Origin of the sequence: Kribbella soli, from assembly GCF_004331345.1 — a bacterium.
GTDB classification, from domain to species: domain Bacteria; phylum Actinomycetota; class Actinomycetes; order Propionibacteriales; family Kribbellaceae; genus Kribbella; species Kribbella soli.
This window is the reverse complement of the sequence record NZ_SJJZ01000003.1, coordinates 1,082,958-1,194,840: the sequence shown is the minus strand read 5'-3', so window position 1 is coordinate 1,194,840 and position 111,883 is coordinate 1,082,958. Positions and strand designations below refer to the sequence as shown.

At 68.3% G+C, this 111,883-nt stretch carries 111 protein-coding genes, 2 tRNA genes and 1 pseudogene (2 of these 114 only partly in view); 58 read left to right on the top strand and 56 right to left on the bottom strand.

Annotation, left to right across the window (positions count from 1 at the left end; translation table 11 throughout):
• Positions 1-770 carry the 5' portion of an oxidoreductase gene (locus E0H45_RS28500; RefSeq protein ID WP_131342944.1) on the bottom strand. The gene continues 214 nt to the left of window position 1, outside the view, so the window shows 770 of its 984 coding nt (coding positions 1-770); it begins with the start codon at positions 768-770; its stop codon lies off the left edge, out of view.
• A gap of 74 nt (positions 771-844) precedes the next feature.
• On the opposite strand from E0H45_RS28500, the gene E0H45_RS28495 reads away from it, so the two are divergent.
• A complete protein-coding gene (locus tag E0H45_RS28495; protein WP_202872542.1) occupies positions 845-1,822 on the top strand; it encodes an AraC family transcriptional regulator in 978 nt (325 codons plus the stop codon).
• Here E0H45_RS28495 and E0H45_RS28490 read toward each other — a convergent pair.
• The 4 genes from E0H45_RS28490 to E0H45_RS28475 are packed head-to-tail and all read right to left on the bottom strand — an operon-like array spanning position 1,812 to position 3,926.
• A complete protein-coding gene (locus E0H45_RS28490) occupies positions 1,812-2,234 on the bottom strand; it encodes a PPOX class F420-dependent oxidoreductase (protein ID WP_131342940.1) in 423 nt (140 codons plus the stop codon). The genes E0H45_RS28495 and E0H45_RS28490 overlap by 11 nt on opposite strands.
• Complete coding sequence (locus tag E0H45_RS28485; protein WP_131342938.1) at positions 2,231-2,452, bottom strand: VOC family protein; 222 nt, start codon at positions 2,450-2,452, stop codon at positions 2,231-2,233. Before E0H45_RS28485 ends, E0H45_RS28490 begins: the two co-directional genes overlap by 4 nt.
• Before the next feature lie 18 nt (positions 2,453-2,470).
• On the bottom strand, positions 2,471-3,130 hold the full coding sequence (locus tag E0H45_RS28480; RefSeq protein WP_131342936.1) for an alpha/beta fold hydrolase: 660 nt from the start codon (positions 3,128-3,130) through the stop codon (positions 2,471-2,473).
• A 13-nt stretch (positions 3,131-3,143) separates the two neighbouring features.
• Entirely contained in the window at positions 3,144-3,926 is a 783-nt protein-coding gene (locus E0H45_RS28475) for an EamA family transporter (RefSeq protein WP_131342934.1), read from the bottom strand.
• A gap of 47 nt (positions 3,927-3,973) precedes the next feature.
• Here E0H45_RS28475 and E0H45_RS28470 point away from each other — a divergent pair, with 47 nt between their 5' ends.
• Together E0H45_RS28470 and E0H45_RS28465 are read left to right on the top strand one after the other, a co-directional pair.
• Positions 3,974-5,419, top strand: a complete 1,446-nt coding sequence (locus E0H45_RS28470; RefSeq protein ID WP_238155331.1) for a DUF1800 domain-containing protein — start codon at positions 3,974-3,976, stop codon at positions 5,417-5,419.
• Positions 5,420-5,426: 7 nt separating this feature from the next.
• Complete coding sequence (locus tag E0H45_RS28465) at positions 5,427-6,677, top strand: DUF1501 domain-containing protein (protein WP_131342932.1); 1,251 nt, start codon at positions 5,427-5,429, stop codon at positions 6,675-6,677.
• A 986-nt stretch (positions 6,678-7,663) separates the two neighbouring features.
• On the opposite strand, the gene E0H45_RS28460 is transcribed toward E0H45_RS28465, so the two are convergent.
• Together E0H45_RS28460 and E0H45_RS28455 are read right to left on the bottom strand one after the other, a co-directional pair.
• A complete protein-coding gene (locus E0H45_RS28460) occupies positions 7,664-9,097 on the bottom strand; it encodes a sensor histidine kinase (RefSeq protein WP_131342930.1) in 1,434 nt (477 codons plus the stop codon).
• On the bottom strand, positions 9,094-9,756 hold the full coding sequence (locus E0H45_RS28455) for a response regulator transcription factor (protein ID WP_131342928.1): 663 nt from the start codon (positions 9,754-9,756) through the stop codon (positions 9,094-9,096). The genes E0H45_RS28460 and E0H45_RS28455 overlap by 4 nt, the downstream gene beginning before the upstream one ends.
• A 325-nt stretch (positions 9,757-10,081) precedes the next feature.
• On the opposite strand from E0H45_RS28455, the gene leuA reads away from it, so the two are divergent.
• From leuA to E0H45_RS28415, 8 genes are all read left to right on the top strand, one after another.
• Positions 10,082-11,755 (top strand): 2-isopropylmalate synthase, encoded by a 1,674-nt coding sequence (gene leuA, locus E0H45_RS28450; RefSeq protein ID WP_202872606.1) that lies wholly within the window; start codon positions 10,082-10,084, stop codon positions 11,753-11,755.
• 247 nt (positions 11,756-12,002) lie between these two features.
• Positions 12,003-13,103 carry an ABC transporter permease gene (locus E0H45_RS28445; protein WP_238155330.1) on the top strand — a complete coding sequence of 367 codons (1,101 nt, stop codon included), beginning with the start codon at positions 12,003-12,005 and terminating at the stop codon, positions 13,101-13,103.
• A 4-nt stretch (positions 13,104-13,107) separates the two neighbouring features.
• On the top strand, positions 13,108-14,007 hold the full coding sequence (locus E0H45_RS28440) for an ABC transporter permease (protein WP_131342924.1): 900 nt from the start codon (positions 13,108-13,110) through the stop codon (positions 14,005-14,007).
• A 2-nt stretch (positions 14,008-14,009) separates the two neighbouring features.
• Positions 14,010-15,095, top strand: coding sequence for an ABC transporter ATP-binding protein (locus E0H45_RS28435; RefSeq protein ID WP_131342923.1), 1,086 nt, complete (start codon positions 14,010-14,012; stop codon positions 15,093-15,095).
• Complete coding sequence (locus tag E0H45_RS28430) at positions 15,092-16,153, top strand: ABC transporter ATP-binding protein (protein WP_131342921.1); 1,062 nt, start codon at positions 15,092-15,094, stop codon at positions 16,151-16,153. Before E0H45_RS28435 ends, E0H45_RS28430 begins: the two co-directional genes overlap by 4 nt.
• A complete protein-coding gene (locus E0H45_RS28425; RefSeq protein WP_131342919.1) occupies positions 16,153-16,359 on the top strand; it encodes a hypothetical protein in 207 nt (68 codons plus the stop codon). Before E0H45_RS28430 ends, E0H45_RS28425 begins: the two co-directional genes overlap by 1 nt.
• 61 nt (positions 16,360-16,420) lie before the next feature.
• Positions 16,421-18,286, top strand: coding sequence for an ABC transporter substrate-binding protein (locus tag E0H45_RS28420; protein WP_131342917.1), 1,866 nt, complete (start codon positions 16,421-16,423; stop codon positions 18,284-18,286).
• Positions 18,287-18,327: 41 nt separating this feature from the next.
• Complete coding sequence (locus E0H45_RS28415; RefSeq protein WP_131342915.1) at positions 18,328-19,779, top strand: GNAT family N-acetyltransferase; 1,452 nt, start codon at positions 18,328-18,330, stop codon at positions 19,777-19,779.
• A gap of 24 nt (positions 19,780-19,803) precedes the next feature.
• Here E0H45_RS28415 and E0H45_RS28410 read toward each other — a convergent pair whose 3' ends face one another.
• Genes E0H45_RS28410 through E0H45_RS28400 form a run of 3 tightly spaced genes read right to left on the bottom strand, consistent with a single transcriptional unit; the run spans position 19,804 to position 24,358 of the window.
• A complete protein-coding gene (locus tag E0H45_RS28410; RefSeq protein WP_131342913.1) occupies positions 19,804-20,451 on the bottom strand; it encodes an ABC transporter ATP-binding protein in 648 nt (215 codons plus the stop codon).
• Positions 20,448-21,284: an ABC transporter ATP-binding protein gene (locus tag E0H45_RS28405; protein ID WP_131342911.1), complete on the bottom strand. Its 837-nt coding sequence runs from the start codon at positions 21,282-21,284 to the stop codon at positions 20,448-20,450. Before E0H45_RS28405 ends, E0H45_RS28410 begins: the two co-directional genes overlap by 4 nt.
• Entirely contained in the window at positions 21,281-24,358 is a 3,078-nt protein-coding gene (locus tag E0H45_RS28400; RefSeq protein ID WP_131342909.1) for an FtsX-like permease family protein, read from the bottom strand. Before E0H45_RS28400 ends, E0H45_RS28405 begins: the two co-directional genes overlap by 4 nt.
• A 158-nt stretch (positions 24,359-24,516) precedes the next feature.
• On the opposite strand from E0H45_RS28400, the gene E0H45_RS28395 reads away from it, so the two are divergent.
• Genes E0H45_RS28395 through recO form a run of 3 tightly spaced genes read left to right on the top strand, consistent with a single transcriptional unit; the run spans position 24,517 to position 27,089 of the window.
• The gene (locus tag E0H45_RS28395; protein ID WP_131342906.1) at positions 24,517-25,506 is read left to right on the top strand and encodes an aldo/keto reductase; all 990 of its coding nucleotides are present in this window, start codon (positions 24,517-24,519) and stop codon (positions 25,504-25,506) included.
• Entirely contained in the window at positions 25,503-26,324 is an 822-nt protein-coding gene (locus tag E0H45_RS28390) for an SDR family oxidoreductase (RefSeq protein ID WP_131342904.1), read from the top strand. Before E0H45_RS28395 ends, E0H45_RS28390 begins: the two co-directional genes overlap by 4 nt.
• A 12-nt stretch (positions 26,325-26,336) precedes the next feature.
• Positions 26,337-27,089 (top strand): DNA repair protein RecO, encoded by a 753-nt coding sequence (recO, locus tag E0H45_RS28385; RefSeq protein WP_131342902.1) that lies wholly within the window; start codon positions 26,337-26,339, stop codon positions 27,087-27,089.
• A 10-nt stretch (positions 27,090-27,099) separates the two neighbouring features.
• On the opposite strand, the gene E0H45_RS28380 is transcribed toward recO, so the two are convergent.
• The 4 genes from E0H45_RS28380 to E0H45_RS28365 form a co-directional block, all read right to left on the bottom strand.
• Positions 27,100-27,843 carry a hypothetical protein gene (locus tag E0H45_RS28380; protein WP_131342901.1) on the bottom strand — a complete coding sequence of 248 codons (744 nt, stop codon included), beginning with the start codon at positions 27,841-27,843 and terminating at the stop codon, positions 27,100-27,102.
• Entirely contained in the window at positions 27,833-28,330 is a 498-nt protein-coding gene (locus tag E0H45_RS28375) for a hypothetical protein (RefSeq protein WP_131342899.1), read from the bottom strand. The genes E0H45_RS28380 and E0H45_RS28375 overlap by 11 nt, the downstream gene beginning before the upstream one ends.
• A 433-nt stretch (positions 28,331-28,763) precedes the next feature.
• Entirely contained in the window at positions 28,764-29,282 is a 519-nt protein-coding gene (locus E0H45_RS28370) for an ATP/GTP-binding protein (RefSeq protein WP_131342898.1), read from the bottom strand.
• Between the two features lie 458 nt (positions 29,283-29,740).
• Positions 29,741-30,352 (bottom strand): hypothetical protein, encoded by a 612-nt coding sequence (locus E0H45_RS28365; RefSeq protein WP_131342896.1) that lies wholly within the window; start codon positions 30,350-30,352, stop codon positions 29,741-29,743.
• A 155-nt stretch (positions 30,353-30,507) separates the two neighbouring features.
• Between E0H45_RS28365 and E0H45_RS28360 the strand changes: the two genes are divergently transcribed.
• From E0H45_RS28360 to E0H45_RS28350, 3 genes are read left to right on the top strand one after another with little or no spacing between them, the layout of a single operon-like run.
• Positions 30,508-31,365, top strand: coding sequence for an isoprenyl transferase (locus E0H45_RS28360; protein WP_131342894.1), 858 nt, complete (start codon positions 30,508-30,510; stop codon positions 31,363-31,365).
• Between the two features lie 41 nt (positions 31,366-31,406).
• On the top strand, positions 31,407-31,592 hold the full coding sequence (locus E0H45_RS28355) for a hypothetical protein (protein WP_131342892.1): 186 nt from the start codon (positions 31,407-31,409) through the stop codon (positions 31,590-31,592).
• A 21-nt stretch (positions 31,593-31,613) separates the two neighbouring features.
• Positions 31,614-32,519: a hypothetical protein gene (locus tag E0H45_RS28350; protein WP_131342890.1), complete on the top strand. Its 906-nt coding sequence runs from the start codon at positions 31,614-31,616 to the stop codon at positions 32,517-32,519.
• Here the strand turns inward: E0H45_RS28350 and E0H45_RS28345 are convergent.
• From E0H45_RS28345 to E0H45_RS28330, 4 genes are read right to left on the bottom strand one after another with little or no spacing between them, the layout of a single operon-like run.
• The gene (locus E0H45_RS28345; RefSeq protein ID WP_131342889.1) at positions 32,516-33,157 is read right to left on the bottom strand and encodes a response regulator; all 642 of its coding nucleotides are present in this window, start codon (positions 33,155-33,157) and stop codon (positions 32,516-32,518) included. The two genes, E0H45_RS28350 and E0H45_RS28345, sit on opposite strands and share 4 nt — an antisense overlap.
• Positions 33,154-34,482: a sensor histidine kinase gene (locus tag E0H45_RS28340; RefSeq protein WP_238155326.1), complete on the bottom strand. Its 1,329-nt coding sequence runs from the start codon at positions 34,480-34,482 to the stop codon at positions 33,154-33,156. The genes E0H45_RS28345 and E0H45_RS28340 overlap by 4 nt, the downstream gene beginning before the upstream one ends.
• Complete coding sequence (locus E0H45_RS28335) at positions 34,482-35,300, bottom strand: ABC transporter permease (protein ID WP_131342887.1); 819 nt, start codon at positions 35,298-35,300, stop codon at positions 34,482-34,484. Before E0H45_RS28335 ends, E0H45_RS28340 begins: the two co-directional genes overlap by 1 nt.
• Positions 35,300-36,187: an ABC transporter ATP-binding protein gene (locus E0H45_RS28330; protein ID WP_131342885.1), complete on the bottom strand. Its 888-nt coding sequence runs from the start codon at positions 36,185-36,187 to the stop codon at positions 35,300-35,302. Before E0H45_RS28330 ends, E0H45_RS28335 begins: the two co-directional genes overlap by 1 nt.
• Positions 36,188-36,424: 237 nt before the next feature.
• Between E0H45_RS28330 and E0H45_RS28325 the strand changes: the two genes are divergently transcribed.
• Both E0H45_RS28325 and E0H45_RS28320 read left to right on the top strand, forming a co-directional pair.
• Positions 36,425-37,519, top strand: a complete 1,095-nt coding sequence (locus E0H45_RS28325; RefSeq protein ID WP_131342883.1) for an S-(hydroxymethyl)mycothiol dehydrogenase — start codon at positions 36,425-36,427, stop codon at positions 37,517-37,519.
• A gap of 3 nt (positions 37,520-37,522) precedes the next feature.
• Complete coding sequence (locus E0H45_RS28320) at positions 37,523-38,458, top strand: sigma-70 family RNA polymerase sigma factor (RefSeq protein ID WP_131342881.1); 936 nt, start codon at positions 37,523-37,525, stop codon at positions 38,456-38,458.
• On the opposite strand, the gene E0H45_RS28315 is transcribed toward E0H45_RS28320, so the two are convergent.
• The 4 genes from E0H45_RS28315 to E0H45_RS28300 form a co-directional block, all read right to left on the bottom strand.
• Positions 38,444-38,938: a GNAT family N-acetyltransferase gene (locus tag E0H45_RS28315; RefSeq protein WP_131342879.1), complete on the bottom strand. Its 495-nt coding sequence runs from the start codon at positions 38,936-38,938 to the stop codon at positions 38,444-38,446. The genes E0H45_RS28320 and E0H45_RS28315 overlap by 15 nt on opposite strands.
• Before the next feature lie 82 nt (positions 38,939-39,020).
• On the bottom strand, positions 39,021-39,995 hold the full coding sequence (locus E0H45_RS28310; RefSeq protein ID WP_131342877.1) for an aldo/keto reductase: 975 nt from the start codon (positions 39,993-39,995) through the stop codon (positions 39,021-39,023).
• A gap of 71 nt (positions 39,996-40,066) precedes the next feature.
• A complete protein-coding gene (locus E0H45_RS28305; RefSeq protein ID WP_165546616.1) occupies positions 40,067-40,504 on the bottom strand; it encodes a MerR family transcriptional regulator in 438 nt (145 codons plus the stop codon).
• A 56-nt stretch (positions 40,505-40,560) separates the two neighbouring features.
• Positions 40,561-41,187, bottom strand: a complete 627-nt coding sequence (locus E0H45_RS28300) for a TetR/AcrR family transcriptional regulator (protein ID WP_165546615.1) — start codon at positions 41,185-41,187, stop codon at positions 40,561-40,563.
• Between the two features lie 60 nt (positions 41,188-41,247).
• On the opposite strand from E0H45_RS28300, the gene E0H45_RS28295 reads away from it, so the two are divergent.
• Positions 41,248-41,904, top strand: coding sequence for a hemerythrin domain-containing protein (locus E0H45_RS28295; RefSeq protein ID WP_131342871.1), 657 nt, complete (start codon positions 41,248-41,250; stop codon positions 41,902-41,904).
• Here the strand turns inward: E0H45_RS28295 and E0H45_RS28290 are convergent.
• From E0H45_RS28290 to E0H45_RS28275, 4 genes are read right to left on the bottom strand one after another with little or no spacing between them, the layout of a single operon-like run.
• The gene (locus E0H45_RS28290) at positions 41,901-42,296 is read right to left on the bottom strand and encodes a Fur family transcriptional regulator (RefSeq protein ID WP_272949005.1); all 396 of its coding nucleotides are present in this window, start codon (positions 42,294-42,296) and stop codon (positions 41,901-41,903) included. The two genes, E0H45_RS28295 and E0H45_RS28290, sit on opposite strands and share 4 nt — an antisense overlap.
• Before the next feature lie 52 nt (positions 42,297-42,348).
• The gene (locus tag E0H45_RS28285; protein WP_130380759.1) at positions 42,349-43,353 is read right to left on the bottom strand and encodes a metal ABC transporter permease; all 1,005 of its coding nucleotides are present in this window, start codon (positions 43,351-43,353) and stop codon (positions 42,349-42,351) included.
• A complete protein-coding gene (locus E0H45_RS28280; protein ID WP_131342867.1) occupies positions 43,350-44,108 on the bottom strand; it encodes a metal ABC transporter ATP-binding protein in 759 nt (252 codons plus the stop codon). The genes E0H45_RS28285 and E0H45_RS28280 overlap by 4 nt, the downstream gene beginning before the upstream one ends.
• Positions 44,105-45,049, bottom strand: coding sequence for a metal ABC transporter substrate-binding protein (locus E0H45_RS28275; RefSeq protein WP_131342865.1), 945 nt, complete (start codon positions 45,047-45,049; stop codon positions 44,105-44,107). The genes E0H45_RS28280 and E0H45_RS28275 overlap by 4 nt, the downstream gene beginning before the upstream one ends.
• A 51-nt stretch (positions 45,050-45,100) precedes the next feature.
• Here E0H45_RS28275 and E0H45_RS28270 point away from each other — a divergent pair, with 51 nt between their 5' ends.
• Positions 45,101-46,384, top strand: coding sequence for a YibE/F family protein (locus E0H45_RS28270; protein ID WP_131342863.1), 1,284 nt, complete (start codon positions 45,101-45,103; stop codon positions 46,382-46,384).
• Between the two features lie 109 nt (positions 46,385-46,493).
• Positions 46,494-47,642, top strand: coding sequence for a metabolite traffic protein EboE (gene eboE, locus E0H45_RS28265; protein WP_131342861.1), 1,149 nt, complete (start codon positions 46,494-46,496; stop codon positions 47,640-47,642).
• Here the strand turns inward: eboE and E0H45_RS28260 are convergent.
• Positions 47,601-48,836 (bottom strand): FAD-dependent monooxygenase, encoded by a 1,236-nt coding sequence (locus E0H45_RS28260; RefSeq protein ID WP_131342859.1) that lies wholly within the window; start codon positions 48,834-48,836, stop codon positions 47,601-47,603. The genes eboE and E0H45_RS28260 overlap by 42 nt on opposite strands.
• A 98-nt stretch (positions 48,837-48,934) precedes the next feature.
• On the opposite strand from E0H45_RS28260, the gene E0H45_RS28255 reads away from it, so the two are divergent.
• Complete coding sequence (locus E0H45_RS28255) at positions 48,935-49,477, top strand: TetR/AcrR family transcriptional regulator (protein ID WP_131342857.1); 543 nt, start codon at positions 48,935-48,937, stop codon at positions 49,475-49,477.
• Here E0H45_RS28255 and E0H45_RS28250 read toward each other — a convergent pair whose 3' ends face one another.
• The gene (locus E0H45_RS28250; RefSeq protein WP_131342855.1) at positions 49,478-49,774 is read right to left on the bottom strand and encodes a DUF6703 family protein; all 297 of its coding nucleotides are present in this window, start codon (positions 49,772-49,774) and stop codon (positions 49,478-49,480) included.
• A 21-nt stretch (positions 49,775-49,795) separates the two neighbouring features.
• Here E0H45_RS28250 and E0H45_RS28245 point away from each other — a divergent pair, with 21 nt between their 5' ends.
• From E0H45_RS28245 to dusB, 4 genes are all read left to right on the top strand, one after another.
• Complete coding sequence (locus E0H45_RS28245) at positions 49,796-50,089, top strand: antibiotic biosynthesis monooxygenase family protein (protein ID WP_131342854.1); 294 nt, start codon at positions 49,796-49,798, stop codon at positions 50,087-50,089.
• A gap of 104 nt (positions 50,090-50,193) precedes the next feature.
• Complete coding sequence (locus tag E0H45_RS28240; RefSeq protein WP_130380741.1) at positions 50,194-51,579, top strand: glycine--tRNA ligase; 1,386 nt, start codon at positions 50,194-50,196, stop codon at positions 51,577-51,579.
• Between the two features lie 2 nt (positions 51,580-51,581).
• Positions 51,582-52,262: a hypothetical protein gene (locus E0H45_RS28235; RefSeq protein ID WP_131342852.1), complete on the top strand. Its 681-nt coding sequence runs from the start codon at positions 51,582-51,584 to the stop codon at positions 52,260-52,262.
• Positions 52,263-52,264: 2 nt separating this feature from the next.
• A complete protein-coding gene (dusB, locus tag E0H45_RS28230; RefSeq protein WP_131342850.1) occupies positions 52,265-53,386 on the top strand; it encodes a tRNA dihydrouridine synthase DusB in 1,122 nt (373 codons plus the stop codon).
• A gap of 20 nt (positions 53,387-53,406) precedes the next feature.
• Here dusB and E0H45_RS28225 read toward each other — a convergent pair whose 3' ends face one another.
• Both E0H45_RS28225 and E0H45_RS28220 read right to left on the bottom strand, forming a co-directional pair.
• Entirely contained in the window at positions 53,407-53,907 is a 501-nt protein-coding gene (locus E0H45_RS28225) for a P-loop nucleotide/nucleoside kinase family protein (protein WP_131342848.1), read from the bottom strand.
• Between the two features lie 31 nt (positions 53,908-53,938).
• On the bottom strand, positions 53,939-54,820 hold the full coding sequence (locus E0H45_RS28220; RefSeq protein WP_131342846.1) for an NAD-dependent epimerase/dehydratase family protein: 882 nt from the start codon (positions 54,818-54,820) through the stop codon (positions 53,939-53,941).
• Positions 54,821-54,963: 143 nt separating this feature from the next.
• On the opposite strand from E0H45_RS28220, the gene E0H45_RS28215 reads away from it, so the two are divergent.
• The 9 genes from E0H45_RS28215 to ligD are packed head-to-tail and all read left to right on the top strand — an operon-like array spanning position 54,964 to position 64,304.
• The gene (locus tag E0H45_RS28215; RefSeq protein ID WP_202872541.1) at positions 54,964-56,295 is read left to right on the top strand and encodes a hypothetical protein; all 1,332 of its coding nucleotides are present in this window, start codon (positions 54,964-54,966) and stop codon (positions 56,293-56,295) included.
• The gene (locus E0H45_RS28210; RefSeq protein ID WP_131342844.1) at positions 56,262-57,587 is read left to right on the top strand and encodes an extracellular solute-binding protein; all 1,326 of its coding nucleotides are present in this window, start codon (positions 56,262-56,264) and stop codon (positions 57,585-57,587) included. The genes E0H45_RS28215 and E0H45_RS28210 overlap by 34 nt, the downstream gene beginning before the upstream one ends.
• A 2-nt stretch (positions 57,588-57,589) precedes the next feature.
• Complete coding sequence (locus E0H45_RS28205) at positions 57,590-58,504, top strand: carbohydrate ABC transporter permease (protein ID WP_131342842.1); 915 nt, start codon at positions 57,590-57,592, stop codon at positions 58,502-58,504.
• Positions 58,501-59,394 carry a carbohydrate ABC transporter permease gene (locus E0H45_RS28200; protein WP_131342840.1) on the top strand — a complete coding sequence of 298 codons (894 nt, stop codon included), beginning with the start codon at positions 58,501-58,503 and terminating at the stop codon, positions 59,392-59,394. Before E0H45_RS28205 ends, E0H45_RS28200 begins: the two co-directional genes overlap by 4 nt.
• Positions 59,395-59,399: 5 nt before the next feature.
• The gene (locus E0H45_RS28195) at positions 59,400-60,497 is read left to right on the top strand and encodes an ABC transporter ATP-binding protein (RefSeq protein WP_131342838.1); all 1,098 of its coding nucleotides are present in this window, start codon (positions 59,400-59,402) and stop codon (positions 60,495-60,497) included.
• Complete coding sequence (locus E0H45_RS28190; RefSeq protein ID WP_131342836.1) at positions 60,494-61,420, top strand: acetylxylan esterase; 927 nt, start codon at positions 60,494-60,496, stop codon at positions 61,418-61,420. The genes E0H45_RS28195 and E0H45_RS28190 overlap by 4 nt, the downstream gene beginning before the upstream one ends.
• 4 nt (positions 61,421-61,424) lie before the next feature.
• Entirely contained in the window at positions 61,425-62,270 is an 846-nt protein-coding gene (locus E0H45_RS28185; protein ID WP_131342835.1) for an acetylxylan esterase, read from the top strand.
• Positions 62,267-63,346, top strand: coding sequence for an aminotransferase class V-fold PLP-dependent enzyme (locus tag E0H45_RS28180; RefSeq protein WP_131342834.1), 1,080 nt, complete (start codon positions 62,267-62,269; stop codon positions 63,344-63,346). Before E0H45_RS28185 ends, E0H45_RS28180 begins: the two co-directional genes overlap by 4 nt.
• Positions 63,327-64,304 carry a non-homologous end-joining DNA ligase gene (gene ligD / locus E0H45_RS28175; protein ID WP_131342833.1) on the top strand — a complete coding sequence of 326 codons (978 nt, stop codon included), beginning with the start codon at positions 63,327-63,329 and terminating at the stop codon, positions 64,302-64,304. The genes E0H45_RS28180 and ligD overlap by 20 nt, the downstream gene beginning before the upstream one ends.
• A 48-nt stretch (positions 64,305-64,352) precedes the next feature.
• Here the strand turns inward: ligD and E0H45_RS28170 are convergent, their stop codons facing one another.
• Positions 64,353-67,640 carry a HEAT repeat domain-containing protein gene (locus E0H45_RS28170; RefSeq protein ID WP_131342832.1) on the bottom strand — a complete coding sequence of 1,096 codons (3,288 nt, stop codon included), beginning with the start codon at positions 67,638-67,640 and terminating at the stop codon, positions 64,353-64,355.
• 26 nt (positions 67,641-67,666) lie between these two features.
• Positions 67,667-68,239, bottom strand: a complete 573-nt coding sequence (locus tag E0H45_RS28165; protein WP_131342830.1) for a TetR/AcrR family transcriptional regulator — start codon at positions 68,237-68,239, stop codon at positions 67,667-67,669.
• Between the two features lie 120 nt (positions 68,240-68,359).
• Here E0H45_RS28165 and E0H45_RS28160 point away from each other — a divergent pair, with 120 nt between their 5' ends.
• Positions 68,360-69,292, top strand: coding sequence for an alpha/beta hydrolase (locus tag E0H45_RS28160; protein ID WP_131342828.1), 933 nt, complete (start codon positions 68,360-68,362; stop codon positions 69,290-69,292).
• Here E0H45_RS28160 and E0H45_RS28155 read toward each other — a convergent pair.
• Positions 69,282-69,767, bottom strand: coding sequence for an AAA family ATPase (locus E0H45_RS28155; RefSeq protein WP_131342826.1), 486 nt, complete (start codon positions 69,765-69,767; stop codon positions 69,282-69,284). The two genes, E0H45_RS28160 and E0H45_RS28155, sit on opposite strands and share 11 nt — an antisense overlap.
• A 41-nt stretch (positions 69,768-69,808) precedes the next feature.
• Positions 69,809-70,315, bottom strand: coding sequence for a G/U mismatch-specific DNA glycosylase (mug, locus tag E0H45_RS28150; protein ID WP_202872540.1), 507 nt, complete (start codon positions 70,313-70,315; stop codon positions 69,809-69,811).
• A 178-nt stretch (positions 70,316-70,493) separates the two neighbouring features.
• On the opposite strand from mug, the gene E0H45_RS28145 reads away from it, so the two are divergent.
• The 4 genes from E0H45_RS28145 to E0H45_RS28130 are packed head-to-tail and all read left to right on the top strand — an operon-like array spanning position 70,494 to position 75,900.
• On the top strand, positions 70,494-71,210 hold the full coding sequence (locus tag E0H45_RS28145) for a Clp protease N-terminal domain-containing protein (protein WP_131342824.1): 717 nt from the start codon (positions 70,494-70,496) through the stop codon (positions 71,208-71,210).
• Between the two features lie 9 nt (positions 71,211-71,219).
• Positions 71,220-72,497 carry a serine hydrolase domain-containing protein gene (locus tag E0H45_RS28140; protein ID WP_131342823.1) on the top strand — a complete coding sequence of 426 codons (1,278 nt, stop codon included), beginning with the start codon at positions 71,220-71,222 and terminating at the stop codon, positions 72,495-72,497.
• Between the two features lie 45 nt (positions 72,498-72,542).
• Positions 72,543-73,940 (top strand): ATP-binding protein, encoded by a 1,398-nt coding sequence (locus tag E0H45_RS28135; RefSeq protein ID WP_131342821.1) that lies wholly within the window; start codon positions 72,543-72,545, stop codon positions 73,938-73,940.
• A 1-nt stretch (position 73,941) separates the two neighbouring features.
• On the top strand, positions 73,942-75,900 hold the full coding sequence (locus tag E0H45_RS28130) for a vWA domain-containing protein (RefSeq protein ID WP_131342819.1): 1,959 nt from the start codon (positions 73,942-73,944) through the stop codon (positions 75,898-75,900).
• Between the two features lie 95 nt (positions 75,901-75,995).
• Here E0H45_RS28130 and E0H45_RS42600 read toward each other — a convergent pair.
• A pseudogene (locus E0H45_RS42600) lies at positions 75,996-76,211 on the bottom strand (hypothetical protein); the annotation flags it as partial.
• 31 nt (positions 76,212-76,242) lie between these two features.
• On the bottom strand, positions 76,243-77,118 hold the full coding sequence (locus tag E0H45_RS28120) for a cobalamin-binding protein (protein WP_131342815.1): 876 nt from the start codon (positions 77,116-77,118) through the stop codon (positions 76,243-76,245).
• A gap of 329 nt (positions 77,119-77,447) precedes the next feature.
• Between E0H45_RS28120 and ppdK the strand changes: the two genes are divergently transcribed.
• The 3 genes from ppdK to E0H45_RS28105 all read left to right on the top strand — a co-directional run bounded on the left by ppdK (position 77,448) and on the right by E0H45_RS28105 (position 81,265).
• Positions 77,448-80,063 carry a pyruvate, phosphate dikinase gene (gene ppdK / locus E0H45_RS28115; RefSeq protein WP_238155405.1) on the top strand — a complete coding sequence of 872 codons (2,616 nt, stop codon included), beginning with the start codon at positions 77,448-77,450 and terminating at the stop codon, positions 80,061-80,063.
• Positions 80,060-80,839 carry a class I SAM-dependent methyltransferase gene (locus E0H45_RS28110; protein ID WP_202872539.1) on the top strand — a complete coding sequence of 260 codons (780 nt, stop codon included), beginning with the start codon at positions 80,060-80,062 and terminating at the stop codon, positions 80,837-80,839. The genes ppdK and E0H45_RS28110 overlap by 4 nt, the downstream gene beginning before the upstream one ends.
• Positions 80,840-80,986: 147 nt before the next feature.
• Positions 80,987-81,265 carry a YciI family protein gene (locus E0H45_RS28105; protein WP_131342809.1) on the top strand — a complete coding sequence of 93 codons (279 nt, stop codon included), beginning with the start codon at positions 80,987-80,989 and terminating at the stop codon, positions 81,263-81,265.
• On the opposite strand, the gene E0H45_RS28100 is transcribed toward E0H45_RS28105, so the two are convergent.
• Both E0H45_RS28100 and E0H45_RS28095 read right to left on the bottom strand, forming a co-directional pair.
• Positions 81,262-81,441 carry a hypothetical protein gene (locus E0H45_RS28100; protein ID WP_131342807.1) on the bottom strand — a complete coding sequence of 60 codons (180 nt, stop codon included), beginning with the start codon at positions 81,439-81,441 and terminating at the stop codon, positions 81,262-81,264. The genes E0H45_RS28105 and E0H45_RS28100 overlap by 4 nt on opposite strands.
• 23 nt (positions 81,442-81,464) lie before the next feature.
• The gene (locus E0H45_RS28095; RefSeq protein WP_131342805.1) at positions 81,465-82,685 is read right to left on the bottom strand and encodes a type II toxin-antitoxin system Phd/YefM family antitoxin; all 1,221 of its coding nucleotides are present in this window, start codon (positions 82,683-82,685) and stop codon (positions 81,465-81,467) included.
• 174 nt (positions 82,686-82,859) lie between these two features.
• Between E0H45_RS28095 and E0H45_RS28090 the strand changes: the two genes are divergently transcribed.
• Positions 82,860-84,386 (top strand): helix-turn-helix domain-containing protein, encoded by a 1,527-nt coding sequence (locus E0H45_RS28090; RefSeq protein ID WP_131342803.1) that lies wholly within the window; start codon positions 82,860-82,862, stop codon positions 84,384-84,386.
• Here E0H45_RS28090 and E0H45_RS28085 read toward each other — a convergent pair.
• Positions 84,351-85,214 (bottom strand): alpha/beta hydrolase, encoded by an 864-nt coding sequence (locus E0H45_RS28085; protein WP_131342801.1) that lies wholly within the window; start codon positions 85,212-85,214, stop codon positions 84,351-84,353. The genes E0H45_RS28090 and E0H45_RS28085 overlap by 36 nt on opposite strands.
• An 88-nt stretch (positions 85,215-85,302) precedes the next feature.
• Here E0H45_RS28085 and E0H45_RS28080 point away from each other — a divergent pair, with 88 nt between their 5' ends.
• Positions 85,303-85,929, top strand: coding sequence for a TetR/AcrR family transcriptional regulator (locus E0H45_RS28080; RefSeq protein WP_238155325.1), 627 nt, complete (start codon positions 85,303-85,305; stop codon positions 85,927-85,929).
• Here E0H45_RS28080 and E0H45_RS28075 read toward each other — a convergent pair.
• Both E0H45_RS28075 and E0H45_RS28070 read right to left on the bottom strand, forming a co-directional pair.
• A complete protein-coding gene (locus tag E0H45_RS28075; protein WP_131342797.1) occupies positions 85,869-87,122 on the bottom strand; it encodes an MFS transporter in 1,254 nt (417 codons plus the stop codon). The two genes, E0H45_RS28080 and E0H45_RS28075, sit on opposite strands and share 61 nt — an antisense overlap.
• Entirely contained in the window at positions 87,119-87,661 is a 543-nt protein-coding gene (locus E0H45_RS28070) for a winged helix-turn-helix domain-containing protein (protein WP_131342795.1), read from the bottom strand. Before E0H45_RS28070 ends, E0H45_RS28075 begins: the two co-directional genes overlap by 4 nt.
• A 73-nt stretch (positions 87,662-87,734) precedes the next feature.
• Between E0H45_RS28070 and E0H45_RS28065 the strand changes: the two genes are divergently transcribed.
• Positions 87,735-88,334: a dihydrofolate reductase family protein gene (locus tag E0H45_RS28065; protein ID WP_131342793.1), complete on the top strand. Its 600-nt coding sequence runs from the start codon at positions 87,735-87,737 to the stop codon at positions 88,332-88,334.
• 43 nt (positions 88,335-88,377) lie between these two features.
• Positions 88,378-89,613, top strand: coding sequence for a deoxyguanosinetriphosphate triphosphohydrolase (locus tag E0H45_RS28060; RefSeq protein WP_131342791.1), 1,236 nt, complete (start codon positions 88,378-88,380; stop codon positions 89,611-89,613).
• Here the strand turns inward: E0H45_RS28060 and E0H45_RS28055 are convergent.
• The gene (locus E0H45_RS28055; protein WP_202872538.1) at positions 89,569-91,458 is read right to left on the bottom strand and encodes a sialidase family protein; all 1,890 of its coding nucleotides are present in this window, start codon (positions 91,456-91,458) and stop codon (positions 89,569-89,571) included. The genes E0H45_RS28060 and E0H45_RS28055 overlap by 45 nt on opposite strands.
• 98 nt (positions 91,459-91,556) lie before the next feature.
• Between E0H45_RS28055 and E0H45_RS28050 the strand changes: the two genes are divergently transcribed.
• Positions 91,557-92,798, top strand: a complete 1,242-nt coding sequence (locus tag E0H45_RS28050) for an NAD(P)/FAD-dependent oxidoreductase (RefSeq protein WP_131342789.1) — start codon at positions 91,557-91,559, stop codon at positions 92,796-92,798.
• Here the strand turns inward: E0H45_RS28050 and E0H45_RS28045 are convergent.
• Positions 92,795-93,643 (bottom strand): TolB-like translocation protein, encoded by an 849-nt coding sequence (locus tag E0H45_RS28045; RefSeq protein WP_131342787.1) that lies wholly within the window; start codon positions 93,641-93,643, stop codon positions 92,795-92,797. The two genes, E0H45_RS28050 and E0H45_RS28045, sit on opposite strands and share 4 nt — an antisense overlap.
• A gap of 40 nt (positions 93,644-93,683) precedes the next feature.
• On the opposite strand from E0H45_RS28045, the gene dnaG reads away from it, so the two are divergent.
• Positions 93,684-95,600 carry a DNA primase gene (gene dnaG, locus E0H45_RS28040; RefSeq protein ID WP_131342785.1) on the top strand — a complete coding sequence of 639 codons (1,917 nt, stop codon included), beginning with the start codon at positions 93,684-93,686 and terminating at the stop codon, positions 95,598-95,600.
• Here dnaG and E0H45_RS28035 read toward each other — a convergent pair.
• On the bottom strand, positions 95,597-96,199 hold the full coding sequence (locus E0H45_RS28035) for a TetR/AcrR family transcriptional regulator (protein ID WP_202872537.1): 603 nt from the start codon (positions 96,197-96,199) through the stop codon (positions 95,597-95,599). The two genes, dnaG and E0H45_RS28035, sit on opposite strands and share 4 nt — an antisense overlap.
• A 91-nt stretch (positions 96,200-96,290) precedes the next feature.
• On the opposite strand from E0H45_RS28035, the gene E0H45_RS28030 reads away from it, so the two are divergent.
• On the top strand, positions 96,291-97,403 hold the full coding sequence (locus E0H45_RS28030) for an FAD-dependent oxidoreductase (RefSeq protein WP_131342781.1): 1,113 nt from the start codon (positions 96,291-96,293) through the stop codon (positions 97,401-97,403).
• Here E0H45_RS28030 and E0H45_RS28025 read toward each other — a convergent pair.
• Together E0H45_RS28025 and E0H45_RS28020 are read right to left on the bottom strand one after the other, a co-directional pair.
• Positions 97,387-98,373: a phosphotransferase gene (locus E0H45_RS28025; RefSeq protein WP_202872536.1), complete on the bottom strand. Its 987-nt coding sequence runs from the start codon at positions 98,371-98,373 to the stop codon at positions 97,387-97,389. The genes E0H45_RS28030 and E0H45_RS28025 overlap by 17 nt on opposite strands.
• 13 nt (positions 98,374-98,386) lie before the next feature.
• Positions 98,387-98,923 (bottom strand): mycothiol transferase, encoded by a 537-nt coding sequence (locus E0H45_RS28020; RefSeq protein WP_131342777.1) that lies wholly within the window; start codon positions 98,921-98,923, stop codon positions 98,387-98,389.
• A gap of 185 nt (positions 98,924-99,108) precedes the next feature.
• Here E0H45_RS28020 and E0H45_RS28015 point away from each other — a divergent pair, with 185 nt between their 5' ends.
• Both E0H45_RS28015 and E0H45_RS28010 read left to right on the top strand, forming a co-directional pair.
• Complete coding sequence (locus tag E0H45_RS28015; RefSeq protein WP_238155323.1) at positions 99,109-100,782, top strand: S8 family serine peptidase; 1,674 nt, start codon at positions 99,109-99,111, stop codon at positions 100,780-100,782.
• A 159-nt stretch (positions 100,783-100,941) separates the two neighbouring features.
• Positions 100,942-101,217: a YggT family protein gene (locus E0H45_RS28010; RefSeq protein WP_131342773.1), complete on the top strand. Its 276-nt coding sequence runs from the start codon at positions 100,942-100,944 to the stop codon at positions 101,215-101,217.
• A gap of 52 nt (positions 101,218-101,269) precedes the next feature.
• Here the strand turns inward: E0H45_RS28010 and E0H45_RS28005 are convergent, their stop codons facing one another.
• The 3 genes from E0H45_RS28005 to E0H45_RS27995 all read right to left on the bottom strand — a co-directional run bounded on the left by E0H45_RS28005 (position 101,270) and on the right by E0H45_RS27995 (position 103,158).
• A complete protein-coding gene (locus E0H45_RS28005; RefSeq protein ID WP_131342771.1) occupies positions 101,270-102,208 on the bottom strand; it encodes an aldo/keto reductase in 939 nt (312 codons plus the stop codon).
• 105 nt (positions 102,209-102,313) lie between these two features.
• A tRNA-Ile gene (locus tag E0H45_RS28000) sits at positions 102,314-102,387 on the bottom strand.
• Between the two features lie 69 nt (positions 102,388-102,456).
• Positions 102,457-103,158 (bottom strand): NAD(P)-dependent oxidoreductase, encoded by a 702-nt coding sequence (locus tag E0H45_RS27995; RefSeq protein WP_131342769.1) that lies wholly within the window; start codon positions 103,156-103,158, stop codon positions 102,457-102,459.
• 81 nt (positions 103,159-103,239) lie between these two features.
• Between E0H45_RS27995 and E0H45_RS27990 the strand changes: the two genes are divergently transcribed.
• A complete protein-coding gene (locus E0H45_RS27990) occupies positions 103,240-103,878 on the top strand; it encodes a TetR/AcrR family transcriptional regulator (RefSeq protein ID WP_131342767.1) in 639 nt (212 codons plus the stop codon).
• A gap of 123 nt (positions 103,879-104,001) precedes the next feature.
• The gene (locus E0H45_RS42595) at positions 104,002-104,139 is read left to right on the top strand and encodes a hypothetical protein (RefSeq protein WP_165546613.1); all 138 of its coding nucleotides are present in this window, start codon (positions 104,002-104,004) and stop codon (positions 104,137-104,139) included.
• A 75-nt stretch (positions 104,140-104,214) separates the two neighbouring features.
• Here the strand turns inward: E0H45_RS42595 and E0H45_RS27985 are convergent, their stop codons facing one another.
• The 6 genes from E0H45_RS27985 to E0H45_RS27960 all read right to left on the bottom strand — a co-directional run bounded on the left by E0H45_RS27985 (position 104,215) and on the right by E0H45_RS27960 (position 108,905).
• Entirely contained in the window at positions 104,215-104,877 is a 663-nt protein-coding gene (locus E0H45_RS27985) for a hypothetical protein (protein ID WP_131342765.1), read from the bottom strand.
• Between the two features lie 107 nt (positions 104,878-104,984).
• Entirely contained in the window at positions 104,985-105,560 is a 576-nt protein-coding gene (locus E0H45_RS27980; RefSeq protein WP_131342763.1) for a DUF4232 domain-containing protein, read from the bottom strand.
• Between the two features lie 82 nt (positions 105,561-105,642).
• Positions 105,643-105,715 (bottom strand) — tRNA-Asn (locus E0H45_RS27975).
• Positions 105,716-105,809: 94 nt separating this feature from the next.
• On the bottom strand, positions 105,810-106,358 hold the full coding sequence (locus tag E0H45_RS27970) for a hypothetical protein (RefSeq protein WP_131343876.1): 549 nt from the start codon (positions 106,356-106,358) through the stop codon (positions 105,810-105,812).
• A gap of 65 nt (positions 106,359-106,423) precedes the next feature.
• Positions 106,424-107,308 (bottom strand): sigma-70 family RNA polymerase sigma factor, encoded by an 885-nt coding sequence (locus E0H45_RS27965; protein ID WP_131342761.1) that lies wholly within the window; start codon positions 107,306-107,308, stop codon positions 106,424-106,426.
• 106 nt (positions 107,309-107,414) lie between these two features.
• Positions 107,415-108,905 carry an amidohydrolase family protein gene (locus E0H45_RS27960; RefSeq protein WP_165546612.1) on the bottom strand — a complete coding sequence of 497 codons (1,491 nt, stop codon included), beginning with the start codon at positions 108,903-108,905 and terminating at the stop codon, positions 107,415-107,417.
• A 101-nt stretch (positions 108,906-109,006) separates the two neighbouring features.
• Between E0H45_RS27960 and E0H45_RS27955 the strand changes: the two genes are divergently transcribed.
• From E0H45_RS27955 to E0H45_RS27945, 3 genes are read left to right on the top strand one after another with little or no spacing between them, the layout of a single operon-like run.
• On the top strand, positions 109,007-109,783 hold the full coding sequence (locus E0H45_RS27955) for a uracil-DNA glycosylase family protein (protein ID WP_131342757.1): 777 nt from the start codon (positions 109,007-109,009) through the stop codon (positions 109,781-109,783).
• Between the two features lie 31 nt (positions 109,784-109,814).
• Positions 109,815-110,684 carry an exodeoxyribonuclease III gene (locus tag E0H45_RS27950; RefSeq protein WP_131342755.1) on the top strand — a complete coding sequence of 290 codons (870 nt, stop codon included), beginning with the start codon at positions 109,815-109,817 and terminating at the stop codon, positions 110,682-110,684.
• A 1-nt stretch (position 110,685) separates the two neighbouring features.
• Positions 110,686-111,813: a hypothetical protein gene (locus tag E0H45_RS27945; protein WP_131342753.1), complete on the top strand. Its 1,128-nt coding sequence runs from the start codon at positions 110,686-110,688 to the stop codon at positions 111,811-111,813.
• Here E0H45_RS27945 and E0H45_RS27940 read toward each other — a convergent pair.
• Positions 111,806-111,883, bottom strand: the end of a protein-coding gene (locus E0H45_RS27940; RefSeq protein WP_131342751.1) for a mycothiol transferase. 423 nt of this gene lie beyond the right edge of the window; the window shows 78 of its 501 coding nt (coding positions 424-501); its start codon lies beyond the right edge, outside the window; the stop codon is at positions 111,806-111,808. The two genes, E0H45_RS27945 and E0H45_RS27940, sit on opposite strands and share 8 nt — an antisense overlap.

The window sequence follows — 111,883 nt, the reverse complement described above, 5'->3', positions numbered from 1 at the left end:
GTCGCGGCGCCCTGCTCGACCGTCTTCAGCCCGCGCTCCGGGTCGATGATCGGCTCGTAGTTCTCGTCGAGGAACCCGCCCTGGCGCAACGTCTCGCGGTTCGAGTACCGCGCCAGGTGCGTGATGATGCTGCCGGGATGTACGGCGAACGCACGGATCCCGTTGGCCCGTTCGCGCTCGTCCAGTTCGACCGCGAACAGGACGTTCGCCGTCTTCGACTGCCCGTACGCTTCGTACGGCGCGTACTCGCGGTGCTCGAAGTTCGGATCGTCGAAATGAACGTCGCTGTAGCGGTGCCCGCGCGACGACACCGACACCACCCGGGCCCCACCGGCCTTCCGTAACGCGGGCAGCAACCGCGTGGTGAGCTGGAAGTGCCCTAGATGGTTCGTCGCGAACTGCGACTCGTATCCGCGGGAGTCCCGAGTCAGCGGGTTCGCCATCACCCCGGCGCTGTTCACCAAGATGTGCAGCGCCCGCCCGCTCGCCAGGAACCGATCCGCGAAGGCGTCGATGCTCGCCGAATCGAGCAGATCGAGCTCGTCGACGACCACTCCGCCGACGTCGGACAGCTCCCCGGTGGCGCGTGCAACATCCCGCGCGGGGACGACGACCTCGGCCCCGGCCGCCCGTAAGGCGCGGACCGTCTGCTTGCCCAGACCGGAGTACCCGCCGGTGACGATCGCGACCTTCCCGTTCAGGTCGATGCCGTCGAGTACGTCGTCGGTCGTCGACGCCGCGGTGAATCCGGAACCTATTGGTGTTTGCATGTCTTCGACGCTACGAGCGTTGATCCGGACGCAGAATGCTTGAGAGTGCCGAATACTTGCGCGATAGTACGGAGATGGCCGATCCGCTCGCCGACACCCTCGCGCTCACCGAGGCGCACTGCCACGTCTCGCTCGGTTTCGAGGCAATCGGTGACTGGGCTCTGCGGTACCCGGCCACGCGGCGCCTCAAGTTCACCGCTGCGGTCGAGGGCGTCTGCTGGATCGACTTCGGCGCGGAGCTGCGGATCGGTCGGATCGAGCTGGAGCCGGGCGACGTCGTCCTCTTCGACGGGCGCCACGAGTTCGTGAAGGGCAACTCGGACACCGTCCCGGTCGGCGACGCGGTCGAGGCGTTCGGTGCCGCGGACGGTCCGATCGCGCGGTTCGGCAGCGGCGTCGAGACCGGCGTCGGCCCGAAGGTCGTCGGCATCGGCGGTCACGTGTCCCTCAACCGCACCGGCGAGGAGGTGCTGATGCGCGCCCTCCCGCCGGTCATCCACCTCCGCGCCACCGACGAACGCGCCGCGACGTTCCGCTGGTTGCTCGACAGGTTGTTGCGCGAGGCATCGAGCACGGCGCCGGGAGCGAGCCTGGCGGCCGACGACCTCGCCCACCTGCTCTTCCTCGAAGCGTTGCGCGCCTGCCTGGCCGAGGCCGAGTCCCTCCCGGTCGGCTGGCTCCGCGCGATCGCCGATGAACGCATCGCGCCCGCCCTGCACCTCATGCACGATCAACCCGGTCGCGCCTGGCAGCTCGAGGAGCTGGCCCAGGCCGCGGCTATGTCTCGTACGACGTTCGCCGAACGCTTCCGCTCCGTCGCCGGCGTCCCGCCGCTCACGTACCTGCTCAACTGGCGGATGCGCCTGGCTGAGCGGGCCCTTCGCGACGACGACCAGCCGCTGTCAGCCCTCGCGCGCTCGCTCGGCTACACCTCGGACAGCGCGTTCAGCAACGCATTCAAACGCGTCAACGGCGTTGCCCCACGGCGCTACCGGGAGGCCGTTCGGGCAACGCGCGTCACCGACGATCCCGACGAGGCCGTTACGGCTTAGGCATGCCGTACGCGTGCTCGACGGTCATCGAGAACATCAGTCGCTTGTCCTGCACCATCACCGCGCGGTACTCGTCCCAGTCGGGGTGCTCGCCCGATGCGATGCGGTAGTAGTCGACCAGATCCTCGACGACCGCGTCGTGCGGATCGGCGGCGACCGGGCTGAGCTCGGCCTTGCCTTCCAGCACGACGTACGAGCGTCCGCGCGGACCGTCGACGTACAGGCTGGCGCGCGGGTCGCGGCGCAGGTTCTTGGTCTTGGCGCGGCCGTCGGTGAGCGAGACCCGGACCCGGGTTCCGTCGAAGACGTACGTGACATTGGACAGCTGCGGCCGTCCGTCGCGCTTGATGGTGACCAGCACGCCGAGCCCGTGCGCACCGATCCGGTCGAGGAGGGAGTCCGCCCGGCTCATCGGTTGCTCCAGGAACGCGTGCACAGAACCACCCGATACGAGTCCGGATCCACAATCGTCACACCCCAAGTGTCCCAGTACGGGTTGCGCGACGGTACGACGGTTCCGCCGGCCGTGACCAGCCGCGCGACCAGGTCGTCCGGCACCGGGCTGTCGACGTAGAAACGCTCGATCGCGGAGAGGTCGGTGCTTGGCCGGGCGATCCTCATCTGAGTCATGCCGAGAACGCTAAATGCTCAAGCGCCCTTGAAGGCAAGGAAGCTGCGTACGACGTCCAGCCAGCGGTCCGGCGCCTTGCTGTGGATCCGATGGCCGACCTCGATCGTCGTGACTGTTGCTGCCGGCATCGTTGTGGCGACGAGGTCGAACCGGGTCTGGTCCAGGTGGCTCTTCGACCCGCCCGCGAGCAGCAGCGTGGGCGCTTGGATCGCGGCCAAGCCGGCCCACCACGCCGGCTGCGGTCGTCGAAGGTCCGTGACGACATCGCGCAGCAACCACGGATCGCACCGCCGCCGAGTCAGCCAACCAGCGGCCAGCAACCCCAGCGCCGGCATCGGTCTCACCGTCGGGTCGCCGTCCTGGGCATCGCGCCGCGGCACCGGCAACTCCTCGAGCACCAAGCGTTCGACCTTCTCCGGCGCTGCCGCCGCGACGGCACTCGCCACGAACGCCCCGAGCGAATTCCCGGCGAACGTCACCCGATTGAGTCCGTCCAGCTCGCCGAGCACCTGATCGCGAAAGTCGTCGAGCCGGTACGGACGCCGTCGCGGAGCACTCCCATGTCCCAGCAACGCCGGACGGTGGACGCGGTACCCGAGCTCTTCCAATGCCGGAACGAAGCGATCCCACGTCGACGGTCCGCTCGTACCAGCATGCAAGCACACCAAGTCCTTCATCAGCACTCCTCTCTCAAACACTCACCAGCAGGACGCCACCGACCATGGTGGCCAGCCCGATGACCCGCGCCGCGTCGAGTCGCTCGTGGAGTACGACGACACCGAGCAGCACCCCGAGTACGACGTTCAGCGAACGCCCGATCGCGACCGTGCCGACCGACGCGACCGTCAGCGCCAGCAGGACCAGCCCATAGCTGGCCGGCATGAGCACGGCGATCGGCAGCGCCCGCCGCCAGTTCTGCAGCTCGCTCCGGCGTGCCATCGGTGACAACGCGGCAACCTGCGCCACGTTGGCCACCGCGAGATAGGTCAAGAGGTCAACGTGCAAAGAGCGGACGGCGAACCCGTCCCACAGCGTGTACGCCGCTGTGCATGTCGCCACCGCCAACCCCAGCACCACGCCGCGGGCCGGAGCGCGCGAGTGCGGCCGCTCCATGAGCAGCACGCCGACCAGTACCAAGGCCGCCCCGCCGTACACGTGCGGCCCGCTCAGGCTCGCGATCGCCACCAGTGCCGGCGCACTGCCGCGACTCACCGAATAGACGGTGGAGAACGCGCCGGCGCCGTACGCCTTCTGCAGCGTGACGGCGTACGCCGTGTGCAGCGCCATGCTCACCAACCCGGCCCACCACGTCGTTGCCAGCGATCCGCGCAGGAGCAGCACAAGCGAGATCGGCAGTGTCAGCAGTCCGCACAGCCAGACGAACGCCGGCCCGCCCAGGCCGCCGCGTTTCAGCAACAGGTTCCAGGCCGCATGGCAGCAGGCGGAAGCCGTCAACAGCCCCAGGGCGATCACGTAGACAGTGTCTACACGAGGTTGATAGACGCTGTCTACTCGAACCTGTGGATCCGCTGAAGAAGGTCGCCGGAGGCTGGCCCGGCGGGCGTGCGCTGGACACGATCGAGAGCATGACCGGGATCAGTGACAGGGCCGTCGTGCGGCGGCTGAACGATCGGTTGGGCTTCGGCCCTGCGCCGGGTGACCTGGAGGCCGGCGTCGACGCGACCGTACGGCGCCTGCTCGGTCCGGCGACGGACGCGGCTGCGGCGGCGATCGCCGTACCGACCGGGCTCGAACCGCCGATGAGGGCGAACAAGCAGGATCCAGACGGGACGAAGAGCCCGGACGGGAAGAAGCAGGACCCGGACGGGAAGAAGAGCCCGGACGCGGAGAAGAGCCCGGACGGGAAGAAGGATCGGGACGCGAAGAAGGCTGCCAATCGGGAGCGCGCCGCGCAGGAGCGGAAGCTGACGATGTGGTGGCTGGATCGGATGGTGGTCAGCCGGACCGCAGGGGAGCGGCTGACCTGGTTCTGGCACGGGCACTTCGCGACCAGCAACCAGAAGGTCCGGAACGCGGCCTGGATGCTGGCGCAGAACCAGACCCAGCGCCGACTCGCGCTCGGCCGGTTCGGCGATCTGGCCCAGGCGATGGTCGTGGATACCGCGATGATCCGCTGGCTCGACGGTCAGAAGAACCGCAAGGGATCGCCGAACGAGAACCTGGCCCGCGAGTTCATGGAGCTGTTCACGCTCGGCATCGGCCACTACCAGGAGGCCGACGTCGCCCAGGCTGCGCGCTGCCTCACCGGATGGGTGCTGCGCAAGGACGTCGCGACCTTCCAGCGGAAGCGGTTCGACTCCGGCACGAAGACGCTGCTCGGCAAGACCGGCGACTTCGACGCGAAGGATTTCGCGGGGCTCGCGTTGGCACAGCCTGCGTCGGCCGGGTTCGTGATCGGGCGGTTGTGGTTCCGGCTGGTGTCGGCGACGCCGCCCGATGCGGCCACGGTCGCCCGGCTGAGTACGGCGTACGGCAGCAGCCGCGATGTGAGGTCGTTGCTGACGGCAATGGTTGGTGAGGCGGGGTTCCGGGATCCGGCGGCGAGTCTGGTGAAGCAGCCGGTGGAGTGGGCGGTCGGGTTGCTGCGGGCGCTTCGGCTCCGGCCGGGGAAGCTGGAAGAGAAGGAGCAGACCAAGCTGCTCGCGGGACTGCGGGGGATGGGGCAGTTGCCGTACCGCCCGCCGAGTGTCGGCGGCTGGCCGGCCGGCGCGAGTTGGCTGACCACGTCAGCCGGTGTGACGCGGCTGCAGCTCGCGCAGCAGTTGGCGAAGAAGGCCGACCTGTCGATTGTCGACAACGCAACCGATCGAGTGAGCGCAGTCGGCGCACTGCTCGGTGTCGACAACTGGTCCGAGCGGACCCGATCGGCGCTGGCCGGAGTGAAGGATCCAGCGCAGCTGACCGCGGTTGCGGCGTGCGCACCTGAGTACGTCGTGAGCGGATAGGAGAATTGTGGACAATCTGACGAGACGACGCTTCCTGACGCTCAGTGGAGTGACCGCGGCCGGCGCGCTGGCGGCCGGGGCGACGCAGGTGAACTGGTCCGACCTGATGGCCGCGGCCGTCGACGATCCGCTGCCGACCGATCAGTCGGTCTTGGTCGTCATCACGTTGTACGGCGGGAACGACGGACTCAACACAGTCGTCCCGGCGGCAGACCCGGCGTACCAGAAGGCTCGGCCGGAGCTGGCGTACCCGAGCGACGAGGTGCTCGACCTCGGCGACGGACTCGGGCTGAACCCAGGGATGAAGGGCCTGAAGGGGTTGTGGGACGACAAGCGACTCGCGATCGTCCGCGGGGTCGGGTACCCGGAGCCGGATCGCAGCCACTTCCGATCGATGGCGATCTGGCAGACGGCGTCGCCGAAATCGCCGGTCCCGACCGGCTGGCTCGGGCGCTGGCTCGACGCGACCGGCGCCGACCCGCTGCGTGCGGTCTCCGTCGAGCCGACCCTTCCTCCGTTGCTCGCCGGTGAGACCACGGCCGCCGCATCGCTGCCGTTGCGCGGGTTGGCGTTGCCGGGCGGTGCCTTGGGTACGGCGTACGCCGCCTTGGGTAAGCCGAGCCCCGGGGAGGGCCACTGGCAGGCGCGGGCGGCCAAGTCCGTGCTGGACCTGCAGAACGCGACCCAGGTGCTGGGCAAGGCCGTGAAGAGCGGGCACGAGCAGGAGGACGAGGACGACGAGGAACGGACCAAGGGTGCGTCCGCAGGCGGTGCCTCGCAGCTCGGCGCGCAACTCGAACTGATCGCCGGCCTGATCGAGGCCGGTGTGCCGACGCGGGCGTACTCCGCCTCGCTCGGCGGCTTCGACACGCATGCCGACGAACGCGGAACCCAGCAGCGGTTGCTGACCGAGCTCGACGGTGCGCTCACTCCGTTCGTGCAACGCCTGCAGCGGACCGACCGCGGGAAGAACGCGGTCGTCCTCGTCTACTCCGAGTTCGGCCGCCGGGTCCAGGCCAACGGAAGCGACGGCACCGACCACGGCACCGCCGGCCCGGTCTTCGTCCTCGGCGAGAAGGTGACCGGCGGCTTCTACGGCGAGCAACCGAGTCTGACGGACCTGTCGAACGGCGACCTGAAGTCCACCACCGACTTCCGCGACGTCTACGCCACAGTCCTCCAGCACGTCCTAGGCGCCGACCCCGCCCGAATCCTCGCCAGCCACACCACCACCATCAACGGCCTCCTCCGCACCTGACCACCGCCCCACCTGACCACCGCCCCACCCGCGCCTGACCACCGCCCCACCTGACCACCGCCCCACCCGCGCCTGACCACCGCCCCACCTGACCACCGCCCCACCCGCGCCTGACCACCGCCCCCACCTGACCACCGCCCCACCCGCGCCTGACCACCGCCCCACCTGACCACCGCCCCACCTGACCACCGCCCCACCCGCGCCCCGGCCCGCCGGCAGCACCGCCCTGCCCGAGCCCCCGCACCTCGCCAAGCCGAGGCCAGCATTTGCCTGGCTGACCCAGCAAGTTGGGGGTTCCTGACCCGGAATCCGGGTGTGGAACCCCCGAATTGGCTGGTCAGCCAGGCAAATGCGGCCGCGGGGGTCAGGTTCGGGTGGGGCAGGACGCGGGCGAGGGCCGAGAGGTGGAGGTGGAGGGCGGCGCCTGGGCGGCCGTCGGGGCGGGTGGTGACTGTGAGGGTGCCGCCGTGGGCGTTTGCGCCGCTGGCAGGTTGTTGTGCCGCTGGCGGGATGTAGCAGGTCAGCGGTGAAACAACCCGGCAGTGGGCAGCCTCGCGGGTGCGTCGGCCAAGCCGCCGTCCGGAACGATCGCCAGTCCGGCATCATGCGCGAGTCGTGGCGTTTGGTTGGTCCCCGAAACCGCGAGTCGTGGATCGCGGCGGCGTCCGCCTGCCGAAACCCACGACTCGATGGACACCGGTGCCTGCGGTACGTCGCTCGCCGGATCGCCCACGCAGCGAGCCAGAGCGCTGGTTATCCCCTGGTGTTGTGGGTTCTCCCCTCGCACACCACCGGAGAACCCACAACACCAGGGGATAACCACCCGAGTTGCTGGCCGGGTCCGGCCGCCGGTTGCCCCGATCGCTGGCTGGCCCGGTCGGCTGGCCCGGTCGGCTGGCCCTGTCGGCTGGGCTGGCCCGGGTGGCTGGGCTGGGCAGGGTGATCGGTGGCGGGGTCAGGGGGAGGTGCCGGTGGAAGGTGGCGGATCAGTTGGGGGCCGGGTGGCGTGGGGGCCGGGTGGTTGGTGGCGGATCAGGTGGGCGCTGGTGGTGGGAGGTGTTAGGTGGAAGTGGCGGGTGAGGTGGTGGCGGGAGGTGGAGGTGGAAGGCGGCTCCGGGCTTGCCGTCGGGGCGGTCGGTGACGATGAGGTTGCCGCCGTGGGCTCTAGCTACGCCGCGGGCGATGGCCAGGCCGAGGCCGGCGCCTTTGCTGTGGGGGCCGTGGACGAGGCGGGCGAAGATGCGGTCGCGGGCGGGTGGGGGTACGCCGGGACCGTCGTCCTCGACGCGTACGCCGGTGGGAGCAACTGTGATGCGCAGTGTGTGGGCGCCGGCCTGGCGGGCGTTGTCAACGAGGTTGGTGAGGACCTGGGTGAGCCGATCGGCGTCGGCGGTGACCGTTGCCGAGCCGACGATCTCCACCTCCACGTCGGGTGCGACCAGGCGGAGGCGAGCGGCCTGAGCGTCGGCCAACTGGCGGAGGTCCACGGGCGCGACGTGGAGCTGGAGGCCGGCGTCGATCCGGCTGAGCTCGAGGAGATCGGAGACCAGCGTGCCGGCGCGGCGGGACTCGCGGACCAACAACAACTCGAGCTCCTCGCGTTGCGCGGCTGACGCCTCCGGGCCGAGCTGGATCAGCGTCTCGGCAGCCGTCTGCAGCCCGGCCACCGGCGTGCGCAGTTCATGAGCGGCGTCCGCCACGAACTCCCGCATCCGATCCTCCGAGCGCCGCGCAAGACCCTCCGCCCGCCGCGCCGCCTCCTCGGACTGACGTGCCGTGCCCTCCGCCTGCCGGGCCGCGCCCTCGGCGCCCTCCAGGGCGTCGAGCATTTCGTCGAAGGCGGTTGCGGTGCGGCCGAGTTCGGTGTCGGCGCGCTCCGGCTGCAACCGCCCACCGCGCCGCCCGGCCGCGATCGACCGTGCCAACCCCGTCATCGCGTCCAACGGCGCCAGCGCGAACCGCATCCCGATCACCAACGCGAGTGCGGTGATCAGAATCGCCAGCCCGCCGGAGATCAGCAGCACGTTCCGCAGCCGGGCGCTCGCGTCGGCCAGCAACCCGGTGTCGGCCGACAACAGCAGCGTCGCGCCTTTCGTCTGCTGGCCGGCCTGCAGCGTCGCCTTCACCTGCCGGACAGTCGCACTCGGATCGATCGGTGGAGCGCCGAGCTGTCGCCCGTTCCGCAGGATCAGCGTCACCCGGACCCCGTCCGCGTCCACCCGCCGTACCAAGTTGCCTGGTGCAACGTTCTGTCGTGCGAGTTGCTGCGCCAGTTGCGCCCGTCCGGTGAGCAGCGAGTCGAGACTGCGCTCCGCCTGTGCGTCGAACACAGCCTTCACCGTCAGGCCGGTGATCGGCAGCACCACGAGCAGTACGGCGATAGCAGTCAACGTCACCCGCACCCGCAGCGACAGGTTCATGGGCGCAACACGTACCCCGAGCCGCGGACCGTGTGCAGCAGGCGCGGGCCGTGCGCCTCGAGTTTGCGGCGGAGGCCGCTGACGTAGACCTCGACCAGGTTGTCCGCGTAGTCGTCGTACCCCCAGACGGCGGTCAGCAGCTGCGTCTTGCCGACCACCTTCCCGTCCCGTCCAGCCAGGAACGCGAGCAGCTTGAACTCGGTCGCCGTCAGTTCGATCGCCGTCCCGGCCCGGCGTACCGCTTGCGCCTCGACGTCCACCTCGAGATCGCCCACCGTCAGCACGGTCCGCAGCCGTCCCATCCGGCGCAGCACCGCCTCCACGCGGGCGATCAGCTCGGCCAGGACGAACGGCTTGACCACGTAGTCGTCCGCGCCGGTCCGCAGTCCGTGCAGGCGGTCCCCGACGGCGTCGCGGGCGGTCAGCAGGATCACGCCGGCGTTCGACGTCTCGCGGGCGAGCGTCAGCAGCTCGAACCCGTCCCGCCCCGGCAGCATCACGTCGAGCAGCACCAGGTCCGGCCGGTACGTCGCCAGTTCCCGTTCGAACCCGTCCCCGTCGGGTCGCGTCCGTACGTCGTACCCGGCCTCGGTCAGCGCGATCCCGACGGCGGTACGGATCGGTTCCGCATCCTCCACCACGAGTACTCGCGCCGCCATCCGCCCATCCTTGCACCGGCGCCGAGCCATCCCGCGACCGGTGAACACAGATCCTCAGCACATCCTCAGCGAACGCCTGATCACTCTCCGTGTCTCGCCGGTCGAGACCCCCGGTTCGACGGGTCGGGGGAGTTGTGCATAGACTCCCAGGCATCATGCGGCACCAGTTTCTCCTCCTTCGCTGCCGCGGCGAGGCCTGTTAAGGCCGGTTTCCTCGCCGCGGAGTTTCGTCGTACGCCGGTCGTCACTCACGACACCCGTACTTTCGAGGAGAACCCCCGTGGCACCGAAGAACCAGCCCAAGCCTGTTCAGCAGCCGTCCGGTATGCCGACCCACCGCTACCGCGCGTTCCCGCCGATCGACCTGCCCGACCGCACCTGGCCGGCCAAGTCCGTCGACCGCACCCCGCGCTGGCTGTCCACCGACCTCCGCGACGGTAACCAGGCGCTGGTCGAGCCGATGTCCCCGGCCCGCAAGCGGCGGATGTTCGACCTGCTGGTGAAGATGGGCTACAAGGAGATCGAGGTCGGTTTCCCGAGCGCCAGCCAGTACGACTTCGACTTCGTCCGGAGCCTGATCGAGGACGACGTCATCCCGGACGACGTGACGATCTCGGTGCTGACCCAGGCGCGCGAGGAGCTGATCGAGCGCACCGTGCAGTCGCTGCAGGGTTCGCCGAAGGCCACCATCCACCTCTACAACGCGACCGCGCCGCTGTTCCGCCGGGTGGTGTTCAACGTCGACAAGGCCGAGTGCCGCACGATCGCGGTCCGCGGCACCGAGACCGTGATGAAGTACGCCGACGAGATCCTGGGCGACTGCGAGTTCGGGTACCAGTACAGCCCGGAGATCTTCACCGGCACCGAGATGGAGTTCGCGCTCGAGGTGTGCGAGGCGGTCAGCGACGTCTGGCAGCCCGCCGAGGGCCGCGAGATCATCCTGAACCTGCCGGCCACCGTCGAGATGTGCACCCCGAACGTGTACGCCGACCAGATCGAGTGGTTCGGCCGGAACCTGACCCGGCGCGAGCACAGCACGATCAGCCTGCACCCGCACAACGACCGCGGTACGGCGGTGGCCGCCACCGAACTGGCGCTGATGGCCGGCGCGGACCGCGTCGAGGGCTGCCTGTTCGGCCACGGTGAGCGGACCGGCAACGTCGACCTGGTCACGCTGGGGATGAACCTGTTCAGCCAGGGTATCGACCCGCAGATCGACTTCGCCGACATCGACGAGATCCGCCGCACGGTCGAGTACTGCACGCAGATGCGCGTCCCAGAGCGTCAGCCGTACGCCGGTGACCTGGTCTACACCGCCTTCTCCGGCTCGCACCAGGACGCGATCAAGAAGGGCCTGGAGGCGCTGGACAAGCAGGCCGCGGCCGAGGGCAAGCCGGTCGGCGACATCACCTGGGAGGCGCCGTACCTGCCGATCGACCCGAAGGACGTCGGCCGCAGCTACGAGGCCGTGATCCGGGTGAACTCGCAGTCCGGCAAGGGCGGCGTCGCGTACATCATGAAGTCCGAGCACCGGCTCGACCTGCCGCGCCGGCTGCAGATCGAGTTCAGCCGGGTGATCCAGCAGCACACCGACAACGAGGGCGGCGAGGTCGGCCCGCAGCAGATGTGGGACATCTTCGCGGCCGAGTACCTGGCGCCGGGCGCGCTGTCGCTGCTCAGCGTCAACTCGACGTCCGGTGAGGGCCAGGGCGACCAGCTCCGGGTTCAGGTCTATGCCAACGGCGTACCGCACGAGTTGGTTGGCGAAGGCAACGGTCCGGTGTCGGCGTTCGTGGACGCGATCAAGCCGCTGAAGTACGACGTACGGGTGCTGGACTACCACGAGCATGCGCTTTCCGCGGGCGGTGACGCACTGGCCGCGGCGTACGTCGAATGCGAGGTCGGCGACGACGTGTTCTGGGGTGTCGGCCGGGACGCCAACATTCTCACTGCGTCGTTGAAGGCCGTGGTGTCCGCTGTCAACCGCGCCACGCGCTGACAGCGTTCGAATCTTCACTGCGAGTTGCCCGTCTCCGTGTCGGAGGCGGGCAATTCCTGTACGCGCCGGTACCGTAGCGTCACGGTCCGCAACGTTGTCTCAACGTTGCCTCAAGTCGTTGACTCGGTGACTGAGGTTGCGCACACTGTCGTCACTATGCGCAGATCCTTGCAAGACAGTGTTACTAAGTCGAGCTGATCAGGGTCTGCGCCACCGACTTTCCCTGGCAGTCGCGTGGAGGTGAGCAGTGAGTGGTGCGGTCGACACGTCCGCGGCGAAGCTGATCGAAGGACCGGTCGTCGAACCGAGACCCTCGGCTGCTCGGCGTTTTGTCAACGCCTGGCTGGTCCGAAGACTCTTCAAGGCGGTCCTGACGGTCTTCATCGTCACCACCGGTACGTTCTTCCTGGTCAGATTGTTGCCCGGTAACCCGGTCGACACCTATATCCAGACGCAGATCGCGCAGACCGGTATCTCGTACGAGGCGGCCGCCGCGCAGGCGCAGAACCTGTTCGCGCTCGACCCGGACGCCCCCGTGATCTCGCAGTACGCGACCTACATGGTCAACCTGCTGCACGGCGACTTCGGCTACTCGGTCCTGTCGCCGGGCACCACGGTCGCGGAGGTGATCAGGACCTACCTGCCGTGGACGCTGTTCTCGGTCGGCGTCGCGACGGTCTTCAGCTTCATCATCGGCATCCTGGCCGGCATGATCATGGCCTACCGCCGGGAGAGCTGGATCGACCACCTGCTGACCTCGGTCGGCTCGCTGCTGCACGCGATCCCGAACTACATCCTGGCGATCCTGATCGTGGTCTTCCTCGGCGTGAAGTTGCAGCTGTTCAACCTCACCGAGATCCGCGGCTCGTACACCCCTGGGGTGGAGCCGTCGTTCAGCCTGAGCTTCCTGAACGACATCTTCTACCACGCGTTCCTGCCGATCCTCGCCTACACGCTGACCACGGTCGGCTCCTGGGCGCTGGTGATGAAGTCGTCCACGGTGGAAACGCTGGGCGAGGACTACGTGACGGTCGCCCGGGCGCGCGGTCTGTCGGACAACCGGATCCGGTCCGGGTACGTCGGACGCAACGCCGTACTGCCCTTGTTCAGCCAGCTCGCGGTGTCGCTGGGGTTCGTGGTCGGCGGCGCGATCTTCGTGGAGAAGATCTTCGGCTACCAGGGCATCGGCTTCAGCCTCTTCAACGCGGTCAACGGCCGCGACTACCCGGTCCTGCAGGGGATCTTCCTGGTCATCACGATCTCGGTGGTGGTGGCCAACCTGGTCGCGGACGTCCTCTACAGCCGGCTGGATCCGCGGATCCGGGTCAGCGGCACGGGAAAGGGGTGACGAGATGGGCGATACAACAATGCTTCCCGTCCCGGCAGTCGGCACGACCGGTGTCTCCCGGTTCGCCGGCATCCTGAGCTCGCTGCGCCGCAGCCCGGCCGGTTTCATCGGCTTCGTGATCGTCACGCTGATGGTGCTGATCACCGCGATCGTGCCGTTCTTCCTCCCGGAAGTGGCGCCGAACGTCAAGGAGATCCTGCTCCCCGCCGGAACGCCTGGGCACCTGCTCGGCACCGACAACGAGGGCAAGGACGTCCTGATCCAGTTGATCGGCGGCGGCCGGACGGTGATCTTCGTCGGCTTCTTCGCCGCGGCGATCTCGACCGCGATCGCGATCGTGCTCGGTTCGCTGGCCGCCTACCTCGGCGGCTGGGTCGACTCGGTGGTGGTCACCCTCGCCGACGTCTTCCTGACCGTCCCGCAGATCGTCCTGCTCGCCGTCCTGGGCGCGTTCTTCAAACTCGACTCGCCGTTCCTGCTCGCGCTGCTGGTCGGCGGCCTGTCCTGGCCGGTGCTGACCCGAGCGGTGCGCGCCCAGGTGTTCTCGCTGAAGGAACGCGAGTTCGTCGAGGCCGCCCGGCTGCTCGACCTCGGCACGGTCCGGGTGGTGTTCGTCGAGATCCTGCCGAACATGGCCAGCTTCATCCTGATGAACTTCATGATCGGCGTGACGAACGCGATCTACCAGCTGGTCGGCCTCTACCTGCTCGGTCTGGCCCCGCTGACCGGATCGAACTGGGGAATCATGCTCAACCGCGCCTGGATCGCGGGCGCCATCTTCAACGACGCGAGCCTGGCCTGGATCCTCAGCCCGATCTGCGCGATCGTCCTGCTGCTGCTCGGACTGGTGATGATGACGCGATCCCTCGAAGAGATCCTCAACCCACGGCTCCGGGACCGGTGAACATGGTGACGACTTCTACCTCGGCTAGCGGCCGCGCGGTGCGTGGCGGCCAGGGCAAGCCACTGCTGTCCATCCGCGACTTCAAGGTCGAGTACCGGACCGGTTCCGGTACGACGGTGCAGGCGGTCCGCGGCGTCGATCTCGACCTGTTCCCGGGCGAGAGCCTCGCGCTGGTCGGCGAGAGCGGCTGCGGCAAGACGACGTTCGGGCTCGGCCTGCTGCGGTTGCTGCCGCGGCTCGGGCACGCCAGCGGCCAGGTGACCTTCAACCGCGGCGACGGCACCGAGATCGACGTCCTCGGCCTGGACGGACGGGACCTGCGAAGCTTCCGCTGGCGGGACGCCGCGATGGTGTTCCAGGGCGCGATGAACGCGTTCAACCCGGTGCTGAAGATCCGCGCGCACATGCACGACACGATGCGGGCGCACACCAAGGCCAGCAAGCAGGAGATCGAGGACCGGGCCGGCGAGCTGCTCCGGCTGGTGCGGCTCGAGCCTTCCCGGGTGATGGACAGCTACCCGCACGAGCTGTCCGGCGGTATGCGGCAGCGCGTGCTGATCGCGATGAGCCTGCTGCTCGAGCCCGAGGTACTGATCCTCGACGAGCCGACCACTGCGCTCGACATCCTCACCCAGCGGTCCGTCGTCGACGTCCTGCACGAGGTGCGCGAGCGGCTCGGGTTCTCGATGATCTTCATCTCCCACGACCTGTCGCTGGCCGCCGAGCTCGCCGACCGGGTCGCCACGATGTACGCCGGACGCATCATCGAGACCGGTGGGGTCCGGGACATGTTCTACAAGCCCCGGCACCCGTACACGCTCGGCCTGATCAAGGCCGTGCCGCCGATCGTCGGCGACCTGCCGGACATGGAGTCGATCCCCGGCGGACCGCCGAGTCTCGCGTCGCTGCCGCCGGGCTGCACGTTCAACCCGCGCTGCAAGTACGCGACCGAGGAGTGCAAGGAGATCGACCCGCCGCTGATCCCGATCACTGACGAGCCGGGCGACTACCACGAGGTCGCCTGTATCCACTCGAAGGACGTGCACCTCGACCGACGGGTGCAGGACGAGATGGGGACCGCCTCATGAGCGCGCAGGAGTTGTCGCCCCAGGACACGGTCCGGACGCCGCTGATGACCCTCGACGGGGTCAGCCAGGTGTTCAGCACCAAGGCCGGCCCGATCCGTGCCGTCGACAACATCGACCTGTCGATCAACCCCGGTGAGGTGCTCTGCCTGGTCGGCGAGAGCGGCTCCGGGAAGACCACGGCGGCCCGGATGGCGGCGGGCCTGGCCCGGCCGACCAGCGGCCAGGTGGCCTTCGACGGCACCGACATCTGGTCGCTGAAGCGGAACGACTTCACCGCGTTCCGGCGCAGCGTGCAGTACGTCCACCAGGACCCGTACGCCTCGCTCAACCCGACGCGGACGATCCTGCAGACGATCACCGCACCGCTGTTCAAGCACGGACTGGTGAAGAGCAAGAAGGCGGCCGCCGAGCGGGCGGTCGAACTGCTCACCAAGGTCGATCTGACCCCGGCCGAGAACTACCTGTCGAAGTACCCGCACCAGCTGTCCGGTGGTCAGCGGCAGCGGGTCGCCGTCGCCCGGGCGCTGACGCTGGACCCGAAGCTGATCATCGCCGACGAGTCGACGTCGATGCTGGACGTGTCGATCCGGATCAGCGTGCTCGCGATGCTCGGCCGGCTGCGCGACGACCTCGGCGTCGGGTTCCTGTTCATCACCCACGACCTGGCGATCGCGAAGTACTTCGGCTGGCGCGGCAAGACCGCGGTGATGTACCTCGGCCGGATCGTCGAGTTCGGGCCGACGCCGAAGATCATCAACGCGCCGACGCACCCGTACACGCGGGCGCTGATCGACGCGATCCCCGAGCCGGACCCGGACCTGACCAAGACCAAGGGCCGCGAGTCCCTGCGCAGCCTGGAGATCCCGAGCCTGGCGCACCTGCCGTCGGGTTGCTCGTTCCACCCGCGCTGCCCGCAGTTCGAGGACGGGCTGTGCGACGGGGCGATCCCCGAGCTCGTCACGATCCGATCCGGCCAGTCCGCCGCGTGCCACGTGGTCGCGCGCGACGGCGTACCCGGTGTCGGCGATGGGGGACGGCCGGATGAACCGGGGGCCTGATGTCGTCTCAGATCGGCCGAGTGGCGCTCGGCTGGGCAGCGTTCCTGGTGCTGGCCAGCGGGGTCCTGCTGCTCACACTGACGCCGGGCACCCCGGAGTTCGTCGTCACCTTGTTCACCTTGTGTTTGGGCCTGCTACTGGGCCTGGTGGTCGTCGTCGGCGTCGTGCTGACCCGGCGCCGGGAAAAACGCGAGGGCGGTAGTTAGTCCCACCAGTAAGTAGTAACTGACCCACATGGGCGTGTGGTCAGTCCAGAAAGGACGAAGGATGAGTCCCACCGGCACCAACGATTCCGGCAACAACGGTCTGGGCGCGAGCGCCGAGACCAACGCGATTTCCCGCCGGCACGTGCTCCAGATCTTCGGTATCGCCGGTGTCGGCGCGGCCGGCATCGGGTCTGTGACGGCGTGTTCGCCGAGCAAGCCGAACGCCAGCGGGGGTGAGAGCGGCAAGTCCGGCAACAAGGAGTTCCACGGGGCGTACCCGTACCAGTTGCCGCCCAAGGGCCACTTCAACCTGGCAGCCGGTGTCACCGACGGCATCCAGGCCAGCAACAGCCCGTACTTCGACCTCGTCTACCCGAGTGCCGGCATGTACTACTGGGCCGACAAGAAGTGGGAATGGATGATGGCCGAGTCCGGCACGCTGGACGAGGCGACCAAGACCTACACCCTGAAGCTGCGCTCCGGGCTGACCTGGAGCGACGGCAAGCCGGTCACCGCGAAGGACGTCGTGTCGACGTTCAACCTGCGCTGGCTGCTGCGCCAGCAGGACTGGACGTTCCTGTCCGACGTCAGCGCCAAGGACGACACCACGGTGCTCTTCACCATCGGTACGCCGTCCACCGTGCTCGAGCGCTACATCCTCCGGGCGGGCATCCTGCCGGACTCGGTCTACGGTGAGTGGGCGACCAAGGCCGAGACCATGCGCAAGGCCAAGACCAGCCTGGACAGCGCCGAGGGCAAGAAGCTGAACGGCGACTTCCAGAAGTTCCGTCCGGAGAACCCGGTCGTCTCCGGCCCGTTCAACTTCGACGTGAAGACCATGACCAACGCGCAGATGGCGCTGGTCAAGAACGACAAGGGCCTGTTCGCCGACAAGATCGGCTTCACCAAGGTCGTGCTGTACAACGGTGAGACTTCCGACATCTCCCCGGTCGTGCTGAACAAGGACGTCGACTACGCCACCCACGGTTTCGCGGTGGCCACCGAGAAGACCCTGCTGGGCAGCGGGTTCCGGATCCTCCGGCCGCCGGTGTACTCGGGCCCGGCGCTGGTGTTCAACTACACCGCCCACCCGGAGCTGTCCGACGCCCGTGTGCGTCAGGCGATCGCCTACGTGCTGGACCGCAACGAGAACGGAACCGTCGCCCTCGGCGACTCGGGCAAGCCCTGCAAGTTCATGGCCGGCTTCTCCGACATCCTCGTGCCCGACTGGGTTTCGGACGCGGACCAGAAGAAGCTGCAGGCGTACGAGAAGGACGAGGCCAAGGCCACTTCGCTGCTGACCGCGGCCGGGTGGAAGAAGAACGGCGGCAAGTGGACGCTGCCGAACGGCAAGCCGGCGGCGTACGACATCAAGTTCCCGACCGAGTTCGCGGACTGGAACCCGGCCGCCACCAACGCGGCCGACCAGCTGAACAAGTTCGGGTTCAACATCACCAAGCGGGGTATCACCTTCACCCAGCTCAACCCGGACGTCCTGGCCGGCAAGTTCGACATCGCGATCCAGGGCTGGGGCGCGTCGAGCCACCCGCACCCGTACTTCGCGTTCGTCCAGGACCTGTACACGTTCAACTACGTGATCGCGGCGAACTCCGGCGGCAAGGGCATGAACTTCCCGCTCAAGCAGACCACGTCGGCGGGTCCGATCGACCTGCAGGCCGTGGTGGACAAGTCCGCCCAGGGCCTGAACGTCGACGAGCAGAAGAAGAACATCACCGCCGCGGCGATGGCGTTCAACGAACTGCTGCCGATCATCCCGCTCTGGGAGCGCTACGGTAACAACCCGGCGCTCGAGGGCACCCGGGTGGCGAAGTTCCCGGCCGACGACGACCCGATCCTGAAGAACGCGCCGTACGCGGACAACTTCGTGATCATGGGCATGTACTCGGGCAAGGTCGCGCCGGTTTAAAGACTGGCTTTCTGACCCGATTGTTTGGTTGGGTCGGCCGGGTGATCTGCATTCGCGAGATCGACCCGGCCGACCTGGCCCTGTTCGACGAGTGGTACGACGCCTTCCGGGCCGGCGCGGTCGCCGGACGGGAGGCCGCGCTGGTGACCGGCCGCGAGGCCCTCGGGTACTCGCTGCGCAACCCGGGTCCGCTCAAGACCCGGATCGCGGTCGGCGCGTTCGAGGACGACCGGGTGCTCGGCGGCATGCTGTTCGAGTACCGGCTGACCGACAACCTCGACACGGTCGAGGTCGAGATCGAAGTACCGCCGGCGCATCGGCGGCGGGGGATCGGTACGGCGCTGTGGCAGTGGGCCGTCACCCGATCGGCGCAGCTCGGCAGGACGATCGTCCAGACCGAGCTCGGCGTACCTGCAGGTGACTCACCCGGGGCCGCGTTCGCGGAGCGGCTCGGGTTCCAGGTGGAGCACGTCGAGGAGCACCTCGTCGTACCGCTGCCGTACGACGACCTGCGGCTGGAGGAACTGCGCTCGGCGGCCGGTGGACTGGACGGGTACCGGCTGACGTCGTGGGCGGGGCTGTGCCCGCCGGAACATCAGCAGGCGTACGCCGACCTGCACACCGCGATGGATCTCGACGTACCGACCGGTGGCATGACGCGTGAGGTCGTGCCGTGGACCGTCGAGAAGCTCGAGGCGAGCGAGGCGCGGATCGACCGGAACTATCTCGCGCTCGTGACGATGGTGCACACGCTTGCCGGTGAACCGGCCGGCTACACGCTGATCTATCTGCCGCGGGCCGACGCCGAGAACGCCCAGCAGGACGACACGCTGGTCCTGCGGGAGCACCGCGGTCACAACCTCGGGACCCACCTGAAGTTGGCGAATCTCGACCAACTGGCCAAGCACCGTACGACGCAGCGCTTCCTGCACACGTGGACGGCGCTGACCAACGCCCCGATGCGCAAGGTCAACACCCGCTTCGGCTTCCGCGCGGTCGAGCAGCACCGCGAACTGGAACTCCGCCTTCCCAGCCTCCGCCCAGCGGCCCGCGGTGTGATCCTCGATCCTGACGACCGCATGCTGCTGGTGCGCTTCGAGTTCGACGACGGGCCGCTGTGGGCGACACCGGGCGGCGGTCTCGAGGCCGGCGAGACCGTGGTCGAGGGTCTGCGGCGCGAACTCGTCGAGGAGGTCGGCCTGCGTGACTTCGCCGATCCGCCGCACCTGTGGCACGAGGAAGTAGTTGCCGAAGGCCACGCAACTGGCTACGACGGCGTCCTCAACGACTACTTCCTGATCCGCACGGACCACTTCACACCGGCCGGTGCGCTGACCGCCGAGGAGCTCCGCGCCGAGAACGTCCACGGCATGCGGTGGTGGACGCCGGCCGAACTCGCCGATCACGACGGGCGGTTCGCCCCTCGGAACCTTCCGGACCTGCTCAACCAGGTGCTCGCAAGCGGGCCACCAACCACCCCGCTCGGCCTGTGAGAGACGTGTGCGGAAGGGGCGGACCTACAGCCGGCGTACCCAGCTGAGTCTGCCCTCGTCCATTAGTGCGTGGCCGTCGGCGCTTTCGGCGACGTTCGGGTCGTGGGTCGCGATCACGACGGCGGCGCCGCGCCGGGCCTCCTCGTGGAGGAGTTCGAGGACGCGTTCGCGGTTGCTGCTGTCGAGTTCGCTGGTGGACTCGTCGGCGAGGATGACCCGGCCCTGCTGCGCGATTCCGCGAGCCACCGCGACGCGCTGCTGTTCGCCGCCGGACAGCTCCTCGACCAGGTGGTCGCCGCTCTCCTCCAACCCGACACCTGCCAGCGCCTGCTCGATCCGCCGTTCGACGTCCTCGATTGGCTTCCGTTCGGCCAGCAACGGGATCGACAGGTTCTCGCGCGCGGTCAGCACCCGCGCGAGCCCGTTCCCCTGCGGGATCAGTACGACGCCGTGCGCGGCGGCGGCCGGCCGGTCCTTGATCACCAGCCCGTCGATCTCGACCTGCCCCTTCGCGAGCGGGACCGCGCCGGCGATTGCCCACAGCAACGAGCTCTTGCCGGCGCCGGACGGACCGCTGACCGCGAGCACGAATCCGGGTGGGACGGTGAACGAAACGTCCGACACGGCGGTCAGTTCGCCGTACCGCACGGTCACCTGGCTGACCTCGATCATTGGTCCTCCTCCTGCTGCACCGGGGTGAGCTGAATCTTGCCGTTGTCGGTGGTGACCTGGACGAGAGTCCCGGCCGGGAGCAGTTCGGCGACGTGCGGCGGCAGCGGGAGCGATCCGTCGACCGCGACGACGGCGTACTCCTCGCCGGACCGGCCTTCGGAGGCGATCCGGCCGTCCCGGATGGTGATCGTCCGGGGAAGGGTCGCGGCGACTTCCGGGTCGTGCGTGACGAGCAGCACCGTCATCCCGGTCTGGGTGTTGATCGTGCGGAGTGCCGCGAGTACCTCGTCGCGGGCGTGGTGGTCGAGCTGGCTGGTCGGCTCGTCGGCGAGCAGCAGACCGGGCATCGTTGCGATCCCGACGGCAACCGCGCAGAGCTGGACCTGACCTGGGGTGAGCTGGGTCAGGTCGGTGTCCGCATGGTTGCCCAGGCCAACGAGTTCAAGAATCGCGTCCGGTGCCGGGAGGTCGCGGCTGCGTGGTGCGGTCTGCTGTGCGTACTGGATGTTCTCGCCCGGTGTCAGGTAGGGAACGAGGTTGCGGCCGGCGCCCTGCAGCACGATGCCGACGTCGCCGGAACGCATCCGGTCCAGCTCCGCCTCGGTCATCGTCGCAACGTTGTGCTCGCCGATCTGCAGCCGCCCGGCGCTCGGCGTCAGTAGACCGCCACACAGCTGCAGCAGCGTCGACTTCCCAGCACCGGACGGTCCGAGCAGTCCGACCAGCTCACCCGGCCGAACCGTGATCCCGATCCCGGACAGCGCCGCGACATCATGCCCGTGCGCCCGGTAGATGTGCACGAGTCCTGTTGTGGTTATAGCGAGTCCGGTCATGTGAGTTCCTCCCGGATTCCCCTGTAGCTGGAGCGTCTGTTGACGCCGCTGCCGAGGAACAGGGTCGCCGCTGCGAGGATCGCCGTACCTCCGAGCCAGAGTGCGGTCGCCACCGGCCAGCTGGTGCTGTGATCGAGCGGCACCGGGCCGTCGTTGCTGGCGAACAGCGGTATCAGCGGAAGCGCCACCTGCGCACCGACCAACCCACAGACGGTCCCGAGCAGGACAGCCAGCGTGACGGGGCCGGTTTGCTCCCAGCGCGCGGCCCGTCCCGTTGCACTCACCGGTACGCCGGTGAGCTGCAGGCTCGCGTAGTCCTGGGCCCGCGAGCGCCAGGACGTGATGACGGTGAGCAGCAGTACGACGATTGCGAGGATCCACGCCGCGATGCCGACCACCGGGGTCAGCTGTAGCGCGAGAGCGCTCGCCGAACGTCCGTACGACGCGATCCGGTCGTCCCGGCGATCCACCAGCTCCGCGTTGAGACCGGCCTTCGCGAGTTGCTCGGTGATCGTGTCGACGTTGGCCAGGCCGTCCTTGTTCAGCCAGACCTCGAAGTCGGTCCTGACCTCGTCCACGGCGCCGCCGAGCCGCCGTACCGTTTCCAGGTCGACGACGGCCGTGCGGTCGCCGTACCGGTTCACGGGAGCGCGCAATCGGTCGATCCTGGTCAGCGTCATCGGAGTGCTGTCGATCGCCGGGCTCGTGGTGACGCCGTCGGCGTACCGGAACTCCTGGGTGACCAGCGCCGGCACGACGGCCGGCACGGTCCCGTACTGCAGGAACTGGTCGGCGCCGAAGCTCTGCATCGCGATCGTGAGCGCACCGCCCGGCTTGGCCGCGACCGAGCCCTGGTCCGACCCGATCGGCCGGAACGGCTGCCAGGACTCCGGTCCGCCGAGTGCGATGCTCGGACGGTCGTCGCTGGAGATCTTGCTGATCACCAGGTCGCCTTCCAGACCGATCGGGTCGAGTGGCTCCCGACCGATGCCGAGCCGGATCAGGTCGCAGCCGGCCTGACACTCGACCGGGGTGCGCAGCTCGACCGGCTTGGTCGCCGGGAGCGGCAGCGGCGGGAACGACACCAGGTAGCGCGAGCCGTCGCGGTGGCTGACCACGTTCGCGCGCAGTACGACGGATTTCGGCTTGCCGCTGCCGATCTGCTCTCCGCCGGTGTCCTTGGCGACCTTCGCCTTGATCGCGCCGGTCGAGACGGTGACGGTCAGCTGGGCGCTCCGGATCTGGATCGGCGCCGGGTTGCTCGGCGCCTTCAGCAACTGCCAGCCCTCGGCGTCGGTGAGCTGGTCACCGCGGAACGCGATCTTCCGGAAGCTGTCCGGCTCGATCATCTCCGACTTGAGCGCGTCGGGGGAGGCGGGCCGGGCGATCACCACGGGGGTGAGCCAGTGCCGGTCCGGGTCGATCTTGTCGACCGTTTTGAGGAAGTCCGCGAGGTACAGACCGTTCGTCCGCAGTACGCCCTCGGCGCCGGTTTCGTAGCCGGAGCGGGTTTCGCGGTTGCGGGCGCCGACGGCGGCCGCCTGACCGGCGAACGTGAGCAGCGCGGCGGCCACCGCGACCGCGGCGACGATCCGGGTCACTGCCGGGCGGCGGGAGATCTGCAAGGCGCCCAGCGCCAGCCCCAGACGCCCGCGGCGGACCGCCTGCCGGCTGATCAGCCCGGCGATCGGCAGCAACAGGTGCGCGAAGATCAGACCCACCGCGAGCGCCAGGAGCGCCGGCGTGAGGATCGGAAACGGTCCGCGGCTGTCACCGGTGATCGCGGCGAACAGACCGGCCGCGGCGAACACGATGATGCACAGATCGGCGACGCCGATCATCCTGCTGCGCCCGCGCGGGGCGACTCGTCGCAGCAGGTCGGAGATCGGCTGGCGTACCGCCGTACGTACCTGGAACGCGACCACGATCAGCGCGACGACGGCTGCGACCACGAGGGCGACGGGCACTGTCCACGGCAGTTCCATCGGGGCACCGCGCCGCAGCCAGGTCAGGTGGACGACCGTCAGCACGCCGAAGCCCACCGGTCCGCCGAGGAGTGTCCCGACGCAGACCGGTAGGCCGAGTTCGAGGGTCAGCTTGCGATGGGTACGGCCGGCCGCCGATCCGCGCAACCGGGAGAGCGCGATCTCGGGTCGCCGCTGGTCGACCACGGCCGCGAGCGCAAGCGCCAGTACGACGACCGCGAACAACGCGACCTGCACCATCACGAGCGGGATGATCGTGGTGGCCTGCTCGCGGTCCGCCTGGATCTGGTCGATCAGCGGAGTCAGCGAGGTCGTCACCTCCGCCGGTACGCCGTACTCCGTGGCGTTCCCGTTGACCGTGCGGGTGGCGTCCTGCATCCGGGACAGGTCGTCGAGCCGGGCAACGCCCGGGATCGGGCGGGTGTCCGACGTGACCTGCGCCGACCACTTGGCGTTTCCGGTGAGCGTCGACTGCTCGGTGAACATCTCGTCGGCCCAGCCCGGGTCCTTGGCGGACGGCGGTCGCGAGTGCCCGGTCGGGTAGTCGCCGAACCAGTAGTTGCCGCGGCTCTCCTTCGGGCGGTACAAGCCGACGACGGTCAGCAGGTCGCCGGACGACCCGTCGTCGAGGCCCGTCCGCAGCTTCGTACCGACGCCGAGGTCCCACGCCGACTTGTCGACGGCCGAGACGATCACCTCGTTGGGCGACTGCGGGCAGCGGCCCTCGGCCACCACGAGCTGCGCGCAGTACCCGTCCCGCCAACGCAGCCGGGTGGAGTTCGCGTCCGCGTCGGCCCGGACGCGCCACGAGATGTCGCTGTAGTAGCCGTGCACCGGCGGAGTGAAGATCGGGCGGAGATCGGCGGGCAGCAGCTGGTCGAGCTGTTCCGGCCGTACGCCGGGCTGCTGGGAGACGATCAGCCACGACGCCTGCAGCGGCTGTCCGGCCAGCGTCTCGGTCATCACGGTCTGCTCGACCGCCCGCGCGAACCACGGTCCGAACACCGCGCAGGTCCCGATCAGCAGGCTGACACCGGTCAGTACCAGGGCCTGTGCCCAGCGGTACCGCAGCGCCCGTCGTAGGAACATGCCACCCCCAGCGTCGTGTCGCCCGCCGAATGTACGGAATGTTGCGGCCGCCGTACCGGCTGACGGAAAAATGTCACATTAATGTTGTCCAGACAGGAATCTGGGGCTGGGCTGGGCCCTTTGGCCCGCCGAGAAGGCCGCGGCGGTAGGTTCGGGGTATGCGTGAATCCCAGCTCGGTGACCTGACTGTTTCGGCCCTCGGCCTCGGCTGCATGGGGATGTCCCAGTCGTACGGCGTACGCGCCGACGACTCCGAGTCCATCGCGACGCTGCACGCGGCGATCGACGCGGGCTGCACCTTCATCGACACCGCCGACGTCTACGGCGACGGCGAGAACGAGGAGCTCGTCGGCCGCGGGCTGGCCGGCCGCCGCGACCAGGTGGTGCTCGCGACCAAGTTCGGCTTCAAGCGTCCGGCGTCGGCCTCGGCCCTGCCGTCCGTCGTCGACGGTTCGCCTGCCTACGCGCGCGAGGCCATCGACGCGTCGCTGCGACGGCTCGGCGTGGACCACGTCGACCTCTGGTACCTGCACCGCCGCGACCCGCAGGTGCCGATCGAGGAGACGGTCGGTGCGATGGCCTCGATGGTGGAGGCCGGCAAGGTGCGGTACCTCGGGCTGTCCGAGGTGAACGGGGAGACGGTGCGCGCGGCCCACGCCGTACACCCGATCACCGCCGTCCAGAGCGAGTGGTCGCTGTGGACGCGGGACCCGGAGACCGTCGTCCTGCCGACCCTGCGTGAGCTCGGGATCGGGTTCGTGCCGTTCAGCCCGCTCGGGCGCGGGTTCCTCACCGGGCAGATCAAGTCGGAGGCCGACTTCCCCGAGGACGACATGCGGCGCGGGCTGCCGCGGTTCCAGGGCGAGAACTTCCAGCGGAACCTGGACCTGGTCGCGCAGGTGCAGTCGCTGGCTTCCTTGAAGGGCGTGACGCCGGGGCAGCTGGCGCTCGCCTGGTTGCTTGCGCAGGGCAATGACGTGGTGCCGATCCCGGGGACGAAGCGGCGGACCTATCTGGAGGAGAACCTCGGCGCTGTGGACGTCACGTTGAGCTCGGACGAGCTGGCGGCGCTGGACGAGGCGTTCCCGCCGGACGCGGTGTCCGGGCAGCGGTACACCCAGGGCGGGATGGACCTGGTGGGCAAGTGATCGGCGTCACCGGTTCGACCGGACAGCTCGGTTCCCGGATCGTCGCGCGGTTGACCGGCGTACCGCTGCGGTTGATCGTGCGGGACCCGGCGCGGGCCCCGTCGGTGCCGGGTGCCTCCGTCGCGCAGGCGGCGTACGGCGAGCACGCGGCGCTGCTGTCGGCGCTGGACGGGGTCGACGTACTGATGTTGCTGAGCGCAACGGAGTCGGCGGATCGGGTTGCGTTGCACAAGGCAACGGTCGACGCGGCGGTGGCGGCCGGTGTGCAGCGGATCGTCTACACGTCGTTCGTCGGGGCGGCGCCGGGTGCGACGTTCACGTTCGCGCGGGACCACTGGCACACCGAGGAGCACATCCGGTCGACCGGGGTCGACTTCACGTTCCTGCGCGACAACCTGTACCTCGACTTCGTGCCCGGGTTCGTGGGGTCGGACGACGTGATCCGCGGACCGGCGGGGGACGGGCGGGTCGCCGCGGTCGCTCGCGACGACGTGGCCGCGGTGGCGGCGCAGGTGCTCACGGGGTCCGGCTACGGCGGCGCCACGTACGACCTGACCGGACCGTCCGCGTTCACGCTTGCCGAGGCTGCGGCGGTGTTGACGGACGCGTGGGGCCGCAAGGTGCGGTACGAGGCCGAGACGCTCGACGAGGCCTACCGGTCCCGCGAGTCCTACGGCGCCGCCCCGTGGGAGGTCGCCGGGTGGGTCACGTCGTACGCGGCCATCGCCAGCGGCGAGATGGGGCACGTCTCGACCGCTGTCGCCGACATCACCGGGCGGCAGCCGATCGGCCTCGAGGAGTATGTCGGTCGCGGGTGAGACACTGACGTCGTGCCGCTCTACCGGGATCAGGCGATCGTGCTGCGCACCCAGAAACTGGGTGAGGCGGACCGCATCGCCACGCTGCTGACCCGCGCCAACGGCAAGGTCCGCGCGGTCGCCAAAGGCGTCCGGCGTACGTCGTCGCGCTTCGGCGCCCGGCTCGAGCCGTTCAGCCACGTCGACCTGCAGCTCGCCACCGGCCGCACCCTCGACGTCGTCACGCAGGCCGAGTCGATCTCGGCGTACGGCGAAGGCATCGTCAACGACTACGCCCGCTACACCGCCGGCACCGTCCTCCTCGAGACCGCCGACCGCCTCGTCGTCGAGGAGAAGGAACCCGCCACCCAGCACCACCTGCTCCTGGCCGGCGCCCTGCGCGTCCTCTCCACCGGCGAACGCGAACCGGCCCTCGTCCTCGACTCGTTCCTGCTGCGCTCACTGGCGATCTCCGGCTACGCCCCGTCCTTCGACGACTGCGCCCGCTGCGGCGAACCCGGCCCCCACCGCGCCTTCAACCCCGCCGCCGGCGGCATGGTCTGCACCACCTGCCGCCCACCCGCCTCAGCCATGCCGTCCCCCGCCACCGTCGCACACCTGGCCGCCCTCCTCACCGGCGACTGGCCCACCGCCCTCCAAGCCGACCCCCGAACCCGCCGAGAATCCACCGGCCTGATAGCCGCCTTCTTCACCTACCACCAAGAAAACCAACTCCGCTCCCTACCCCACCTAGACCTAACCCCCGGCTCCCACCTAGCTGGCTAACCCCGCGCGGCTACTGCCCCCGCCCCGGCCATCCGGTCGGCCCCGATCCGTTGCGTCTTGGGTGCGGATACCCGGTCGTCGGCTGCCGACGACCGCGCGCCGGATCTGAGCCACTTGACCCGGCCCACAGCGGGCTGCCACGTGGCTCGGCGTACTGGGCTGCTGCCGCAGCTCGGGCCTGATCCTCGGTGCCTCGCGGGTTGCGCGTTCCGGCGGGCATGAGCGCGCGGGTCGAACTCAACGGCTGCTGACCGGACCAGGCGTGCGCGATCGCCCTCTTGGTGTCCAGCTCCGCTTGCCGGGCGGCTTGGCTGCCTCTGGCGTCGGGTCGGCGGTCACCGAAGCGGTTGAGCCCGGGCTGCCGATCGTCGGGATGACGGCTGAGCCGAGCGCAGACATGCGCGTAGACGTCGTTCGCGCCGCGGCGGGGTTTGACCGCGAGTAACTCCCGACGAGGCCGTTCGCCGGGCGCGGCCGGTCCCATCTCGCGAAACACCAAGCGGTAGTCCGCCTTGTGCGCAGGATCTGACCGGACGTACGCCGTCACACAGTCGCGGAGATCACCCTTGCCCGGCTCGTAGCCGAGTGCATGGTGTCCGTCGGTTGCTCCGGTCCGAAGTCTCTCGATCTCGCGCAGGATCTCGCGATACAGCTGGCGGGCAGCCGACGACCTTCCGGCCTGCCGGCGCAGGAAGTGCAGATCCTGATGGGCTTTCTCTGCTCCGACGATCAGGTACTTGGTGTCATCGGTCATCGCCCTCTGACCTCTCGGCACGTATCTCGTCGAGCAGCTCGCGGGTCAGGGGATCGTTGGCAGCCCACTCGTCCAGGTCCAGTGGCCGGCTGCCGGGGAGTGGCTCCGTCGCGTACCTGCGCACCGTGGGGTCGTCGACGACACCGGCTGGCGGGTGATCATCGCCGCGAAGGTCGCGGTATTGGGCCGTCGACATCACCACGGCCTCCGGCTCACCGTCCGCACCCCACACAACCGGACCACCGGCACCGGCCCGCGCGGCCTCCACGAGCTGCGGCAGTTGTTGCGCAAGCACCGCCGGCTCAATCACCTCGTCAGGGACCGCGAACTTGCCTTCCCCACCGAGGTCCTCGAACTCGTCGTACGTGAGCATGACCGCCTCAGGAACCCCGTCCCCAAAACTGAACGCCCACGCACCCGCCCGAAACCGCGCGAGCACCCCCGCCAGGTCCGCCCGAACCTCATCAACAGAAGCCCAACTCGTCATACCCCGAATCTATTGCCTACCGCCCACACCCCGCGGAACTTATCCACAACCCCACCCTCGATCCGACCTCGGCACGCAACGGCGTACTGGAACCGGCCACACCGCGCTGCACCCGGAGCGCCTGCCTGGTGCCGGGGTCGCCGGGTGCTGTGCTGGCAGGTCATTGTGCCGCTGGCGGGTTGTAACACGTCAGTCGTAAAACAACCCGCCAGCGGCCACCGTCGCCCAGCCGTATGCCCCGGCCGCGTCGCCCGGCCGCCGAGCGGAACCACCACCCGTCGGCATCACGCCGAGTCGTGGCGATTGGTCGGACCCCTGAACCGCGAGTCGTGGATCTAGGCTGCGTCTGCCCGCCGAAATCCACGACTCGCGGTTCAGGGCAGGAGGAAGCCAGCCAAGGCCGCGCAATCCGACAAAGGGCCAGGTCGGCCTGTCAGCAGGGGGCTTTGCTGGGTACGACGGCGTCGCCGCCGTTCGGATCGACGAGCACTGGCACCGCTTGTCCGATACGCAACTGGGTGGCCGCCTGCTGGGTCATGGAGATCTGCCCGCTATCACCCAACGTGCTCTGCCAAGTGATCTCCCACTGCGCAACCGCGGTCACCGGGTACTTGCAGTTCGGCAGTTTCGTCGAGGTCTTCACATACCGATGCCCGCAGGTAGGCGAACTCTTCACACCCATCGACTTGTCGTAAGGCGTCCCCGGCCCTTCACATCGAACCGTCGTACCGTCCCCCATAGACCAGTTGATCGCCTTCACCTGAGCCGTCGCCGTGACGGACAGTCCAGGCACGCTCGCGCTCCGGACGATCGGTCCCCAGGTGTTCTCGGTCTTGGCGACCCAAAGCCACACCGGCAGATTCACCAGACCGATCTGCCCTGTCGCCGGGGCCGTCTTGATGTGTGGCGGCGCCAGGTGCATCTCCGCAATCGACTCGTAGACCAACGTCACCGGGTCGACCACTACTGTGTCGGGTCGACCGGGCAGCCATATCCACCTGGTTGTGAAGCGGGTGCCGACCTCACGGACACAGGCCCAGATAGCGCCGTCGGTATGGCCCTGCCATGAGGGGTCGCTTGGTGGAGGCTGCGGGTCGAGTCTCTCCAGGTAGCACTGCTGACTGTTCGACCAGTTACCAAGGTCCGACGTACAGGCGCGAGCGGCGCCACCATCCATACAGACTCGCTCCGGCGTCCTCGTGATCGACTTGACGGGCCGCTTTCCTGGCTTCGTCGTTGTTTCCGTGACGTCGACGACGGATCGCGGAATCCAGACACAGTCGCCGGTGGTGGGACAGAACTGAACCAAGTCGCCCGCTGGCGTGGGCGCCGCAGGGGCCGTCCACGCAGGCTCTGCAAATGCTGTCGAGACGACCGCAAGAGTGGCCACAGCTAGAATGATGCGGGGCCTCAGCATGATCCAAGGGCCGTTTCGTTGATGAGGTACCACATCTTCTTCGATTGACCGCTCGCGGCGGTATAGACGATCTGAGCCCGGACCTTGTGACGCTTTCCGTTCGCGGGGATCGCAGGAACAGGTTTGTGGGTCTTCTGGAAATACAGTGCGCTTCCGGTGGTATTCAGGCAGGCGTTCAACAGTACCTCGGGTTGCGCGGCGCTGAGTTTGACCGATGCAACGGACACGCCCTCGATGCGCGTCTTGCCGTTGTTGTACCAGCCGCGGTCCTTGGTGAATTGCACGTCGGTCAGGACTCGGACGAGCCATTTGCCGCCGGTCCCGGCCTGCAGCAGCTTTTCGCTGGTCGCAGCGGGCGGGTTATTGAGCGCTGCATCAATGGCGGCTCGCGCCGCAAGATAGCGCGCTTTTGCGGCGGCGATGGCGGTTTGTTCTTCTGCTGTCCAGCTTGGGGTGGACGGTGCAGTGGGAGTTGGGCTGGTGGCCTGGGAGGTTGCGGTGGGAGTTGTGTTGGGCCGGCCGGCTTCGGGGGAGCCGTTGCAGGCGGTCAGCAGGGTGAGGGTGCTGAGCGTGGCGACGGCGGCGAGGAGCGGTCGGCGGGGCATGTGGTGGGGCTCCGTTCTTGGGTGCTGTTGGTGTAAGGGTGGCATACGGAGGGTGTTCGAAGTGGGGCGTTATCCACAGGTTGCAGGTTGTTGCAGAGGGGCGTTCGAGGTGGGGGCGCGGGGGTGGGGACGGGGTGGGTGGGAGACTGGCGGGTATGTCGCCTATTGGTCGTCGTCGGGGTCGGGGGGTTGTTGGGCGGGGGGAGCAGAAGGTGGTGGTGGCGCCGGAGGGGCATCCTTCGGGGGCTCGGGTGCCGGTGGTGCCCAAGGAGCTGGTGCCGAGGCACGTGGCGATCGTGATGGACGGGAACGGGCGGTGGGCCAAGCAGCGGGGGCTGCCGCGGACCGAGGGGCACAAGGCCGGTGAGGCGTCGTTGCTGGACGTGATCAAGGGCGGCATCGAGATCGGGGTGAAGTACATCTCGGCGTACGCGTTCTCGACCGAGAACTGGGCCCGGTCGCCCGAAGAGGTGCGGTTCCTGATGGGGTTCAACCGTGAGGTGATCCATCGGCGGCGTGACGAGCTGGACGCGATGGGGGTCCGGGTGGTGTGGTCCGGGCGGCGGCCGCGGTTGTGGAAGAGCGTGATCGACGAGCTGGAGTACGCGCAGGAGCGGACGAAGGACAACGACACCATCACCTTGCAGTTCTGCGTGAACTACGGCGGCCAGGCGGAGATCGCCGACGCGATGAAGTCGATCGCGGCGGAGGTTGCCGCCGGCAAGCTCAAGCCGGACCGGATCACCGAGAAGACGATCGCGCGGCATCTCTATGCGCCCGACATCCCCGAGGTCGACCTGTTCGTCCGGTCGTCCGGGGAGCAGCGGACGAGCAACTTCCTGGTCTGGCAGCTCGCGTACGCCGAGATGGTGTTCCTGGACACGCTCTGGCCCGACTTCGACCGTCGCGACCTGTGGAGGGCGATCGAGATCTACGCGCAGCGCGACCGGCGGTACGGCGGCGCGATCCCGAACGAGGTCGCCGGCGGAGAATTGCGGGCACAGGGCAACTGATCCGGGAACCGGGTACGGGTCCGGCCGCGTCTACGCTGATTGTGACAGTCAACGGGAGTGGTAGTGCGCCGGAGGAGACCCCGCGGCAGATCGCGGAGCGGGAACTGCTCGCTGCGCGGGACGACGTACAGCAGATGGCCGAGAACATGCGCGCCAGACTGAAACAGGACGAGCAGGATCAGCAGGATCAGCAGGATCAGCAGAACGAACAGACAGCAGGCGAGTGAAGCGGCGCGTTGGGAGAGCTGATGGTGGATCTGGCCGAGGTCAGAGGACGGACGCATGAGGTCGCGTCGGCGCTGAACGGGGCCCGGGCGGCCCTCGGGCGCGTCGAGAACCTGCTGAACGAGGCGGAGACCGTCGATCAGGCGTTGACCCTGCGGCTCAAGGACGTACAGTCTTTCGGCAGGTCGGCCGAGCGGGTCTCCCGGTTGGAGCAGGACGCGATTCCCAAGCGGCGGGCCGCGTGGGAAAGCCAGGATCCACGGGCTGTTGCGGAGTCGCAGGAGGCCGACGCGGCGTTGAGTTCTGCGTTCAGGGACTCACTGGGCGAGGCGGGACCGATCCGGCCGAAGCTCCAGCAACCGTGGCAGGACCTGGCCGGGCTGCGCGACGACCTGCGCGTCAGCAGCGAGCAGCTGAAGAAGGCCATGGAGCACGCCGACGCGCTCGACCGCATGGAGGAGTACGACGGACCGAAAGACCAGCTGGCGAACGTTCGCGGCGTCAAGGCGATCGTCGACAAGGCCGAGGAGGGGGTCGCGGAGGCCGCGGCGCGGGTCGACGCGGCGCGGACGATCGTGTTCCGGTTCGAGCAGGATCCGCCCGTGATCAGGAGCGAACAGCTCGCGAAGGAGATCACGTCGACGAGAGACAAGCTGCGGAACGAGCTCTCGAGCGCTCAGGAGAAGGTGCGCGACGTACGCGGTCCAGTCGGATCCAAGAGAGCCGATGTCGCGAAGGCGACCGATCAGGCGATCAGCGCGTCTGACGCGGCCAAGGACGCGCAGAAGGCGGCCGAGGATCTGGCGAAGAACGTGCAGGCGGGTACGACGCCCAGGCCAGCGTCGGCCCAGCACACGGAGAGCAGCTCCCAGCAGGACCTGCGCCGCCGTCTGGATGGGAAGGCCCAGAGCAGCAGCGTCGAGCGCTAGCGGCCTGGTGACGGGAGGAGGCCGCGTTCGATCGCCACGGTGACGGCGCGGGTGCGGTCGTCGACGTCGAGTTTGGCGAACAGGCGCTGGAGATGGGTTTTGACCGTGGCCTCGCCGATGAACAGTTCGCGTCCGATCTCCGCGTTGCTGAGACCGCGGGCAACGGCGGCCAGCACCTCCAGCTCGCGTGGCGAGGGTTGCGCGGCGGCGGGTGCGGCCGGCGTACGGAGACGTGACATCAGTCGTGCCGCGACCGGCGGGGCGAGCACGGTCTCACCGCGGGCGGCGGCCCGGATCCCGTTCAGCAGGTCGGCGTGCGGCGTGTCCTTCAGCAGGTACCCGGCGGCGCCGGCCTCGACCGCGTGCAGGATCTCGGTGTCGGTGTCGTACGTCGTCAGCACCAGGACCCGCGTCGACGCGTACCCGGACACGATCGCCCCGGTAGCAGCGACCCCGTCCATCCGCGGCATCCGCAGATCCATCAGTACGACGTCCGGCTTGGTCGACTCCACCAGCGCAAGCGCCTCGGCCCCGTCGCCGGCCTCGCCGACCACCTCGATGTCGTCGGTCACCGACAGCATCCCGCTCAGCCCTGAGCGCACCACCGGGTGATCGTCGACCACCAGAACCCGAATCACACATCCTCCTGTACGGCCGGAATCAGGACCTGGACCCGGGTGCCCCGACCAGGCGTACTCTCCACCTCGACGGTGCCGCCGGACTCCTCGACCCGGCCGCGCATGGCGTTCAGCCCGAAGCCGCCCGACACCGACCCCGGTGTGAATCCGGTCCCGTCGTCGCAGATCTCGATCCACACCCGACCGTCCGACAGCCCGAGCGTGATCAGCACCTGCGTGGCCGCCGCGTGCTTGCGTACGTTGGCCAGCGCCTCCTGAGCCGACCGGAGCAACACCACCTGCTGCGCCTGCGGCAACGCTGCGACCTCGTCGTCCGGCAAATCCAGCCAGACTTGTACGTCGACTCCCGTCTCGGCCGCGAACCGCTCCGCCTGCCGACGCAGTACCTCGGTCAACGTTGCCTCCGACAACGCAACCGGGGTGAACGCGGCAACCAGCGCCCGCGCCTCGGCCAGGTTCTCCCGTGCGGTGTCCTCGATCGCCGCCAGCCGGGCCGAAGCGCCGTCAGTACCGCCCTGCGACAGCTCGGCCGACGCCGCCTGTGCCAGCATCACGATGCTCGTCATCCCCTGCGCGAGCGTGTCGTGGATCTCCCGCGCCATCCGCTCCCGCTCGGCCATCACGCCGGCGCTGTGGTGCGCCTCGGCGAGTTCGTCCCGCGCCGACTCGAGCTGCTCGATCAGTTCGGCACGCTGCTGACTCTGGGTGATCACCTTCTCGATCCAGATCCCGAACAGCAGGCTGACCACGAGACTGACCAGCATCCACGGCAGGATGCTCCAGAACGCGTCCCAGCCCCACCCGGCGCTCCACAACTGCGCCGTACCGACGCCGAGCACCAGCAGCAGGCTGAGCCCGACCCCTTCGCGAATGTCCGCGCACAGCAGCCAGATCTGCGCCGACGCGATGAACATCAGGAACACCGACTGCGGATAGATCCCGATCAGCACCATCAGGCAGGCGATCAGCACCAGCCGATAGGCGTACGACGGGAGCGCCTGCCGGGACCGGATGGCGCGCAGTCCGATGAACTGGTACGCCGCCCCGAGAACCACCACCGTGCCGGCGAAAAGTGCCTGCCGCACGGCCCCGAGGTTGCCCAGGAACGACAGCGCCAGCGTCATCCCGAGCAGCACCCAGAACACGATGTGCCAGCCGATGAGCGTCCGTGTCCACACGGGCTGTCCGGCGCCACCGCGAGAGCTCTGCACGGACCCCATCTTCCTCCACACGAGGATCCACACACGAGGCCCGGTCCACGCCGGTGACAGCTCGGTACGACGCCGCTCCGGAAGGGAGGACGTCGTACCGGTGAGCTGGTTCATCAGCCCGCGTCCCGGCGGGTCCAGCGGAACACCCGCTGGGCGAGGAACAGGCCGACGATCAGCCAGACGGTGAGCACGATCGCGCCGGTGCCGAGTTGCCAGGAACCGCCCGGCTCGTTCACCTGGAACCCGTCCGGCAGGAACACCGACCGCATCCCCTGGGCGAGCCACTTGAGCGGGAAGACCGAGGCGACGTCACGCATCCAGCCGGGCAGGCTGCTGTAGACGAAGTACACACCCGACATGAACTGCAGCAGCAGGACGACCGGCGTGATCACCGCGGACGCGGCCTTGCCGGACTTCGGTACGACGCTGAACGCGATCCCCAGCACCGACCCCGACGCCGCGCCGAGGATGAAGATCCAGGCGAAGTCCAGCCACTTCGACGGCTCGCTCGGGATGTCCACCCCGAGCACCAGCCCGGCGATCACCAGCAGCAGCGCGAACTGTGCGATCGAGGTGACGAGTACCTGGCCGATCTTGCCGATGAAGTACGACTGCGGGGGCATCGGCGTACCGCGGAGCCGCTTGAGCAGGCCCTCGTCGCGCTCGAGCGCGATGCTGATCGCGAGCGACTGGAAGCTGCTCAGGAAGATGCCGGAGGCGATCATCCCCGGCAGGAAGTAGGTCGCGGCGTTGACGCCGTTGAAGTCGGTGCTGCCGAAGACGGCGGAGAAGATGCCGAGGAAGATGATCGGGAAGAAGAAGGTGAAGATCAGTGCCTCCTTCTCGCGGAAGAACTCGCGGACCTCGAGCTTGGTCCGGGCCAGGCCCACCGACAGCGTCGACGGCAGCGGTTTCGTAGTCGTGTCGGCCATCACAGTGCTCCAGCTTCGATCGAGACAGCGGCGTCGGCGGCATTGGCCTTGCCGATCAGGTCCAGGTAGATGTCTTCCAGGCTCGGGCGGCGGACCTCGAGCTCGGGTACCTCGCCGTCGAAGCGCTGCATCAGCGCCGCGACCTCGGCGGTCGGCCGGTCGGTGCGCAGCTCGTGCGGGCCGTCGGCGTCGCTCCAGGAGACCCGAGCTGTCCGGGCGCCACGTCCGCCGAGCGTCTCCGGCGTACCGATCTCGATCATCCGGCCGTCGGCGATCACCCCGACCCGGTCGGCGAGGTGCTCGGCCTCGTCCAGGTAGTGGGTGGTCAGCAGGATCGTCGTACCGCTGGTCCGCAGGTTCTCGATCAGGGTCCAGAACTGCCGGCGCGCCTCGGGGTCGAAGCCGGTCGTGGGCTCGTCCAGGAACAGCAGCTCCGGGTTGCCGATCACGCCGAGGGCGACGTCGAGCCGGCGGCGCTGACCGCCGGACAGCTTGCGCGGCCGGGTCTTGCGCTTCTCCTCGAGCCCGACGGCGGCGATCACCTCGTCCGGGTCGCGCGGGTTCGGGTAGTAGGCGGCGTAGTGGCTGACCAGCTCGAGGACGGTCGACTCCGCCTCGTCGCGCGAGGTCTGCAGCACGATCCCGAGCTGGCTCCGCCACCGGCGGTCGCCGCGGGCCGGGTCCGTGCCCAGCACGCTGACCTCTCCTTCGTCGGCCCGGCGATACCCCTCCAGGATCTCCGTGGTCGTCGTCTTACCGGCCCCGTTCGGGCCGAGCAGGGCGAACACCTCGCCCCGGTGGATGTCCAGATCGACACCGTCGACCGCGACCTTGTCCGGGTACCGCTTGACCAGGCCGCGCACCCTCACTGCGTTGTCGTTCTCCATGCCTCAACTCTCGCGTCCCGGCACCGTCCCCCGGGAGCACCGCCCGGCGGACTCTCTGTCCCCCGACCGGTGGACAGAGGTGTACGTAAGAACAGGAGGTGGTGGGGTCAACCGGGCCGCGGCGGGAGGGTTCAGGCGGGCGGAGTCGTGTACGTAGACGACTACGTCCTGTTCTGACGGCACACCCACACGCCGTGGAGGCTGACGTGGGCAGGCTGTGGCGGTTAGGTTCGGGGAATGGCTCAGACGGTGCGTGGTGTGGTGGCGGCTGGCAAGGGTGCGCCGGTGTCGATCGAGGAGGTCACGGTCCCGGACCCGGGTCCCGGGGAAGCGGTCGTGAAGGTGCAGGCGTGCGGGGTCTGCCACACGGATCTGCACTACCGCGAAGGTGGGATCAACGACGAGTTCCCGTTCCTCCTGGGGCATGAGGCCGCGGGGATCGTGGAGTCCGTGGGCGACGGCGTGACCGACGTGCAGCCGGGTGATTTCGTCGTGCTGAACTGGCGGGCCGTCTGCGGCAACTGCCGCGCCTGCCTGCGCGGCCGGCCCTGGTACTGCTTCAACACGCACAACGCCAAGCAGAAGATGACGCTCGCGGACGGCACCGAGCTGAGCCCTGCGCTCGGCATCGGAGCGTTCGCGGAGAAGACCCTGGTAGCGGCCGGGCAGTGCACCAAGGTGGACCCGGCCGCCAAGCCGGAGGTCGCGGGCCTGCTCGGCTGCGGCGTGATGGCCGGTCTCGGCGCCGCGATCAACACCGGCAACGTCGGCCGCGGAGACACGGTCGCCGTGATCGGATCGGGCGGTGTCGGTACGGCGGCAGTCGTCGGCGCCCGCCTCGCCGGAGCGGCGAAGGTGATCGCGATCGACCTCGACGAGCGCAAGCTCACCACCGCGCAGGAACTCGGCGCGACGCACACGATCAACTCGAAGGGACTCGACCACGACGGGGTCGTCGCCGCGGTGCAGGAACTGACCGGCGGGTTCGGCGCCGATGTAGTGATCGACGCGGTCGGCCGTCCGGAGACCTGGAAGCAGGCGTTCTACGCGCGCGATCTGGCCGGCACCGTGGTGCTGGTCGGCGTACCGACCCCAGACATGCGCCTCGACATGCCCCTCCTGGACTTCTTCGGCCGCGGCGGCTCCCTGAAATCGAGCTGGTACGGCGACTGCCTCCCGACCCGCGACTTCCCGTTGCTGATCGACCTCCACCTCCAGGGCCGCCTGCCCCTGGACCGTTTCGTGTCCGAGACGATCACGCTGGACGAGGTCGAGGACGCCTTCGCGAAGATGCATCACGGGGACGTTCTGCGCTCGGTCGTCGTCTTCTAAGCAGTGGACGACTTCGAACAACAGGTCGCTCCGTACCGCCGGGAACTGCTGGCGCACTGTTACCGCCTGCTCGGATCGCTGCACGACGCGGAGGATCTGGTCCAGGAGACGATGCTGCGCGCGTGGCGGGCGATCGACACGTACGACGCCGAGCGCGCGTCGCTGCGCACCTGGCTCTACCGGATCGCGACCAACGCGTGCCTCACCGCGCTGAAGGGACGAGGCCGGCGCGCTCTCCCGTCCGGACTCGTCGGTGCGGAGACCGATCCACTGGCGCCGATCGAGCCGTCGCTCGATGTCCCTTGGCTGCAGCCGTTCCCGACCGATCCGGCCGTGGCGTCGGCGGACCGAGGGAGTCTGCGACTGGCGTTGGTCGCGGCGATGCAGTACCTGCCGGCCAGGCAGCGAGCAGTGCTAGTACTGCGGGACGTGCTGGACTGGCCCGCCGCCGACGTCGCGGCGGCGCTGGACACCACGCCCGCGTCGGTGAACAGCGCGCTCCAACGCGCGCGGGCCCGGCTGGCGGAGGTCGATCTCGAGGAAGAGGATGTCAACGAACCGACGGACCGGGAGGTCCGCGCGGTCGTCGAGGACTACGTGCGCGCGTTCGAGGCGGCCGACGTCGAAGGCCTGACCCGGTTGCTGGCCGAGCGCGTCGTACTGGAGATGCCGCCTGCGCCGCTGTGGTTCGTCGGCAAGGACGCGTACGCCGGATTCATCGAGCGGGTGTACGCGATGCGCGGCCCGGCCTGGCGACTCCGCATCACGATGGCGAACGACCAGCCCGCCGTCGGCGCGTACGTGCGCGCCGACGACGGGCGGTACCACGCCCACAGCCTGCAGGTCTTCACCGTCACCAAAGCCGGCATCACGCACAACGTCACGTTCTTCGACCAGACATTGTTCGCGTACTTCGATCTGCCCCTAGACCTTGAATGAGATCCACAGGTCGGGGGTCGCGTCGGGCTTGCCGGCGATCGGGCGGGCCTCCTGGGTCCAGACGTCGCCGGAGATCTCGGTCGCGACCCGCTGCCAGAACCTGACCGCCTTCTCGTTGTTGCCCTGGAACGCGACGTCGCACGGACCGGGGTGATGCGACAGCACTTCCTGGACCGCGCGCAGTCCGTGTCCGCTGCGACGTACCGGACGCACCATGAAGAACGCGTTCAGCACATGCACCGGTTGCTGCAGCGCTCGCATGAAGCAGAAGCCGACCGGGTTCTCGCCCAGCGAGATCAGGTACCCGGCCCACTCCGGATCGCCGGTCAGGACCTTCTCCAGCCACTCGGTGCGGAAGCTGCCGTCGGGGCGCGGGAGCTGGCCCTGGAACTCGGACATGTCGTGGCGGAACATCAGCCACAGCCGCTCCATCACCGGTCGGTCGGACGGCTGGACACGGCGCACCACGAGATCAGACATAGGTCTCCTCAGAACGGATCAGAACGCAGAAAAGCCTCCCGCCGGAAGAGTCCGGTACGGAAGGCTTACTGCGGTCAGTTTATCAGTCCTGTGCGACGGTCTGCCCGGCGACCCAGCTCATGTCGGGGTAGCGGAGGCCGACCGGCGTCAGCTTCGACAGCGCCTCGACGTCGGCGGCGGACAGCGCGACGTCGAGCGCCCCGAAGTTCTCCTCCAGGTACTTGCGCCGCTTCGTCCCCGGGATCGGCGCGATGTCGTTGCCCTGCGCAAGCACCCAGGCGAGCGCGACCTGTCCGGGTGTCGCGTCGTACCGCGCTGCCACCGCGCGGATCTCCTCGACCAGTGCGAGGTTCACGTCCAGGTTGTCGCCGGAGAAGCGGGGGAGGGTACGGCGGAAGTCGTCGGCCGGGAGCTCCGTGGGCAGGGCGCCGGTGAGCATGCCGCGCCCGAGCGGCGAGTACGGCACGATCCCGATGCCGAGCTCGCGGCAGGCCGGCAGCACCGACTCCTCGATGTCCCGGCTGAACAACGACCACTCGGACTGCACCGCGGTGATCGGATGTACGGCGTGCGCCCGCCGGATCGTCTCCGCCGACGCCTCCGACAGCCCGAGGTACCGCACCTTCCCGGCCTCGACCAGCGACGCCATCGCCCCGACCGTCTCCTCGACGGGTACGTCGGGATCCATCCGGTGCTGGTAGTAGAGGTCGACGTGGTCGACTCCGAGCCGCTGGAGGGACGCGTCGATCGCGGACCGGACGTACTCCGGCGACCCGTTCACTCCCCGCGCCGCCGAGTTCAGCCCATTGCCGGTGATGCCGAACTTCGTCGCGAGGAACACCTCGTCGCGGCGATCGGCGATGGTCCGGCCGACGAGTTCCTCGTTGGCGCCGAAGCCGTACATGTCGGCGGTGTCGAGGAACGTGATGCCGAGGTCGAGCGCCCGATGCAGCGTCGCGGTCGACTCGTTGTCGTCGGCCACGCCGTACGCGAAGCTCATCCCCATACAGCCGAGTCCGAGGCGGCTGACGTCGGCGCCTTGGCTACCCAGTTTCATGATTTCTCCCATCAGAAGGCATGGCTGCGCCGGCCGAACGTGCGTAACGGTCGGCTCAGCTGAGTGGTTGGTTACGGGGCGGCAGTGCCGCCGTACACGGTGATCTTGTAGTCGGTCACCGCGAGGGCGAGCTGCAGGTCGCGCAGCTGCCGCTGGATCCTCTCCCGGTGCTCCTGCATCAGGGCGAGTCGCTGAGGTGCGGTGTGGTCGCCCTCAAGCACCAGCTCCAGGTAGTGGCTGATCGTGCTGATCGGCATGCCGGAGGCGCGCAGCCTGCTGATGAACACGATCCGCGCCATCGCCCGCTGGTCGTAGCTGCGGTACCCGGCGGTGTCCCGGCGTACGTCGAGGAGGCCGATGCGCTCGTAGTACCGCAGGGTGTGCGCGGTGAGGCCCGTCAGCTCGGAGGCCTCGGCGATCGACAGCTGCTCGGGCAGGTCCTCCGGCAGCTCGAGCAGACACAGCAGATCTCGGTCGATCGGCGGGGTGAGCAGTTCGGTCGCGTTCATGTCTACGACGGTATGCCTTAGAGCGCGCTCAAAGGCAAAGGTGACCTGAGTCACAGTCAGGCGAGGAGCTCCCGGGCGAGCGCATCGGTCAGCCATTCGGCGTACTTCGTGTCGCTCCAGCCGTAGCGGCGCAGCTCGAGGAACGGGCCGGAAGTGGAGAGCATTAGCAGCAGGTCGACGGCGTCGCCTGCGTCGAGACCCGGACGCAGCCCCCAGCGCCCGGCGATCTGATCCACCACCTGGCCCAGACCGTCGCGCCGCAGCTGCTCGCTGCGCTCGACCACGGCCACCGCATCGGGCTCGTGGGGCGCCGATTCGGCGACCTCTTTGATCACCGCGACGCGCGTCAGGATTGCGGTGTTGCCGCGAACGAAGGCGGCCAGCGCCGCCCGGCCGGACTCCGCCGCGGAGATCTCGGCGAAGAAGGGCTGCTGCGGAGGCGGAAGCCGGTCCGGCCCGAGGACAGCGTGGTCGAAACAGGCCTGCAGGAGCTCGGCCTTGGTGTGGAAGACGAAGTACACGGTCTGTACGGCGACACCGGCGCGGCCGGCGATGTCGGTCATCCGTGTGCCGACGTACCCGGCCTCGGCGAACACCTCGATCGCGGCGCGGATCACCCGTTCCCGGGTCGCCGCCGCCTGCTCGCGACGGGTGCGCTTCGGCGTCTTGACAGGTTTCCCCACCCGTCCCACGCTAGCAGTAGTCATTCACTAGTGGTGGCCACTAGTGAAAGGGGGAGGGACATGGCAACACCGGTTGACGCCGTACGGGCGTGTGATCCGTGGGAGATGGCACTGATCCACCGGGTGATCCGGCGGGGGTTCGAGCAGGCGAGGGTGCATGTGCTGGCCGCTGGGGCCGAGTCGCGGGCCGAGGCGGTGGCGGCGTACGTCGATTTCCAGCTCGACGGTCTGCACGCGCACCACTCGTCCGAGGACGAGCTGCTCTGGCCCCGGCTGCTCGAGCGTGCCGAGCTGTCGGCCGACCTGATTCATCGGATGGAGCAGCAGCACGCCGCTGTCCACAAGGCCGTGGACTCGGCCCGCGATGCGGTCACTGCCTGGCGTACGACGCCGACCGCTGCTGGTGCGGACTCGCTCGGTGCCGCGCTCGAGACCGTGTCCGCGCGACTTGCCGAACACTTGGGGGAGGAGGAGCGCGACGTCGTACCGCTGATCGCGACGCATATCACCCAGGCCGAGTGGGATCACCTCGGGAAGATCGCGTTCAGCAAGTTCAAGTCGAACCAGCGGTTCACGGCTATGGGTGAACTGCTCGCGACCGCCCGCCCCGAGGAAGCCGCACGCATGCTGGCCGGCCTACCAGCGCCCGTCCGGGTCATCTGGCGGCTGGTCGGGCAGCGCCGCTACCAGCAGTTCATCAAGTCCGTCGAAGGCTAGGCGGTCTGCTGGCACTCCTGGCAGGTGCCGAAGATCTCCAGCGTGTGGCTGATGTCGGCGTACCCGTGCTCGGCTGCGACCTTGTCGGCCCAGCGCTCCACGGCCGGTCCCTCGACCTCGACGGTCCGGCCGCAGTTGCGGCAGACCAGGTGATGGTGGTGACCCTTCGAGCAGCGCCGGTACGCCGTTTCGCCGTCGGCGGTGCGCAGTACGTCGACCTCGCGGGAGTCCGCGAGCGCCTGCAGGGTGCGGTAGACAGTGGTCAGACCGACGGCCTCACCGGCGGACCGGAGCTCCTGGTGGATCTCCTGGGCGGTCCGGAAGTCGTCGATGTTGTCGAGCGCGAGCGCGACCGCCGCGCGTTGACGGGTCGAGCGTGTTCCGATAGCCACCGTTCCTCCTGTCATCTCTCTACCACCCTCAAGTCTCTCAGAAGTCAGCAACTCAGTGCTCATCCCAGTGGTCACCGTGCGCCGCGTGCAGGTGACCGTCGTGCACGTAGTCGACATGGTCCCCGTGCTCGACCTTCTTGTGGCCGCAGGCCTGGCTGTGCGCGTGCGGGTGCCCGGCACTCACCACATGTGGCTCCGGTGCCGGTACGCCGACCTCCGGCTCCTCGTCCGCCAGCGGACGTGCCCGACCGGCCCGCCGCCGCAGCAGCGTCCCGACCGTCGCAGCCACGACGAACCCGGCCAGTGCCAGCACCACGATGGTCGCACCCGGCGCCACATTCGCGTTGTACGACGTGACGATGCCGGCCAGGCACGCCAGCACACCGATGACACACGCGGTGATGAACGTACTGCGGAACGACCGAGTCACCTGCTGCGCTGTCGCCACCGGGACGACCATGAGCGCACTGACCAGCAGTAGCCCCACCGTGCGCATCGCTACCGTCACAGTGACCGCAGCCATCACTGCGATCACCAGGTTGAGCAGCTGGACCCGGAGTCCCGTCGTACGGGCGAACTCCTCGTCCTGGCACACCGCAAACAGCTGTGGGCCTAGACCGATCGCTACTACCAGTACGGCGACGGCCAGGCCGACAACGACGTACAGGTCGCTCTGGGAGACCGTGGTGAGTGAACCGAACAGGTAGGTGTTCAGCGTGGCTGCACCTTGACCTGCGAGTCCGATGAGCAGCACACCGCCTGCGATGCCGCCGTAGAACAGGAGGGCGAGTGCGACGTCGCCAGTGGCCTTGCCGCGGGCGCGGACCAGCTCGATGGCGGTCGCACCGGCGATCGAGACGATGATGGCGGTCAGCACAGGTGCACTGCCGGTCAGCAGACCGAGCGCCACACCGGTGATCGCGATGTGGCCGATGCCGTCACCCATCAACGACAGCCGCCGCTGCACCAGGTACGTCCCGATAGCCGGCGCCGACAGCCCTGTGAGCAGCCCGGCGATCAGAGCCCGCTGCATGAACTCGAGCTGGAACATGGTCATGAGGTGAGCCAACCCGGGTCGTCGTCGGTGTGGGAGTGGTGGACGTGGGCGTGGGTCTGGGAGGCGTGCGGCGGGCCGTCGTACACGACGCGGCCGCGGCGCATCACGACCGAGCGGTCGATCAGGGCGTCCATCGGGCCGAGGTCGTGGCTCACCATCACCACGGTCGTGCCGCGGGCGACCCGCTCCCGGACCGCATCGGCGAAGATCTGTTGGCTGGCCAGGTCCACACCGGCCGTCGGCTCGTCGAGGATCAGCAGCTCCGGGTCGGACACCAGGGCCCGTGCGATCAGCACCCGCTGCTGCTGCCCGCCGGACAGCTCGGCGACCGCATCCTTACGCCTGTCGGCCATGTCGACGACCTCCAGCGCCTCCTCGATCGCCTGCTTGCCGGCGGCACCGAGCGGCGCGAACATCCGTCGCTTCGAGAGCAGACCGGATGACACCACCTCGTACACGGTCGCGGGTACGCCGCCGGCCGCGGTGATGCGCTGCGGCACGTACCCGACCCGGCGCCAGTCGCGGAACCGGGGGACCGGCGTCCCGAACAACCGGACCTCGCCACGGGCCGCCGGGAGCAGCCCGACGACGGTCTTGATCAGCGTGGACTTGCCGGAGCCGTTGGTGCCGAGCACGGCGACCACCTCGCCCTGGCGGATCCGCAGGTCGATGCCCCGAAGCACCAGACGGCCACCCAGGTCGACGGAGAGATCGTCGACCTGGACGGCCCTGGCGGAGTCGTTCTCGAATCTCACGAGCAGCCGTTCGCCTTCTGCAGCTCCTGCAGGTTCTCCTGCATCAAGGTCAGGTACGTTTCCTTGGAGTTCGCGTCCGAGAGGCCCTCGATCGGGCTCAGTACGGCGGTCTGGACGCCGACGTCCTTCGCGATCGTCTCGGCCACCTTCGGACTGACCAGCTCCTCGTAGAAGATGGTCGTCACGTGCTGGGCCTTCACGATGTCCTGGACCTCCTTGATCCGGGCCGGTGTGGGCTCCGCGTCCGGCGTGAACCCGGCGATCCCGACCATCGTCAGACCGTACCGCTTCGCGAGGTAGGCGAACGCCTCGTGGCTGGTCACGAACGTCTTCAGCTTGCAGGTCGCCAGACCGGTCTTGTACGCCGTGTCGAGCTTGCCGATCTGGTCGAGCAGCGCCTTCGCGCGCTGGTGGTACCCGGCGGCGTTGGCGCTGTCGACGCTCACGAGCTTGTCCTCGACCGCCTTGACGACCGCGGCGTACCGCACCGGGTCGAGCCAGAAGTGCGGGTCGAGGGCATTGTCCTTGTGAGCGGCGGTGGCCGCGCCCTCCTCGTGCTCCTCGAAGTCGGCGCCGGTGGCTTCCAGCTGCGCGGCCGGCACGATGTCGAAGCCGGCGTCCTTGGCGTTCTGCTCGACCGCCTCGTCGACGGCGGGCTGCAGGTCCTTCTCGAAGACGACGAGTTTCGCGCTCGCGATCTGGCCGACCTGCTTGGGCGTCAGCTCCAGGTCGTGGGGCTCGACGCCGGGGGCTGTCAGGGTGCTGACGTTGACCGCGTCGCCCCCCACTGTGCGGGCGATGAACTCGAGCGGGTAAAACGAAGCGACGACGTCGAGCTTGCCGCCACCGGTGCCGTTGGCGGAGGAGTCACCGCACCCGGCCAGGGTGAGGGCGGCCAAGGCGGTGGCGCCGGCGAGGACAGCTCGAAGACCAGATTTCATGACAATCATTTTCATTTAACTGGAACTGATTGTCAAAACAAGGAGTTCACGATGGCCAGCCGCAACGTCGGGCGACGACGTGCCGACCACAAGGGCAACCGCCGCCGGGCACTCGATATTCCGCAAGGCCACGGTCACGGACACGGACACGGTCACGGCGATCACGTGGTCGACACCTCGGTGGTGAACTCCGACGCGGTCGTCGCCCGGCGCGTCCGGATCGTTGTCGCCGCGGTCCTGATCCCGCTGCTCCTGGCCGCCGTTGTCGGGATGATCGTGATGTGGCCGGACGGTGACGTGAAGGTCGCGTCGTACCAGACCGCCACCGCTCGCGGTGAGGTGACGGCGCTGAAGGCCTGCCCGAACGTGAAGGACCAGTGCGACGAGGCCACGGTCAAGCTGACCAGCGGCGCCGACAAGGGCCAGGTGATACCGGTCCAGGTTCCGAAGGCCAGTCAGACGTCGATCCCGGTCAAGGTCGGCCAGTCGGTCATGCTCGGTGTCCAGGATGCGCCGAAAGTCGCCGACCGGTACTCGTACGTCGATCACGACCGGACCAAATCGTTGCTGCTGCTGGCCGCGCTGTTCGCGGTCGCGGTCGTCGCCTTGTCGCGCTGGCGGGGCTTCGCTGCACTGATCGCCCTCGCGGTGACCGCGGTGATGCTGACGCAGTTCATCCTCCCGGCGATCCTCAACGGGGAGAACGCGCTGCTGGTCGCGGTCGTCGGTGGCACGGTCATCATGGCGATCGCGTTGTTCCTCACGCATGGGATCAATGCGGAGAGTTCGATCGCGTTGTCCGGAACGGTGGTCGCGCTCGGGTTGACGGTGCTGCTGGGCTGGTTCTTCACCAAGTTCTGCCAGCTGAGCGGACTGGCTTCCGAGGGCGCGTCCGGAGCCAAGGCGCTGGTGCCCAACATCGACCTGACCGGATTGCTGGTCGCCGGGATGGTGATCGGTGCCCTGGGCGTCCTGGACGACGTCACGGTCACGCAGGCGGCGGCCGTCTGGGAGCTGTCCGCCGCGAACCCGTCCGCCAACCGTCGTGAGCTGGTCAGCGCTGGCCTGCGGATCGGGCGTACGCACGTCGCGTCGGTGGTCAACACGCTCGTCCTCGCCTACGCCGGCGCCGCGCTGCCGGTGCTGCTGATCTTCGCCATCCAGGACCTTCCCGGCCGGGCCATCCTGTCCACCGAGTCGGTTGCGATGGAGGTGGTCCGCGGTCTGGTCGGCAGCCTCGGGATCATCGCGGCCGTCCCGCTGACCACGGCACTGGCCGCGATGGCGGTCGCGGATCGTTCCCGCGAACTCGTCGCCGAACCGGAACACGTCTAACCGAAAATCAGGCCTTCCGCCAGGGCGTTCAGGCTTCTACAGTGCTAACTAGGTCACGGAGAGTCCGCCATTGACTACCTTCGGCGACCTAACGGGGTGAGGAGCGCTGATGAGGTTCTGTCATCGGGATGGTTCGACCGTTCACCTGGGGTACTGCGCGACGGTGCATCCGGCCGCGGAGCTCGACGAGCTGATCGCCGGCCTCGACACGTGCGCAGGTGCAGTTCGCTCGGCACTCGACGTACCCGTCCTCGGGGTCGGCCTGTGGTTGCCGCATCGGCTCGCCGATCGCCTGGCGAACTCGCCGGCCGCGCTCAGCAAGCTCCGCCGTGCACTGCAGCGCAACCGGCTCGAAGTCGTCACACTGAACGGCACGCCGCACGCGCAGTTCGCCGACAAGGTCGTCGGTACCAAGCTCTACTGCCCCGACTGGACCGACCCCGAGCGGCTCCGCTACACGCTCGACCTGATCGACGTGCTGGCCGAACTGCTCCCCACGGACGTCGCGTACGGCTCGATCTCGACCGTGCCGCTCGGCTGGCGGGTGCCGTGGTCGAAGGCGCGGAACCGGGCCGCGCGTGAGGCGATCGACCGCGTCGAACAGCACCTGGCCCGGACCGAGAGCAGGACCGGCCGGAAGATCCGGATCGCCGTCGAGACCGAGCCGGGCTGCGTCCTCGAGATGATCGGCCAGGCCGCCGCGTGGCTGGACCGCTATTCCAGCCCGTACGGCGGCACGTCGCGTATCGGGCTGGGGCTCGACACGTGTCATCTGGCGGTGCAGTTCGAGGACCCGGCCGAGTCGTTCGAGCTGCTGTGGCGAGCGGGCGTCGACGTGGTCAAGGCGCAGCTGTCCCTGGCGCCGACGCTCGTGGACCCGGGAGACGCCTCCGGTCGGTACGTGCTCAGCCAGCTCGGTACACCGAAGTACCTGCGCCAGGTGCGTGAGTGGGGCGGACCTGGGGTGGACGACGTCGCACAGGCCTACGAACTGTCCGGTCACGCCGCCTGGCGGATGCACGCCCACTTGGCGGCCCACGCTGCGCCACCAGATCCGTTGAGCGCGACAACCGGCGTACTGGATGACTGTCTGACCAGACTGGTCGGTGGTGGGCATCCACTCACGCACCACCTGGAGTCAGAGGTGTACGTGTGGCCGCGTGCGGCCAGAACCCAGCAGGCGTTGGCTAAACGGATCGCGAAGGAGCTGACGTGGCTACGTGACCGCCTGACCGCTCTGGGGTTGGACGAGGTCTGAGTAGTCAGGCAGCGGGACCGAGCTGAGTGCCTTGCCTACTGCGTTCTGCGACCAGATGAAGCGCTGGACCGCTGTCGGCAGCTTTGGCAGCGCAGCTGCTGCAGCAGGCATCAGCCGCAACGCAAGCGGGCTGGCCGGGATGATGGTGCGCATCACCTTCGGCGCGAACCGTCGGCTCTGCTCGACTATCGGCCGGATGATCCGTTCGTAGTTGCGCAGTCCGGACGGCAGGTCACTGCGTGCTGCAGCCAGCTCACCGGCCAGGATGTACGCCGCCATGACAGCGAGACTCGTGCCGCCACCGACCGCCGGGCCGGGGCAGTAGCCCGCGTCTCCGACCAGTCCGACCCGGCCGCGGTGCCAGGTGTCCAGCGTGATCTGCGCGATGGAGTCGAAGTAGAAGTCCTCCGCCTGCTCCAGGTGCTCCAGCAGCTGCGGCACCTTCCAGCCGTAGTCCCGGAACTCCTTGGCCAGCAGGGCTTTCTGCTCGTCCTTGTCGCGGTAGTCGTACTGCAGCTCAGGTGCGCGGAACAGGAAGCCCGCGCGGACCTGACCGGTCTGGTGTACGCCGTAGATGCCGACCAGCTTGTCGACGGAGAAGTGGGACAGCGTGTGGCTGCCGAGGCCGAAGACGTCCGGCATCGAGAACACCGCGAGGTACCCGCCGAGTGACCGGTGCAGTGGCTCCTCGGGACCGAAGACGAGCCGGCGCACGTTCGAGTGCATGCCGTCCGCACCGATCACCAGGTCGAAGCGGCGTTCCGTACCCGAGTCGAAGACCACATCCACTCCGGCCCCGTCGTCGTGGACACTCGCGATCGAGTCGCCGAACACGTACTCCGCGGTGTCGCGCGTCGCGCCGTACAGGATCCCGGTCAGCTCGCCGCGGAGGATCTCCACGTGCCGGCTCGAGATCCCGGCGTACATCCGGCTGAGGTCGACCTCGACCGGGCGCTTGCCGAACCGCTCGATGGTCATCACGTCGAGCTGGGTGCGGGCCGCCTCGATCGCGTCCCAGCAGCCCATCCGCCGGGTGACGTCGGCGGCCGAGCTGAACAGGTCGACGGCGTGACCGCCGAGTCCGTGCCGCAGAGCCGGCGTGCGCTCGACGAGCGTCGGCTCGAAGCCGTAGTGGTGCAACCAGTGGGCGAGCACCGGCCCGGCCACGCTCGCACCCGAGATCAGGACCTTCATGGCACCTCCCAGACGTTTGCTTACTTATCGGAAGGTAAGTAAACGAGGGCAGGGTTGTCAATGGCTTACTTAACGGAAGGTCAGCTAATCTTCCGGGTATGCCGAGACAACGGACCGGCGACACCCGGGTGCGGATCCAGCAGGCCGCGCTGGAGCTGTTCGCCGAGCGCGGGATGCAGCAGACCAGTCTGCGCGACATCGCCGACCGCCTCGGCGTCACCAAACCGGCGCTGTACTACCACTTCGCGTCCCGTGAGGACCTGCTGAACAGCCTGGTCGAGCCGATGATCGCCGAGTTCGAGGCGTACGCCGCGGCGCAGCAGGCGGCCGCACCGGTCCCACCCCGCGAACTGCTCGGCTCGTACTTCGACCTCGCCTACCGGCACCGCGCGCTGATCCAGCTCGCGATCCGCGACCTCTCGGTGCTGCACGAACTGAAGCTGGCCGACCGCTTCATCGAGTGGCGCGGCACGCTCGCGACGCTCCTGATCGGTACGAGCCCGTCGCTGTCCGACGTGGTCCGCTGCATGGTCGCGCTCGGCGGACTGTCTGACTGCGCCGTGATGCTCGACCACGAGCCCGTCGCCGAGCTGCGGGAGGCCGCGGTCGAGGCGGCGTACGACAGCCTCGGCCGCCCCTGATCAGCCTGTAGCGATCCGCGAGACCGCGAACAGCAGGATGACGAGGATCGAGAAGATCCGCAGGAACCGCGGCCCGGTCGTCACCGCCGGCCACGACAGGAACGCCAGCCAGCCGAGCAGCAACGCCAGCAGGACCAGCGACGGCACGCCCACCGGCACCGGAGCGAACACTCCGACCAACGCGAGCAGCAGGGTGATCCCCGGCAGGGTCAGCTTCGGCGCGGCATGCAGCTTCGCGACGTACGGGTAACTCACCTTGGTGATCCGCTGCCGCAACGGGCTGCTGGGGGTACTCATACCGCCATTGTTCCAGGTCCTATGGTTGAGCTCGTGTTCGTCGTGATCAGGTTTCGGGTGGGGGAGAGTGCGCAGGCCGGGTTCGCGGAGCGGATGCGGGGTGCGGTCGAGGTGCTGGGGCGGCAGAAGGGGTTCGTTTCGGCGCGGGTCGGGCGGAACGTGGACGACCCGGAGTTGCTGGCGCTGACGCTGGAGTTCGAGAACATCGGCAGTTACCGGCGGGCACTGTCGCCGTACGAGGTGAAACTGGCCGCGGTGCCGCTGTTGTCGGAGGCTCTCGACGAGCCGACGGCGTACGAGGATTTCCTGACCTGACATCCCGGCGGCACGGATTCGATCCACGACGCCCGGGACCGATAGCCTGGACCCTTCCGTAGATTTCGCCAGCATCCGTTCTGTGCCCGTTCTGGAGTCGAAAAGTGCCCGTGGAAACCGTCGATGCCGTCGTCAGCCTCAGCAAGCGGAGGGGCTTCGTGTACCCGTGCGGCGAGATCTACGGCGGTACCAAGTCGGCCTGGGACTACGGACCGCTCGGCGTCGAGCTGAAGAACAACGTCCGCACCCAGTGGTGGCGGACGATGGTGACCGGCCGCGACGACATCGTCGGCCTGGACTCCTCGGTGATCCTGCCGACCAAGGTCTGGGAGGCCTCCGGCCACCTGTCCGAGTTCGTCGACCCGCTCACCGAGTGCCAGTCCTGCCACAAGCGGTTCCGCGACGACCACCTCCGCGAGGACTTCGCCCGCCGGAAGAACAAGGACGTCGATGACGTCAAACTCGCCGAGATCGCCTGCCCGAACTGCGGTAACAAGGGCACCTTCACCGAGCCGCGGATGTTCAACGGCCTGCTGAAGACCTACCTCGGCCCGGTCGAGTCCGAGGAAGGCCTGCACTACCTCCGCCCGGAGACCGCGCAGGGCATCTTCATCAACTTCGCGAACGTGATGGGCACCGCCCGGAAGAAGCCGCCGTTCGGGATCGCCCAGGTCGGCAAGAGCTTCCGCAACGAGATCACCCCGGGCAACTTCATCTTTCGGACCCGCGAGTTCGAGCAGATGGAGATGGAGTTCTTCGTCGAGCCAGGCTCCGACGAGGACTGGCACGAGTACTGGCTGAAGGCGCGCTGGGACTGGTACACCGGCCTCGGCCTGAACCCGGACAACATGCGGTTCTACGAGCACCCGAAGGAGAAGCTGAGCCACTACTCGAAGCGCACCGTCGACATCGAGTACCGGTTCAACTTCGGCGGCAAGGAGTTCGACGAGCTCGAGGGCATCGCGAACCGCACCGACTTCGACCTGTCCACGCACTCCAAGCACTCCGGCGCCGACCTGTCGTACTTCGACCAGGAGAAGGGCGAGCGCTGGACGCCGTACGTCATCGAGCCCGCGGCCGGCCTGACCCGCAACGTGCTCGCGTTCCTGCTCGACGCGTACACCGAGGACGAGGCGCCGAACGCCAAGGGCGGTGTCGACAAGCGGACGGTACTGCGTTTCGACCCGCGGCTCGCCCCGGTCAAGGCGGCCGTGCTTCCGCTGTCCCGCAACGCCGACCTGTCGCCGAAGGCCCGCGACCTGGCCGGCGAGCTGCGGAAGAACTGGAACGTCGACTTCGACGACGCCGGTGCGATCGGCCGCCGGTACCGCCGCCAGGACGAGATCGGTACGCCGTACTGCATCACCGTCGACTTCGACACCCTCGAGGACCACGCGGTCACCATTCGCGAGCGGGACTCGATGAAGCAGGAGCGGGTCGCGCTCACCGAGGTCACCGGCTACCTCGCCCAGCACCTGGTGGGCTGCTGACGATGAAGCTGTCACGGGATCGGGTGCTGGCCGTCTTAGGGCTGTCAGCGCTGGCGGTGTTCGTGCTGTCGTCCTGCTCGGACAGCAAGCCGGAGGCCATTCCGACGCCCACGACGTCCGCGTCCAGTACGCCGTCGTCCGGTACGTCGAGTGCGCCGATCCCGACCGCGTCGACGCCGACGCTCATCGCGCTGCCGACACCGTCGAAGCCCTGGCCGACGCCGAAGGTCACCGGTGCGCCGGAGAACGACGCGCCGCTCGCCGACCGGATCACGTTCGCGATCTCGAAGCAGGCGCAGATCGCGGCCGGCAAGGCGGCCACCACGACCGTGAAGTGCCCGGGCATCGACAAGGTCGAGACCGCCGGCAAGCACGAACTGACCTGCACGGTGACGTACGCCGGGAAGCCGTACAGCGGCACGCTGACGGTCGACGCCAAGCAGTACTCGGCGTCGTACAAGTTCACCTCGGAGTCGGTCGCGATCGTCAAGCCGAAGGTCGTCGACGCGGTGCTGCGGACCGTCACCGACGCCGCGAAGGTGACCTGCACGATGGACGATGTTGCCGTGGTCAAGCATTCCGGCGCGCCGATCGCGTGCGACGTGACGACGACCGCGAACGCCGTACAGCCTTACAAAGCACAGGTTTCCGGTAACGGACAGGTGCTGGTGGCGAAGGCTTGAGCATGCTTCAGCTGGGTAACCTCACGATCGAGACGCCGGTGGTGCTGGCGCCGATGGCCGGTATCACCAATGCGGCGTACCGGCGGCTGTGCGCCGAGCAGGGCGCCGGCCTGTACGTGTGCGAGATGATCACGTCGCGCGGCATCGTCGAGGGTGATCAGAAGTCGCTCGACATGCTGACGTTCGACGCGCGTGAGACGGTTCGATCGGTGCAGTTGTACGGCGTCGACCCGTCGTACATCGGGCGCGCGGTGCAGATCCTCTGTGACGAGTACGGCGTCGCGCACATCGACCTGAACTTCGGGTGCCCGGTGCCGAAGGTGACCCGCAAGGGCGGTGGCGCCGCGCTGCCGTGGAAGCGCAACCTGCTCGGCGCGATCCTGCGCTCCGCGGTGCAGGCCGCGACGCCGTACGGCGTACCGGTGACGATGAAGACCCGGATCGGCATCGACGCCAGTCATCAGACGTATCTCGACGCCGGGCGGATCGCCGAGGAGTCGGGTGCGGCGGCGATCGGGCTGCACGGGCGTACGGCGTCGCAGGCGTACTCCGGTCAGGCGGACTGGACCACGATCGCCTCGCTCGTGGAGCACGTGAACATCCCGGTCCTCGGCAACGGCGACATCTGGGAAGCCGGCGACGCTTTGCGGATGGTCGCCGAGACGGGCTGCGACGGCGTGATCGTCGGGCGCGGGTGCCTCGGGCGGCCATGGTTGTTCCGGGATCTCGCGGTCGCGTTCGGCGGGGGCGAGGCGTTGAATCTGCCGACGCTCGGCGAGGTTGCCGACGTGATGCGGCGGCACGGTGAGCTGCTCGCGGAGTTGATGGGGGAGCAGCGCGGGCTGCGCGACTTCCGCAAACACGTCCCGTGGTACCTGAAGGGCTTCCCGGCCGGCGGTGAACTCCGCGCCGCCCTCGGCATGGTCGACTCACTCGCTCGCCTGGACGAACTTCTCGCCGAACTAGATCGCACCGTCCCGTTCCCGGTAGCCGAACTAGGCGCCCCCCGCGGCCGCCAAGGCAGCCCCCGAGACCACATCGTCCTCCCCCAAGGCTGGCTGGACGACACAGACGGCCTCACCGCCGACCTGGCCGACGCCGAAATCGGAGTCTCCGGAGGCTGAGCCCACTGGCGGGCGGTGTCTCAGAGCGCCAAGTGCTGCAGGTCGTCGACAGACGTCACTCGTACGGCGTGCTCGTCGGCTGCCGGTGGTTCGAAGTCGGTGAGGTGCTGATCCAGTACGGCGTCCGCGACGTCCCGCCGCTGCGGATCGACCCGGTTGCCGGCGCGGCGCCGACGTACCGTCGCATGGTCCACCTCCACGTAGATCAAGGTGAACCGAGCCCCGACCGTCGCTGCGAGCGACCGCCAGCCGTCCCTCAGAAACCGCGGCGAACTGGTGTCGTCGACGATCACGGACGCTCCCGACCCCAGCAGCTCGCGGACCTCGGCCGACGCCAGCTCGTGCGTCCGGATCCATTCCTCGACCGCAATCCCGTCACCGCCCCACAGCCCGCGGCGCTCGTTGATCTCGTCGAGACTCACGATGCGCGCCGCCAGCCGGGGGGCCAGCGCACGCGCGACCGTGCTCTTTCCGGAGAACGACGTCCCGCACAACAGAACGAGTCTGGTGACCGCCGCCATGTCCGCATCCAAGCACACCGACGGATCCGCTTCAGCGGGCGTTGGTGGTGCGCCAGGTGATGTAGTCGGCGACGGCTTCGGGGAAAGCGAAGGTGGGGGCGAAGCCGGTCTCATTGGTCAGGCGGGTGACGTCGAGGTGTGGGCTGGTCCGGCCACCGGGCTCGACGGTCAGTTGGCCGGCCGCTTCGCCGTACACGAAGGGCGTGCCGCTGGAGACGTTGTAGGTGGTGTGGTTGAGGGTGTCCGCGCTGACGAGGGAGGCGATCGCGCGGCCCATGTCAGGCGCATAGCACCAGTCGCCACCGGCGTCGGCCGGCAGGGGAGTGGGAGTTTCGCCGCGGAGTACGGCGCTGACGTAGGGCGGGATCGGGCTGAAGCTGGACTCCGGATCCATCAGCGGGCCCCAGGTCGAGCCGATCCGGAGCACGATCGGCTGGACGCCGGTTCCGGCCAGGCTGTGCGTCGTCACTGGTTCGACGGCCTTCTTGAAGGCGACGATCAAGTGTGGGAGGTCGGCGGTCGGTAGCGGAAGGTCTTCGTGCCACGGTGATTCGTCCTGCCCGATGTACACCCCGATGCTGCTGGCGACCGCGAACCGCCGTACCTTCCACGCCCGCGCCGCATCCAGTGCATTGAGCAATCCAGCGGTGTCGTGGCGGAAGTACGCGACCGGATCGTCGGCCGGGATCGAGCCCGCCAGGTGGACGATGTCGCTGATGTCGTGACGCTCCCCGAGGGCGAGAAACGCGTCCCGGTCGGTGACGTCCACCTGCTCGACGACGACCTTGCCGTCGAGGAACGGCGGCGGATCGGTACGTCGATGCGAGGTGACGACGACCTCCTGCCCGAGGTCGAGGAGGGCGCGCGCGGTGTGAGCGCCGATCATGCCGAGCCCACCGGTAACAAGAATCATGCCCGCGACGCTACGAGCGGGACGGCGTCCGCGTCTTGAACGAATCCCGCACGATCCCTTGACCTGACCCCTCGAATCGGGGGACCTTGGACGGCATTGGATTTACGAGTCACTTCCGAACATGGTTCGTAAAGGAGTGCGTCGTGGACATCGTGATCGGGGTCGTCACCCACGTGACCCACCACGAGCTGTTCCACGACGCCGCGCGCACGCTCGGCGGGGTGGATCTCGAGTGGGTCAGCTACGACCACGAGGACGAGATCCGCGACAAGGTCGCCGAGTTCCTGAGTACGACGCGACTCGACGGCTTCCTGGCCGGACCGGTGCCGTACACCGCGAGCCAGGAGCTCCTCCCGCCCGGCCTGCCGGTCGGCGTGATCCGCTCGTCGGCGCTCGACCTGACGCTCGCGCTCTACCGTGCGCAGGAACGCGGCTGGGGCCGTACGCCGGTCAGCATCGACACGTTCCCGGCCGAAGCGGTCGAAGCGGTGGCTACCGCGCTGGACCTCGATCAGGACCAGATCGACTGCTTGCCCTACGCACCGACCCAGAGCGTCGACGAGATCGTCGCGTTCCACCAGGCCGCGTACCGGAGGTTCGGTGAGCGCAGCTACGTGATCAGCGTGCGTGCCGCCGTACGGGAACAGCTCGCCGGCCGGATCCAGATCATGAGCGGTATGCCGGTACCGGCCACGATCCGTACCGAGCTGCACGAGCTCGCGCTGCGGATCGAGTCCGAGCGGGCCAGTGCACAACGTTTCGCCGCAGGGGTCTTCCTGATCGAGCAGTCCGCGGACGAGGAACGGGCCCGGATCGGTCTGATGAACCACCTGCTCAACACCCCCGAGTTCGCCGGCGCCTGGATCGAGAACCGCGGGCGCCGCGGTGTCGTCGTCTTCGCCCACAAGGCGTTGTTCGAGCGCATCACCCGCAACTGGGTCGCCGTACCCGCACTGGCCGAGGCCGCAGTGGCGCTCGGCGCGCAGATCTCGGCCGGCTTCGGTGTCGGCGTATCGGCGCGCAACTGCGTCCTGCTCGCCGAGCAGGCAGCCGCGCGCGCCGAACTGGCCGCCGAACCGTGCGCGTACCTGTTCGAGGACAGCGGTGTCGTGATCGGTCCGATGGGACCGGTCGGCGAGGCGCTGCGGTTCTCCTACCGAGAGCACGGCGACGAGGTCGAACAACTCGCGAAGTACGTCGGTCTGAGCGCGACCACCGTCTCCCGGCTGGCCGCGCTGGACCACGAACTGCAAGGCCGCACGCTCTCGCCTGGAGAGCTTGCCGGTCATCTCGGCATCACGGACCAGAGCGGACGCCGCCTGATCCGGACTCTCGACGCAGGCGGCCTGGTGAGCGTCGAGGGCACTGCCCAGCACCACCCCAAAGGACGCCCGACGCGTCTGTACCGACTGCGCATCGCCCAAGCGTTGGAGGCACAACCATGGAGCTCACCCGCCGCCACATCCTCAAGCTGACCGGTCTCGGACTGGCCGGCCCCGCCCTGCTGTCCGCCTGCTCGAACGACTCCTCCTCGGGAGGTGGTTCCGGCGACGGCAGCGTGAAGTTCGAGGGCTGGGACTACGAGGCAGCGCTGGTCCAGCAGAACCTCGACCGCTTCACCAAGACCAGCAATGTCAAGGTCAACTACACCCCGATCACGAGTGCGCAGTACGTCCAGAAGGTCGTCGCCGAGTTCACCGGTGGCGGCGGACCGGACGCGCTCTACGTGTACGACGACTCGCTCGCGGCCTGGGTCGAGGGCGACTACCTGCAACCTCTCGACGGGATGGCCGGCGTCGACGAGGTCTACGACGCGATCTATCCCGGTAACGCACAGGCGATGACGTACGACGGGAAGCGGTACGGCCTCCCGTACTACACCGACGCGACCTGCCTGACGTACAACGCCGGAATCCTTGCCCAGGCAGGGATCTCGAAGCCTCCGGCCAGTCTCGAGGAGCTCGAGGCGCAGGCCCTGAAGATCAAGAACGCCGGTCTGCTGGAGTACCCGATCGGTCTGCCCGCGCAGTTGTCCGACACCTGGTGGTCCTGGGTGTGGGCGCTGCTGTTCGGCAGCGGCGGGAACATGTTCGACGACCAGCAGAACCCGATCATGAATACGTCTGACACGGTGACGAAGGACGTGTTCGCCTGGCTGCAGCAGGCCGCGACCAAGTCGAAGGTGATCGACCCGGCGTCGCTGCAGCTGCTGCCGGTCCCGGTCGACAACGCGATGAAGGCGAACCGGTACGCGTACACGATCGGCGCCCGCTACGCGAGCCGCGACTACAACGACCCGGCCAAGTCCAAGGCTGCGGGCAAGATCCGGATGGGGCTCGTGCCGAGCCTGGACGGCAAGGAGCACGGGACCGTCAGCAACACCCGGATGTACGGCCTGGCGAAGGACACCGAGGTCAAGGACAACGCGTTCAAGCTGCTCACGTACCTCGGCGGGTACGACGACCAGAAGCAGCCGTACACCGCGAAGTTCTGGTTCCTGCAGCGCGGACTGGGTTTTGCCTACAAAGCGATGGTCAACGATCCGACGATCACCGCGGCGCTGAAGAAGTTCGCCGATCCGAAGATCTACACGCATCTGGCCGAGATCGCCAAGCCGCGCAACGTTCTCGGGGTGCCCTGGTACACCGAGTTCGAGACCGAGATGCACAAGGTCGTGCAGGGCGTGCTGAGCAACCAGACCCAGCCGTCGGCCGCGGTCGCGGCGCTCGCGCAGTCGGCCGTGACGCTGAAGAAGAAGTACTCCTGACGATGGCTGTGCTCAAAGGGTCCGCCGAACGCCGGCCGCTGGGCGACAACGCGAAAGCCTGGGCTCTGAATGCCCCGGCGATCGCGGTGATCGCCCTGCTGGTCGCCTATCCGATCGGGTACTCGTTCTACGTCAGCCTGCAGAAGAACAACCTGAAACGCCCGCGGGCCAAGCGGTTCATCGGATTCGACAACTACAAGGCACTGCTCAGCGACCAGGCGTTCCTGTCCGCGCTGAAAGTCTCGGCGCTGTTCGTGCTGGTGGTGCTCGGGCTGACCGTCGTACTCGCGCTGATCCTGGCGCTGGTGCTGAACGAACGGTTCCGCGGTCGCGGTCTGCTGCTCAGCCTCGCTTTGTTGCCCTGGGCAATGCCCGGGGTGGTGAACGGCCTGATGTGGCGGACGATCTTCGACGCGAAGACCGGCGCGCTGAACGGTCTGCTGCAGCAACTCGGGCTGATCGACAGCTACCACGCGTGGCTGACGTCCGGCTCGGGCGCGTTCCTGTTCACGGCACTCGCCCAGGTCTGGAACACGCTCCCGTTCTCGGTCATCATTCTGCTCGCCGGATTGTCGACAATCCCCTCGGAGTTGTACGACGCCGCCACCGTGGACCGCGCCGGCGCGTGGCGACGGTTCACCGAGGTGACCGTGCCGTGGCTCCTGCATCCACTCCTGATCGTCCTCATCCTCGAGACGATGAACGCGTTCCGCGCGTTCGACACCATCTACGTCCTCACCGGCGGCGGCCCCGGGGACGCGACCACCACGATCGCGCTCCTCGACGTCCAAACCGTCCTGACCTTCACCGACTTCGGCCTCGGCAGCGCCTACGCCTGGGTGATCACCGCGATCACCCTCCTGATCTCCGTCGGCTACATCGGCCTCCTCTACCGGAAAGGCAACTTCGAGGTATGAGCACCGTCGTGAATGTCCCGCTCCGGTATCGGATTCCGTGGAAGAAGATCGTGCTTTATGTGCTGGCGGTCGGCTTTGCGCTCTATCTGGTGTTGCCGTTCTACTGGATTGTCGCGATGAGTTTCATGCATGAGGTGGACGCGATCTCGGTGCCGCCGCACTGGGTTCCGATCCATCCGACGCTGGAGAACTATCTCGGGTTCGTCCGTCCGAACGCGGCGCAGGAGCTCGTCGGTGGGCGGGCCGTGTCGGAGACGCCGTACTCGTTGCGGAACAGCCTGGTCGTGGCGACCGCGACCGCCGTACTGAACCTGGCGCTGGCGACGTTCGCGGCGTACTCGTTCTCGCGGTTGAAGTTCCGCGGGAGTCAGGTGCTGCTCGTGCTGTACCTGCTGACCCGGATGGTGCCGGGGATCGCGATCATCATCCCGTTCTACCTGCTGATGCGGTCGTTCGGGCTGCTGGACACCTATCTCGCGCTGATCCTGTCGTACACGACGTTCGCGTTGCCGATCACGATCTGGATCCTGAAGGACTTCTTCCGGTCGGTACCGCGCGAACTGGAGGAAGCGGCCCGGGTCGACCGGTGCGGCTGGTTCCGGACGATGTGGACGGTGTTCCTGCCGGTCGCGGCGCCCGGGCTGGTCGCGGCCGCGGTGTTCGCGTTCATGACCGCGTGGAACGAGTTCATGTTCGCGCTGTTCCTGACCAGTACGAAGGCGGCGAAGACGATCCCGGTGGTGGCGGCGAACTTCGCCACCGACTTCAACACCCAGTTCACCGTGATGGCCGCGGCCGGCGTGCTCGCGGTCGTCCCACCACTGGCACTGGCCCTGCTCTTCCAGCGCAAGCTGGTGCAGGGCATGGCCGCCGGATCCGTGAAGGGCTGAGACACATGGCTGAAGTGCGTTTGGAAGGCGTCACCAAGTCGTTCGGCGGCAAGACCGCTGTCCGCGATCTCAACCTGACCGTCGAGGACCGCGAGTTCCTCACGCTGGTCGGACCGTCCGGTTGTGGAAAGTCGACAACCCTACGGATGATCTGCGGGTTGGAGCGCGCGACCGAGGGACACATCTTCTTCGACGGCAAGCCGGTCAGCTGGCTGCCGGCGAACAAGCGGGACGTGTCGATGGTGTTCCAGAGCTACGCGCTGTACCCGCACAAGACCGTGCGTCAGAACATCGGGTTCGCGCTGAAGATGATGCGGGTGCCGAAGGCAACGATCTCCGAGCAGGTCCTGCAGGCGGCCCGGACGCTGGACATCGAGGACCTGCTGGACCGCAAGCCGCGGGAACTGTCCGGCGGCCAGCGGCAACGGGTCGCGCTCGGGCGGGCGATCGTCCGCGACGCCGGCGCTTACCTGCTCGACGAGCCGCTGTCCAACCTCGATGCCCAGCTCCGGGTGCTGATGCGCGCGGAGATCAAGCGGCTGCACGTCGACGTGGCGCGGACGTTCATCTACGTCACGCACGACCAGGTCGAGGCGATGACGATGTCGGACCGGATCGCCGTGATGCGCGACGGCGTCGTCCAGCAGTGCGCGACACCGGAGGAGATCTACGAGCGCCCGGCGAACCGCTTCGTGGCGTCGTTCATGGGCTCACCGCCGATGAATTTCGTCACCGGTGATCTCGCCGACGTCGATGGGATCCGCACCTTCCGCGCACCCGCGTTCACCCAGCCCCTCCACGTCGACGCCGATCCGGCCGATCCGGCCGTGGTGCTGGGGATCCGCCCCGAAGACATCACCTTGTCGACAAGCCCCGTCGCCGGCCATCTCCCCGGGAAGGTCTTCGTCTCCGAACCGCTCGGCCCCGACGTCCTGGTCACCGTCCGCATCGAGGGCGAGCTCATCAAGGCCCGCGTCCCGACCCCCTTCCGCCTCGGTCACGACAGCACGGTGTACGTCGGCTTCAACCCGAGCCGCCTGCACCTGTTCGCCGCCGCCGACGGCACCGCACTCCACGCGCCCGAACGAGAGGAACACTCTTGAGAGACCCCGAGAACGCGACCGTCGAGGTCGAACTGCCCGCTGACTTCGACGACTTCTGGGCGGCCGGCCTGGCGGACTGCGCGTCCGACCCGCTGGACCCGGTGCTCACCGAGATGCCGACGCTCTCCACGGACACGGTGATTGTCTACGATCTGCGCTTCACCAGCTTCGGCGGTCTGCGGATCGCCGGCTGGTACGCCGTCCCGCGCGCGGGCACCGCGCCGTACCCGGGCCTGGTCACGATCCCCGGGTACATCTCCGAGCCGACCGTCCCGAAGGAGTGGGCGGAACTCGGGTACGCCGCGCTGGCGATCGCGCCGCGCGGGAAGCTCCGCTCGAACGACGTGTTCAACCCCGGGTATCCGGGTCTGCTGACGCACAACATCGTCGACCCCAACACGTACGGGTACCGCGGGTTCTACCTCGACGTGGTGCGTGCGGTCGAAGTATTGCTTGATCGTCCAGATGTCGACAATCTGCGGATCGGACTGCAGGGGTCGAGCCAGGGCGGTGGGCTCGGGATCTCCACGGCCGCGTTGCTGCCCGATGCGATCCGGTGCGTTGCGGCGGGCGCGCCGTACCTCTGCGGGATCATGACCGCGCCGACGCTGACCCGGTCGTACCCGTACGAGGAGATCAACGAGTACCTGCGGATCCACCCGAAGGACGTGGACCGGGTGCGGGAGACGGTCGCGTACTACGACGGGCTGAACTTCGCGCCGAAGGTGCAGGCGCCGACGCTGATCTACCTCGGGCTCGAGGACGACGTCTGCCCGCCGGAGACCGGGTTCGCGTTGCACCGCACGCTGACGTGCGAGAAGACGCTGCACACCTATCCGCACTGCGCGCACCACGCCGGTCTGCCGGACGTCATGCGCGTCGTGGAGGACTTCCTTGCCGAGCACCTCACCCCGGGACGGTGACCTGATGACCTTCGATGCCTACTGGGCCGCGGTCGACGAAGAGCTCGCGGCGATTCCCGGCCGCCCGGTGCTGGACGTGGTGCCGGCGCGGACGACCGACGAGGCGACGTTCTACACGGTGCGGATCACCAGCACCGGGCCGTACCGCGTGTACGGCAACCTCAGCATCCCGAAAGGCGACGGCCCGTTCCCCGGGCTGCTCATCACGCCGCGGTACGGAAGCGTCAACAACATCCCGCATCCGAACGACCGGAGCCGGTACGTCGTCCTCGGGCTGATGCACCGCGGTCAGCGGCTCGCCGACGAGGGATTCGCGGCGGCGTACCCGGGATTGTTGACAATGGGGATCGACGACCCGTCGACGTACATCTATCGCGGGATCGCCGCGGATTGTCTACGAGCGGCCGAGTTCCTGATGGGACTGGCGGAGGTCGATCCGGCGCGGGTCGCGGTGACCGGTGACGATCTTGCGGTGCTGACGGCGGCGCGGCGGCCCGGGTTCAGCACGGTGCGAGTGACGGACCTGCTGTTCTACCGCGCGATGGAGGCGCGGCTGAAGTCGTGCCTGTATCCGTTGGAAGAGCTGAACGACCACCTGCGGGGTGGATCGTCGACTGACGCATTGTCGACAACCCTGTCGTACTTCGATCCGTCGCGGCACGCGCCCGCAGTTGCCGCTCGGACGCTCCTCGCCGTCGACGACGCGGACTGGTGCGGGTCGCTGCTGTCGGCGTTGCCGGATCCGGAGGTCTACCAGGTCACCCACCTCGACGGCGCCGACAACGACTTCCTCGACGCGTGGCTGGCCGAACGGTTCGGCGTACCGGCGATGTCGAAGTTCGTCGCATGACCGCACCACTGGGCGTGCGACCTGTCATCAACGCGAACGCCACTGTCACGGTGCTCGGGGGATCGTTGATGCCGGCCCCGGTCCTGAAGGCGATGAACGACGCGGCGGCGCAGTTCGTCGACCTGCCCGAGCTGAACGACCGGGTGGGGGAGCGGCTCGCCGAGCTGACCCACAACGAGGCCGCGTACGTGACGTCCGGTGCCGCGGCCGCTATCTCGCTGACGGTCGCCGCCTGCATCACCACCGAATCGCAGGCGTTCCCGACCGACGCCGAGGTGGTGATGTTCGCCAGCCAACGCAACGGTTACGACTACTCAGCCCGGCTCACGGGCGCCCGCATTGTCGAGATCGGCCCGTCGTACGACGAGTTGCGTACGGCGCTCGCACGCAAGCCGGCGTGCGTGCTGTGGTTTGCGGGCGCGCACTACGCGGCTGGTGCGTTGCCGGTGGAGGAGGTGGTGCGGGGTGCGCGCGAGTTCGGCGTACCGGTGATTGTGGATGCGGCGGCGCAGATCCCGCCGGTTGCGTCGCTTTGGCGGTTCACGCGGGACATCGGTGCGGATGCGGTGCTGGTGAGCGGCGGGAAGGGGTTACGGGGGCCGCAGGCGAGCGGGCTGGTGCTGGGGAAGCGGTGGCTCGTGGATCGGATACGGGCGCACACGTCGCCGAAGCAGGAGCTCGGACGCGGGATGAAGGTGGGGAAGGAGGAGCTGATGGGACTCCTCGCCGCGGTCGAGTGGACGCTCGCGCAGGACGAGGACGAATTGCTGGCAACCTACGAGCGGATTGTTGACAATTGGATCGTCGGCCTGGACGGGATCGTGACCGTCGAGCGCGGGTACCCGAGCGAGGCCGGCCAACCCCACAGCCGCGCCGTACTCCGCCTGACGCGCGACCGCGACGAGGTGATCAAGGCGCTGTGGGACGGCGACCCGCGCATCGCGGTCGGCACCTTCGGCGTACCCGACGACGCCATCGCCCTCAACCCGCAAACCCTCCAACCCGGCGAGGACAAAGTCGTTCTTGATGCGTTGACGGCTCTTCTAAGCTCTAGGGATGGCGAGCAAGCTGGATGAGACGCGGGACGGCGTTGACCTGACCAACTTGGATCAGCCGTTGTTCGACGGCGCTGATGCGAGGAAGCGGGATCTCGTCGACTACCTGGACGCGGTGCACGAGCGGATCGTGCCGGAGCTGCGGGAGCGGCCGTTGTCGGTCGTGCGGATCCGCCCGGGGCAGCCCAAGTTCATGCAGAAGAACGTCCCGAAGTACACGCCGGACTGGGTGAAGACCGTGCAGGTCTGGGCGGAGGCGTCGAAACGCGAGGTGTCGCACGCGTTGTGCGACGACCGTCGGACGCTGCTGTGGTTCGCGAACCAGCGCGCGGTGGAGTACCACCCGACGTTGATGCGCGCCGACCGCTGGGACCGGGTCACGCACCTCGTGCTCGACCTCGACCCGCCGGAGGGTGAGACGTTCTCGATGGCGGTGCAGGCCGCGCTGCTGGTGCGGGAGGCGTTGACCGACTGCGGGTTGTCCGGCGCGGTCAAGACGAGCGGCGCGAAGGGCGTGCACGTGATCGTGCCGATTGTCGACACGGTGACGATCGAGGACGCCGCGGCCGCCACGCGGGCGATCGCGGCGCGGGCCGAGAGGCTCGATCCGTCGACAGCGACCACGGCGTACATCAAGGAGGACCGGCACGGGAAGGTTTTCGTCGACTCCACGAGGGCCGGCGGTGCGACGGTCGTCGCGGCGTACAGCCCGCGCGTCCGGCCCGGTACGACGGTGTCGTTCCCGGTCGGCTGGGACGACCTGGAGAGCGTGACGCCGCGCGACTTCACCGTCCGCACCGCCCCGGACCTCCTCGGCGATCGCGACCCGTGGGCCGAACAGCTCCCCGCGCCGCAAGAGATCCCAGAGGACGTCCTCCTCGAAGGCCGCGCCATCCCGGTCGCCCGCGTCGCGGCCATGCACGAAGGCAAACGCCGCAAACGCGCCCGCGAGGCCGAGGAACACAAGCACGCCGACTGACGCCACCCGCGCGGCCAGGCACAGGCGCTGGCCGCTGGAACAGGACTTCTACTCCGAAGCGGTTGTCAGGTCGAGGCTCTGGCGGCGGACGGCCGGCGACGGGTGGTTGCGGAGGGCAACCAACAGCTCGCGCCACTCGGCGGACCACCCGGCCCGGGGCGCAGCCGCGCGCACCAGGACATGGGCCAGCAACCCGGACGCAAGGTCCGCCGAGTGGACGAGCGAATCAGCAACCGGCAGCAGGTCTGCAGGCGTCCAGGTCGACTCCGAAGCGGACAGCCGGGCGGAGACGAGGTCGGCGGCCCTCAGCGCAGCCAATGGATCATCACCGACCAGCTCGCGAAGCTCGTCCGCTGACTGCGAATGCACCAGCAGCTGCAGCCGGAGTTCCAGAAAGTCGGAGCCAACCAGCTCGTCGGCAACCACACGCAGGTGCCCGCGGACCTCCGCCGACCGGCGGCTGAACTGCGCAGACAGCTGACTCACCAGATACGTGAGCCGCTGCCGCGCCGGATGATCCCGATCCGGCAACGCGTTCGGCAGCGCCGGATTCGCCTCCAACCGCACCAGCAGCCGAGCGACGTCAACGACCTCGTCCAGCCCCGCCGGCGCATCTGTCGCGACGAAGGAGACCAGCGCAGTGATCGCATCCCGCCATACGCGACTGCGCAGCGACAGCCTGCTGATGACGTCCGCACAGACCCGAGTAGCAGCCGGGTTGTACCGCGCCCAGCCCCGCAACGCGAGCAACGCCGGCCCAACAACCTCAGGCTCGCTGCGAGTCGTCACAGCGATCAACAGGTCGGCGTACCGCGCCCGGTACCCCACAGGCACGTCGTACGCGCGCCGTACCGTCAACGCTGTCGCAGTAGCCGGAGAGTCATGCACTGCCTGCTCAAGCACTGCCCACGCAGCAGGGTCGTACAGCAAGTACTGCGACACGGTCCGCGCAATAGCGGCCCGCACGTCCCGATGCGCACCAGCCCATGCCTCCGTCAGGACAGCGCTAGCTCCTGGAGCCCGTAGCTCGCCGAGCAGCCGCACTGCCTCCTTCCGCGACGTGACCTTCACGCGGTCACCTGTCAGCACCGGCTGCAGCAGCCCCGGCAGCAGACTGGGCCGAACGAAGCGCGCCGCCCGGCTAGCCGCGTACACAGCGACCCGCGCGCGATCGTCACCCGCATGCGCGAGCAGCAATGGCATTGCAAGGTCAGGTCGCTCTGTCCACGCCAGAGCCGCCAGCGCGGCCTCTTGCACCAGTACGTCGGAACTCCCGAGGAACTCGTCCAACGCAGCCCTGCCGGCGACCGGTACGCGTCCGAGCGTCCGCACCGCCAACGCCCGGTACCACGTGTGCATCCGGTCATCACGGGCCGCCTGGACGAGCAACTCGGCGTACCGAGCCTGCTGTCGCGGCAGCCAGCGGCGAAGTGCGTAGTCGGGCACCTGCCAGGACGTACTGCTGCGATCGAAGCGGCGAATCCGATCCGCCGCGGCGAGGACCGGGTCGAGCAGGTCGGTGTAATGCTCGGTGACCAGCCACCACACGGGCTGCCAGCGGGCCATGGTGACGTCTCGGTCGATGATCTGACGGAGGCGGTCGTACCGGGTCCGGGGCGGTTCCAGCCAGTACCTGCAGGCCTGGTCGGACGTGTACTCCTGGTCCGACCAAACCGCCTGCTCGAGCATGCTCTCGAGGTGATCCGACGTCCAGCGGCGGCGGCCCAGGGCCGCCGCGACAGTGAACGCCAGCGAGAATTCGTCGCGCTTGGCCGCGGCCTCGATCGCGGGCCGGAGCGCCTCGTACACCTCGGCTTCCCGTCCGCGCGGCAGCCTGTCGACCAGCGGGTCCAAGTCGATCCGGCCACGGTTCTCCGACAGCCGGGCGTGCGCCTGCAAACCCCAGTCCAGCAGGGTGGTTCGGTTGCCCAAGGTGCCTTGTACGACGGCATCCTCGGCCAGCTCCGTCAGGGCATGCCGAGTCGCCCACGAGGCGTCCCGCGCTGCCGACGCATCGGTGAGCAACGTGTCCAACGACTCGGTCAGCGCATCGGTCAGCAGCGTCGGCGGCAGCTCCGCGACCGCCTGTACGGTGTTGAGTCGCACCGTGTCCTGGTCGTTGCGGATCCGCCCGGCCGCCCACGTGACAGCCTGCACGACATGCTCCGGCTGCCTGCCGTACCCGGCCGACCGGATGATCCCCTGGTAGACGGAGCTGCGCACTGCGGCGTCGGGATCGCTCACATCCGGTTCGAGGAGTGCGAAGGCCTCGTCGTACGGCAGGTGACCAGCGATGCTGCGCCGCCACCACCCGTCTTCACTGATCGCAGGTAGCGTCAGCATCCGACGTGTCTGCTCCGCGCGCACAGTGTGTGGCAGGGCCTGGAGAAGGTCCGTACCCAGCTGAGCCTGCCCGAGATCGACGTACTGCGTCACGGCCGCGAAGATCACTGCCCGCCGCGACGGCGCCAGTGTGTCGAGGAAGCTGGCCAGGTCAGGCCAGACGACCCGTCCGAGGGTGATGAGCTCGTCGTCGGAGTACCTGTGCAGCCGACGCCGGAACGCCGGGGTCAGCGCCCGCGTCACCACGCTGCGCCGGTCAGGGGCGAGCAGCAGCTCCAGCACACCTGCCGGGTCCCTATCGGTGAGTGGACCGATGATGTCGAGCACGGCGACGGGCAGATCGTGCGCAGGCACCGCCTGCTTGATCAGCTCGAGCACCGCGTCCGGTGCGTGTTCCAGTGCTGCGGTGACTCCGTGCCCGACGCTCTGCCACCACTCGTCATTGGCCGGGAGCGTCTGACGAGCCAACGCGAGTACTTCGTCCGGATGATGCTTCGCGAGCTGACGCCAGCCGCCAGGCGTCACGCAGTACGCCAGCTCGGGCAGCAGCCGCGCCACGGTCGCGTGATCGGTCGCGTCGAGCAGACCGGTCGCTGCCACGTCACCCCAGCGTGCCCGGTGCTCGTCGATCAGCCGTACGGCGAGATGCTCGCGCCGCTGCCGACGTACCAGGGCCACCAGCTTCGAGCGCAGTGAGGCGGGCGCGTCGTCGTACACGATCCGCAGATCGTCGTCCGCGACTGGCACCCCGCGACCGACCGCCGCCAGCGCCCGTGACTGCACGGCCGGATCCGGGTCCCGAAGCATCCGGCTGACGTACGACGCCTCGCGGGTGACCTCGGCGATCTGGAGCCCGAGGACGCGCTCGAACGCGGTCCCTCGACCCAACTCGGCGAGGAGACTCACCAGCTGCGGCGCCTGGTCGGCGAGCAGGCGTACGCGCTGTCCGTACGAGAGTCCGTCGATCGATCGCAGCAGCTCGGGCAGACGCATGCGCCCATCCTGCCTAATGTGAGGTGTCAGCTCGTCGGGGAGGCGTCCAGGATCATCGTCGCGGCCTCCCGGGCGCGCAGGGCGGGGTCGGCCGAGCCGGAGATCGCGGCGCGGGTGATCGCGCCTTCGCTGAGCAGGATCAGGTGGTCCGCGAGCCGGTCGGGATCGTCGGAGCCGGCCTCGCGGGCGAGCTGGGTGAGCGCCTGCCGGAAGCCTTCCTTGTGCCGCGATGCCATCTCGGCGACCCGCGGCGAGACGGCGCCGAGCTCACCGAACGCGTTGATGAACGCGCAGCCGCGGTAGTCACGCTGGCTCGACCAGGAGTAGAGGAAGTCGAACACCGCGAGGATGCGCTCGCGCGGATCGGTCTGCGCCTCGACGTGGTCGGCGAGCATCGTCTGCCAGAGGATCTCGCGGCGGTCCAGGTACGCCTCGATCAGGACGTCCTTGGACGGGAACAGCTGGTAGAGCCGCTTCAGCGATACCCCGGACGCCGTCCGGATCGCGTCCATGCCGACCGACTGCACCCCGCGTTCGTAGAACAAGTCGTCGGCCGCGTCGAGCACCTGCTGCCGCGCCGTCGCCGTGTCCAGCACCATCTCTCGCCTCCAGCGTGATCCGCGCCACCTTGCGCGGAGAACCATCGTTCTCCTACAGTAGCAAACGCCGGGGAGAACGCACGTTCTCTCCTCAAGGGAAGCCACAGGAGGATGAGGAAGATGACCGTTCTGGAGCCCGCTGCCCAGGCCTTCGCCGACGCGACCGCCAAGCCGCCGTACCTGTTCCAGCTGACGCCCGAAGAGGGCCGCAAGGCCGTCGACGAGGTGCAGACCACCGACTACCCGAAGCTCCCGGTCGACGAGGAGTGGGTGACGGCCGCGGACGGCACCAAGGCCCGCATCGTCAAGCCCCAGGGCGCGACCGGCGTACTGCCTGTCATCCTCTACATCCACGGCGCGGGCTGGGTGTTCGGCAACGCGCACACCCATGACCGGCTGGTGCGTGAGCTTGCGGTCGGCGCGGGCGCCGCGGTGGTGTTCCCGGAGTATGACCTGTCGCCGGAGGTGCGGTACCCGCACGCGCTCGAGCAGAACTACGCGGTCGCCCGCTGGATCATTGCCTCAGGCAAGGATCACGGTCTGGACGCGGAGCGGCTGGCGATCGCCGGCGACTCGGTCGGCGGGAACATGACGGCCGCCGTGACGCTGCTCGCGAAGGAGCGTGGGGACGTGAAGTTCGTCCAGCAGGTGCTGTTCTACCCGGTCACGGACGCTTCGTTCGACACGGCGTCGTACAAGGAGTTCGCTGAGGGGTACTTCCTGCAACTGGACGGGATGAAGTGGTTCTGGGACCAGTACACGACCGACGAGAACGAGCGGAACCAGATCACCGCGTCGCCGCTGCGCGCGACGACCGAGCAGCTGACGGGCCTGCCGCCGGCGCTGGTCGTCACCGGTCAGGCCGACGTACTGCGGGACGAGGGCGAGGCGTACGCCGCGAAGCTGCTCGAGGCCGGCGTGCCGACGACGGCGGTCCGGTTCGCGGCGATCATCCACGACTTCGTGATGCTCGACGCGCTGCGCGACACCCACGCTGCCAACGCGGCGATCGAACTGGCGATCTCGACGCTGCGCAAGGCGCTCAACGAATAGCGTCGAGGATCGCGTCGACAACCTCGTCGAGTGGGCGCGCGGTGTCGATGACGGTGCCCTGAGGTATGTCTTCCTTGGTGGCGTGCAGGCGCAGGATGAATTCCTTCTGTTCGTCGTTCCCGCCCCAGTCATCGGCCTCGCGATCGGCCAGCCTGCGCCTGAGGGTTTCGGTGTCCACGTCCAGCACGATCACCTTGTCGAACACGTCCAGGAACTTGGTGAAGTTCCTAGAACCGCCACAGAAGAAGGCGATCTCGTCGGTCGTGCTCGCCGCTATCTCTCTGACTTCGGCAACGTCCCAGATGTGGTTCTGGTGGCTGAAGCCTTCGGTGCGGTCGCCGGTTTCCGGATCGCCCTGATAGGCGAGTTCGTTGTCGCCGTCAACGGCTGTGTAGCCGCGCTTCCGCAGCTCGCGGCACACCGAACTCTTCCCGGTGCCCGAACCGCCCTCGACCAGGTAGTTGCGTTTTGCCATGGGCTTCAGAGTAGTCAGAAGCTCCCTGGAAAGAATGTGAATTAATTGCCCGCGGCCAGCCGGAGCTCGGCGAACGCCGCGGCCAGCTTCGGCAACGTGTAGTGGGCATTCAGGCCGCTCGGATTCGGCAAGATCCAGACCTGCGTGGCGCCGATCGTCCGATCCTGCTTGCCCACTGCCGCCGTACGTTCCCCGAAGGCGTCCCGGTACGCCGTGACACCGAGCACCGCCAGCCACTCGGGCTGGACGTCGAGCACCTTCTTCACCAGGTTCTCGCCACCCGCCACGAACTCGGCCCGCGTCAGTTCCGCGGCCTTCGCCGACGGCCGGTCGACCACGTTGGTGATCCCGAGCCGGTAGGTCAGCAGCTCCTGCTGCTCGACCGGCTGCAGTTGGCGAGGCGTGAACCCGCTCTGGTGCAGCGCCGGCCAGAACCGGTTCCCCGGCCGGGCGAAGTGGTGCCCGGTCTCCGCCGACATCAGCCCGGGATTGATCCCACAGAACAACACCCGCAACCCGTCACCGATGACATCCGGAATCCCCTGCACCCGCCAAATCCTAGACCGGTACCGAAGAACGGGTAGTGGTGGCCAACCCCGGCGACTCCACAGGCTGACGGCGCGCCGCGCGAGCGCCGGCTGGTGACCACTACCCGTTGTTCGGCACGCAATGACCGGCGTCAACCCAGGGTTGACGACTATTGGTTGTCAACCTAGGGTTGACGGCATGACTCCCGGACCTGATCTGCAGCAGCTCATCAACACGATCAAGGCCGACGCCGGTAGCGACGACGAGCTGGAGCAGCTCGGCACCGCGGCGGCGACGATCAACGAACTGACCGCCACCAGTGACGCCGCCCTCGGCTTCTTCGTCGACCGGGCCCGCGGCGCGGGGAAGTCCTGGGTCGAGATCAGCACCGTGCTCGGCGTCAGCAAACAAGCCGCCCACAAACGCTTCGCCGACTCCTGGACCGCCCGCCCGGCGTTCGAGCGCTACACCCAGCGGGCCCGCGCCGTTGTCCAGGCGGCCGGCGGCATCGCCCGCGAGCGCAACCACGACTTCATCGGCACCGAGCACCTGCTGCTCGCGATGTACAAGGAGCCCGACGCGATCGCGGCCAAGGTCCTCGTCCAGCACGGCATCACCGAGGACTCGGTCCGGACGGCGGTGGAGATCCAGAGCCCGGCGGGCCAGCCGAGTGATCAGCCGAAGAGCCTCGACGCCGAGAACCCGCCGTACACGCGCCGCGCGGCGCACGTCCTCCAAGGAGCGGTCGGCGAGGCGGTGACACTCGGCCACAACTACGTCGGAACCGAGCATCTGCTGCTCGCGTTCTACCGGGACCAGGCCGGCATCGCCACGAAGATCCTGCTCGAGCAGGGCTTGGAGGAGTCAGCCGCCTGGACGGATATCCGTGCGGCCCTCGAAGGATTCACGAAGTAAGTTGGGCGCATGCCTGACTGGTCTGCGCGGTTGAACGAGTTGGCGGTGGCGGCCGAGGTCACCGGTGCGGTGCTCGGGATCTGGCACGACGGCGAGACGACCATCGCGCCGTACGGCGTCCTGAACCGCACGACCGGGGTCGAGACCACCGCCGACTCGCTCTTCCAGATCGGCTCGATCAGCAAGCCGTGGACCGCGTCGATGATCGTCCAGCTCGCCGCCGAGGACCGGTTGCGGCTGGACGACCCGATCGTCAAGTTGTTGCCCGAGGCCCCTGTCGACCCGCGGATCACGGTCCGTCACCTGCTGACCCATACCAGTGGCATCGACGGCGACCTGTTCACCGACACGGGTCGCGGCGACGACTGCCTGCAGCGGTACGTCGCGCTGCTCACCGGCGTCGACCAACTCGTCGAGCCCGGTACGGCGTACTCGTACTGCAATGCCGGATTCGTGGTGCTCGGCCGGTTGATCGAGGTACTCGACGGCCGGACCTGGGACGAGTCGCTGAAGGCCCGTCTGGTCGAGCCGCTCGGCCTGACCCACACGGTCACCTTGCCGGAAGAGGCGATCCTGGAGCGCGCCGCGGTCGGTCACCTGGCGGCGGACGGTTCGCGGGTGAAGACGTGGCAACTCCCGCGCAGCATCGGCCCCGCCGGGACGATCAGTGCGAGCGCCGGCGACCTGCTCGAGTTCGCCGTGATGCACCTGACCGACGAGCGGTACGCGGCCATGCAGGACCCGCAGGTCCCGTTCGCGGCGGGCATCGGCGGCTTCGTCGACCTCGGCCTGACGTGGCGCATCTACGACTGGGGCGGCCGTCAGTTGTTCGGTCACGACGGGTCGACGATCTCCCAGCTCGCCTTCCTGCGCATCGATCCGGAGGCGCGGCTGGCGATGTGCCTGCTGACCAACTCCGGCAACGGCACCCGCCTCTTCGAGCCGCTCGTCTCCGAGGTGTTCACGGAGTACGTCGGTGTCGCGCATCCGCCCGCGCCGCAGCCGATCGACGTACCCGTCGACGACCGTCACACCGGAACGTACGAGCGCGCCAGCGTCCGGCTCGACGTCGCGAAGCGTGACGACGAACTGGTAATGGTCTATTCCGCGACGGGAGACCGGCTGCTGTTCTCGGAGGACCCGGTGCACGAGTACGAGTTGCGCCCGACCGAACCGGCCGACGGCAACCATTTCGTCACCCGCGAGTCGCCGGCGCACCCGTGGGTGCCGGTCACGTTCACCCCGACGCACGTGTTCACCTCGGGACGTGTCACGCCCAGGCGGTGAGATATTTGAGGTGCACTTTGGGGAGAGCGAGCTAACGTCGTCAGGGTGACTAGTGCACCTGCTGAACTCCCTCGTAAAGCCGGTGACCTCCGGGCCGCCGGATATCTTCCTCGGTCGATCAAGGCCGAGATCCGTGACAATCTGCTGAAAGAACTCCGCGCCGGGCGGGATCCGTGGCCCGGCATCGTCGGCTTCACCCGCACGGTGATCCCGCAACTCGAACGTGCCCTGCTCGCGGGGCACGACGTCGTACTGCTCGGTGAGCGCGGTCAGGGCAAGACGCGCCTGCTGCGCACCCTGGTCGGTCTGCTCGACGAGTGGACCCCGGTGATCGAGGGCGCGGAGCTCCCTGAGCACCCGCTCGACCCGATCACGCCGGCCTCGCGCCGCCGTGCGGCCGAACTCGGCGACGACCTGCCGGTCGCCTGGCTGCACCGCGATCTGCGGTATGCCGAGAAACTCGCCACCCCCGACACCTCGGTCGGTGACCTGATCGGTGACGTGGACCCGGTGAAGGTTGCCGAGGGCCGCAGTCTCGGTGACCCGGAGACCATCCACTTCGGACTGGTCCCGCGGGCGCACCGGGGCATCGTCGCGATCAACGAGCTGCCCGACCTCGCCGAGCGCATCCAGGTCGCGTTGCTGAACGTGATGGAGGAGCGCGACATCCAGGTCCGGGGGTACACGCTGCGGCTGCCGCTCGACGTGTTGCTGGTGGCAACGGCCAACCCCGAGGACTACACCAACCGCGGCCGGATCATCACGCCGCTGAAGGATCGCTTCGGCGCCGAGGTCCGGACCCACTACCCGCTCGACATCGACGCCGAGGTGGACGTGATCCGGCAGGAGGCCGAGCTCACCGCCGAGGTCGGCGAGCCGTTGCTGGAGGTGCTGGCCCGGTTCGTCCGGCACCTGCGCGAGTCGACGTCGATCGACCAGCGGTCCGGGGTGTCCGCCCGGTTCGCGGTCGCCGCGGCCGAGACGATCGCCGCCGCCGCGCTGCGCCGCTCCGCGATCACGGGCGAGGAGCCCGCGGTGGCCCGCCCGGTGGACCTCGAGGCAGTTCCCGCCGTACTGCGGGGCAAGCTCGAGTTCGAGCCGGGTGAGGAGGGGCGCGAGATCGAACTGCTCGAGTACCTGCTGCGCCGGTCGGTGGCCGACACCGCACGCGAACGGTTCGCGGGGCTCGACCTCACCCCGCTCGCGCATGCTGTTGCTGATGGCAACCTTGTGACGACGGGGGAGCGGGTGCCCGGCCGGGACGTGCTGGCCGCGCTGCCGGAGCTGCCCGTCCTGCACGACGTCGCCGCCCGCGCCGGTGTCGAGCCGGACGACTCGTCCGGGCGGATCGCCGCAGCGATCGAACTCGCCCTGGAGATGCTGTACCTGTCCAAACGGGTCGCCAAGGACGCCGACGACGACACCACGGTCTACGGGGCCTGACATGTCGGCATCTATTCCGGAAGGCTGGTCCTACGGGCCGTGGCACGACGGGCCGGATCCTCTGAAGGCGCCGGCGGATCTGCGGGATGCGCTGGACGAGATCGGCCGGGACGTGATGAACGGGGCGTCGCCGCGGTCCGCGCTGGAGGAACTGCTCCGGCGCGGCACCCGGAACACCCAGGGCCTGGACGACCTGTCCCGCCGCCTGTGGGAGCGCCGCCGCGAGATCGAGCGGCGGCACAACCTCGACGGCACCCTGCGGGACGTCCAGCGGCTGCTGAACGAGGCGCTGGAAGCGGAGCGGCGCGAGCTGTTCCCGAATCCGTCCGACGACGCGCGGTTCAAGGAGGCCGAGCTCGACGCGCTTCCCTCCGGTACGGCGGCCGCCGTACGGGAGCTGGCGACCTACCAGTGGGAGTCGTCGGAGGCCCGGGAGAAGTACGAGCAGATCCGAGAGCTGCTCGGGCGGGAGCTGCTCGGTTCGCGGTTCGAGGGCATGAAGGAGGCGCTGCAGCAGACCACGCCTGAGGACGTCGAGGCGATCAACGAGATGCTGGCCGACCTCAACGCCCTACTCGCGGCCCACGCGCAAGGCCGGCCGGAAGTACCGGAACTCTTCGAGGAGTTCATGGCGAACCACGGCGAGTTCTTCCCGGAGAACCCGCGGAACGTCGACGAGCTGATCGACGTACTCGCGCAGCGGGCCGCCGCCGCGCAACGGATGCTGAACTCGATGACACCCGAACAGCGGGCCGAGCTGGCGGAGCTTTCGCAGCAGGCGTTCGGCAGTCCGCAACTCGCGCAGCAGTTGGCGCAGCTGGACGCTCAGCTGCAGTCGCTGCGGCCGGGGGAGGACTGGTACGGGTCGGAGCAGATGCGTGGTGACGATCCGCTCGGTCTCGCCGAGGGTGCGCAGGCGATGTCCGACCTCGCGGAGCTGGATGCGTTGGCGGAGCAGTTGGCGCAGTCGTATCCGGGGGCGCGGCTCGAGGACATCGATCTCGAGGCACTCACCCGTCAGCTGGGTGACGAGGCGACGGTCGACGCGCGTCGGCTGAGTGAGCTGGAGCGGCAGCTGCGTGATCAGGGTCTGATCGAGCGGGCGCCCGACGGTTCGCTGCGGTTGTCGCCGAAGGCATTGCGTCAGCTCGGTCAGACGGCGTTGGCCGACGTACTGCGGACCGCTCGGGGATCAGGTGAACGGGACGCGGCCAACGCTGGCGCGGCCGGTGAGCTGAGTGGATCGTCGCGTCCGTGGGAGTTCGGGGACACCCAGCCGTGGGACGTGCCGCGGACGGTGCGGAACGCCGTACTGCGGACTTCTTCTCGCTCTGGGTCCGTCAAGCTTGATGTGGCGGACGTGGAGATCGCGGAGACCGAGCATCGGGCCCGGGCCGCGGTGGCGTTGCTGGTCGACACGTCCTGGTCGATGGTGCAGGAGGGTCGCTGGCTGCCGATGAAGCGGACCGCGCTCGCGTTGCATCAGCTCATCTCGACGCGGTACCGGAACGACGCGCTGCAGCTGATCACGTTCGGCCGGTACGCCGGGGTGGTCGAGCTGCCCCAGCTGATCGGGATGGAAGGCACCTGGGAGCAGGGCACCAACGCGCACCACGCGCTGCTCCTCGCCGGGCGTCATCTGCGGCGGCACCCTGACGCGCAGCCGGTCGTACTGATGGTGACGGACGGGGAACCGACCGCTCACCTGGAGCCCGACGGCACGGCCGAGTTCTCGTACCCACCCGAGGCGGCCACGCTCCGCAAGACGATCTTCGAGGTCGACCGACTCGCCAAGCTCGGCGCCTCGCTGACCGTCTTCCGCCTGGGCGACGATCCGCGTCTGAACGCGTTCGTCGACCTGCTAGCCCGCCGCAGCGGCGGCCGCGTCCTCGCTCCGGACGCGGACGGCCTGGGCGCGGCTGTAGTAGGCGACTACCTCCGCACCCGCCGCAAGCTGTAACCCCCGGAACTGGGAACACCACATGGGGACCTGGGACATGTCATTGCATGTCCCAGGTTCCCATCGCTTGTACCCAGTTCCCCGGCCCCGCGGGTTTAGAGCATTGCGCGGAGTTGCTGGGTTGCTGTTGTGAGGTTGCGTAGGGCGGGGGCGATCTCTGCGTACGTGCGGGTTTTGAGGCCGCAGTCGGGGTTGATCCAGAGCTGGTCGGCCGGCGTGGTGGCGAGGGCCGCCTGGATCAGCGCGGCGAGTTCTTCAACGGTCGGCACTCGGGGCGAGTGGATGTCGTAGACCCCAGGACCGACCCCACGCCGGAAGCCGACGCCGGCGAGACCAACGCCACTACCGCAGGCGCCGCGCGATCGCCGGGTCCGGGGTCTCGCCCTGGATGATCGCTGCCAGCACCTCGACGCCTTCCACGAGGCGAGGTCCCGGCCGCGCGAAGTATCCGTTGGCGTCGACAGCCCAGACCGGGATGTCCGCCGGTAGTTCGCCCATCAGAAGCTCCGTGAGCTCGGTCGCCCCGTCAAGCCCGAACCCACACGGCGCCGACACAACGACGTCAGGCCGAGACTGCCGCACGGCCTCCCACGTGATCGCCGCCGACCGCTGCCCAGCATCTCCGAGCACGCTCTTCCCACCAGCCAGCGTCACCATCTCCGGCAACCAATGTCCCGGCGCAAACGGCGGATCCGTCCACTCGAGTAACGCAATCCGCGCACCACCACCAAGACCCGGCGCACCCGCGCCACGCATGTGGTCCAGTCGGGTCCGCAGGCTTTCCACCAACTGCGTGGCGTCCCGGCCGATCGCCTTTCCGATCGTCGCGATCGACTCCAGTACTTCGTCGAGCTTGTGCGGATCCGAGCTCACCACCTCCGCTCGGCATCCCAGGTGGTCGAGGGCCTCGTCGACGTCCGTCACGTCGATCGCGCAGACCGCGCACAGGTCCTGGGTGATCACCACGTCCGGATCGAGCTCACGCAGGGCGCCCGCGTCCAGGTGATACAGATCCTCCCCGGCGGCGACCTTCCGACGTACCGCCGCGTCGATCTCGCCCGGTGTCAGACCCTCGGGAAGCGCGGTCGTCGACACGATCCGCCGCGTGCGGGCAGCAACCGGGAAGTCGCACTCAAACGTGACCCCGACCACATCCTCACCGGCCCCGAGCGCGAAACAGATCTCAGTCGCCGACGGGAGCAACGAGACAATACGCACCCCGCAGACTCTAGCCCGCTTACTCACCGCGCAACCGACCAAACCGCCTTAGCATCCGCGCCGGAGGTTTCATCGGTGAAGACGTCGAATGTCTCGCGTTGTCAATGAGGGAAGGGTTTTCCGGCCTTCGACCTGTGGGGAGGGTCACGTCGGCATCGTGAGACCAGTGTTCAACTGGACTGGTTTTTGGGCTTACTCTGAAAGCACGCCCCCGCCGCCGGAGTCGACGGGCCAGCGGGCCACATTCCCGCGCCTGCAAACACCCGCCTGCAACCCAGGGAGTGACCGTGCCGAAACTCGTTTACGACTTCGCCGAAGGCAACAAGGACATGAAGGAGCTCCTCGGCGGCAAGGGAGCGAACCTGGCCGAGATGACCAACCTCGGCCTGCCGGTGCCACCCGGCTTCACCATCACGGCGGAAGCCTGCCGTGCGTACCTGGAGACCGGCGCGGTCCCGGCGGACCTGGCCGACGAGATCGACCACCACGTCGCGCTGCTCGAGCAGAAGATGGGCAAGAAGCTCGGCCAGGCAGACGACCCGCTGCTGGTCTCGGTCCGCTCCGGCGCTGCCGTGTCGATGCCCGGCATGATGGAGACGGTTCTGAACGTCGGCCTCAACGACGACTCGGTGAACGGGCTCGCGCACCAATCCGGCAACCCCCGGTTCGCCTGGGACGCGTACCGCCGGCTGATCCAGATGTTCGGCAAGACCGTGCTCGGCATGGAAGGCGACGTGTTCGAGGACGCGATCGAACAAGCCAAGCAGGCGAAGGGCACCAGCAACGACCTCGACCTCGACGCAGCCGACCTGAAGCGGCTCGTCGAGACGTTCAAGCAGGCCGTGCACGACCACACCGGCCGCGAGTTCCCGCAGGACCCGCGGATCCAGATGGACCTCGCGACCGAGGCCGTGTTCCGTTCCTGGAACTCGGACCGCGCGATCCTCTACCGCCGCCAGGAGCGCATCCCCACCGACCTCGGCACGGCGGTGAACATCTGCTCGATGGTGTTCGGCAACCTCGGCATGGACTCCGGCACCGGCGTCGCGTTCACCCGCGACCCGTCGACCGGCCAGCCCGGCGTGTACGGCGACTACCTGCAGAACGCCCAGGGCGAGGACGTCGTCGCGGGCATCCGCAACACCGTCCCGCTCGCCGACCTCGAGCAGATCGACAAGGCGTCGTACGACGACCTGATGGAGATCATGGCCAAGCTCGAAGGCCACTACCGCGACCTGTGCGACATCGAGTTCACCGTCGAGCGCGGCAAGTTGTGGATGCTGCAGACCCGTGTCGGCAAGCGGACCGCGGCGGCGGCGTTCCGGATCGCGACCAGCCTGGTCGACGAGGGCGTGATCGACACCGACGAGGCGCTCAAGCGGGTGAAGGGCGCGCAGCTCGCGCAGCTGATGTTCCCGCGGTTCGACGCGGATGCCGCGACGGACCTGATCACGAAGGCGATCGGTGCGTCGCCGGGCGCGGCCTCGGGCAAGGTCGTGTTCACGTCGGCGGCCGCGGTCGAGGCTGCGGACCGTGGCGAGAAGGTGATCCTGGTCCGGCGCGAGACCAACCCGGACGACCTGCACGGCATGATCGCGGCGCAGGGCATCCTGACCAGCCGCGGCGGCAAGACCTCGCACGCGGCCGTGGTCGCGCGTGGCATGGGCAAGACCTGTGTCTGCGGCGCGGAGGAGCTCGACGTAAACGTTGCTCAGGGCACCATCAAGGTGAACGGCACAGTACTCGAGGCCGGCGAGATGATCTCGATCGACGGCACCACGGGTGAGGTGTTCCGCGGCGAGGTCCCGGTCGTACCGTCCCCGGTCGTGCAGTACTTCGAGGGCACGCTGGCCCCGGACGCGGGTGACGAGTTGGTCGCGTCGGTGCACCGGTTGATCACCCACGCGGACGACGTACGGCGGCTCGGCGTACGGACGAATGCGGACACCGCGGACGACGCGGCGCGGGCGCGGCGGTTCGGGGCGTCGGGGATCGGGCTGTGCCGGACCGAGCACATGTTCCTGGGGGAGCGGCGCGAATCGATCGAGCGGCTGATCCTCGCGGACAACGACGCGGAGTGCGAGGCCGCGCTGGCCGAGCTGGAACCCTTGCAGCGCGGGGACTTCCTGGAGCTGCTGGGCGCGATGGACGGGCTGCCGGTGACGATCCGGCTGATCGATCCGCCGCTGCATGAGTTCCTGCCGTCGATGGAGGAACTCGCGGTGAAGGTCGCGCTGGCGCGCGAACGCGGCGAGGAGCGGGGGCACGACACGGCCCTGCTCGCGGCGGTCGAGCGGCTGCACGAGCAGAACCCGATGCTCGGCCTGCGCGGCGTGCGGCTCGGGCTGGTGATCCCCGGCCTGTTCGCGATGCAGGTCCGGGCAATCGCGTCGGCGACCGCCGAGTTGCGGGCCCAGGGCAAGGATCCGCGGCCGGAGATCATGATCCCGCTGGTCGGCGCCGTGCAGGAGCTGCACCTGGCCCGCGACGAGGTGGAACGCGTACTCGCCGAGTTCCCTGGCGGCACCGAGATCCCGATCGGCACGATGATCGAGCTGCCGCGGGCCGCGGTGATCGCGGACCAGATCGCGGAGGCGGCCGACTTCTTCTCGTTCGGCACCAACGACCTGACCCAGACCACGTGGGGCTTCAGTCGTGACGACGTCGAGGGTGCGTTCTTCTCGCGGTACCTGGAGAAGGGCATCTTCGCGGTCTCGCCGTTCGAGTCGATCGACCGGGAGGGCGTCGGCGCCCTGGTGCGGACCGGCGTGGACCGCGGGCGGGCGACCAAGCCGGACCTCAAGCTCGGCATCTGCGGCGAGCACGGCGGCGACCCCGACAGCATCCATTTCTTCCACGAGGTCGGCCTCGACTACGTCTCCTGCTCCCCGTTCCGTATTCCAGTAGCACGGCTGGAGGCCGGGCGGGCAGCATTGGCCGGGTGAGCAGACAGACCCTTCGGCAGACCTTCGGAGAAGACGCGGAGCTGTACGACCGTGTCCGGCCGGCCTATCCGCGCGAGCTCTTCGACGAGCTCGCGCGGATCGTCGGGGACCGTCCGAAGGTGCTGGAGATCGGGCCCGGGACCGGCCAGGCCACTGCTGCCATGGTGCAGCGTGGCTGGTCGGTCACCGCGGTCGAGCTGAGCCCCGAGCTCGGGGGTGTCCTGCAGCGGAACCTTCCCGAGGTCGAGGTGATCGTCGCGGACTTCGACACCTGGGACCTACCGGCGGCCGACTTCGACCTGGTCATCTCGGCGACCGCGTTTCACTGGCTCGATCCGGCGACGCGGATCCAGCGCTGTGTGGACACGCTGCGGCCGGGTGGGGCGCTGGCGGTCGTGTCGACGCATCACGTCGCGGGCGGCTCCGAGCAGTTCTTCGTCGACGTGCAGTCGTGCTACGACCGGTTCACCGACGACGCGGCGAAGGACGGACTGCCGGCCGCGGACGACGTACCGGTGGATCCCGCGGGGCTCGGGGAGACGGACCTTTTCGGGTCCGTGGAGTTCCGCAGCTATGCCTGGGACGCGGTCTATTCGACGGCTGAGTACCTCGAACTTCTGTCCTCGTATTCGGGTCATCGGGCCTTGACAACGGACCGGCGTGACGGACTGTACGGCTGTATCAGCGCTCTCATGGACGCGGCCGGGGGATCGATCACGAAGCGTTATATGAATCAACTGTCTGTAGGAATTTCTCTTAACCAACCCCTTGCGTAGGGGCCCCTCGGCTGGTGAGAATATCCGGGCGGGAAGGGAGATCGCCGTCGACTTTCGGGTCTGACCTGAACCAGCCGCTGTGGCGGCTCGTGACTCCCTTTCCCGCACCAAATCTCTTTGTTCCAAGGCCATTGTAGAGTTTGGGGCATGGCCCAATATGTCGTGCAGTTGCGCTTCGACGTCGACCGGACCGACCGCCGGATGGAGGTCCGCCCGGCGCACCGCGAGTACCTCGCCGCGCTGAAGGCCGATGGCAAGCTCGTCGCCGCCGGACCGTTCACCGACCAGACCGGCGCGCTGCTCGTGTACGACGTGGCCGACGAGGCAGAGCTCCGCGACATCCTCGCCAAGGACCCGTACACCCCGGCCGACGTCTACGAGATCGCCACCTTCGCCGAATGGCAGCCGCTCTTCCCGTTCAGCTAACGCTTCAGCGACGAGAGCAGGGCGGCCGGCGTGTGGAAGTAGGCCACCGCCAGCACCGGGTAGCCGCGCGACGCCAGCAGGTCCGGGACCGACGGCGGCGGCAGGCCACCTTCAGAGCCGCCGAAGAACAGTACGGCGGGATGCTTGGCGCCATCCGTCCTCGGCGCGACATACAACCACTTCGAGCGTTCTCGAAGTGTCAGGCGTCGGCGCCTTCCAGGTTCAGGTGGTCGACGTACGCCCAGAGCCAGACCAGGGGAGCGAGGACCAGTTCGGGCTCGTTGTCCTCGTCGGCGATGAACAGCATCGACGCCTCGCCGTTGGTGAGGTCCTCAATGACCGCCTCGCACATCTCGAGTGCGACCTCGAACGGCACCAGCCGCGGACCGTTCTCCCAGCGCGGCTCGGGCAGCGGGAGGACCGGTGCCTCGTCCGTCCCGTCCAGCTCGACCGAGACCTTCTGCAGCTCCTCGTACAGGTCGAACGAGATCAGCCCCGCGAGCGGCCGCCCGTCCAGGCCGACCAGGTACGGGTCGTCGGCGCCGTCGCGGAACGCGTCCCGGATGTCCGGCAGCGCCGCCTTCAGATCGGACGCCTCCAGGTACGGCGCCTCGTCCGGCTCGTCCTCGGCCTCCGCCTCGACCAGCCCGCTGCGCATCTGGTCGAACTGGTGCAGCAGCCCGTTCAGCTCGTCGTACGCCCCACCGCCCGGCGCCTTCTGCGCGCGGGCCTCCAGGTCCCGTAGGTGCTCGACCAGCTCGTCCTCGAAGTGCAGCTCGTACCGCGGGAGGCCGGGCTCGCGGCCGGCGTTGATCTGTGCGACCAGCTGCGTCGACACCGGACCGATCCGCTCGGCGAGCACCTCCAGGGGCGTGGTCGGCTTCTCCTCGTCGTCGTGCGCGCAGGAGTCGTCCTCGCCCTTGCCGTCGCCTTCCATCGCGAGCAGGACCTGGAACGCCTGGAAGGACAGCAGCGCGGCAGTCGCCATCGTCCCGTCGCCGATCAGCATCAGCGGGTTGCCGCCGGCTTCGGTACGGCGTACGTGGTCGGACATCAGCGTCGCGGCCTGCTCGACGTTCACCTGGCTGGCCAGCGAGGACAGCCCGTGGTCCGTGTCCACACCGAGCAGCTCGACCAGTCGCTCGGAGCTCATGTCGAAGTTGGAACGCAAGTAGTACCGCAGCCAGCCGGCGTCGACCGGGTTGCCGAGCAGGTCCGCGATCCGGGCCCGGAAGTCGGCCAGGTCGGCGATCGCCAGCACCACGAGCACCGGCTGGTCACCGTCGCCGATCACCAGCGGCCGGGTGTCCCCGTTGTGGAATCCTTCGATGACCTGGTGCAGGCTGTCCGCGGCGGCCTCCAGCGGCCACGACTCCGCCTCGAACTCGTTGACCACCGCGGCGGAGGTGTCGTCGGGCATCTGCTGGTCCTCTCCGGGTGGCGGCGGGAGTTGGGGGTAACTGTAGGCTGCGGGCGATTCACCAGGTCGCGTGGGTCCTTCCGGGCCCCGGAACCGGCGGACGCGTGACGTTCGCTACGCTGACACCGGCGGGTCGGTGCAGCGGTATCTCACATGTGAGATAAGGTCCGGCTCATGACCGATGACTACCTGAGCCGGATCGGAAACCTCATCCGGGACGCCCGCAAGCATCGCGGCTGGACGCAGACGCAGCTCGCGGAAGTACTGAACACCAGCCAGAGTGCGGTGAACAGGATCGAGAAGGGTCATCAGAACCTCACCCTCGAGATGCTCGCCCGGATCGGCGAGGCGCTCGACTCTGAAATTGTCTCTCTCGGTGGCGGTCCGGTCCACCTCCGCGTGGTCGGCGGCCGCAGGTTGTCCGGTGCCATCGACGTGAAGTCGAGCAAGAACGCCGGTGTCGCGCTGCTCTGCGCCTCGCTGCTGAACAAGGGCCGTACGACGCTGCGCAAGGTCGCCCGCATCGAAGAGGTCAACCGGCTGCTCGAGGTGCTGAACTCGATCGGCGTCAAGACCACCTGGCTGAACGACGCCGGCGACCTGGAGATCGTCCCGCCGACGCACCTCGACCTGAGCGCGATGGATGCCGAGGCGGCCCGTCGTACCCGCTCCATCATCATGTTCCTCGGTCCGCTTCTGCACCGCGAGGACGCCTTCGAGCTGCCGTACGCCGGCGGTTGCGACCTCGGCACGCGCACCGTCGAGCCGCACCTGACCGCGCTGCGCCCGTTCGGTCTCGAGGTGAAGGCGACCGGCGGGCAGTACCACGCGCTGGTGAACCGGGCGATCGCCCCGGGCAAGCCGATCGTGCTGACCGAGCGCGGCGACACCGTGACCGAGAACGCGATCATGGCCGCCGCCCGGTACGACGGCGTCACGGTGATCCGCAACGCCAGCCCGAACTACATGGTCCAGGACCTGTGCTTCTACCTCGACCTGCTCGGCGTGAAGATCGACGGCATCGGCACCACGACGCTGACCGTGCACGGCAAGGCCGAGATCGACGTGGACGTCGACTACGCGCCGTCCGAGGACCCGATCGAGGCGATGAGCCTGCTCACCGCGGCGATCGTCACGAAGTCCGAGATCACCATCCGGCGCGCGCCGGTGGAGTTCCTGGAGATCGAGCTCGCGCTGCTGGAGGAGATGGGGCTCGACTACGACCGCAGTACGGAGTACCTCGCCGAGAACGGCCGTACCCGGCTCGTCGACCTCACCACCCGGCCGTCGAAGCTGCACGCGCCGATCGACAAGGTCCACCCGATGCCGTTCCCGGGCCTGAACATCGACAACCTGCCGTTCTTCGCGGTGATCGCGGCGATCGCCACCGGGCAGACGCTGATCCACGACTGGGTCTACGAGAACCGCGCGATCTACCTGACCGACCTGAACAAGCTCGGCGGCCGGGTCAAGCTGCTCGACCCGCACCGGGTGATGGTCGAGGGCCCAACGCACTTCTCCGGCGCCGAGATCATGTGCCCGCCGGCGCTCCGCCCGGCCGTCGTCACGCTGATCGCGATGCTGGCCGCGAAGGGCACGTCGGTCCTGCGCAGCGTCTACGTGATCAACCGCGGCTACGAGGACCTGGCCGCCCGCCTGAACTCGCTAGGCGCTCAGATCGAGACCTTCCGGGACATCTGAGCCTTTCTCCTGATCCGAGTCCTGGAGAAATGCCACGGCTTCGGTGATCACCGCCGGGTCCGAGAGGATCCGGCGGTGGCCGAGGCCGGTCGTCGGCAGGAAGTGCGCGCGGTCGCCGTAGTTGCGGAGCATCACGTCGGCCTGCGCGGGGTCCACGATCTCGTCCTCGTCGTTGTGGATCACCAGGAGCTCGAGCTTTCCGGTGCGCACCGAGAAGCGCGTCCAGATCTGGTCGTCGCCGTCGAAGTACCCGCGCTCGATCCGTCGCCGCAGTTGCTGGTTGATCTTCGGTCCCAGGCCGAGCTGGGCGCAGAACGTGTCGGCCAGGTAGCCGAAGTCCGCGACGCCGCTGATCATCACCAGCCGCTTGGCCGCGACGCCCTCGCGGACGGCGTACAGCGCGAAGAGTGCGCCGAGCGAGTGCGCGATCACGCCCTCGAACGGGCCGTGGCGTTCCTCCAGCGCGCGGATGATCCGCTGGTGGCCGAGGATCGAGACGACGTCGCCGTCCGAGTCGCCGTGCGCGGGAGCGTCGTACGACACCGGGCTGTAGCCGAGCTCGAGCAGGCGCGTGATGAATGCGGCGTACCGCGAGGCGCGGGAGCGCCAGCCGTGCACCAGCAACACCGGGCGCTTGCCGTCGCCCCAGTTGTAGGTCTTCACATTGTTGACAATCTCAACGTGTGCAGCGTCGTGGACGGCCTGCTCGTTCGTGCGGACCCGGCCGCGGGCGAGCGGACGGCGCCACAGGTTGAAGGCGAGCCGTCCGCCGAGTCGCGGTGACAACACTCCGATTGTCTGCAATCCGACACTGACCAGCTTCTGCATGACATCCCCTCCAGCAAACTATACGAACGGTCGTATTATTAGTTTCGATCAGCGTAGCAGTCAACGGAGACCCCCTAGGATCGGGATCGTGGAGAAGGTCGACGGACGGTTGGCGCGGGGTGACCAGACCCGCCGTGCCGTCCTGCGCCGTGCGGTCGACATCGCGTCGGTCGACGGGCTCGAGGGACTGTCGATCGGGCGGCTCGCGAGCGAGCTCGGGATCAGCAAGAGCGGGCTGTTCGCGCATTTCGGCTCCAAGGAGGAGCTGCAGCTGGCGACCGTCCGGGCCGCGCGCCGGATCTACGCCGACAACGTCGTGATTCCGGCGTACGAGGTCGAGCCCGGTCTCGGGCGGGTGTGGGCGCTGAGCCGGCACTGGCTGGACTACTCGCGGAGCCGGGTGTTCCCGGGCGGCTGCTTCTTCCAGAAGGTCTCGCACGAGTTCTCCGCGCGCGACGGCGCTGTGCACGAGTACCTCGCGTCCGTGCATCACGAATGGATGGACCTGATCGAGACCGCGGTCGCCGAGGCCGTCGAGCGGGGCGAGCTCGCGGCCGATCCGGTGCAGCTCGCGTTCGACCTGAATGCGTACTACGAGGCCGCGAACCTCGCGTCGATCCTGCACAACGACGAGGCGGGGTACGAGCGCGCCCGTCAGGCGGTGCGGATCCGGTTGGAGTCTGCGGTCGTCCCCGGTGTGTCGGTGCCTTGGTGAGTCGGCAGGTCGCGGCGCCCACGGATCGGTGACAGGAGTAGGACCAGGCCGGCCAGCGGTACGCCGGCTGTCGTGATCCAGAGGGCCGTGGTGAGTCCGAGGGTTTGGCCGAGGGTTCCGCCGAGAAGCGCGCCGAGCGGGATGGTGCCGTAGTTGACGAAGGCGTTCGTCGCGGTCAGCCGGCCGAACAGGTCAGGTGGACAGTAGGACTGGAGGAACGTCGCCTTCACGACATTTCCACCGACCACGCCGAGGCTCACGCCGAACGCGCCGACCACGTAGAACCACGGGCTCGCGCCACCCAACGGGATCAGTAACGCGAGCGTCGGTAAGCCGAGTTCGCACAGCAGTAACGCACGCGCTGTACCGAACCGCATGGTCCGGCGGCCGACGAGCGCGCCGAGAACACCACCGCTGGATGCCGCCGCAACCAGGGCGCCGACCGTGCCGGCGGACAGTCCGGCCTCGCGGACCAGGAATACGACGACGATCGCCTGATAGCCCATCAAGGCGAGGTTCGAGACCGCGCCGAAGATCGTCAACGTTCGCAGCCAGACGTCGTTTGCGACCAGCCGGATGCCCTCCCGGATCGCGCCGGCCTGCCGAGGCGCGTCCGTACGGCGTTCCCGGAAGCGGATCGCGGCGAGGGAACCGAGCGCGACCAGGAAGCTGCCCGCGTCGACCAGCAGCGCATTTGCCGCGCCGGCGAACTGGACCAGGAGCCCGCCACATCCGAGTCCCGCGATCTGCGCAGCGGACGCGCTGCCGTGGAGTTTCGCGTTGCCCTCGGCGTGATCGGACGGATCCAGAAGGGTCGGGAGATAGGCGGTGTACGCCGTCTGGAAGACGACCGACGCTGCTCCGACGAGTCCTGCGATGACCAGGAGAAAACCGATCGTCAGCAGTTCGCCGACCAGCGGAACCACGGCGAGCAGGAGGCCGGAGACGGCTGAGGACGCGAGCATGAGTGGACGTCGGCGTACCCGATCGATCCAGGCGCCGGTGGGCAGGCCGATCAGGAGCCACGGCGCCCAGGCGGCCGCGGTCAGCAGGCCGACCTCGAAGGTCGTTGCGTCGAGCATCGAAATCGCGACCAGTGGCAGCGCCACCGATGACGTCGCGCTGCCGAAGCGGTTGATCGTCTCGCCGATCCAGAACAGACGGAAGTCGCGGTGCGTGCGCAGCAGGCTCATGAGCGGCGCGGGAACGATTGCAGTTGGACGATCACGCGCTCGGACCCCTCGACCGGTTCGCTGCCGGTGTAGCGGTCGATGACGGCCGCGATCTCCGCGTTGAGTTTGTGCAGCTGCTCCGGAGTCAGTCGCAGGTCGCGCCAGTCCGAGAGACCGGCTGCGTGCTGCCAGTCGGCCGGCCAGTCCTCGGCGACGTACGCCCGGACGCGGTCGTAGTAGCGCTCCACGAGATCGCGCAGGTACACGTCGAGCGCGCGCCGTGTCTCCGGGTCGTCGAGGAACTCGGCCGGGTCGAGGACGGTCGGGCCGTGGGGGAGTCGCCACCAGCGCTCGCGCTTCGTGCCGCGGTCGGGGTCCTCCTCGAGGTACCCGTGCTCGGCGAGCAGCCGCAGGTGCCAGCTGATCGTGCCGGTGTTCTCGCCGAGCCGCGTCGCCAGGGTGCTCGACGTCGCGGGTCCGTCGAGCTCGATCGCCTCCAAGATGCGCATCCGGAGCGGGTGGGCGAGTCCACGCAGACTCCGGGCATCGATCCGTCGCATGGATGCAGAGTAATCTCTGCAAAGGAGTCTCTGCAACCAGGATCTGTCGGTGGCCGTCTCTAGGTTTGGGGACATGCGGCCTCATGTGGTGGCTCAGCTGGCGGTCTCGCTGGACGGGGTGACGTCGGGATTCGATGTCGACCTCGCGCGGTTCTATGCGCTGGCGTCGCTGTGGCAGGAGGACGTGACGCTGATCGACGCCGCGACGATCGTCGCCCAGGAGAACGCCGTACTCGCGGCTCCTCGGCGCGGTCCGCGGGCGGAGGGTCCGCTGCTGGCGGTGGTGGACGAGCGGGCGCAGGTCCGGAGCTGGGACTCGTTGCGGGAGCTGGGGTACTGGTCCGGCGTCCTCGCGTTGTACGCCGACCAGACGCCGGAGCGCCCGCCGGACGCGACGACCCGCGAGTTGATCACCGGCTACGACCAGGTCGATCTCGTCGAAGTGCTCGACGTTATGGGCCGCCGCGGTGTGCAGACGGTCCGCGTCGATGTGTCCGGCGTACTGCTCCGGGCCTGTCTGGCGCTCGGACTGATCGACGAGCTCGCGCTCCTCGTGCACCCGGTGCTGATCGGCGGCGACCGCTGGTACGACACCGGACGTCTCAATCTTCAGCACGCCGGCACCGAAGTATTCAAGGACGGCGTCATCTGGATCCGGTACGGCGTTTCCTGAAGGGCCCGCAAAGTGTCGGTGGGCGCGGCTACTGTGAGCGGTAATGAGGAAGCAGCATGAGTGGTACGACGAGCACGACGCCGAGCGATGGGTTGCCGAGCCGGTCAAGCGACCGGGGCGGACCGCGTTCGCTCGTGATCGCGCGCGCGTGCTGCACAGTGCGGCGTTGCGACGGCTGGCGGCCAAGACGCAGGTCGTGACAGCCGGCAGCGACGACTTCGTGCGGAACCGGTTGACGCACAGCCTCGAGGTCGCGCAGATCGGCCGCGAGCTGGCGGCGACGCTCGGCTGCGATCCGGACATCGTGGACGCGGCCTGCCTGTCGCACGATCTCGGGCATCCGCCGTTCGGTCACAACGGCGAGCGTGCGCTGGACCAGGTCGCCGCGGAGATCGGCGGCTTCGAGGGGAACGCGCAGACGCTGCGGCTGCTGACCAGGCTGGAGTCGAAGACGTTCGACGCCGAAGGGCGCAGCGTCGGCCTCAACCTGAGCCGCGCGACGCTCGACGCCGCGACGAAGTACCCGTGGCCCCGCCGGCCGGACGAGCGCAAGTTCGGGGTGTACGACGACGACCTCGCGGTCTTCACCTGGTTGCGCCAGGGCGTGGGGGAGCGGCGCTGCCTCGAGGCGCAGGTGATGGATTTCGCCGACGACGTGGCGTACTCGGTGCACGACGTCGAGGACGGGATCGTCGCGCACCACATCGACCTCGGCGCGGTCGACGCCGAGCCCGCGCCGTACTGGGAGACGGTCCGGCAGATGTACTTGCCGGAGGCAACCGACGCCGAGCTGGACGAGGGCTGGGCGCGGCTGAAGGCGCTGAACTACTGGCCGCGCGCGGCATTCGACGACAGTCGGCAGGCTCTGGGCGCACTCAAGGACGTCACCAGTCAGCTCATCGGACGGTTCGCGACCGCCGCCGAGCAGACCACGCACGCCGTGTTCGGCCGGTCCCGCCTGATTCGGTACGAGGCCGACCTGGTCGTTCCGGACGGCACCCGCACCGAGATCGGGCTGTTGAAGGGCGTCGGCATGTTCCACGTCCTCAACTCACCCGAACGCCAGGCCCGCCGGGCCACCCAGCGCGAGCTTCTCACCGAACTCGTGGAAGCCCTGTGGAAAACGGCCCCGCGGCACCTGGACGTCCCGTTCCGGTCCGACTTCGCGGAGGCGACCGACGACGATGCCCGCCTCCGCGTCATCGTCGACCAAGTCGCCTCCCTTACCGACCCGTCAGCCCTGGCCTGGCACGCTCACCTTGTCGAAGGGCAGATCTAGGCCCAGCCGGTTGGTGATCGGCTTGTTCTGCTCGCGGATCTGCTGAAGTTCGCCGTCGGTGACTGCCCGGCGGTAGACGCGGACCTCGTCGAGCGCGCCGTGGAAGCGGTTCACACCGTCCACGCGTTGGCCGACATGGATGCCCTGCACGCCGAACTCCTTGCCCGCCGTCACCGATCCGGCCGGTGCCGTCGCCGAGCCGACCTCGGCGCCATCGACCACCAGCCGCAACTTCCCGCCGACCCGTTGCAGTACGACGTGATGCCACTGATCGTCGTTGTACGCCGACGCCGACTGGACCGTCACGTTGAAACGATCGACCGACAGCAGCGCGCGGATCCGCTTGCTCTCCGGCTCCGCGCGCAACCACACCTGCGGCGTACTGCCGGAGCCGGTCCGGTACGCCCACAGGATCGCGTGCGTCCCGGTGGTCGCGCCGTACTTGATCCACGCCATCATCGTGAAGTCGTCGGCGCCCAGATCGATCGACCGGTCGTACGGCACCTCGACGTAATCGTCCACCCCGTCCAGCGCGAGCCCGTTCCCGAACTTGCCTGCGGCAACAGTCGCCCCGCCGCGCACGTACGCCGGATTGCGCGCCGGCCCGGTGTCGGGCGTCAGCGGCCCAGGAGCGGGCGGACCGGGGATCCCCGGCGGCGTCCCGTTCGGCGTCGACAGATACGCCTCGTTGAACCGCGCCCAGCGGATCGACTCGTACGGATTCGCGACCCCGGCCTCGTACAGCAACCCGGCCTCGTCCCCGTCCAGCCGGACCATGTCGGAGTACGCCGACGGACCCCAGTAGAAGACCTTGCCCTGCTGCCACGTGCCGAACGAGCGCGCTTCGTCGTACGACGACCGCACGGTCATCACCTCGCGCGCGGCCGGATGCGCCGGCGCCGAGAACAGGATCCGGTTCCGCCGATCGCCCTCGTTGTGCGCGCTGAACCGCAGCAACGAGCCCTGGACATCGGGCATCGCCAACTTCGGAATCGTCCGGAACGGCGCGTCGAAGCTGTCCCCGCCGTCGCTGCTGATCGCGTACGCGCGATTGCCCGGATCGGTGCCGCGTTCGCGGGCCAGCGCGTAGATCCGGCCGTCGGTCAGCTCGACCACGGTGACCTCCTGCGCGATCACCGAACCGTCGTCGCGCGAGGTCGTCGCACCGATGTGCCAGGTCTCGCCGGCGTCGTCGGAGTACAGCAGGTGGGTGCCGTAGACATGCGGCCCGACCCCGTCGTACGTCTCGAAGCTGGCGCCGACGATCAGCCGTCCGGCGTGCGGGCCGTGTTCGAGCTGGATGCCGTGCATCGGGCCGGTCGCGTACCAGAAGTTCCAGCTCGGCAGCTTCGCGTCGGTCAGTTCGCGGGGTGCGGTCCAGGTCGCGCCGAAGTCGTCGCTGGTCTGGACGTACGGGTCGCGGTCGCAGCCGTTCGTGCACGGCTGCGGGCCGTTGTGCGTCGTGACGAGCACGATCCGCCCGGTCTTCCGGTCCACGATCGGGACCGGGTTGCCGTGCGTACTGCCGTTGCCGTCCGAGACCAGCTGCAGCGGGCCCCAGGTCTTGCCGCCGTCGGTCGACCGGCGCAGCACGATGTCGATGTCGCCGTCGTCACCGCAGTCCGCGACCCGGCCCTCGGCGAACGCGAGCATGTCGCCGTTCGTCGCATGCACGACGGCCGGGATCCGGAAGCATGAGTAGCCCTCGGTCTTCTGCTGGAACAACACGCTGTCGTCGACGAAGGGCGCTGTGTCGTCGTGGCCGGCCTGAGCAGGCGGCGCGGTGAGGGCTGTGAACACTAGTAGGGCGGCGGCCGCGAGACGGCCTGGTGCGAGAACGCGCATGGCTCTCCCAGGGAGGTCATAGGACGTATGATGTCCTGCGACAACGTAGTCATCCGCGTCGTCGGCGACAAGGGGTCGCGGAGGACTATCGTTCGGTCATGGCTGATGCAGAGCAGATCGTGATCGTCGGTGCGAGTCTTGCGGGAGCGACCGCGGCCGAGGCCCTCCGGAAGGACGGCTGGAGCGGTGGCATCGTCCTGATCGGCAGTGAGCAGTCACTGCCCTACGAGCGACCTCCGTTGTCGAAGGGCGTGCTGCTCGGGAAGGAACAGACCGAGTCCGCGCAGCTGCACGACCAGCAGTGGTACGACGACAACAACATCGACCTGCGCCTCGGTGCCACGGTCACCGCGATCGATCCGGCCGCGCACACAGTCACGCTCGACGACGGCTCGCAGGTGTCCTACGCGAAGCTGCTGATCGCGACGGGCAGTCGGGTCCGCAAGCTCGACGTACCGGGTGCAGACCTGCAGGGCGTGCACTACCTGCGGACGGCCGAGGAGGCGCAGGCGCTGACCGACGCGTACGCCGCGAAGCCGCGTGTTGTCGTGGTGGGTGCCGGATGGATCGGGCTCGAGGCGGCGTCGGCTGCTCGCGAGCGTGGGTGCGAGGTGACGGTCGTCGAGCCGCAGTCCACCGCGCTGGCCGGCGTACTCGGTGAAGAGGTCGGTGAGCTGTTCGCGGAGTTCCATCGGCAGCACGGGGTGCAGTTCCGGTTCGGGACCGGGGTGGAGGGGTTCGAGGGGACTTCCCAGGTCACCGGGGTCCGGGTTGGCGGCGGTGAGGTGATTCCGGCGGATCTGGTGGTGGTCGGGGTCGGCGTACGGCCGAACACCGAGCTGGCCGAGGCGGCCGGTATCGAGGTCGCGACACCGGAGAACGGTTCGGGCATCGTCGCCGGTGCGGACCTGCAGACCTCGGTCGCGGACGTGTACGCCGCCGGCGACGTGGTCCGCTGGGACCACCCGCTGTTCGGGCGGTTCGTCCGGGTCGAGCACTGGCAGAACGCGAAGGACACCGGCGCGGCGGTCGCGAAGGCGATGCTCGGGCAGGACGTGGCACACGACGCGATCCCGTTCTTCTTCACCGACCAGTTCGACCTCGGGATGGAGTACGCCGGGGACATCCCGCGCGGAACGTCGTACCAGGTCGTCCTCCGCGGCGACCCGAAGTCCGGCGCCTACGTGGCGTTCTGGCTCGACGACGACCACCACGTCCTGGCCGGGATGCACGTCAACACATGGGGCGCCATCGACGCGGTCCAGAACCTCATCCGCTCCGGCAAACAGGTCGACCCCGCCCGCCTCGCCGACACCTCGGTGGACCTCGCCGAGGTCTAGAGCGGGTACGTGACGTAAGCGAAGGACGCGCTGTCCGGCGACCAGCTCGGGACGTTCATCGTGCCCTGGCCGCCGAACAGCGTGATGAGTTCGCGGATCTCGCCGTCCTTCAGGAGCAGTCTCAGGCGGACGTCGTCGATATCGGCCGGATGTCCTTCGGTGCCGGGCGGGAAGCTGACATACGCGATGGCCGAGCCGTCCGGGGCGGGGTGCGGGAACCAGTTCACCCGCTCGTCGTCGGTCAACTGCTCCACGTGTCGGTCGGCGACCCGGATCCGGAACAGCTGTGCCTGACCGGCGCGCTCCGAGTTGAAGTAGATCGAGGCGCCGTCCGGACCGTACTCCGATCCATCGTCGGCGAAGTCGTCGTCGGTCACCTTCGTGTCGGCGCCGCCCGCGGCGGGGATCGTCCACACGTTGGTGATCCGCTGGTCGCCGACCCACTCCAGCCCGATGTATGCGAGCGTCGTACCGTCCGGCGACACTCCGTGCAGGTAGTGGTGGAAGCCCGGTCCGCGATCGTTCGTCACCCGGCGTCCAGGTCCGCCCTCGATCGGTACGGCGTACACGTGGCCGTCGGCCGCCGACACGTAGACCGTCCGCCCGTCCGGACTCACCACATGGTCGTTGTTGATCGCCGGTACGCCGCCGAGCTCGATCTCCTCGAGTGCGTCCGTCACCCGGAACAGCAGCCCGTTGCCGTTGACAACCAGAGTCCCGTCGGGGAGCCAGTTCGGCGCCTCGAACAGGACCTCGTCCGAGCCGAACACCAGCCGGTGGGTATTGGTCGCGACGTCGACGACGTACAGCTCGGACCGCTGACCTGGGCGAAGAGTACGTGGCATACCCGCAAACCTACGTGATCCGCCCGGCTAGACTCGCGGGGTGGCAGGCCGGATCAAGGAAGAGGACATCGCGCTGGTGCGCGAGCGCGCCCGGATCGACGACGTCGTCGGCTCGTACGTGACCTTGAAGAACGCCGGCGGGGGCAACCTGAAGGGCCTCTGCCCGTTCCATGACGAGAAGTCGCCGTCGTTCAACGTCACCCCGTCCCGCGGTTTCTTCTACTGCTTCGGCTGCCAAGAGGGCGGCGACGTCATCGACTTCATCCAGAAGGTCGACCAGATCACCTTCTCCGAGGCGGTCGAGACGCTGGCCGCGAAGGTCGGCATCCAGCTGCGCTACGAGGACTCCGGGGCGCCGGTGCAGCGCGGTCCGGGTAACCAGCGGCCGCGGCTCGTGGAGGCGCACAAGGTCGCGGCCGAGTTCTTCGTCGACAACCTGTTCGGCGCGGCCGAGGCGTCGATCGGGCGGCAGTTCCTGGACAAGCGCGGCTTCGACAAGGACGCCGCGGTGCAGTTCGGGGTCGGGTTCTCGCCGCGCGGCGGCGAGGCGCTCACCAGCCACCTCCGCGGTCGTGGCTTCACGAACGCCGAGCTGGTCGCGTCCGGCCTGGTCGCCGACGGGCAGCGCGGGCTGTACGACCGGTTCCGCGGCCGGCTGATGTGGCCGATCCGGGACGCGTCGTCCGACGTGATCGGGTTCGGCGCGCGCCGGCTGTTCGACGACGACCGGATCGAAGCGAAGTACCTGAACACCCCCGAGACGCCGATCTACAAGAAGTCCAAGGTCCTGTACGGCGTGGACCTCGCCCGCCGGGAGATCGCGAAGGGCCGGCAGGCGGTGGTCGTCGAGGGCTACACCGACGTGATGGCCTGTCATCTCGCGGGCGTGCAGACCGCGGTCGCCACCTGCGGTACGTCGTTCGGCGACGACCACGCGCGCGTGCTGCGGCAGCTGTTGCTCGACCACGACCAGTTCCGCGGCGAGGTGATCTTCACCTTCGACGGCGACGCGGCCGGTCAGCGCGCCGCGGTCAAGGCCTTCGAAGGCGACCAGGCGTTCGCCGCGCAGACGTACGTCGCGGTCGAGCCGGACGGACTGGACCCGTGCGACCTGCGGCTGCAGAAGGGGGACGCCGCGGTCCGGGAGCTGATCGGGCGGCGCGTCCCGCTGTACCGGTTCGTGCTGGGGAACGTGCTGTCCAAGTACGACCTGGACCGGGCCGACACCCGGATCGACGCGCTGCGGGATGCGGCGCGGCTGGTGATCAGCATCCGTGACCGGTCGAAGGTGGACGCGTTCACGCGCGAGCTCGCCGGGCATCTCGGGATGGACGAGGACCAGGTCCGCTCCGAGGTCTACAAGGCTGCTTCCCGGCAGAATTCGACTTCTGGGCAGGCACACGGACAAGCGCAGGCGCACACCGCGCACGCGGCTGGGACCGTTGAGCCCGCTCGGCCGCGGGTGGATATTCCGTCGCCGCGGGACCAGCGGTTCGTGATCGAGTGGGATGTGCTGAAGGTCGCGATGCAGCATCCGTCGCTGGTCGGGGTCGCGTTCGACGAGCTCGACGACCACGACTTCACCCATCCCTGGCTGGGAGCGATCCGGGCCGCGATGGCGAAGATCGGTGGGCCGTCCGCCGCGCCACCCGGTGAGGCCTGGGTGGTCGCCGTACGGGATGCCATCGGGAACGACCCGGCGACCGCGGTCGTCGGTGCGCTGGCGGTGGATCCGCTGCGGTTGGGCCGGGAGCCCGATGAGCCGTACGCGCTCGCGTTGCTGGCTCGGCTGCAGGAGCTGACCTGCGCGCGCCGCATCCAGGACCTGAAGTCGAAGCTGCAGCGGACGAACCCGATCGAACGCGCGGACGAGTACAACCGGATGTTCGGCGAACTCATCGCGCTCGAGGCCTACAAGTCCGAACTCCGCAACCGCGCCATCTCCGGAGCGATCTAGGGTTTCTTCAGGTGTGAGACGAGCTTCGCCGTCTGGTCGGCGTACTCGGCGGCGAAACCCTCGCCGTCGACGTCCAGGCCCAGCGCCATGGCGATCTGCGGGAACACCACCGGCGCGGCCGCGAGGCCGAACAGCGCGAGCGCGGTGTGCCGCGGATCCAGGTCGGGCGCCAGTTCACCGTCGGCCTGCCGACGCTTGAAGTCCTCGACCATCGCCTGGAACCGGGCGCGCTGACCCTCCCGGTCCAGGTTGCTGGTGTCCCGCTCGACCGCTTCACGGACGAGCAGCCGGAGCAGGTCCGGCTGCGCGATCGTGGCACTCGCATACGCCCCGACCACCTCACCGAGGGACTCCGCGTCCGCCGTGAGATCCGGCTCGCCGGCCCGCCAGCGTTCGGCGACCGCACGGTACAGACCTTCCTTGCCACCGAAGTAGTACGAGATCAGTTGCTTGTTGACGCCTGCGCGGGCGGCGATCTGACTCACCCGCGCCCCGCTGAACCCGTGCGTGCCGAACTCGACCACCGCCGCGTCCAGCAACTGCTGCTTGCTGCGCTCGGGGTCGCGTTGCCGCTGCTCAGGCTCCGGTGATCGCCGCACGAAAATCATCCTAGCGGACTTCCATCCGGCGTGCTAACTTAATCAACCAAACGGATGACAAAGTTTGCCGAGCGGATGATTGGAGTCGGAGATGAAGGTCGCGGTCATGGGTGCGGGGATCGGTGGACTGGCGCTGGCACAGGGGTTGCTCAAGGTGGGCGTGGACGTCACGGTGTTCGAGCGTGATCCCTCCCCGCAGTACCGCAAGCAGGGCTACCGGATCCACATCAGCCCGGTCGGCGAGGAGGCGCTGGCCGCGATGCTGCCGGACGCGGTGCGGCGTCGGGTGATCGCGACGGCGACGCAGCCCGGTGACCTGGTGGCGGGCTTCGACGACCAGCTGAACCCACAGTTCGAGCAGGTGTACCCGGTGGCCGGTCCGGATGCCGTGACCTCGGTGGATCGGTATGCGTTCCGTCGCGCGTTGATGACCGGGCTCGACGACGTGCTGCAGTTCGGCAAGCAGTTCGCGTCGTACGTCGAGACGCCCGACGGGGTCGAGATCGCCTTTGCGGACGGGACTTCCGCGGTCGCGGACGTGCTGGTCGGCGCGGACGGTGTCGGTTCGCGCGTGCGTGGTCAGTTGGTGCCGGAGCTCGACGTGCTGGACATCGGGGTGCGCTGCATCTACGGGAAGGTGCCGTTGACTCCGGCCGTCCGGGAGACAGCGCCGGAAGCGTTCCTTCGCGGGTTCTGCTTCGCGAGCAACGGGTCCGGTCTTGGTGCGGCGTTCGCGCCGGTGGTGTTCCGGGAGCCGCCGGTGGAGTACGGCGACTATCTGATGGCGGTGCTGACCGGGACGAACCCAGTGCTCGGCGCATCCGACGATGAGCTCTTCGCGATGAGCCCGGCGGAGCTGTGGGCGATCGTGGAGCGGTCCGTGGCCGACTGGCACCCGACGATCCGCGAGTTGGTCGATGCGGGGGAGCCCGGCGCGGCCTTCCCGATCACGCTGCGGACCTGCATCAAGGTTCCGTCCTGGTCATCATCGCGCGTGACCCTGCTCGGCGACGCCGTACACCCGATGACCCCGGCCGCGGGCGCCGGTGCCAACACCGCCCTATGGGACGCCGCGCGACTGACCCGCGCGCTGACGTCGGACAAGGACCTCGTCACGTACCAGCAGGAGGTGATCGCCAACTCCCAGCCCATCGTGACCGAGTCCCTGCACAACGCCGAGCGCATGTTCAAGGTCTCGGTCTGAGCCGCCCCCGCAACCTTTCCTGTACGTCGGGGAGCCGCTCGAGCAGCACGAGCGCGGTCTCGTGACGCGCCCGGGCGTAGAGCTCGAGAGACGGAGTGACGGCGCCTGGATCGTCGAGCGGCTCGGCGAGCGGGTACGTCGAGGCGAGCGTGTACGCGCATCCCGTGGCGACCGAGGACACGAGGTCGTCGACATGCGCGGCGGGATGTTCGTCGCGGTAGGCGAGCAGTAGGTCGGCGAGCCCGTCGATCCAGTCATCGCCGAGCATCACGGTGCGCGGGTCGCATCCGATCCGGGCGATCTCCCACGCGATGAACCGCGGGCTCGGCGGCTGGAAGTCGATCACGGCGGCGACCTCGTCGTCGCGCAGCATCAGATTCGGAGAGGCGAGATCACCATGAACGATCTGCACCGTCAGGTCCGGCAGTTCCGCCAGGATCGAGCCAGCCCGCTCGAGCAGTCCCCGGCGCTCCTTGGCCGCCTCCCAGGCCCATTGCTCGAAGGGGTTGAGTTGCGCTCGGCTCGCATACCCGTCGATCACCCGGTCGAAGGACCGCGGCGCCTTGCTGACATCGCGCACGCCGACGGCGGGTTGCCTCGTCGGCGTCGCGGCCGGATGCTCGGCCAACCGTCGATGCAGTCTGCCCAGCACGGTGCCGACCGCCTGCCAGCGAGCACCGGTGATCCCGCCCTCGGCCGTCTCGCCGTCGACGAACTCCCACAACGACATCGGCACCCGTTGGCAGATCACGTCGCCATCGAGCGTTCGCCGTACCGCCGGTACGGGGACCTTGCCGTCGCGGGCGAACTCCGTCAGTTCGATCGCCGCGCGTTCGCGCTCGAAGTCGCCACGGTAGAGCTTGGCGAACCACCGCCGGCCGTTCTCGGCGACGACGCGGTAGTTGATGGTGTTGGTGCCGGCGGGGATCCGGTGCAGTTCGGCCGCGTGGACGCCGTACGAATCCCGCAAGGCGCCCGCGATGTCAGTCAGGATCGTTTCCCGTCACACCGTCGACGGCCTCGCGCAGGACATCGGCATGGCCAGTGTGCTTGAGGTACTCCTCGAGCAGGTCGAACGCGATGCGCCGGCGGTTCGAGGTCCAGGCCGGATCCGGGTCCTCGATCAAGGCGTCGAGGCCGCCGTCCGCGCTCAGCTGTTGCCAGGCGGCGCGGGAGCGCGCGGCAGCGGCGTACCAGAGCGTGTACAGCTCGTCCGGATCGTCGGTGACCGCGGATTCCCAAACCCAGCGGTCGTTCTCGACCCAACTGCGCGTGTCCCACGGCGGAGCGAGCGGCTGCTTGGCCGCCCGCCCGGTGAAGCCGTCCTCCACGAAGGCCATGTGCTTGATCAGTCCCGCCAGCGTCATCGTCGACGGTGGATGCGTCTGCCGGAGTTGCTCGGCGGTGAGGCCGCCGGTCTTCCACGCGAACTGCTGCCGCACCCGGTCCAAGGCGAACTGCAACATCTCCACCTCGTCACCCCGCGGGCAGTGATCGATCGGCAGATCCTTCCAGTCCATGACCACCCCTTCGTCGACGCTGATCGTGAGGCAGCCCAGCATGCCGCACCCGGCGGTGCGCTTTTGCTTCGGGAACTGACAACGTCGTCCCCTTCTCGGTTGCGGCGCTCCGACCTACTGTGAGGCCCGTCACAACATTCTCCAGGGGAGGGGATCCACCAATGAGGGACGTCCGGAGAAGTCTGATGGCGGTGACCGGGGCTATCGCTCTGGTCGCTGCCACGCTCGCGGTACCGGTCACAGCCGGCGCCGGGGCTACGAGCGTTGCCGGAGGAGACACCGAATACCTGGTCCTGCTCGAGGTGGGCGCGGACCGTAACCAGGCCATCGCGGCGGTCAAGGCCGCCGGCGGTGAAGTGGTCAAGGAAAACGCGAACCTGGGCACGCTGACCGTGCGCGCGGCCGCGACGGGATTCGTCAGCCGCGTGTCCGCGTCGAGCGCGGTCGAGGGCGCGGCCCGCAGCCGGCCGATCGGCACCGTGCCGCAGCAGAAGCCACTCAACGTCGAGAGTGAGAACGGCGGGACCAGCAAGGCCGGAGCAGCGGCGGCCAAGAAGACGGTCGGGATGGACCCACTCGACGCGCAACTGTGGGGTCTGAAGATGGTTCGCTCCGATCTGGCGCGGACGGTCCAGCCGGGCAAGAAGTCGGTCAAGGTCGGCGTACTCGACTCAGGCATCGATGCCCGCAACCCGGACATCGCGCCGAACTTCGACTGGAAGTTGTCCCGCAACTTCGCGCCGGACATCCCGGAGATCGACGGTGTGTGCGAGTTCCGCGGCTGTGTCGACCCGGTCGGCTGGGACGACAGCGGTCACGGCACCCACGTGGCCGGCACGATCGGTGCCGCGGCCAACGGCACCGGCGTCTCCGGCGTCGCGCCGAACGTGACGCTGGTGGAGATTCGCGGCGGCCAGGACAGCGGCTACCTGTTCCTCGGCCCGGTCACGGACGCACTCACGTACGCCGGTGACGTCGGACTCGATGTCGTCAACATGTCGTTCTACGTCGACCCGTGGCTGTACAACTGCACCGCCAACCCGGCCGACAGCCCCGAGGCGCAGGCTGAGCAGCGCGTCATCATCCGGACGATGAACCGGGCGTTGAACTACGCGCACAACCACGGCGTCACGCTCGTCGGCTCGCTCGGCAACAACCACGAGGATCTCGGGAAGCCACGAACAGACATCAGCAGCCCCGACTTCCCGGTGAACACGGCGTACCCGCGGCCGATCGACAACGCGACCTGCGTTGATCTGCCGGTCGAGGGCCCGCACGTGATCGGTGTTTCGGCGCTCGGTCCGTCGACGACGAAGGCCGACTACTCCAACTACGGCGTTGAGCAGACCGAGGTCTCGGCGCCCGGCGGCTGGTTCCGCGACTACTTCGGTACGCCGCAGCACCGGACGAACGAGAACCTGATCCTGTCGACGTACCCGGTCAACACGCTGCAGGTCGCCGGACTGGTCGACGCGGCCGGAAACATCACCCCTGCCGGCGTCACGGCAGGAGCGCAGAAGCAGTGCCCGGCCGGCGTCACGGACTTCACCAAGTGCGGGTACTACTACGTGCTCCAAGGCACATCGATGGCATCACCGCACGCCACCGGCGTGGCCGCACTGATCGTCAGCCAGTTCGGTAAGAAGAGCCACGGCGACTTCGGGATGGACCCGGACAAGGTCGGCCGGATCCTGATGAACACGGCGCAGCCCCGCGCCTGCCCGAACCCGCCACTACAGACCTACATCAACGAAGGCCGCTCCGAAGAGTTCAACGCCCTCTGCGAGGGAACGCGAGACTTCAACGGCTTCTACGGCCACGGCATAGTCGACGCCTACGCCGCGGTCACCCGCCACTAACCCACCCACTGGGGTTGCCCCTCCGAACTCCGAAGGGGCAACCCCACCGGTCTCCGACCTGATAGTCCGCTAAGAAGACGGCGCTGGGGACATTCCTCCGTGGCCTGCAGCGTTCACACTGATAAGACGGTCAGCGCGGCGGTCACGGAGGAGTTGGTCATGAGCCTCATCGGAGCTCTCGTCGGGTACATCCTGACGGCGTTCATTTTGGTGTTGATCGCACGAATGGTGCTGGACTGGACGGGCGTCCTGGCAAACGGCCCTCAATGGGCAAGCCGAGCCCGCGCCCTGACCCACGCCTGGACAGAGCCGGTAATCGGCCGAGTACGACGAGTCCTGAAACCGGTCCGCGTAGGTGGCCTGGCACTCGACCTGGCCTTCACAGCCGTCTTCCTCGCCGCACTGATCCTGCGCTCAATAGCCTTCAGCCTGTAGGCCGACCGCCGCAGGTGAGGGTGCCGGGGTTGAAGATGAACGGCGTCGTGACCTATGCGCCGTCCAGCGCCGTCAGTTCATCGTCGGTGAGGGTGGTGGACGCGCCTGCCACGGCCTGCTCGACCTGTTCGACGCTGCTGGCTCCGACGATCGGGGTCAGCGCCGGGGTCCCGGAGGCCAGCCACGCGAGCACCACCTGGCCCGGTCGGAGTCCGCGCGCAGTCGCGACACGGGTCAGCGCCGCCAGCCGTCGTTCGGTGCCGGGGTGGCGGTACTCGGTCTCGAGTGGGCGGTCGTTGCGGTCGTATCGGCCCTGGAGGGTGGCGGTGTAGACCCAGCCGTCGAACGACGGGTTGCGTCGCAGGAAGTCGAGGCCGTCCGGTGACAGCATTCCCAGCGGGATCGGCTGGCCTTCCACGGCCATGCCGCCGGCGGGCTGAAGGTAGGAGTAGCGCTCCTGGTAGGCGGTTGGTTGCGGGTGGCCGGCGCGTTCGGCGGTGGCCCGGATCCGCTCGAGCAACCAGGACGGGTGGTTCGACACGCCCCAGCGAGCGCTCAGGCCGTCACGGACCAGGCCGCCGAACGTCTCGACCAGGTCCTCCACCGGAACGGTCGGGTCTTCCACGTGCGCCCAGTACAGGTCGACACCGTCCACGCCCAGCCGCTCCAAGCTCTGTGCCATGGCTCCGCGCACGACGTCCTCGCGCAGCCCTTCGAGGTGATCGGGGAACCCGCCGACCCGCGTGGGCTGGGCACCGACCTTGGTGCTGAGGCGGACGCGGACCCCGGGGTTGGACGCCAGCCAGCGACCCAGCAGCGCCTCGCTCTGGCCGCCGAAGCCGGTCTCGGAGGTCCAGAAGCTGTAGTTGTCTGAGGTATCGATGAAGGCCCCGCCCAGTTCGACGTACCGGTCGAGGATCGAGAACGCGGTCCGTTCGTCCACCCTCGTGCCGAAGTACATCGCCCCGAGGGCCATCGTGGGTGTGTTCATGACACCAGCCTCGTTACTGAAGCGCGCTCCAGGTCAAGCCGCCCTGTCCGGCTGGCAGCCCGAGCCAACCTGTGAAGGATGACCCGGGCTCACACAGACCCAAAGTAGGGCGGGCGGGACTCGAACCCGCGGCCCAGGGATTATGAGTCCCCTGCTCTAACCAGCTGAGCTACCGCCCCGTGTGCGGGAGATCGTATCGGGTCCGGGCGGGGCGGGCGGGATGGAGGTGCGGGGCGGGTGGTGGCGGGCTAGGGCTTGCTGCCGATGCGGAGGGCTTCCTTCAGGAACACGCGGTAGACGCTCGGGGTGTCTTCGGTGGTGATGACCTCTACAACTGAGCGGAGGTTGCGTCCTTCGACAGCCTCCCGGAGGAGGGCATCGGCGAGGTCGCGGCGGGATGTGAAGCGGCCGACCATCTGCGGTGCGCCGACGGTATAACTGGTGACTTGGTCGCCGTCGAACAGGCCTGATGGGCGGATGACGGTCCAGTCCAGGCCGCTGCGGGCGACGATCTCCTCCATGCGGCCGCCGTCCTCGTACAGCGGGCGACCCATCTTGAGCAGCATCGGCACCACCACTTTGCGGTAGATCAGCGTCTCGCCGGGCGGTGGCTTCATCGGTACGCCGGTCGAGGTCACGCACACCAGTCGCCGGATGCGATGGGCGGTCATCGCCTTCACGATGTTGGCGGCGGACACGGAGAACGTGGTCGGCGCCTCGGAGCCGTACGGCACGCCCAGCGTCGAGATCACCGCGTCGTGCCCGGCCACCGCTCGGTGTACGGCGTCGGGATCGAGGGCGTCCGCCTTCGTGACGCTCAGCGACTCGTCGCTGAGCGGAAACGTCTCCGGGTGCCGGGTGATCGCAGTGACGGCGTGGCCCTCGGCGAGTGCCTGGGCGGTGGTGAACCGTCCGGTCGGGCCGTTGGCCCCGAAGATCACGAGCTTCATCTGTGCGCCTTTCGCTGGACTCTTACGCTGATCATATTCATTATAAGCAGCGTAAAGCGTCGATCCGGCTAGGGTGCGGGCATGGGAGCAGAGGTGGAGCGACGGCGGTACGACTCGATGCGCCGTACGGCGCAAGCGCTGCAGACCCGCGCCGAGATCGCCGACGCCGCCCGCAGGCTGTTCGTCAGCCGCGGCTGGGCCGCCACCACCGTGCGCGACGTGGCGCGGGAGGCGGGCGTCTCCGCGCCGACGGTCTATGCGGTGTACGGGAACAAGACTGGCCTCACCCAGGCGCTGGCCGACGCGGCCGACCTGTCCGGTGACTTGGACCGCCAACTCGCCGACCTGGAGGCCGCGAAGGACGATCCCGCACGGCAACTCGCCGCGATGGCCGGTTTCGACCGGCGCCTGTACGAGCGCGCCGGGGATGTCATCCTGCTCCTGCGGGAGGCCGGACGCGCCGAGCCGGAGCTGGACGCGGCCTACCGCGACGGCCGCCGCAAGGCCGACCAAACTCGCGTCGCAGTGTTCTCCGCCTGGGGGAAGAACGTGCTGCGCGAGGGCCTGGAGGTCGAGACGGCCGTCGATATCTACGCCGGCGTGTGCAACGTGGACGTCTACCGCACATTGATCGACGAGCGCGGCTGGTCGGCCGAACGCGTCGAGCTGTGGTGGGCCGAGGTTCTGGCCCGGGAATTGCTGGCAGAACAGGTCCGGTGACGGCAGAGGTTGACCGCCGGCCGCTGACGCGGTCCGAAACCAGGGGCGGGTCAGGGGTTTGACTGAGCTGTGATTACCGCGGACCGGGCATGATGGAGGCAGGTCCAGAAGAAGGGAACCCCGATGGGCTGGTTCATTTTCTTGGTGATCGTGGTGGGCGCGATCGCGGCGTACAAGTACCGCGTGCCGCTGCTCGCGAAGATCCTCGGTCAGCCTCAGCAACGTATCCAGCGAGCGATCGATCGGAAGAAGGGGAAGTAGACACTTCCTCCTGAAGCACGAAGGGACCCTGACCGCCGGACGCGGTCAGGGTCTCCTTGACGAGCTGGTGCCCGGTCAGCCGACCAGGACCGCTACGACGGACGCGGAGGCGGCGATCTCGCCGCTTCCGGCCGCGCTGGCGTCGTCGTTGTAGCCGAAGGCGAAGACCTCGACCGTGGTTGCCTTGTCGACGGTCACGACCTTGACCGTCGAGCCGGTCAGTTCGCGGTCCTTCGCGGGGGAGATCTCGGCGCCGAGGATGGTGCCGTAGTCGGTGCCGAACGCCGTGTCGGAGGCTCCGACGCGGAGGGCGAGCTGCGGCCGGGTGCCTGCAGCGCCGGCGGTGGTGCGGGCGAAGAACGCGGTCGAGTTCAGCAGCCAGGTGCCGGGCTCGAGCTTGAACTCGCCCACCTTGGTCTTGTTGGTCTTGAACGACCCGCCGATCTTGTCGATGGTCACGGCCTTGAAGTCGGCCGACACACCGGACTTGCCGTACACGTCCGTGTTCTTGAGGAACGCTGCGCGATCGGCCGGCACGAGCTTGCTGGCCGGGATGCTGTTGTCGACGACCTGCCCCGCGGCGACCGAGCGCGCGCAGAGCGGGTACGACAGGGTTTTGCAGTCCGGTCGTACGGCGCCGTTCGCCGCGACCGTGACACCGACCAGCACGCCGGCCCCCAGTACGGCGGCCACCAGCAGCCGGCCACCCTTGGTGTTGAAAACCTTCTTGATGTTCACAGGGTTCCTTCCCCTCCATCCCCGAGGCCCCCTCGGGATACTGCAGAGGAAAGTAGCCCAGTTGGCGGTCTAGGCCAATAGGTGAGCCGAAATAGATTTGTGGCGAATCAATTCGGGAACTTCAGGCACCAGGCGGTCAGCGTGACCTTGGCCGTCGTACCGAGGTCGGTGTCGACCGGCCGGATCACCGGTCGCTCTCCGCGGTGGCGCGCGACGGCGAGATAGGTGCCGGAGGCCTTGTCCTCGGCAACTTCCACGGTGCTCGACCAGGAGACGGCGGCGAGCGCTGATTCTCCTTTATCTAGGCGGATCTGGGTCGGGCCTGGGTCTCGTGCCATGTATGACGTACCGTGCGCGATGGTCACGTTCATCGTTCGTCGGCGAGCGTTGAGTACGGCAACGTCCGGGTAGCCGTTGACCGTGATCGGAGCGGTCCGGCAGTTCGTCAGCTTGAGTACGACGGCTCGATGGCCGAGCGCCGGCTCAACGGGTCCGACGGTGATCATCGCGCCCGATGCAGGACAGGTTGGAGGAGGAGGAGTAGGCGTCGGCGCGACAGTCGGAGTACTCGCTCTCGGCGACGTCGGCCCTCCGCCAACTGCCCCGGACCCTGCGGCCTCGGTTCCGCATCCCGCTAGCAACAGGAGCCCACCGACCAGCCCCACCCACCCCCGGTAACTCATTCCCCGAACTTACCCGGCAGGCGGTTGAGCGGCCTGGGAAATGCAGAAGCCGGGCTCCAGTGGAGGCCCGGCTGATGTGTTGCTCCCGCGACTGGACTCGAACCAGTAACCTGCCGGTTAACAGCCGGCTGCTCTGCCAATTGAGCTACGCGGGATCGTGGTGGTGCTCAAGCCCTCGATCCCCGAGGACCTGAGTAGGTTAGCAGGCGGGCCGCGAACTACAAAAACGGGATTCGGGCCGCTGCCGGGTCAGATTCCGAACTCGTCGCGCACCTGTCGGAGCGCCGCCTCGGCCGCGTCCACGACGCCGGGCTGGGTGGGCTCCAATCCCTTGTCCAGAACGAAGTTCCAGGTGACGGACGCGTCGGTGGCGGCCGGGTTGCGGCGGCCGACGATGCGTACGCCGCGTTTGCCGGCCAGCGGGACGTGACGCTGTACGACGATGCTCGCGTCGACGCGCTCGCGGAGGAGCTGACCGAAGCGGCCCGGGTCCTCGACCTTGAGCTCGGTGGCCCGCAGCGGGGTGCCGAAGTCGGTCGTCTCGTAGACGTGCAGGACCGACGCCTCGGAGTCCCAGTTGGCGCGCTCGATCTTCTCCCACCCGACCCGGCGGTCGGCGTCCGCGGCGTCCGACGGCAGGTAGACGGCCGCGCGAGTACCGGCGACCCAGCGGCCGTTGGTCAACTCGACGGCGGCCAGGACGTCTTCCTTGCTCCCGGTCGACTGACGGGCGGCGGCCGACACGGCCTCGCCCAGCTCACGCGGCCAGGGGGTACGCAGAAGTCTCACACCCCCCATCATCCCAGCCGCACCAAGAAGCCGATCAGCGCACTCAACCAGGGGCTGTTGAGCAAGCCGGCTGGTCAGGCGACGTAGTCGCGGAGTTGGGGCAGTGCCCGGCGCCGAAGCTGCCGCAGGGCTTCTCGCTCCAGCGCGCGGACCTTCGCCGAGTTCAGACCTAGTTGCATCGCGATCTCCTCAGGAGTGGACGGGATATGGCCGTGCAGCCCGTACCGCCGGTGGAGCACGGACTGGTGCAGGTCGTCGAGAAACTGGAGGTGATGGGCAAGGTCCCGGCGCAGTGCGGCCCGCAGGACGATCGGGTCGTCGTCGATCACCGGGTCGGTTTCCTCGACATCGAGCGTCTCGGGTTGCATCCGCCATGCCTGCGCCCGCTCGATCCGCGCGATGCTCAGGCCGGTCGCCCGCGCGAGCTCCGGCGTACCGGGTTCGCGTCCCAGCTCCTGGGTCAGGTCGTGGCGCGCCGACGCCACCCGGGACGCGTCGGCGTACGCCTGGGCCGGCATCCGGACCAGGCGGGAACGGTCCGAGATCGCGCGCCCGATCGACTGCCGGATCCACCAGATCGCGTACGTCGAGAACCGGTGCCCGAGCCGGTGGTCGAATCGCTCGACCGCCCGCATCAGCCCGATGTTGCCCTCCTGGATCAGGTCGAGCAGCGAGATGCCCTTCCCGCCGTACCGCCGGGCGAGGGACACGACCAGGCGCAGGTTGCCCTCGATCATCCGCTGCCACGAGTGCTGCCCGAGCGCGACCACCTTCTGTAGGTCGCGCGGATCGTGCCGCCCCGGATCGCCGGTCAACCGCTCTGCCGCCAGCAGGCCGGCCTCGATCCAGTACGAGTGCTCGTTCACCTCCTCCAAGGTCAGTAGTTCGTGCTGCCCGATGTCGCGCAGATACGCCACCAGCGCGGTGATGTCCGCCGGTTCGCAGTCGAGATCTCCCATTCCGGACCCTTCGCCGCCGATCTCCTTGCCAAAGAGAGTGCCTCGAATCGACCCCCACAGGACCGGTGACTTCAAGTATGTGGATAACTACAGAAGGTGAGTAGGGTCAACCGGCGTACGCGCGGAGGCCGCTGAGGAGACCGTTGTGGAATGGGTTCGCGTCGACTGTGTCGAACCAGGCCGTGCCGGTGGTCAGTGGTTCCAGCGGTGGGATGGTGACGGGCTCGGGGGACGGGGTGGCGGGTCCGCCGCGGAGGATCTCGTCGTCGACCTCGGGCGCGGGCATGTCGGGTAGCAGCACGAACGAGTCGGCGAGACCGTTCCCGGCCACACCGTCCCCGATGAGTGCAGCGAAGGTGACGGCGGCGCGGGCGGACGCCCCGGCCGGGTCGCTGCGGATCCTTTCCAGGTCCGCGACGACGGTCTTCCAGGTGACGGCCGGGTCGCCGTAGTCGATCGCGCGCGACAGCCGGCCGACCTTGATCGGCGTCGCCGCGGGCGCGAGCGGTGTCATGAGCGACCGGAGGCCGTACCGGGCCCGGCCGCCCACGACGACCAGTCGGATGTCGGACTCGGTCGCCTCGATCACACTGCGATAGGTGCCCGCGGCAGAACGCCGGACGACGACCAGGTCCGCGAGCGCGCCGGGCTCGAGCCGGCCGACCGGACGCGGCCAGACCCCGGACAACGCCTCACCGGGATTCGACGTCAGCATCCGGACCAGTTCTTCGTCGGTGAAGACCGATTGCGTCTTGTTCCACAGATCGGCAACCTTCAACTCCCACAGGACAGTTCGCGTCCCCGACGGACCCCAGTCGGACCCCAGGCACAACCGCACGCCGGCCGCATGGGCGGCTTTCACATCGGCCGTTGCCCCGTACAACCAAAGGTTCGAGAACGGCGACCAGACCAGACTCGAATTCCCCACCTTCATCGCCGCGAAATCATCGGCATTCAACGCCCCGCCATGAATCGCGACCAGCTGCGGTTTCACCACACCGACATCGGCGAGCAGCCGGAACTCGGCCCGCAGTTTCGGATCCGACCCCTCCGCCGAATGCGCGATGAATCCACGCCCGGCCTGCACAGCGGCGGCGTACGGCGCCAGCGCGGCCGCGTTGTCGGCCACGAGGGTGCTGACCCGGATGAAATCGTCGTGCGTCCCGAGTTTCTCCGAGTCGACGTTCCGGATCAGGTCGTTGTCCGGCGGTACGGCGCCGCGCGGGTTCCCCTGGATCGACGTCGTACCGCCGACGATCGCCCGCGTCTCGACGTACCGCAACAGCGCTCGTCCCGCGGTGGCGCCGAGCAGGCGGGCCGGCTGGCTGATCTGGCTGCTGTACGTCGGCGCGCGGCCCCACTGATTGTGCGAGGTCCACGGAACGGCCCGTGAAGGCTCCGTCCACAAGGGCAGGCTGTTGTACATCAAATGATTGTGCAGATCGATCAGACCCGGGCAGATCAACCCGCCCGCGGTGATCCGCGGCGCATTCCCGAATCCTGCCGGGACCGGGTCCAACGGCGTGACCGCCGCAATCAACCCGTCGTCGCCGACGTAGACCGCGCCGCCGGAGAGAACGTCCCCTCCCGATCGCATCGTCATCACGGTTCCACGCAGTACAAACATGGCCCACCCTCCCGTAGAATCCCCGTTGCCGCCCCTGATTACGAGCGTATCGCCGAGGGGGAGGTACTTCGATGGGTGATTTCGATCCCGGCCCGCCGGCTCCGGTGGCGCGGCACTTCGCGAAAGTTCCCAGTTATGCGGATTTCCGGGAATTGTTCTGGCACGACTGGGGCCCGGTCTTCTATCGGGGACGGCTCAATCGCACGGCCCGGCTGCTGGCGATCGCGTCCGACCCGGGCCCGACCGAACGCGTCGCGGGTCGCACGCTGGTCGGTGATGCCGGTCAGCGCGTGCAGGGCTTCCTGGGCAAGCTCGGTCTGACCCGCAGCTACGCACTGATCAACGCGTACGCCTACGCGCTCCGACCGTCTCGCGCACAGCAAGCGGCACCGCTGCTCTCCCGGCCTGACCAGCTCGCCTGGCGCAACACGTTGCTCGACCTGATCACCGGCCCCGAGTTGCAGGCGATCGTCGCGTTCGGCACCCAGGCGCGCTCGGCCGTTCACCTGTGGACCGACAGGCCCGACGTACCGCTGTTCGAGGTGCCGCATCCGTCGAGTCGCAGCCCGAAGGTGCTCGTCGACAGCTGGCGGCACGCGATCGTCGAGCTGCGGGCGATCGTCACGCCGGATCCGGACGGCGACAACACGGTTCCCAACTACGGCGTGAAGTTCGCCGAGTCCGACTACGCGCCGATCCCGCCGCGGGACCTGCCGTTCGGCGTACCGCCGTGGCTGGGGAACGACGCTTGGGGACGCAAGGACAAACCCCGGCACAACAACAGCGTCGAACGTCCGGGCACCGACCTCCTGAACACTCTCGTCTGGCGGGCGCCGAAGCTCGGCTGAAATGGTCCGTGGCTGGCGCTACCTTGGTCGGATGCGAGTCGCCACGTGGAATGTGAACTCGGTCAAGCAGCGGATGCCGCGGTTGCTGGACTGGCTGGACGAGCGGCAGCCGGACGTCGTGTGCCTGCAGGAGACGAAGCTTGCCGACGACGCGTTCAGCAAGCTGCTCGGTGACGAGCTGACCGGCCGCGGCTACGAGATCGGCCTGTACGGCGAACCGCAGTGGAACGGGGTCGCCCTGCTGTCCAAGGTCGGGCTCGAGGACGTGGTGACCGGAGTCGCCGGCGCGCCCGGGTTCCCGAATCCCGAGGCCCGCGCGGTGGCGGCGACCTGTGGCGGTGTCCGGATCCACTCGCTGTACGTGCCGAACGGTCGCGTGCCCGACTCCGACCACTACCACTACAAACTCGCCTGGTTGGCGGCGCTGACCGAAGTCGTGGCGAGCGGACCGGTCGATCAGATCGTCTGTGGTGACATGAACATCGCCCCGACCGACGCCGACGTCTTCGACCCGGTGGCGTACGTCGGCCAGACGCATGTGACCCCGCCCGAGCGGCAGGCGCTCGCGGAACTGATGGCCGCGAAGGACCTGCACGACGTCGTCCGCGACCGCTGGCCGGACAACCGCATCTTCAGCTACTGGGACTATCGCGCCGGCATGTTCCACCAGGACCTCGGCATGCGGATCGACCTGATGCTCGCCACCGAACCGGTCGCCGAGCGGGTCAAGGCCGCGTGGATCGACCGCAAGGCCCGCAAGGGCACCGGCCCGAGCGACCACGCCCCGGTGATCATCGACCTCGACACCGCGCCGGACGGCGACATCGGTCCGGTCGTGCCACCGCCGTCCGCGCCGCGGACCGGCCGGAAGAGGACCACCAAGCTTCCGCAGAGCCGCTGACATGCGGCGCCTCGCTGCGATCGCGATCCTGGTGCTCGCGACCCTCACCGCCTGCAGTGACGACAAAGCTGACGACAAGCCGCAAACCCTCGACGACTGGACCATGGTCGACGTCAGCCCGGCCGAGCCGGTCACCTTGACCGCCTACGACAACCAGCTGTTGGTAGGCCTGCGACACCGTGGTGCCAAGGTCGTCCCGGAGCTCCAACTCCTCGACAACACAGGCAAGCGCACACCGATCACGGTGAGACCCAACCCGGCCAGCCCGTACGCCTTCGAGGCGATCTGGTACTCGATCGCGTACGACGGCAAGCAGCTCCTCGCGCTCGGCGGAGCCTCCGGCGGCGCGCACTCGAACACCCGCTGGACGGTCTGGACCGGCACCCCGCAAACCGGCCTCGTCGAGCAGCCACAGAACTTCTGGACCTTCGGCGGCCAGACCGCGGGCGATCTGTTCAGCGCGGTCCGCACCCCGAGCGGTGGCGCGCTGCTCGGCACCTGGGGCGGCGTCCAGACCGGCAACGACGCAATGGTCTGGCTGCCGCAGAGCGACGGCAAATGGACCAGGCAGGACCCGACGAAGACCGCACTGCAAAGTACGCCGTCCCTCCTGGTCGGGCCCGGCTTCGGTACGACGCTCGGCAACAGCATCGTCCTCGTCGGCTCGCAGGTCCGGCTCGCGCCCAACACCGTCGCGCAGGAGGCGGCCGTCTGGCGGTCCACCAAACTCAACCAGGGCTGGACCCGGATCGTGCTGCCAGACCCGGGTAGCCGCAGCCAGGCCAACACCGCGACCTGCGCGAAGGACTGCGTGATCTCCGGGTACGTCGACGGTCAGCTAGCGATCTGGCAGCTCGACGCCTCCGGGACGGCGAAGCGACTGCAGGGCGTGCCGTCGATCCCGGTGGGGGACAAGGACAAGCTGCCGCCGCCGATCGTCGAGGGTGACAAGGTCGTCCAGGTTGTGGCCCAGGACAACAAGGTGAAGGTGCTCACCGGTCAGGACGGCCACTGGACCGTCCAGGACGCAGTAGGACCGGAGGGCAAGGTGACCGACGCCGTACTGATGCCGGATCGCAAGCTCTACCTGATCGCCGGCACCTCGCTCTGGCACACCACTCTCAGCTGAGCAGACCCTTCACGTACGCCGCCTGGCCCGAGTGCTGCGCACAGTCGTCGATGACGCTGACCAACCGCAC

Coding starts and splice junctions, on each gene's coding strand:
- E0H45_RS28495 (WP_202872542.1), top strand. CDS start 845: ATGGCCGATCCGCTCGCCGACACCCTCGCGCTCACCGAGGCGCACTGC.
- E0H45_RS28490 (WP_131342940.1), bottom strand. CDS start 2,234: ATGAGCCGGGCGGACTCCCTCCTCGACCGGATCGGTGCGCACGGGCTC.
- E0H45_RS28485 (WP_131342938.1), bottom strand. CDS start 2,452: ATGACTCAGATGAGGATCGCCCGGCCAAGCACCGACCTCTCCGCGATC.
- E0H45_RS28480 (WP_131342936.1), bottom strand. CDS start 3,130: ATGAAGGACTTGGTGTGCTTGCATGCTGGTACGAGCGGACCGTCGACG.
- E0H45_RS28460 (WP_131342930.1), bottom strand. CDS start 9,097: ATGAACCTGTCGCTGCGGGTGCGGGTGACGTTGACTGCTATCGCCGTA.
- E0H45_RS28455 (WP_131342928.1), bottom strand. CDS start 9,756: ATGGCGGCGCGAGTACTCGTGGTGGAGGATGCGGAACCGATCCGTACC.
- leuA (WP_202872606.1), top strand. CDS start 10,082: ATGCCGACCCACCGCTACCGCGCGTTCCCGCCGATCGACCTGCCCGAC.
- E0H45_RS28440 (WP_131342924.1), top strand. CDS start 13,108: ATGGGCGATACAACAATGCTTCCCGTCCCGGCAGTCGGCACGACCGGT.
- E0H45_RS28435 (WP_131342923.1), top strand. CDS start 14,010: ATGGTGACGACTTCTACCTCGGCTAGCGGCCGCGCGGTGCGTGGCGGC.
- E0H45_RS28430 (WP_131342921.1), top strand. CDS start 15,092: ATGAGCGCGCAGGAGTTGTCGCCCCAGGACACGGTCCGGACGCCGCTG.
- E0H45_RS28425 (WP_131342919.1), top strand. CDS start 16,153: ATGTCGTCTCAGATCGGCCGAGTGGCGCTCGGCTGGGCAGCGTTCCTG.
- E0H45_RS28420 (WP_131342917.1), top strand. CDS start 16,421: ATGAGTCCCACCGGCACCAACGATTCCGGCAACAACGGTCTGGGCGCG.
- E0H45_RS28410 (WP_131342913.1), bottom strand. CDS start 20,451: ATGATCGAGGTCAGCCAGGTGACCGTGCGGTACGGCGAACTGACCGCC.
- E0H45_RS28405 (WP_131342911.1), bottom strand. CDS start 21,284: ATGACCGGACTCGCTATAACCACAACAGGACTCGTGCACATCTACCGG.
- E0H45_RS28400 (WP_131342909.1), bottom strand. CDS start 24,358: ATGTTCCTACGACGGGCGCTGCGGTACCGCTGGGCACAGGCCCTGGTA.
- E0H45_RS28395 (WP_131342906.1), top strand. CDS start 24,517: ATGCGTGAATCCCAGCTCGGTGACCTGACTGTTTCGGCCCTCGGCCTC.
- E0H45_RS28380 (WP_131342901.1), bottom strand. CDS start 27,843: ATGACCGATGACACCAAGTACCTGATCGTCGGAGCAGAGAAAGCCCAT.
- E0H45_RS28375 (WP_131342899.1), bottom strand. CDS start 28,330: ATGACGAGTTGGGCTTCTGTTGATGAGGTTCGGGCGGACCTGGCGGGG.
- E0H45_RS28365 (WP_131342896.1), bottom strand. CDS start 30,352: ATGCCCCGCCGACCGCTCCTCGCCGCCGTCGCCACGCTCAGCACCCTC.
- E0H45_RS28360 (WP_131342894.1), top strand. CDS start 30,508: ATGTCGCCTATTGGTCGTCGTCGGGGTCGGGGGGTTGTTGGGCGGGGG.
- E0H45_RS28350 (WP_131342890.1), top strand. CDS start 31,614: ATGGTGGATCTGGCCGAGGTCAGAGGACGGACGCATGAGGTCGCGTCG.
- E0H45_RS28340 (WP_238155326.1), bottom strand. CDS start 34,482: ATGAACCAGCTCACCGGTACGACGTCCTCCCTTCCGGAGCGGCGTCGT.
- E0H45_RS28335 (WP_131342887.1), bottom strand. CDS start 35,300: ATGGCCGACACGACTACGAAACCGCTGCCGTCGACGCTGTCGGTGGGC.
- E0H45_RS28330 (WP_131342885.1), bottom strand. CDS start 36,187: ATGGAGAACGACAACGCAGTGAGGGTGCGCGGCCTGGTCAAGCGGTAC.
- E0H45_RS28325 (WP_131342883.1), top strand. CDS start 36,425: ATGGCTCAGACGGTGCGTGGTGTGGTGGCGGCTGGCAAGGGTGCGCCG.
- E0H45_RS28315 (WP_131342879.1), bottom strand. CDS start 38,938: ATGTCTGATCTCGTGGTGCGCCGTGTCCAGCCGTCCGACCGACCGGTG.
- E0H45_RS28310 (WP_131342877.1), bottom strand. CDS start 39,995: ATGAAACTGGGTAGCCAAGGCGCCGACGTCAGCCGCCTCGGACTCGGC.
- E0H45_RS28305 (WP_165546616.1), bottom strand. CDS start 40,504: ATGAACGCGACCGAACTGCTCACCCCGCCGATCGACCGAGATCTGCTG.
- E0H45_RS28295 (WP_131342871.1), top strand. CDS start 41,248: ATGGCAACACCGGTTGACGCCGTACGGGCGTGTGATCCGTGGGAGATG.
- E0H45_RS28285 (WP_130380759.1), bottom strand. CDS start 43,353: ATGACCATGTTCCAGCTCGAGTTCATGCAGCGGGCTCTGATCGCCGGG.
- E0H45_RS28275 (WP_131342865.1), bottom strand. CDS start 45,049: ATGAAATCTGGTCTTCGAGCTGTCCTCGCCGGCGCCACCGCCTTGGCC.
- E0H45_RS28270 (WP_131342863.1), top strand. CDS start 45,101: ATGGCCAGCCGCAACGTCGGGCGACGACGTGCCGACCACAAGGGCAAC.
- eboE (WP_131342861.1), top strand. CDS start 46,494: ATGAGGTTCTGTCATCGGGATGGTTCGACCGTTCACCTGGGGTACTGC.
- E0H45_RS28260 (WP_131342859.1), bottom strand. CDS start 48,836: ATGAAGGTCCTGATCTCGGGTGCGAGCGTGGCCGGGCCGGTGCTCGCC.
- E0H45_RS28255 (WP_131342857.1), top strand. CDS start 48,935: ATGCCGAGACAACGGACCGGCGACACCCGGGTGCGGATCCAGCAGGCC.
- E0H45_RS28250 (WP_131342855.1), bottom strand. CDS start 49,774: ATGAGTACCCCCAGCAGCCCGTTGCGGCAGCGGATCACCAAGGTGAGT.
- E0H45_RS28245 (WP_131342854.1), top strand. CDS start 49,796: ATGGTTGAGCTCGTGTTCGTCGTGATCAGGTTTCGGGTGGGGGAGAGT.
- E0H45_RS28235 (WP_131342852.1), top strand. CDS start 51,582: ATGAAGCTGTCACGGGATCGGGTGCTGGCCGTCTTAGGGCTGTCAGCG.
- dusB (WP_131342850.1), top strand. CDS start 52,265: ATGCTTCAGCTGGGTAACCTCACGATCGAGACGCCGGTGGTGCTGGCG.
- E0H45_RS28225 (WP_131342848.1), bottom strand. CDS start 53,907: ATGGCGGCGGTCACCAGACTCGTTCTGTTGTGCGGGACGTCGTTCTCC.
- E0H45_RS28220 (WP_131342846.1), bottom strand. CDS start 54,820: ATGATTCTTGTTACCGGTGGGCTCGGCATGATCGGCGCTCACACCGCG.
- E0H45_RS28210 (WP_131342844.1), top strand. CDS start 56,262: ATGGAGCTCACCCGCCGCCACATCCTCAAGCTGACCGGTCTCGGACTG.
- E0H45_RS28205 (WP_131342842.1), top strand. CDS start 57,590: ATGGCTGTGCTCAAAGGGTCCGCCGAACGCCGGCCGCTGGGCGACAAC.
- E0H45_RS28200 (WP_131342840.1), top strand. CDS start 58,501: ATGAGCACCGTCGTGAATGTCCCGCTCCGGTATCGGATTCCGTGGAAG.
- E0H45_RS28195 (WP_131342838.1), top strand. CDS start 59,400: ATGGCTGAAGTGCGTTTGGAAGGCGTCACCAAGTCGTTCGGCGGCAAG.
- E0H45_RS28185 (WP_131342835.1), top strand. CDS start 61,425: ATGACCTTCGATGCCTACTGGGCCGCGGTCGACGAAGAGCTCGCGGCG.
- E0H45_RS28180 (WP_131342834.1), top strand. CDS start 62,267: ATGACCGCACCACTGGGCGTGCGACCTGTCATCAACGCGAACGCCACT.
- ligD (WP_131342833.1), top strand. CDS start 63,327: ATGGCGAGCAAGCTGGATGAGACGCGGGACGGCGTTGACCTGACCAAC.
- E0H45_RS28170 (WP_131342832.1), bottom strand. CDS start 67,640: ATGCGTCTGCCCGAGCTGCTGCGATCGATCGACGGACTCTCGTACGGA.
- E0H45_RS28165 (WP_131342830.1), bottom strand. CDS start 68,239: ATGGTGCTGGACACGGCGACGGCGCGGCAGCAGGTGCTCGACGCGGCC.
- E0H45_RS28160 (WP_131342828.1), top strand. CDS start 68,360: ATGACCGTTCTGGAGCCCGCTGCCCAGGCCTTCGCCGACGCGACCGCC.
- E0H45_RS28155 (WP_131342826.1), bottom strand. CDS start 69,767: ATGGCAAAACGCAACTACCTGGTCGAGGGCGGTTCGGGCACCGGGAAG.
- E0H45_RS28145 (WP_131342824.1), top strand. CDS start 70,494: ATGACTCCCGGACCTGATCTGCAGCAGCTCATCAACACGATCAAGGCC.
- E0H45_RS28140 (WP_131342823.1), top strand. CDS start 71,220: ATGCCTGACTGGTCTGCGCGGTTGAACGAGTTGGCGGTGGCGGCCGAG.
- E0H45_RS28130 (WP_131342819.1), top strand. CDS start 73,942: ATGTCGGCATCTATTCCGGAAGGCTGGTCCTACGGGCCGTGGCACGAC.
- ppdK (WP_238155405.1), top strand. CDS start 77,448: ATGAAGGAGCTCCTCGGCGGCAAGGGAGCGAACCTGGCCGAGATGACC.
- E0H45_RS28105 (WP_131342809.1), top strand. CDS start 80,987: ATGGCCCAATATGTCGTGCAGTTGCGCTTCGACGTCGACCGGACCGAC.
- E0H45_RS28095 (WP_131342805.1), bottom strand. CDS start 82,685: ATGCCCGACGACACCTCCGCCGCGGTGGTCAACGAGTTCGAGGCGGAG.
- E0H45_RS28090 (WP_131342803.1), top strand. CDS start 82,860: ATGACCGATGACTACCTGAGCCGGATCGGAAACCTCATCCGGGACGCC.
- E0H45_RS28085 (WP_131342801.1), bottom strand. CDS start 85,214: ATGCAGAAGCTGGTCAGTGTCGGATTGCAGACAATCGGAGTGTTGTCA.
- E0H45_RS28075 (WP_131342797.1), bottom strand. CDS start 87,122: ATGAGCCTGCTGCGCACGCACCGCGACTTCCGTCTGTTCTGGATCGGC.
- E0H45_RS28070 (WP_131342795.1), bottom strand. CDS start 87,661: ATGCGACGGATCGATGCCCGGAGTCTGCGTGGACTCGCCCACCCGCTC.
- E0H45_RS28065 (WP_131342793.1), top strand. CDS start 87,735: ATGCGGCCTCATGTGGTGGCTCAGCTGGCGGTCTCGCTGGACGGGGTG.
- E0H45_RS28060 (WP_131342791.1), top strand. CDS start 88,378: ATGAGGAAGCAGCATGAGTGGTACGACGAGCACGACGCCGAGCGATGG.
- E0H45_RS28055 (WP_202872538.1), bottom strand. CDS start 91,458: ATGCGCGTTCTCGCACCAGGCCGTCTCGCGGCCGCCGCCCTACTAGTG.
- E0H45_RS28050 (WP_131342789.1), top strand. CDS start 91,557: ATGGCTGATGCAGAGCAGATCGTGATCGTCGGTGCGAGTCTTGCGGGA.
- E0H45_RS28045 (WP_131342787.1), bottom strand. CDS start 93,643: ATGCCACGTACTCTTCGCCCAGGTCAGCGGTCCGAGCTGTACGTCGTC.
- E0H45_RS28030 (WP_131342781.1), top strand. CDS start 96,291: ATGAAGGTCGCGGTCATGGGTGCGGGGATCGGTGGACTGGCGCTGGCA.
- E0H45_RS28020 (WP_131342777.1), bottom strand. CDS start 98,923: ATGGACTGGAAGGATCTGCCGATCGATCACTGCCCGCGGGGTGACGAG.
- E0H45_RS28015 (WP_238155323.1), top strand. CDS start 99,109: ATGGCGGTGACCGGGGCTATCGCTCTGGTCGCTGCCACGCTCGCGGTA.
- E0H45_RS28010 (WP_131342773.1), top strand. CDS start 100,942: ATGAGCCTCATCGGAGCTCTCGTCGGGTACATCCTGACGGCGTTCATT.
- E0H45_RS28005 (WP_131342771.1), bottom strand. CDS start 102,208: ATGAACACACCCACGATGGCCCTCGGGGCGATGTACTTCGGCACGAGG.
- E0H45_RS27995 (WP_131342769.1), bottom strand. CDS start 103,158: ATGAAGCTCGTGATCTTCGGGGCCAACGGCCCGACCGGACGGTTCACC.
- E0H45_RS27990 (WP_131342767.1), top strand. CDS start 103,240: ATGGGAGCAGAGGTGGAGCGACGGCGGTACGACTCGATGCGCCGTACG.
- E0H45_RS42595 (WP_165546613.1), top strand. CDS start 104,002: ATGGGCTGGTTCATTTTCTTGGTGATCGTGGTGGGCGCGATCGCGGCG.
- E0H45_RS27980 (WP_131342763.1), bottom strand. CDS start 105,560: ATGAGTTACCGGGGGTGGGTGGGGCTGGTCGGTGGGCTCCTGTTGCTA.
- E0H45_RS27970 (WP_131343876.1), bottom strand. CDS start 106,358: ATGGGGGGTGTGAGACTTCTGCGTACCCCCTGGCCGCGTGAGCTGGGC.
- E0H45_RS27965 (WP_131342761.1), bottom strand. CDS start 107,308: ATGGGAGATCTCGACTGCGAACCGGCGGACATCACCGCGCTGGTGGCG.
- E0H45_RS27960 (WP_165546612.1), bottom strand. CDS start 108,905: ATGCGATCGGGAGGGGACGTTCTCTCCGGCGGCGCGGTCTACGTCGGC.
- E0H45_RS27955 (WP_131342757.1), top strand. CDS start 109,007: ATGGGTGATTTCGATCCCGGCCCGCCGGCTCCGGTGGCGCGGCACTTC.
- E0H45_RS27950 (WP_131342755.1), top strand. CDS start 109,815: ATGCGAGTCGCCACGTGGAATGTGAACTCGGTCAAGCAGCGGATGCCG.
- E0H45_RS27945 (WP_131342753.1), top strand. CDS start 110,686: ATGCGGCGCCTCGCTGCGATCGCGATCCTGGTGCTCGCGACCCTCACC.